This is a genomic window from Planosporangium spinosum (assembly GCF_049999945.1).
Lineage (GTDB): Bacteria > Actinomycetota > Actinomycetes > Mycobacteriales > Micromonosporaceae > Planosporangium > Planosporangium spinosum.
Genome location: NZ_JBLYUB010000005.1, coordinates 225,533 through 336,726 on the forward strand (window position 1 = coordinate 225,533; position 111,194 = coordinate 336,726).

93 protein-coding genes, 1 tRNA gene, 1 other RNA gene and 3 pseudogenes (1 of these 98 cut by a window edge) are annotated in these 111,194 nt (G+C 71.0%); 52 read left to right on the forward strand and 46 right to left on the reverse strand.

Features of this window, described 5'->3' with window-relative positions; genetic code table 11:
* Both ACNTMW_RS09570 and purE read left to right on the forward strand, forming a co-directional pair.
* Positions 1-967, forward strand: the 3' portion of a protein-coding gene (locus ACNTMW_RS09570) for a 5-(carboxyamino)imidazole ribonucleotide synthase (RefSeq protein WP_426633063.1). Its footprint begins 176 nt before the window's first position; the window shows 967 of its 1,143 coding nt (coding positions 177-1,143); the start codon falls outside the window, past its left edge; it ends in the stop codon at positions 965-967.
* Positions 960-1,457, forward strand: coding sequence for a 5-(carboxyamino)imidazole ribonucleotide mutase (purE, locus tag ACNTMW_RS09575; RefSeq protein WP_426633064.1), 498 nt, complete (start codon positions 960-962; stop codon positions 1,455-1,457). The genes ACNTMW_RS09570 and purE overlap by 8 nt, the downstream gene beginning before the upstream one ends.
* A gap of 38 nt (positions 1,458-1,495) precedes the next feature.
* On the opposite strand, the gene ACNTMW_RS09580 is transcribed toward purE, so the two are convergent.
* Together ACNTMW_RS09580 and ACNTMW_RS09585 are read right to left on the reverse strand one after the other, a co-directional pair.
* Complete coding sequence (locus ACNTMW_RS09580) at positions 1,496-6,892, reverse strand: SCO7613 C-terminal domain-containing membrane protein (RefSeq protein ID WP_426633065.1); 5,397 nt, start codon at positions 6,890-6,892, stop codon at positions 1,496-1,498.
* A gap of 312 nt (positions 6,893-7,204) precedes the next feature.
* On the reverse strand, positions 7,205-8,629 hold the full coding sequence (locus tag ACNTMW_RS09585) for a UDP-glucose dehydrogenase family protein (RefSeq protein ID WP_426633066.1): 1,425 nt from the start codon (positions 8,627-8,629) through the stop codon (positions 7,205-7,207).
* 247 nt (positions 8,630-8,876) lie between these two features.
* Here ACNTMW_RS09585 and ACNTMW_RS09590 point away from each other — a divergent pair, with 247 nt between their 5' ends.
* From ACNTMW_RS09590 to ACNTMW_RS09600, 3 genes are all read left to right on the forward strand, one after another.
* The gene (locus tag ACNTMW_RS09590) at positions 8,877-10,037 is read left to right on the forward strand and encodes an acyl-CoA dehydrogenase family protein (protein WP_426633067.1); all 1,161 of its coding nucleotides are present in this window, start codon (positions 8,877-8,879) and stop codon (positions 10,035-10,037) included.
* Positions 10,038-10,224: 187 nt separating this feature from the next.
* The gene (locus ACNTMW_RS09595; protein ID WP_426633068.1) at positions 10,225-10,740 is read left to right on the forward strand and encodes an acyl-CoA thioesterase; all 516 of its coding nucleotides are present in this window, start codon (positions 10,225-10,227) and stop codon (positions 10,738-10,740) included.
* Between the two features lie 60 nt (positions 10,741-10,800).
* Complete coding sequence (locus ACNTMW_RS09600) at positions 10,801-12,756, forward strand: acetoacetate--CoA ligase (protein ID WP_426633069.1); 1,956 nt, start codon at positions 10,801-10,803, stop codon at positions 12,754-12,756.
* Positions 12,757-12,934: 178 nt separating this feature from the next.
* Here the strand turns inward: ACNTMW_RS09600 and ACNTMW_RS09605 are convergent, their stop codons facing one another.
* The gene (locus ACNTMW_RS09605; RefSeq protein ID WP_426633165.1) at positions 12,935-13,753 is read right to left on the reverse strand and encodes a TIGR03089 family protein; all 819 of its coding nucleotides are present in this window, start codon (positions 13,751-13,753) and stop codon (positions 12,935-12,937) included.
* Positions 13,754-13,793: 40 nt separating this feature from the next.
* On the opposite strand from ACNTMW_RS09605, the gene ACNTMW_RS09610 reads away from it, so the two are divergent.
* From ACNTMW_RS09610 to ACNTMW_RS09620, 3 genes are all read left to right on the forward strand, one after another.
* Positions 13,794-16,244: a peptidoglycan recognition protein family protein gene (locus tag ACNTMW_RS09610; RefSeq protein ID WP_426633070.1), complete on the forward strand. Its 2,451-nt coding sequence runs from the start codon at positions 13,794-13,796 to the stop codon at positions 16,242-16,244.
* Positions 16,245-16,432: 188 nt separating this feature from the next.
* Positions 16,433-17,617, forward strand: coding sequence for a glycosyltransferase family 4 protein (locus ACNTMW_RS09615; protein ID WP_426633071.1), 1,185 nt, complete (start codon positions 16,433-16,435; stop codon positions 17,615-17,617).
* Positions 17,618-17,677: 60 nt separating this feature from the next.
* Positions 17,678-18,778 (forward strand): mannose-1-phosphate guanylyltransferase, encoded by a 1,101-nt coding sequence (locus tag ACNTMW_RS09620; RefSeq protein ID WP_426633072.1) that lies wholly within the window; start codon positions 17,678-17,680, stop codon positions 18,776-18,778.
* A gap of 70 nt (positions 18,779-18,848) precedes the next feature.
* On the opposite strand, the gene ACNTMW_RS09625 is transcribed toward ACNTMW_RS09620, so the two are convergent.
* Positions 18,849-19,985 carry a coenzyme F420-0:L-glutamate ligase gene (locus tag ACNTMW_RS09625; protein WP_426633073.1) on the reverse strand — a complete coding sequence of 379 codons (1,137 nt, stop codon included), beginning with the start codon at positions 19,983-19,985 and terminating at the stop codon, positions 18,849-18,851.
* Positions 19,978-20,922, reverse strand: coding sequence for a 2-phospho-L-lactate transferase (gene cofD / locus ACNTMW_RS09630; protein ID WP_426633074.1), 945 nt, complete (start codon positions 20,920-20,922; stop codon positions 19,978-19,980). The genes ACNTMW_RS09625 and cofD overlap by 8 nt, the downstream gene beginning before the upstream one ends.
* A 220-nt stretch (positions 20,923-21,142) precedes the next feature.
* On the opposite strand from cofD, the gene ACNTMW_RS09635 reads away from it, so the two are divergent.
* From ACNTMW_RS09635 to ACNTMW_RS09645, 3 genes are all read left to right on the forward strand, one after another.
* Positions 21,143-22,003 carry a hypothetical protein gene (locus tag ACNTMW_RS09635; RefSeq protein ID WP_426633075.1) on the forward strand — a complete coding sequence of 287 codons (861 nt, stop codon included), beginning with the start codon at positions 21,143-21,145 and terminating at the stop codon, positions 22,001-22,003.
* A 55-nt stretch (positions 22,004-22,058) separates the two neighbouring features.
* The gene (locus tag ACNTMW_RS09640) at positions 22,059-24,587 is read left to right on the forward strand and encodes a bifunctional FO biosynthesis protein CofGH (RefSeq protein WP_426633076.1); all 2,529 of its coding nucleotides are present in this window, start codon (positions 22,059-22,061) and stop codon (positions 24,585-24,587) included.
* Positions 24,588-25,007: 420 nt separating this feature from the next.
* Positions 25,008-25,265, forward strand: a complete 258-nt coding sequence (locus tag ACNTMW_RS09645; RefSeq protein WP_426633077.1) for a WhiB family transcriptional regulator — start codon at positions 25,008-25,010, stop codon at positions 25,263-25,265.
* A 148-nt stretch (positions 25,266-25,413) separates the two neighbouring features.
* Here ACNTMW_RS09645 and ACNTMW_RS09650 read toward each other — a convergent pair whose 3' ends face one another.
* Positions 25,414-25,761 (reverse strand): metallopeptidase family protein, encoded by a 348-nt coding sequence (locus ACNTMW_RS09650; protein WP_426633166.1) that lies wholly within the window; start codon positions 25,759-25,761, stop codon positions 25,414-25,416.
* A gap of 300 nt (positions 25,762-26,061) precedes the next feature.
* Here ACNTMW_RS09650 and ACNTMW_RS09655 point away from each other — a divergent pair, with 300 nt between their 5' ends.
* A complete protein-coding gene (locus ACNTMW_RS09655; RefSeq protein ID WP_426633078.1) occupies positions 26,062-26,421 on the forward strand; it encodes a DUF3499 domain-containing protein in 360 nt (119 codons plus the stop codon).
* On the opposite strand, the pseudogene ACNTMW_RS09660 reads toward ACNTMW_RS09655, so the two are convergent.
* The 4 genes and pseudogenes from ACNTMW_RS09660 to ACNTMW_RS09675 all read right to left on the reverse strand — a co-directional run.
* A pseudogene (locus ACNTMW_RS09660) lies at positions 26,419-26,636 on the reverse strand (aminotransferase class III-fold pyridoxal phosphate-dependent enzyme); the annotation flags it as partial. The gene ACNTMW_RS09655 and the pseudogene ACNTMW_RS09660 sit on opposite strands and share 3 nt — an antisense overlap.
* 73 nt (positions 26,637-26,709) lie before the next feature.
* Positions 26,710-27,171, reverse strand: a complete 462-nt coding sequence (locus ACNTMW_RS09665) for an Lrp/AsnC family transcriptional regulator (protein ID WP_426633167.1) — start codon at positions 27,169-27,171, stop codon at positions 26,710-26,712.
* Between the two features lie 109 nt (positions 27,172-27,280).
* The gene (locus ACNTMW_RS09670; protein WP_426633079.1) at positions 27,281-28,813 is read right to left on the reverse strand and encodes an APC family permease; all 1,533 of its coding nucleotides are present in this window, start codon (positions 28,811-28,813) and stop codon (positions 27,281-27,283) included.
* Positions 28,814-29,291: 478 nt separating this feature from the next.
* Positions 29,292-29,606, reverse strand: a complete 315-nt coding sequence (locus tag ACNTMW_RS09675) for an RHS repeat domain-containing protein (protein WP_426633080.1) — start codon at positions 29,604-29,606, stop codon at positions 29,292-29,294.
* A gap of 173 nt (positions 29,607-29,779) precedes the next feature.
* On the opposite strand from ACNTMW_RS09675, the gene ACNTMW_RS09680 reads away from it, so the two are divergent.
* The 19 genes from ACNTMW_RS09680 to hpf all read left to right on the forward strand — a co-directional run bounded on the left by ACNTMW_RS09680 (position 29,780) and on the right by hpf (position 53,236).
* Positions 29,780-31,183: a phosphomannomutase/phosphoglucomutase gene (locus tag ACNTMW_RS09680; RefSeq protein WP_426633081.1), complete on the forward strand. Its 1,404-nt coding sequence runs from the start codon at positions 29,780-29,782 to the stop codon at positions 31,181-31,183.
* A gap of 11 nt (positions 31,184-31,194) precedes the next feature.
* The gene (locus tag ACNTMW_RS09685) at positions 31,195-31,392 is read left to right on the forward strand and encodes a Trm112 family protein (RefSeq protein WP_426633082.1); all 198 of its coding nucleotides are present in this window, start codon (positions 31,195-31,197) and stop codon (positions 31,390-31,392) included.
* Complete coding sequence (locus ACNTMW_RS09690) at positions 31,389-32,600, forward strand: SIS domain-containing protein (protein ID WP_426633083.1); 1,212 nt, start codon at positions 31,389-31,391, stop codon at positions 32,598-32,600. Before ACNTMW_RS09685 ends, ACNTMW_RS09690 begins: the two co-directional genes overlap by 4 nt.
* A gap of 22 nt (positions 32,601-32,622) precedes the next feature.
* A complete protein-coding gene (locus ACNTMW_RS09695; protein WP_426633084.1) occupies positions 32,623-33,579 on the forward strand; it encodes a cation diffusion facilitator family transporter in 957 nt (318 codons plus the stop codon).
* A gap of 3 nt (positions 33,580-33,582) precedes the next feature.
* A complete protein-coding gene (gene manA / locus ACNTMW_RS09700) occupies positions 33,583-34,737 on the forward strand; it encodes a mannose-6-phosphate isomerase, class I (protein WP_426633085.1) in 1,155 nt (384 codons plus the stop codon).
* A gap of 269 nt (positions 34,738-35,006) precedes the next feature.
* Positions 35,007-36,530, forward strand: a complete 1,524-nt coding sequence (ahcY, locus tag ACNTMW_RS09705) for an adenosylhomocysteinase (protein ID WP_426633086.1) — start codon at positions 35,007-35,009, stop codon at positions 36,528-36,530.
* A 276-nt stretch (positions 36,531-36,806) separates the two neighbouring features.
* Entirely contained in the window at positions 36,807-37,757 is a 951-nt protein-coding gene (gene efeU / locus ACNTMW_RS09710; protein ID WP_426633087.1) for an iron uptake transporter permease EfeU, read from the forward strand.
* An 82-nt stretch (positions 37,758-37,839) separates the two neighbouring features.
* Positions 37,840-38,958, forward strand: coding sequence for an iron uptake system protein EfeO (efeO, locus tag ACNTMW_RS09715; RefSeq protein ID WP_426633088.1), 1,119 nt, complete (start codon positions 37,840-37,842; stop codon positions 38,956-38,958).
* Between the two features lie 73 nt (positions 38,959-39,031).
* Positions 39,032-40,306 (forward strand): iron uptake transporter deferrochelatase/peroxidase subunit, encoded by a 1,275-nt coding sequence (gene efeB / locus ACNTMW_RS09720; RefSeq protein WP_426633089.1) that lies wholly within the window; start codon positions 39,032-39,034, stop codon positions 40,304-40,306.
* A gap of 480 nt (positions 40,307-40,786) precedes the next feature.
* Positions 40,787-42,511 (forward strand): ABC transporter family substrate-binding protein, encoded by a 1,725-nt coding sequence (locus tag ACNTMW_RS09725; RefSeq protein WP_426633090.1) that lies wholly within the window; start codon positions 40,787-40,789, stop codon positions 42,509-42,511.
* 104 nt (positions 42,512-42,615) lie between these two features.
* Complete coding sequence (locus ACNTMW_RS09730) at positions 42,616-43,602, forward strand: ABC transporter permease (RefSeq protein WP_426633091.1); 987 nt, start codon at positions 42,616-42,618, stop codon at positions 43,600-43,602.
* 48 nt (positions 43,603-43,650) lie between these two features.
* Entirely contained in the window at positions 43,651-44,592 is a 942-nt protein-coding gene (locus tag ACNTMW_RS09735; protein ID WP_426633092.1) for an ABC transporter permease, read from the forward strand.
* Positions 44,589-45,689, forward strand: a complete 1,101-nt coding sequence (locus tag ACNTMW_RS09740; RefSeq protein ID WP_426633093.1) for an ABC transporter ATP-binding protein — start codon at positions 44,589-44,591, stop codon at positions 45,687-45,689. Before ACNTMW_RS09735 ends, ACNTMW_RS09740 begins: the two co-directional genes overlap by 4 nt.
* Positions 45,686-46,756, forward strand: coding sequence for an ABC transporter ATP-binding protein (locus ACNTMW_RS09745; RefSeq protein WP_426633094.1), 1,071 nt, complete (start codon positions 45,686-45,688; stop codon positions 46,754-46,756). Before ACNTMW_RS09740 ends, ACNTMW_RS09745 begins: the two co-directional genes overlap by 4 nt.
* A gap of 294 nt (positions 46,757-47,050) precedes the next feature.
* Positions 47,051-47,740 carry an MtrAB system response regulator MtrA gene (gene mtrA, locus ACNTMW_RS09750; RefSeq protein WP_426633095.1) on the forward strand — a complete coding sequence of 230 codons (690 nt, stop codon included), beginning with the start codon at positions 47,051-47,053 and terminating at the stop codon, positions 47,738-47,740.
* Between the two features lie 174 nt (positions 47,741-47,914).
* Positions 47,915-49,669 (forward strand): MtrAB system histidine kinase MtrB, encoded by a 1,755-nt coding sequence (gene mtrB / locus ACNTMW_RS09755; protein WP_426633168.1) that lies wholly within the window; start codon positions 47,915-47,917, stop codon positions 49,667-49,669.
* Positions 49,666-51,507 (forward strand): LpqB family beta-propeller domain-containing protein, encoded by a 1,842-nt coding sequence (locus ACNTMW_RS09760; protein WP_426633096.1) that lies wholly within the window; start codon positions 49,666-49,668, stop codon positions 51,505-51,507. Before mtrB ends, ACNTMW_RS09760 begins: the two co-directional genes overlap by 4 nt.
* A 3-nt stretch (positions 51,508-51,510) precedes the next feature.
* Entirely contained in the window at positions 51,511-52,245 is a 735-nt protein-coding gene (locus ACNTMW_RS09765; RefSeq protein ID WP_426633097.1) for a ComF family protein, read from the forward strand.
* Between the two features lie 310 nt (positions 52,246-52,555).
* The gene (gene hpf, locus ACNTMW_RS09770; protein WP_426633098.1) at positions 52,556-53,236 is read left to right on the forward strand and encodes a ribosome hibernation-promoting factor, HPF/YfiA family; all 681 of its coding nucleotides are present in this window, start codon (positions 52,556-52,558) and stop codon (positions 53,234-53,236) included.
* 48 nt (positions 53,237-53,284) lie between these two features.
* Here the strand turns inward: hpf and ACNTMW_RS09775 are convergent, their stop codons facing one another.
* On the reverse strand, positions 53,285-54,400 hold the full coding sequence (locus tag ACNTMW_RS09775) for a GNAT family N-acetyltransferase (protein ID WP_426633099.1): 1,116 nt from the start codon (positions 54,398-54,400) through the stop codon (positions 53,285-53,287).
* 256 nt (positions 54,401-54,656) lie between these two features.
* Here ACNTMW_RS09775 and secA point away from each other — a divergent pair, with 256 nt between their 5' ends.
* The gene (gene secA, locus ACNTMW_RS09780) at positions 54,657-57,518 is read left to right on the forward strand and encodes a preprotein translocase subunit SecA (protein ID WP_426633100.1); all 2,862 of its coding nucleotides are present in this window, start codon (positions 54,657-54,659) and stop codon (positions 57,516-57,518) included.
* Between the two features lie 74 nt (positions 57,519-57,592).
* Here secA and ACNTMW_RS09785 read toward each other — a convergent pair whose 3' ends face one another.
* Together ACNTMW_RS09785 and ACNTMW_RS09790 are read right to left on the reverse strand one after the other, a co-directional pair.
* A complete protein-coding gene (locus ACNTMW_RS09785) occupies positions 57,593-58,264 on the reverse strand; it encodes an Rv3235 family protein (protein ID WP_426633101.1) in 672 nt (223 codons plus the stop codon).
* A gap of 272 nt (positions 58,265-58,536) precedes the next feature.
* Positions 58,537-58,773 (reverse strand): helix-turn-helix domain-containing protein, encoded by a 237-nt coding sequence (locus tag ACNTMW_RS09790; RefSeq protein ID WP_426633102.1) that lies wholly within the window; start codon positions 58,771-58,773, stop codon positions 58,537-58,539.
* A 299-nt stretch (positions 58,774-59,072) separates the two neighbouring features.
* Between ACNTMW_RS09790 and ACNTMW_RS09795 the strand changes: the two genes are divergently transcribed.
* Positions 59,073-59,576, forward strand: coding sequence for a DUF6912 family protein (locus ACNTMW_RS09795; RefSeq protein ID WP_426633103.1), 504 nt, complete (start codon positions 59,073-59,075; stop codon positions 59,574-59,576).
* Here ACNTMW_RS09795 and ACNTMW_RS09800 read toward each other — a convergent pair.
* Positions 59,564-60,550: a hypothetical protein gene (locus ACNTMW_RS09800; protein ID WP_426633104.1), complete on the reverse strand. Its 987-nt coding sequence runs from the start codon at positions 60,548-60,550 to the stop codon at positions 59,564-59,566. The genes ACNTMW_RS09795 and ACNTMW_RS09800 overlap by 13 nt on opposite strands.
* 337 nt (positions 60,551-60,887) lie before the next feature.
* On the opposite strand from ACNTMW_RS09800, the gene pruA reads away from it, so the two are divergent.
* A complete protein-coding gene (gene pruA / locus ACNTMW_RS09805; RefSeq protein WP_426633105.1) occupies positions 60,888-62,519 on the forward strand; it encodes an L-glutamate gamma-semialdehyde dehydrogenase in 1,632 nt (543 codons plus the stop codon).
* A gap of 74 nt (positions 62,520-62,593) precedes the next feature.
* Positions 62,594-63,379 carry a tryptophan 2,3-dioxygenase gene (locus ACNTMW_RS09810; RefSeq protein WP_426633106.1) on the forward strand — a complete coding sequence of 262 codons (786 nt, stop codon included), beginning with the start codon at positions 62,594-62,596 and terminating at the stop codon, positions 63,377-63,379.
* A gap of 49 nt (positions 63,380-63,428) precedes the next feature.
* Here ACNTMW_RS09810 and ACNTMW_RS09815 read toward each other — a convergent pair whose 3' ends face one another.
* From ACNTMW_RS09815 to ACNTMW_RS09840, 6 genes are all read right to left on the reverse strand, one after another.
* Positions 63,429-64,433: an N-acetylglucosamine kinase gene (locus ACNTMW_RS09815; RefSeq protein WP_426633107.1), complete on the reverse strand. Its 1,005-nt coding sequence runs from the start codon at positions 64,431-64,433 to the stop codon at positions 63,429-63,431.
* Positions 64,430-65,695, reverse strand: a complete 1,266-nt coding sequence (locus ACNTMW_RS09820) for a 6-phospho-beta-glucosidase (RefSeq protein WP_426633108.1) — start codon at positions 65,693-65,695, stop codon at positions 64,430-64,432. The genes ACNTMW_RS09815 and ACNTMW_RS09820 overlap by 4 nt, the downstream gene beginning before the upstream one ends.
* A 4-nt stretch (positions 65,696-65,699) precedes the next feature.
* Entirely contained in the window at positions 65,700-66,533 is an 834-nt protein-coding gene (locus tag ACNTMW_RS09825; RefSeq protein ID WP_426633109.1) for a carbohydrate ABC transporter permease, read from the reverse strand.
* Complete coding sequence (locus tag ACNTMW_RS09830; protein ID WP_426633110.1) at positions 66,530-67,525, reverse strand: carbohydrate ABC transporter permease; 996 nt, start codon at positions 67,523-67,525, stop codon at positions 66,530-66,532. The genes ACNTMW_RS09825 and ACNTMW_RS09830 overlap by 4 nt, the downstream gene beginning before the upstream one ends.
* Before the next feature lie 118 nt (positions 67,526-67,643).
* Complete coding sequence (locus ACNTMW_RS09835; RefSeq protein WP_426633111.1) at positions 67,644-68,996, reverse strand: ABC transporter substrate-binding protein; 1,353 nt, start codon at positions 68,994-68,996, stop codon at positions 67,644-67,646.
* 48 nt (positions 68,997-69,044) lie between these two features.
* Positions 69,045-70,241, reverse strand: coding sequence for an ROK family transcriptional regulator (locus ACNTMW_RS09840; protein ID WP_426633112.1), 1,197 nt, complete (start codon positions 70,239-70,241; stop codon positions 69,045-69,047).
* A 389-nt stretch (positions 70,242-70,630) separates the two neighbouring features.
* Here ACNTMW_RS09840 and ACNTMW_RS09845 point away from each other — a divergent pair, with 389 nt between their 5' ends.
* The 8 genes from ACNTMW_RS09845 to ACNTMW_RS09880 all read left to right on the forward strand — a co-directional run bounded on the left by ACNTMW_RS09845 (position 70,631) and on the right by ACNTMW_RS09880 (position 77,407).
* Positions 70,631-71,146: a PadR family transcriptional regulator gene (locus ACNTMW_RS09845; RefSeq protein WP_426633113.1), complete on the forward strand. Its 516-nt coding sequence runs from the start codon at positions 70,631-70,633 to the stop codon at positions 71,144-71,146.
* A gap of 18 nt (positions 71,147-71,164) precedes the next feature.
* Positions 71,165-72,286, forward strand: a complete 1,122-nt coding sequence (gene prfB, locus ACNTMW_RS09850; RefSeq protein WP_426633114.1) for a peptide chain release factor 2 — start codon at positions 71,165-71,167, stop codon at positions 72,284-72,286.
* A 409-nt stretch (positions 72,287-72,695) separates the two neighbouring features.
* Positions 72,696-73,376: a cell division ATP-binding protein FtsE gene (gene ftsE / locus ACNTMW_RS09855; protein WP_426633115.1), complete on the forward strand. Its 681-nt coding sequence runs from the start codon at positions 72,696-72,698 to the stop codon at positions 73,374-73,376.
* Between the two features lie 79 nt (positions 73,377-73,455).
* Positions 73,456-74,331 carry a permease-like cell division protein FtsX gene (gene ftsX, locus ACNTMW_RS09860; protein WP_426633116.1) on the forward strand — a complete coding sequence of 292 codons (876 nt, stop codon included), beginning with the start codon at positions 73,456-73,458 and terminating at the stop codon, positions 74,329-74,331.
* Between the two features lie 145 nt (positions 74,332-74,476).
* Positions 74,477-75,754, forward strand: coding sequence for a peptidoglycan DD-metalloendopeptidase family protein (locus ACNTMW_RS09865; protein ID WP_426633117.1), 1,278 nt, complete (start codon positions 74,477-74,479; stop codon positions 75,752-75,754).
* Between the two features lie 88 nt (positions 75,755-75,842).
* A complete protein-coding gene (gene smpB, locus ACNTMW_RS09870; protein WP_426633118.1) occupies positions 75,843-76,319 on the forward strand; it encodes an SsrA-binding protein SmpB in 477 nt (158 codons plus the stop codon).
* A gap of 105 nt (positions 76,320-76,424) precedes the next feature.
* Positions 76,425-76,799, forward strand: a transfer-messenger RNA (tmRNA) gene (gene ssrA / locus ACNTMW_RS09875).
* A gap of 224 nt (positions 76,800-77,023) precedes the next feature.
* Positions 77,024-77,407, forward strand: a complete 384-nt coding sequence (locus ACNTMW_RS09880) for a hypothetical protein (RefSeq protein ID WP_426633119.1) — start codon at positions 77,024-77,026, stop codon at positions 77,405-77,407.
* Positions 77,408-77,463: 56 nt separating this feature from the next.
* On the opposite strand, the pseudogene ACNTMW_RS09885 reads toward ACNTMW_RS09880, so the two are convergent.
* The 5 genes and pseudogenes from ACNTMW_RS09885 to ACNTMW_RS09905 all read right to left on the reverse strand — a co-directional run.
* Positions 77,464-78,498 (reverse strand): annotated as a pseudogene (locus tag ACNTMW_RS09885) (recombinase family protein); the annotation flags it as partial.
* A 12-nt stretch (positions 78,499-78,510) separates the two neighbouring features.
* Positions 78,511-78,645 (reverse strand): hypothetical protein, encoded by a 135-nt coding sequence (locus ACNTMW_RS09890; protein ID WP_426633120.1) that lies wholly within the window; start codon positions 78,643-78,645, stop codon positions 78,511-78,513.
* 159 nt (positions 78,646-78,804) lie between these two features.
* Positions 78,805-80,577: an FtsK/SpoIIIE domain-containing protein gene (locus tag ACNTMW_RS09895; protein WP_426633121.1), complete on the reverse strand. Its 1,773-nt coding sequence runs from the start codon at positions 80,575-80,577 to the stop codon at positions 78,805-78,807.
* A complete protein-coding gene (locus ACNTMW_RS09900; RefSeq protein ID WP_426633122.1) occupies positions 80,574-80,885 on the reverse strand; it encodes a hypothetical protein in 312 nt (103 codons plus the stop codon). Before ACNTMW_RS09900 ends, ACNTMW_RS09895 begins: the two co-directional genes overlap by 4 nt.
* 62 nt (positions 80,886-80,947) lie before the next feature.
* On the reverse strand, positions 80,948-81,142 hold the full coding sequence (locus ACNTMW_RS09905; RefSeq protein WP_426633123.1) for a hypothetical protein: 195 nt from the start codon (positions 81,140-81,142) through the stop codon (positions 80,948-80,950).
* A 441-nt stretch (positions 81,143-81,583) separates the two neighbouring features.
* On the opposite strand from ACNTMW_RS09905, the gene ACNTMW_RS09910 reads away from it, so the two are divergent.
* From ACNTMW_RS09910 to ACNTMW_RS09920, 3 genes are read left to right on the forward strand one after another with little or no spacing between them, the layout of a single operon-like run.
* A complete protein-coding gene (locus tag ACNTMW_RS09910; protein ID WP_426633124.1) occupies positions 81,584-82,318 on the forward strand; it encodes an XRE family transcriptional regulator in 735 nt (244 codons plus the stop codon).
* 11 nt (positions 82,319-82,329) lie between these two features.
* The gene (locus ACNTMW_RS09915; protein WP_426633125.1) at positions 82,330-82,806 is read left to right on the forward strand and encodes an NUDIX domain-containing protein; all 477 of its coding nucleotides are present in this window, start codon (positions 82,330-82,332) and stop codon (positions 82,804-82,806) included.
* The gene (locus ACNTMW_RS09920; protein ID WP_426633126.1) at positions 82,799-83,266 is read left to right on the forward strand and encodes a hypothetical protein; all 468 of its coding nucleotides are present in this window, start codon (positions 82,799-82,801) and stop codon (positions 83,264-83,266) included. Before ACNTMW_RS09915 ends, ACNTMW_RS09920 begins: the two co-directional genes overlap by 8 nt.
* A gap of 8 nt (positions 83,267-83,274) precedes the next feature.
* On the opposite strand, the gene ACNTMW_RS09925 is transcribed toward ACNTMW_RS09920, so the two are convergent.
* The 4 genes and pseudogenes from ACNTMW_RS09925 to ACNTMW_RS09940 form a co-directional block, all read right to left on the reverse strand.
* Positions 83,275-83,835, reverse strand: a complete 561-nt coding sequence (locus tag ACNTMW_RS09925) for an HD domain-containing protein (RefSeq protein ID WP_426633127.1) — start codon at positions 83,833-83,835, stop codon at positions 83,275-83,277.
* A 26-nt stretch (positions 83,836-83,861) separates the two neighbouring features.
* A complete protein-coding gene (locus ACNTMW_RS09930; protein WP_426633169.1) occupies positions 83,862-84,053 on the reverse strand; it encodes a GntR family transcriptional regulator in 192 nt (63 codons plus the stop codon).
* A 66-nt stretch (positions 84,054-84,119) separates the two neighbouring features.
* Positions 84,120-84,320: pseudogene (locus ACNTMW_RS09935) on the reverse strand (GntR family transcriptional regulator); the annotation flags it as partial.
* 85 nt (positions 84,321-84,405) lie between these two features.
* Entirely contained in the window at positions 84,406-84,657 is a 252-nt protein-coding gene (locus ACNTMW_RS09940) for a hypothetical protein (protein ID WP_426633128.1), read from the reverse strand.
* Positions 84,658-84,746: 89 nt separating this feature from the next.
* Between ACNTMW_RS09940 and ACNTMW_RS09945 the strand changes: the two genes are divergently transcribed.
* On the forward strand, positions 84,747-85,553 hold the full coding sequence (locus ACNTMW_RS09945; protein ID WP_426633129.1) for an XRE family transcriptional regulator: 807 nt from the start codon (positions 84,747-84,749) through the stop codon (positions 85,551-85,553).
* Positions 85,554-86,088: 535 nt separating this feature from the next.
* Here the strand turns inward: ACNTMW_RS09945 and ACNTMW_RS09950 are convergent.
* Entirely contained in the window at positions 86,089-88,743 is a 2,655-nt protein-coding gene (locus ACNTMW_RS09950; protein WP_426633130.1) for an NACHT domain-containing protein, read from the reverse strand.
* A 1,952-nt stretch (positions 88,744-90,695) separates the two neighbouring features.
* On the opposite strand from ACNTMW_RS09950, the gene ACNTMW_RS09955 reads away from it, so the two are divergent.
* A complete protein-coding gene (locus ACNTMW_RS09955; protein ID WP_426633131.1) occupies positions 90,696-91,094 on the forward strand; it encodes a DUF6959 family protein in 399 nt (132 codons plus the stop codon).
* Positions 91,095-91,236: 142 nt separating this feature from the next.
* On the opposite strand, the gene ACNTMW_RS09960 is transcribed toward ACNTMW_RS09955, so the two are convergent.
* From ACNTMW_RS09960 to argS, 6 genes are all read right to left on the reverse strand, one after another.
* A complete protein-coding gene (locus ACNTMW_RS09960; protein WP_426633132.1) occupies positions 91,237-91,569 on the reverse strand; it encodes a hypothetical protein in 333 nt (110 codons plus the stop codon).
* Positions 91,570-92,425: 856 nt separating this feature from the next.
* Positions 92,426-92,812: a hypothetical protein gene (locus tag ACNTMW_RS09965; RefSeq protein WP_426633133.1), complete on the reverse strand. Its 387-nt coding sequence runs from the start codon at positions 92,810-92,812 to the stop codon at positions 92,426-92,428.
* Between the two features lie 2 nt (positions 92,813-92,814).
* Positions 92,815-93,783: an NAD(P)-dependent alcohol dehydrogenase gene (locus ACNTMW_RS09970; RefSeq protein WP_426633134.1), complete on the reverse strand. Its 969-nt coding sequence runs from the start codon at positions 93,781-93,783 to the stop codon at positions 92,815-92,817.
* The gene (locus tag ACNTMW_RS09975; protein ID WP_426633135.1) at positions 93,780-94,013 is read right to left on the reverse strand and encodes a helix-turn-helix transcriptional regulator; all 234 of its coding nucleotides are present in this window, start codon (positions 94,011-94,013) and stop codon (positions 93,780-93,782) included. Before ACNTMW_RS09975 ends, ACNTMW_RS09970 begins: the two co-directional genes overlap by 4 nt.
* A complete protein-coding gene (locus tag ACNTMW_RS09980; RefSeq protein WP_426633136.1) occupies positions 94,013-94,432 on the reverse strand; it encodes a hypothetical protein in 420 nt (139 codons plus the stop codon). The genes ACNTMW_RS09975 and ACNTMW_RS09980 overlap by 1 nt, the downstream gene beginning before the upstream one ends.
* 902 nt (positions 94,433-95,334) lie before the next feature.
* Positions 95,335-97,062 carry an arginine--tRNA ligase gene (argS, locus tag ACNTMW_RS09985; protein WP_426633137.1) on the reverse strand — a complete coding sequence of 576 codons (1,728 nt, stop codon included), beginning with the start codon at positions 97,060-97,062 and terminating at the stop codon, positions 95,335-95,337.
* Positions 97,063-97,608: 546 nt separating this feature from the next.
* Between argS and ACNTMW_RS09990 the strand changes: the two genes are divergently transcribed.
* Positions 97,609-99,171: a methyl-accepting chemotaxis protein gene (locus ACNTMW_RS09990; protein WP_426633138.1), complete on the forward strand. Its 1,563-nt coding sequence runs from the start codon at positions 97,609-97,611 to the stop codon at positions 99,169-99,171.
* Between the two features lie 79 nt (positions 99,172-99,250).
* Here the strand turns inward: ACNTMW_RS09990 and ACNTMW_RS09995 are convergent, their stop codons facing one another.
* On the reverse strand, positions 99,251-100,069 hold the full coding sequence (locus tag ACNTMW_RS09995; protein ID WP_426633139.1) for an S-methyl-5'-thioadenosine phosphorylase: 819 nt from the start codon (positions 100,067-100,069) through the stop codon (positions 99,251-99,253).
* A gap of 47 nt (positions 100,070-100,116) precedes the next feature.
* Here ACNTMW_RS09995 and ACNTMW_RS10000 point away from each other — a divergent pair, with 47 nt between their 5' ends.
* The 3 genes from ACNTMW_RS10000 (at position 100,117) to ACNTMW_RS10010 (ending at position 101,242) form a co-directional block, all read left to right on the forward strand.
* Positions 100,117-100,461 carry a VOC family protein gene (locus ACNTMW_RS10000; protein WP_426633140.1) on the forward strand — a complete coding sequence of 115 codons (345 nt, stop codon included), beginning with the start codon at positions 100,117-100,119 and terminating at the stop codon, positions 100,459-100,461.
* 56 nt (positions 100,462-100,517) lie between these two features.
* Positions 100,518-101,072, forward strand: coding sequence for a YqgE/AlgH family protein (locus ACNTMW_RS10005; RefSeq protein ID WP_426633141.1), 555 nt, complete (start codon positions 100,518-100,520; stop codon positions 101,070-101,072).
* A gap of 97 nt (positions 101,073-101,169) precedes the next feature.
* Positions 101,170-101,242: transfer RNA gene (locus ACNTMW_RS10010), tRNA-Ala, on the forward strand.
* Between the two features lie 316 nt (positions 101,243-101,558).
* On the opposite strand, the gene ACNTMW_RS10015 is transcribed toward ACNTMW_RS10010, so the two are convergent.
* The 9 genes from ACNTMW_RS10015 to ACNTMW_RS10055 form a co-directional block, all read right to left on the reverse strand.
* On the reverse strand, positions 101,559-101,909 hold the full coding sequence (locus ACNTMW_RS10015; protein WP_426633142.1) for a DUF6401 family natural product biosynthesis protein: 351 nt from the start codon (positions 101,907-101,909) through the stop codon (positions 101,559-101,561).
* Positions 101,910-101,989: 80 nt separating this feature from the next.
* Positions 101,990-102,289 (reverse strand): DUF4193 domain-containing protein, encoded by a 300-nt coding sequence (locus ACNTMW_RS10020; RefSeq protein ID WP_426633143.1) that lies wholly within the window; start codon positions 102,287-102,289, stop codon positions 101,990-101,992.
* Between the two features lie 238 nt (positions 102,290-102,527).
* The gene (locus ACNTMW_RS10025) at positions 102,528-102,719 is read right to left on the reverse strand and encodes a ferredoxin (protein WP_426633144.1); all 192 of its coding nucleotides are present in this window, start codon (positions 102,717-102,719) and stop codon (positions 102,528-102,530) included.
* Positions 102,720-102,730: 11 nt separating this feature from the next.
* Complete coding sequence (locus tag ACNTMW_RS10030) at positions 102,731-103,999, reverse strand: cytochrome P450 (RefSeq protein ID WP_426633145.1); 1,269 nt, start codon at positions 103,997-103,999, stop codon at positions 102,731-102,733.
* Between the two features lie 66 nt (positions 104,000-104,065).
* On the reverse strand, positions 104,066-104,665 hold the full coding sequence (locus ACNTMW_RS10035) for a GTP-binding protein (RefSeq protein ID WP_426633146.1): 600 nt from the start codon (positions 104,663-104,665) through the stop codon (positions 104,066-104,068).
* Positions 104,646-105,017, reverse strand: coding sequence for a DUF742 domain-containing protein (locus tag ACNTMW_RS10040; RefSeq protein WP_426633147.1), 372 nt, complete (start codon positions 105,015-105,017; stop codon positions 104,646-104,648). Before ACNTMW_RS10040 ends, ACNTMW_RS10035 begins: the two co-directional genes overlap by 20 nt.
* A 34-nt stretch (positions 105,018-105,051) precedes the next feature.
* Positions 105,052-105,504, reverse strand: coding sequence for a roadblock/LC7 domain-containing protein (locus ACNTMW_RS10045; RefSeq protein WP_426633148.1), 453 nt, complete (start codon positions 105,502-105,504; stop codon positions 105,052-105,054).
* Positions 105,504-108,068 (reverse strand): nitrate- and nitrite sensing domain-containing protein, encoded by a 2,565-nt coding sequence (locus ACNTMW_RS10050; protein ID WP_426633149.1) that lies wholly within the window; start codon positions 108,066-108,068, stop codon positions 105,504-105,506. The genes ACNTMW_RS10045 and ACNTMW_RS10050 overlap by 1 nt, the downstream gene beginning before the upstream one ends.
* Positions 108,069-108,232: 164 nt before the next feature.
* Positions 108,233-111,079, reverse strand: a complete 2,847-nt coding sequence (locus tag ACNTMW_RS10055) for an AfsR/SARP family transcriptional regulator (RefSeq protein ID WP_426633150.1) — start codon at positions 111,077-111,079, stop codon at positions 108,233-108,235.
* Positions 111,080-111,194: the final 115 nt, after the last annotated feature.

Consider the following 111,194-nt stretch of genomic DNA (forward strand, 5'->3'; position numbering starts at 1 on the left):
CGCCGCGCTACGTGACTTCGCCAAGGGCTGTGACGTGGTCACGTTCGACCACGAACACGTCCCGGGCGAACATATCCGTGCGCTCGCCGCCGAGGGGGTCACGGTGCTCCCCGGCGCCGACGCCCTGCGGTACGCCCAGGACAAGCGGGCCATGCGGGAGCGCCTGTCCGAGCTGGGCCTGCCGGTGCCGCGCTGGCGTCCGGTCTCCGCGCGGGAGGACGTCGCCGACTTCGCCGCCGAGACCGGCTGGCCGGTCGTGGTCAAGGCGGTGCGCGGTGGGTACGACGGGCGCGGCGTCTGGGTCGTCGGTCCCGACGACCCGCTGCCGGACGTCGAGTTGATCGTCGAGGAGAAGGTGGCGCTGCGGCGCGAGCTGTCCGCGGTCGTGGCGCGTTCGCCGTTCGGCCAGGTCGCCGCGTACCCGGTCGTGGAGACCGTGCAGCGCGACGGGATCTGCGTCGAGGTGCTCGCGCCCGCGCCGAACCTGTCCGAGGATCTCGCGGTCGCCGCCGAGAAGCTCGCCATCGAGGTCGCCAACGCGCTCGGTGTCGTCGGGCTCCTCGCGGTCGAGCTGTTCGAGACGGCCGACGGCCTCGTCGTCAACGAGCTGGCGATGCGCCCGCACAACTCCGCGCACTGGACCATCGAGGGCGCGCGTACCTCGCAGTTCGAGCAGCACCTGCGCGCGGTGCTCGACTATCCGCTCGGCGACACGTCCCTGGCCGCGCCGGTGGTGGTGATGGCCAACGTTCTCGGTGGCACCGAGGGCGGGATGCCGATCGACGAGCGACTGCACCACCTGTTCGCCGCCGAGCCGGGCGCCCGCGTCCACCTGTACGGCAAGCAGGTCCGCCCCGGTCGCAAGATCGGACACGTGACGGTGCTCGGCGACGACCTGGCGGACGTACGGGCCCGCGCCGCGCGGGCGGCCCGCTGGCTGACCGAGGGTGGAGACCCGCATGCCTGACGTCGGCGTGATCATGGGCAGCGACTCGGACTGGCCCGTCATGAAGGCCGCCGCCGAGGCGCTCGCCGAGTTCGACGTGGCGTTCGAGGCGCACGTCGTGTCGGCGCACCGTACGCCCGAGAAGATGCTCGAGTACGCGCACACCGCCGCCGCCCGCGGCCTGAAGGTGATCATCGCGGGGGCGGGTGGCGCGGCCCACCTGCCGGGCATGGTGGCCGCGGCGACGCCGCTGCCGGTGATCGGCGTACCGGTGCCGTTGAAGTACCTCGACGGGATGGACTCGCTGCTGTCCATCGTGCAGATGCCGGCCGGGGTGCCGGTCGCCACGGTCTCCATCGGCGGCGCCCGCAACGCCGGCCTCCTCGCCGTACGCATCCTGGGGGCCTGGGACGAGCCCCTGCGCGCGCGGATGGCGACCTACCAGGAGGAGCTCAAGCGCCTGGTGGCCGACAAGGACGCGGCGCTCCAATCCGAGATCTTGGACAGTTAGACCGGTCATGGGCGGTCCAACCGCCCACGATCGTTGGATTACCGCAGGCGGTTGAGGGCGCCGCGCAGCCTCGCCACGTTCTGGCGGCGCTTCTCGTACGTGGCACCGAGGCCGACCAGCAGCGCACCGGCGGCGCCGAACAGGACCAGCAGCACCCACCAGGGCAGCATGGCCGACAGCCGCAGCAGCTCGTGCAGCGTCGCCACCGCGGTCACCACGCTGCCCACGACGACCGGCGCCTTCTGGCGGCGCACGCTCCCGATGGCGAGGATCAGGACACCGGCGACGATCACGAGTACCCGCCGCAGCGGCGCGGTGTCGGTCATCAGCACCAGGGCCAGGCTGGGCAGGAACCCGGCGACCAGCGCCGGCCCGTACGCCAGCCAGCTCCCCAGATCCGGCCGCCGGTGCAGCTCGAAGGCGCCCACCAGCAGGGCGAACACGGCGAACGGCAGGCTGTACGCCTCGGGCAGGGCGACCCGGCCGGTACTCATCAGCAGCCACACGCCGGCGACCTCCGCCGCCGAGGCGGCGAAGATCAGGCCCTGCAGGTACTTCTCCGGGCGGCCGGGGCGCAGCGCGGCAAGGCCGAGGATCGCGCCGAGCGCGGTGCAGACCAGCGCGGTGTACCGGGCGGCGCCGAGGGTGAGCGCGAGCGCCCCGCCCATGCCGAGGAACGCGGTCGCCTCGATGACCGTGACCTCGGCTTCGGTGGATTCGGTCGGCCGGATCCGCGGCAGGGTGGCGGCCAGCGCGACGGCGACCGCGCACACGCCCAGCAGCGGGAACGCCGCCCAGCGGGCGGGGTGGCCGGCGGCCAGGCTCGCGGCGACGGCGAGCAGCCCGGCCGCGCCGACGGCGACGTGCCAGCCGAGGATGCGGGCCAGCGGGTACCGGCCCCAGAGGGCGGCGATCGCGCCGACCACGACCGAGCCGGCGAGGGCCTGGACGGTCATCGACCGGGTCGCGAGGCTGCCCAGCTGACCGGCGAGCGTGGCGAGCACGGCCAGCGCGAACACCAACCGCCGGGCGACCCGCATCCGTCCGCCGTCGACGCTGTCCGGCGCCGGTGGCCGGGTCAACGCCAGGCTCAACCCGCACAGCGTCGTCACCATCAGGGCGAACGCCGCCTGGAGGGAGCCGTGGCCGGTACCGGCCGGGAAGAGCAGCATGGTGAGGCCGGCGCCGGGTACCACGACGGCCACCATCCGGTCGGCGATCTGCCCGCGCTCGCCGCCCAACCCGATGGCGGCGAGTGCGGCGGCGAACGTCAGCACCGCCACCGCGATCACATCGGTCGCGTGCGCCTTCCAGCCGTTGAACGGTGTGAGGTCGGCCGACCCGGTCAGCGTGGACGTCCAGGGGTGCAGGGCGAAGTGGTACGGCCCCAGGAGCGCGGCGACGAGCGGCAGCGAGACGGCGGCCACCGCGATGGCGGCGGGCACCGCGCTCGCCGCCGCCGCGCCGGTGCCGAAGCGGATTGGCTCGCCCGCCGGGCGCCACCACCGGCCGCCGAACCGGCTCCCGCCGGGCACCCATCGGGGGAGCTGCCATCCGGAGCGGCTCGCGCTCCAGTCGCCCACCGGCTGCCAGCCGTCCTCGACCCGCCAGCCGGCCCGCCGCACCGCGCCGACACGCATCAGCTCGGCGAGCACGCCGAGCAGGGCACCGGTCGCCCCGTACAGGCCGACGGGCAGGCCGTGGGGGAGGGCCGCGAGCGCGATCACGGTGCACGACACGGCCACCGCGCCGGTCACGTACGACAGGAAGCCGGGTATCCGCCAGCAGGCCAGGCCGGCGACGGGTAGCGCCGTGCTGGTGGCGGCGAGGGCACCGGCGAGGACCACCGGCGCCGGGTGCCCCCCGCCGCCCGCGATGGCACCGGCCGCGCCGGCGAGCGCGAGCACGGCCGCGGCGCACGCGCCCCCGCCGACGGGTACCAGGTGGGCCCGGGCGAGGCGGGCACCCGCGGTGCGGGTGTCGGCCAGGCGTACCCCGGCGAGGGCGGCGACCAGCGAGGCGACCAGCGCGACGCTCTCCAGGGTGGCCGCGGTCGACGCGGGCCGCACCAGGCTGGCCGCGGCGACGTAGAGGGCGAGCATCGCGGCGACGGTGGCCCGGGTGAACGCAACCCGGGGCCGGTCGGCCAGGGCCGCGGCGACGCCGAGCCCCAACATCGCCAGCAGGCCGATCGCCATCGGTGACCACCACGGCAGCTCGAACGCGACCGGCGCGGCCACCGCGGCGAGCCCCAGCGTGACGGTCGCGATGCCGTCGCCGAGCGCGCCCGGCACCACGACCAGGGCCGCGAGGCCGATCAGCAGCAACGCCACCGGCGTCTGCCAGCCGTACGGGGTGTACCGGGAGGCGGCCTCCTGCCACGCCGGGCCGAGGCTGGCCCGCCACACCGGGTGGGCCGCCCCGATCACTCCGACCGCGGCGCCGAGGGCGGCGACGCCGCAGACCGCCGCGATGACGGCGCCGACGACCATCTCCCCGGCGACCGGTCCGCGTCGCTGCGGCGCCGGCATCGCCCGGACCGCGACCGCGACGGTGAGGACCAGCACGGCCGTGGTCACCAGGCCGACGCCGGGAACGACGAGGGCGAGTACCCGGGCCAGCGCGACGGTGGCGCTCGCGGCGACGGCCCCGGCGGCGACGTCACGGCCGTTCAACCGCTGGCCGAAGATGACCCGGTCGCTCAGCGAGGGTGCGGTCCACAGCAGGATCGCGCTGGCGACGAGCAGCAGGCCGACGGCCATGTCGACGATGGTCGTACCGCGGGCGACCAGGGTCGCCACGGCCACCACGAAGGTGCCGAGGAACGTGCCGAGCAGCAGCGGCCGGTTCTCCCGGCGCCCGGAGACCAGCCGGACGGCGGCGTACGCGAGGGTGCCGGACACCGCGACGAAGCCGCCGGCGAGGACGAACGACGCCCCGGCGCCGGGGAAGACGGACTCGCGTACCAGCGCCGTGAGGCCGGAGCAGACGGCACCGGGCAGTGCGAACGCGGCGCCACCGGCGGCCCAGGCGGCGACGCGTTGGCCGACGAGTTCGGTACGGGGATCGGTCGGCGCCGGCCGCAACATCGCGATCATGAATCCGCCCAGCGTGATCGCGGCCAGGGTCAGCGACGTCATGGCGGGATGGGTGAGGCCGGTGAGCGCGGCGTACCCGCCGATCACGCCGGCGGCGGCCACGAAGCCGTTCGCGGAGTTCTCGTCGGGTGCGGCCAGTCCGCTCGCGCCGACCAGGATCGCGACGACGACCAGGACCGTCGGGGTCACCACCCAGTTGAGATGGCCGGCCGCGGGCAGGGTCAGCACCGTGAGTACGCCTCCGGCGAGGGCGGCGTTGACGCGCGCCGGGCCGGGCAGCGCCAGCGCCACCGCGAGGGTCAGCAAGGCGCCGGCCACGACCAGGTGCCAGCCGGTGGGGCCGGCCTCGGCGGCTACCCGGGCGGGGTACCCGGTGAGGTCGGCGTGCCACCACGGGAACGCGGCCCGGACCGGGGCGACGATGGCCGGTACGACCGTGGCGAGCAGGGCCAGCGCGGTGACCGCCGCCGAGGCGCTGCTGGCCAGTCTCGGGCCGTGCCGGGCCGGTGTCGGCAGCAGGCGCACCACCACGGCGGCGACCGCGACCGCCAGGGCGGCGAACAGCAGGGCACGCCCGGGCAGGGTGACCATGCCGACGCGGGTGACCGCGCCGACGATCGCGAAGGTGGCGAGCGCGCCGGCCAGGTCCGGCAGCGGCCGGCGCCGCCAGGTCAGCGCACCGGCCAGGCCGAGACCGGCGGCGAGCAGCATCGCCAGCGCGGCCTGTACGACCGGCAGCGGCGACGTGGCGGTCAACAGCGCGACGGTGGCGTAGGCCAGCGACGCTCCGAACGCGAGCGTGAACAGCACCCAGGTCAGGTCGCGCAGGATGGCCGGCGGCCGGAGGGTCGGTGCGGTCCCTGCCGCCGCTGCGGCCGGTGCCGCGGCCGACCGCGGCACCGGCCGCTTGGCCGGCTCCGCCGGTCGGTCGGGCAGGTCGGCCACGGTCTTGACGTCGTCGGGCTCCTCAGGGGCGCTCTCCGGGCGCATCGGCGTGCCGGTGGGTTCGACCGGTTCGGGTTCGGGCGCTGGCTCGGCGCGGTGCCCCAGGTGTCGCTGTACCGGCGGGACCAGCCCGGCCAGCGCCGCGAACCGGCCCGGGCGGCTGAGGCTGGTGCCGAGGGCCAGGTCGAGCGCGGCCACCCCGGCGAGCACCAGTGCCCAGCCGACGGGGCCGTCGATCCACTCGTACCCGAGCAGCGGCAGTACCGGTTGCAGCACCAGGACCGTGGCGTACCGGGGGGCGACGAGGTGGCTGGCGCCCCGGTACGCGGTGGCGACGGCGGCCGTCGCGAGGCACACGAATCCGAAGTAGACCGGAGTGGGGACCGACGGCGCGCCGAACAGCCCGAGCGACCAGGTGACGTACCCGTCGAGCAGCACCATCAGCAGCCCGACGGAGGCGAGTGTCTCGGCGGTGGCGGCCAGCCCGTGCAGTTTCAGCCGCACCGGCAGCATCAGCAGGATGACCGTGGCGAGGGTGAGCAGCGCGACCCGGCCGGTGGCACCGAGACTGCCGAACCCGAACACCGCGAGTACGACGGCGGCGCCGGCCAGCAGCAGGCCGCCCACGGCCAGCAGCACGCTCTGGGAGGTCGCCGTGGTGGTCTCCGCGCCGCCGAGGCGGCCCGGCCTCGCCGTCGGCGGCCGGGGGGTGGCGGGGGTGCGGACCCGGGTGCGCTCCGAGCCCTCCGCCAGCACGCCGGGCAGGCGGGCGGCGATGGCGGGCGGTAGCCCGCGGCCGGGCGGGGTGGCCGGCGGCGTCCGCTGCGGTGGCACCGTCGGCGGCGCACCGGTGGTGGGTGGCGCGCTCGGCACGCCGGTGGCGGGCGACCGCTTCGGCGCGCCGGTGCTCGTGGTGGCCGGCGGTTTCGGCGCGCCGGTGCTCGTGGTGGCCGGCGGTTTCGGCGCGCCGGTGCTCGTGGTGGCCGGCGGCTTCGGCGCGCCTGCGGGCGGCATGTCCGGCGGGGGTTGGGGGGTCGCCGGTGCGTCCGGTGCGGGATCCGCGTGAGGGACCGCGTTGACGGGGGTGGCCTCTCCCCGGCGGCTGATGCGCGAGCGCAGCGAACGGGTCGACCCGCGGCCGTCGGTGTCGCGGCCGAACTTGTCCCGAACGCGGCGGGCCAGCGAATCGCGCTGCGCCGAGGCGTGCGCGAGCTGCGCTTTCAGCAGCAGCTGGTCCTTTTCGTACTGGCGTTTCTTGGCCTCGAGCGCGGCCACGGTCCGCTTGAACATCGCCAGCGCGGCGACGTCCTGGTCGTAGGGGCTTCCGCAGCGACGGCACCCCGCTTCCCGGGTCACCGTGCCGCCGCAGACCGGACACTGATAGGTGTCCACGCCGCTCCCTCCCGCCCGCCGGGTGCGTCGCGCACCCGGCGCCTCCTACGGGAGTTTCCCGCACGCGAGGCCCCCACAGGAAGATTCTGCGTGGTTCGGTGAGGTTCCGCCCGCCACGATCATGGATACGTTCGGAAAGTTCCCGGATCGAACTTTGCCGAACCTATCCCGGAATGGCGGGCGGCGATCAGGACCGGACGGGGAGGGGCGGGGCGGGCGGTCAGGACAGGACGGGGCGGGCGGTCAGGACAGGACGGGGCGGGCGGTCAGGACAGGACGGGGCGGGCGGTCAGGACAGGACGGGGCGGGCGGTCAGGACAGGACGGGGCGGCCCATGCCGCGGTACTCCCAGCCGGCGGCGGTCCACAGTGCGGGGTCGAGGCAGTTACGGCCGTCGATCACCCGACGCCCGGCGACGAGCTCGCCCAGCGCCTGCGGGTCGGCGTTGCGGAACTCCTCCCATTCGGTGAGCACGCAGACGAGTTCCGCGCCCGCCACGGCCTCGGTCAGGGCCTTGGCATACGAGACGTCGCCGACCTCGCGCTTGGCGTTCTCCATGCCCTCCGGGTCGTACACCGTCACCAGCGCACCGGAGCGGGCCAGCTTGCGCACCACGGACAGGGCCGGCGAGTCGCGCACGTCGTCGGAGTTGGGCTTGAAGGCCGCGCCGAGCACCGCGATGCGTACGCCGGACAGGTCGGGGCCGGCCGGCCCGTACGGGCGCTCCAGCAGCTCGGCGGCGAGCTGGACGACGCGCTGGCGGCGGCGCTGGTTGATCAGGTCGACCTCGTGCAGGAAGCGCAGCGCCTCGCCGACGCCGAGTTCCTGGGCGCGGGCCTGGAACGCGCGGATGTCCTTAGGCAGGCAGCCGCCGCCGAAGCCGACGCCGGCGCGCAGGAACTTGTTGCCGATGCGCGAGTCGTAGCCGATGGCGCGGGCGAGCATGGTGACGTCGGCGCCGGCGGCCTCGCAGACCTCGGCCATCGCGTTGATGAACGAGATCTTCGTGGCGAGGAACGCGTTCGCGGCCACCTTGACCAGCTCGGCGGTGGCGAAGTCGGTGACCACGACCGGTACCTCGCGGTCCTCGGTCACGGCCAGGTCGAACACGCCCTTGTGGGCGGCGTAGAGCATGGCGTTCGCCCACTCGGTCTTGACGCCGATGATGATCCGGTTGGGGCGGAGCACGTCCTCGACGGCGAATCCCTCCTGGAGGAACTCCGGGCTCCACGCGACCTCGACTCCGGAGTCGGTGGGGGCGTGGCGGCGGACAAGCTGCTCGATCCATTCGGCCGTGCCCACCGGTACGGTCGACTTGCCCACGATCAGCGCCTTGCGCTGCAGGTGCGGTGCGAGGTTGGTCACAGCGCTCTCGACATAGGAGAGGTCGGCGGCCATGCCGTCGGCGCGCTGTGGCGTACCCACGCAGATGAAGTGCACGTCACCGAAGTCCGCCACCTCCTCATAGGAGGTCGAGAAGCGCAGCTTGCCGGAGGCGAGGTTCTTCTTGAGCAGCTCGTCGAGGCCGGGCTCGTGGAACGGCACCTCGCCCTCGGAGAGCATCGCGATCTTGGCCTTGTCGACATCGAAGCCGAGGACCTCGTATCCCAGCTCGGCGAAGCAGATGGCGTAGGTGGCGCCGAGGTAGCCGGTGCCAAGGAAGGTCAGGCGCGGACGCGCGGCGCCGGACGGAGGGGTCACGGCTGCGGGTGTCGTGCTGGGGTATGGGATGGTCACGCCACGTCTCCGGTCGGTGTGGTGAGCGTCGGCGCACGGGTGGGTGCGGGCCGCTCGGTGTCAATATATCGAATCTGTGCTAGGACAAATCACGTCGATATTGGGTCAATCGCCGCGCGTGCACCACCGTGTTCAGCCGGGACGCCACTCGGGCGAGGATAGCGGCACCATACCCACCGCGGGGGCCGCCGTTCGTTACCCGTCGGTATCCTGGCAGCCGCCCACGTCGTTTCGGGAGGCTACAGCCATGGCGGATGCACAGTTCGACGTCTACCAACTACCGGAGGAGCACCAGGCGATCCGGGAGGCGGTGCGCGCGGTCTGTGAGGGCAAGGTGGCGCCCAACGCCACGGCGGCCGACGAGACCGGGGAGTTCCCGCAGGCGTCCTACGACGCGCTGCGTGCCGCCGACTTCCACGCTCCGCACATCCCGGCCGAGTACGGAGGCGCCGGCGCCGACGCGCTGGCCACGGCGATCGTGATCGAAGAGGTGGCCCGGGTGTGCGCCTCCTCGTCGCTGATCCCGGCGGTCAACAAGCTCGGCACGATGCCGCTGCTGCTGTCGGCGTCCGAGGAGCTCAAGCGGCAGTACCTGCCGGCGGTGGCGGCCGGGGACGCGATGTTCTCGTACTGCCTGACCGAGCGGGAGGCGGGCAGCGACGCCGCGTCGATGAAGACCCGCGCCGAGCGGGATGGCGACCACTACGTGCTCAACGGCGCGAAGTGCTTCATCACCAACGCGGGCGTGTCCGAGTACTACACCGTGTTCGCGGTCACCGAACCGGGCACGGGCGCCCGCGGCATCTCGGCGTTCGTGGTGGAGAAGTCCGACGCCGGTGTGAGCTTCGGCGCACCGGAGAAGAAGCTCGGCATCAAGGGCTCGCCGACCCGCGAGGTGTACTTCGACAACGTCCGGATCCTGGCCTCCCGCATGATCGGGGCGCCCGGCACCGGCTTCGCCACCGCCATGCGCACCCTCGACCACACCCGGGTGACGATCGCCGCCCAGGCCGTCGGCATCGCCCAGGGCGCGCTGGACTTCGCCAAGGGTTACATCCAGGAGCGTAAGCAGTTCGGCAAGGCCGTCGCCGAGTTCCAGGGCATCCAGTTCATGCTCGCCGACATGGGCATGAAGGTGGAGGCGGCCCGGCAGCTCACCTACGCCGCGGCGGGGAAGTCCGAGCGCGGCGACGCCGACCTGACGTACTTCGGCGCGGCGGCCAAGTGCTTCGCGTCCGACGCCGCAATGGAGATCACCACTGACGCGGTTCAGCTCCTCGGCGGGTACGGCTACACCAGGGACTTCCCGGTGGAGCGGATGATGCGTGACGCCAAGATCACCCAGATCTACGAGGGCACGAACCAGGTGCAGCGCATCGTCATGGCCCGTCAGCTGCTGCGCGGCTGAGTCACGCCGGCCGCGTCCGGCCGGGAGCACGCCGGCCACCGTACGCGGTCGGGTTCCACACCGGCCACCGCACGGGGTCGGGTTCCATGCCGGCCACCGCACGGGGTCGGGTTCCATGCCGGCCGTCGCGGCGGTCGGGTTCCACGCCGGCCGTCGCGCGGCGGATCTTGTAGGAAAGAGCACAGCAATGTCTGAGGGAAAGCCCACCTCGTACTCTCGGGTGACACTCAGTCGGATCATGACCGCCGTGGACGTGAACCTGTACGGGACCGTCCACGGTGGAGTGATCATGAAGTTCATGGACGACGTGGCGGGTGCCGCCGCCGCGCGGCACTGCGGTGGCACCGCGGTCACCGCGGCCATCGACGAGATCGCCTTCCTCGAACCGGTGCGCACCGGTGACCTGGTGCACGCGCACGCCCAGGTCAACTGGACCGGCAAGGCGTCGATGGAGGTCGGGGTGCGGCTGGTCGCCGAGCGGTGGGACCGCGCGGAGGACGAGCCGGTCGACGTCGCCACCGCGTACCTCGTGTTCGTGGCCGTCGACGCCGACGGCAAGCCGCGCGAGGTCCGGCCGGTTCTGCCGGAGACCGCCGAGGACGAGCGCCGCTGGCGGGAGGCGGAGATCCGGCGGGCACACCGGTTGGCCCGTCGGGAGGCGATCCAGGCGTCCCGGGAGACGGCCCGGCCACCACAACTCTGATCGCCGTATGTGGGCCGGACCCATACGTCGGGGCCGGTGGCCCGTGCGAGGATGCAGACTATGACAGGCGAGGTGCTCTGGACGCCACCGGGTGACATACGTGATCGTTCGCGCATCGGCGCGTACCTTCGCTGGCTGTCCGAGCGGCGCGGGCTGGACTTCGCCGACTACGCCGCGCTGTGGCGGTGGTCGGTCGACGACCTGCCCGGGTTCTGGCGCTCGATCTGGGACTATTTCGAGGTGGTCGCCGACACGGCACCGGGTGACACGCTGCCGGACGCGACGATGCCCGGCGCGCGGTGGTTCCCGGACGCCCGGCTCAACTACGCCGAGAACGTGCTGCGTATGCCGGGTCTCGGCGACGACGAGCCGGCCGTCCTCGGATACTCGCAGACCCGCGGGCCGGTCACGCTGACCGCCGCCGAGCTGCGGGACGGGGTCCGGCGCGTCCGGGCCGGGCTCGCGCGGCTGGGCGTGGTGGCCGGCGACCGGGTCGCCGCGTACACGCCGAACATCCCCGAGACCTACGTCCTCATGCTCGCCACCGCGAGCCTGGGCGCGGTCTTCTCCAGCTGCGCGCCGGAGTTCGGTACCCGCAGCGTGGTCGACCGGTGGCGGCAGATCGCGCCGAAGGTGCTGGTCGCCGTCGACGGCTACCGCTACGGCGACAAGGCGGTCGACCGTACCGGCGAGGTGGCCGCGATCGCGGAGGCGCTGCCGTCGCTGGAGCACACGGTCATGCTGTCCTACCTGGACGCCGACCGTCCGGACGGCTGGGCGGAGCTGGCCGCGCCGACCGACGAGCCGCTGGAGTTCGCGCCGGTACCGTTCGACCACCCGCTGTACGTGCTGTACTCGTCGGGCACCACCGGCCTGCCCAAGCCGATCGTGCACGGCCACGGCGGGATCCTGCTCGAACACCTCAAGATGCTGGCGCTGCACCACGACCTCGGCCCCGGCGACCGGTTCTTCTGGTTCTCCACCACCGGCTGGATGATGTGGAACTACCTGGCCTCCGGGCCGGCGGTGGGCGCGGCGATCGTGCTGTTCGACGGCAATCCGGGCGCCCCGGACCTGGGTGAGCTGTGGCGGATCGCCGCCGAGTCCGGCATGACGTACTTCGGCACCTCGGCGCCGTTCCTGCTGTCCTGCCGCAAGGCCGGGATCGTGCCGCGGCAGATCGCCGACCTGTCGAGGCTGCGCGGCGTCGGCTCGACCGGCGCGCCACTGCCGCCCGAGGGGTTCCGCTGGGTGTACGAGGCGGTCGGCTCCGACCTGCTGCTGGCTTCGGCGTCCGGGGGCACCGACGTGTGCACCGCGTTCGTCGGCGGGGTGCCGCTACTGCCGGTGTACGCCGGGGAGATCTCCTGCCGGGCGCTGGGCGCGCGGGTGGAGGCTTTCGGCCCCGACGGCACGCCGGTCGTCGGCGAGCTGGGGGAGCTGGTCATCACCGCGCCGCTGCCGAGCATGCCGGTCGGCTTCTGGGGCGACTCCGACGGTACGCGCTACCGGGAGGCGTACTTCGACGCGTACCCGGGGGTCTGGCGGCACGGCGACTGGATCACGATCTCCGAGCGCGGCTCGTGCGTGATCACCGGTCGTTCGGACGCCACCCTCAACCGTGGCGGAGTACGCCTGGGTACCGCCGAGTTCTACTCGGTGGTCGAGGGGATCGACGAGGTCGTCGACTCGGTCGTGGTGCACCTGGAGGACCCGGCCGGCGGCGCGGGGGAGCTGCTGCTGTTCGTGGTGCTCGACGCCGGCCTCGAACTGGACGACGCGCTACGCTCCCGGATCGCCCGCGAACTGCGTACGGCGCTGTCGCCGCGGCACGTACCGGACGAGATCTTCCAGGTGCGGGCGGTGCCCCGCACGCTGTCGGGCAAGAAGCTCGAAGTGCCGGTGAAGCGCATCCTCACCGGTACGCCGGTGGATTCGGCCGCCGCCAAGGGCGCGCTGGTCAATCCCGAGTCGCTGAGCGCCTTCGAACAGCTGGCCGCCCGCCGTCACCCGTAACGCCGCCCGCCCGTAACGCCGCCCGCCCGCTCATGATCGTGGAGGATTCTCCGTGCTGGGACACGGAGAATCCTCCACGATCATGGTGGGAGCGTGGGGCACGCTGAGGGAGCGCGGGTCACGCTGAGGGAGTGCGGGTCACGCTGAGGGAGCGCGGGTCACGCTGAGGGAGCGCGGGTCACGGGGCGAGGACGTGGGTGATCCGTTCCGACTCGCGGCGGCGTTCGAGCGCCGCCGGGTCGGTGTTGGCGCACAGCACGACCGACGCGCCCGCCGCGAGCGGGACCAGCAGCCACGTCGACGGGTCGATCGCCTGGGCGGCGTCGACCAGTACCCGGTCGGTCGGGCCGAGGCCGCGCCGCGCGGCCGACTCCCGGGCCGCCCGGCACAGTTCCCCGTGCGTGGTGCCGTCGCCGGTCGCCGGGTCGGACTCGCGGACCGGGGCGTACGGGCGGAAGTGGTCGCCGTGGCCGCGCACCTCGGCGACGTAGTCGACGAAGCCGGCAGGGACCTCGCGCAGCGGTAGGCCCATCGGGGCGAGGCCGAGCACGAACCGCTCGCCGCTGGGCGCCCGGTCGAGCCGGTCGACGGTGACGAAGCTCACCTCGGCCGGCTCCAGGGCGCCGACGAGCCCCGGGCCAACGGCGCCGACGAGCGCCGATCCGACCGCGCCGCCCGGCGCCGATCCGACCGCGCCGCCCGGCACCGGGCCGGCGTAGGTCACCGCGAGCCCGGCCGACCACGCGCCGAGCAGTACCGCGGCGGTCTGCCAGTGCGGCGGCAGCGCGACGCCCGCGTGGTCGCCCGGGCCGAGCCCGCAGCCGTCGACGAGCAGGTTCGCGGTCTTGGCGACCCAGTTCGCCAGCGTCGTGCCCGACAGTTCGGTCCGCTCTCCGGTCGCGTCGTCGTAGAAGGTCAGCAGCGGCCGGGTCGGATCGGCCGCCACTGCCGCGTGAAAAACGGCAGGAACGCTACCAAAACCATCTTTGCCAGATATAACCACGAGGTACTCCAAAACGGGCGAATGGTGGTAATACGTGAGCGGCAGGGCGGCGCGGTCACGGCGACGATACCGACTGGTCTCGGTCGGGGTCGTCGTCGCGGCGGGGCTTCCGTTGGTGGCGGCCGGCGTCGGGCACGCCGACGGGCTTGCGGTGACCGCGCCACCGGCCCGCGAGGCCGAGGGCGCGGCGGCCAACCGCGCCGCCGTCAAGGCGGCGGCCGGCCCGGCCGTCCGGACCGCACCCGGGCTCGCGCCGGGGGTCGAGCGGCTGCGTCTCGGCCGGTTCGACGCACCCGCCACCGACGTCACGGCCCGCTTCGGCGTGCCCGAGGGAGTACCGCTCGCGGCCGGCTTCCCCGGGCCGGACGGCGCCCGGTCGCTGAGTCTGGTCCGGCAGGGGCTGACGCCGTTCCGGGCCGTCGGCGTGACCTGGACCGGTCCCGCGGACGGCGTCAGCGTCGCTGTCCGCGGCCGGACCGGTGCCGGTACCTGGGGTGCCTGGCACGTCGCCGCGCCGACCGGAGGCGCCGACGCGACCGGTACCGGAGTGCGGCAGGGTGCCCAGTTGGTGTGGCTGGGTACCGGCGACGCGGTGGAGGTCACCGTCACCTCGACGGCCACCGGTACGCCCGACGACGTGACCGTCGACCTCATCGACCCGCGCGAGGCGCCCGGCGACGACGTGCCCGTACCGTCGGTGACGTCGGCGTCCGTTGACGCCTCCCGGGTCGGCCGGCCGCCGATCCACACCCGGCAGGAGTGGGGCGCCGACGAGCGGTTGATGAACTGGCCGCCGCAGTACGCGACCACCGTCCGCGCGCTGGCCTGGCACGACCGGTCGATCGGCGGCGACTACGCCGAGGCCGACGTCCCCGGAATCCTGCGGGCGCTGTTCTACTACGACGCGGTCAGCCGCGGCTGGGGCGACATCGGCGACAACGTGCTGATCGACCGGTTTGGTCGGCTCTGGGAGGGCCGCTACGGTGGGCTGTCGCGCCCGGTCGTCGGCGCGCACACGCCGGGGCGCAACGTCGGCACCGCCGGTATCGGCGTGCTGGGTGGAGTTCCGTCCCCGGCGGCGTCCCCCACGGCGTCCCCCACGGCGTCCCCGGCGGCGTCCCCCACGGCGTCCCCGGCGGCGCCGTCCACGGTGTCCGCGGGGGCACCGTCCACCGTGGCCGCGGATGCCGCCGCGGTGGCGCCGGCCGTCGAGGCCGCGGCGCGGTACGTCGCCTGGAAGCTGTCCATCGGCCCCGCCGTCGACCCGCGGGGCACCACGACCCTGCCGGCTGCCGGCGCGCCGGGCGGCTCGGCGCCGAAGTCGGCCTCCACGAAGCCCGCCACACCGGCGAAGCCCGCCACACCGGCGAAGCCCGCCACACCGGCGAAGCCCGCCACACCGGCGGCGACGTCCACCCGGCCGGCGACGTCGGCCGTCTCGCCGGGCGTGAAGGCCGCCGCGGTGCCGACGGCGACGCCCGCCACCGTGACGGCGACGCCCGCCACCCCGACGCTGACGCCCGCCACCCCGACGCCGACGTCCGCCGCGCCCACGGTGGCGAAGACCGCCGCCAAGGCCACGCCGACGGCGACGGCGACCAGGCCACGGGTCAGCGCCACGCCCGCGCCGGTGACCGTGTCGCGGGTGTTCGGCGGCGACCGGAGCGTCGCGGCGGACGTCCTGCCGCAGGTCCGCGACCGGGCGTACGCGCTGATGGGCGCCTGGGCGAAGCCGGAGACGATGCGGCGAACCCTGGCCACCTGGAGCCCGGACCGGGCCACCTTCACCGAGCTGGGCGACGTGGCGCAGCCGTGGAGCGGGCAGCCAGGCGACGTGCCGGTGCCGGCCGACTACGACGGTGACGGGCAACTGGACAAGGCGACGTGGTCGCCCGAGACCGGGGTGTGGACGATCCAGAACTCCAGCGCCGGGACCACCGAGCGGTTCGTGCTCGGCCAGCGTGGCGACGTCCCGGTACCGGCCGATTACGACGGTGACGGGCGGGCCGAACCGGCCACCTTCACCTCGGCCACCGCCACCTGGCACGTCCGCGGCAGCGGCGACGTGATCTTCGGCCAGCGCGGTGACGTCCCGGTACCGGCCGACTACACCGGCGACGGCCGGGCCGACCTCGCGGTCTTCCGCGCGAAGAGCGGGCTGTGGGAGATTCGGGGCATGGGCAAGGTCCACCTCGGTTCGGCATGGCACCTGCCGGTGCCCGCCGACTACGACGGCGACGGCAAGGCGGAGCCGGCGACGTTCTCGCCGAAGTCGGGCCTGTGGTACCTGCGTGGCAAGGCGCCGGTGCGCTTCGGCAACCCGGGCGACGTGCCCGTACCGGGCCAGTACGACGGGGACGGCAAGGCCGATCTCGCGGTGTGGCGCCCGCCGGCCAAGGGCGCGACGACCGGTACGTGGCTCGTTCGGGGGGTGGGTACCTACCCCTTGGGTACCGCGGGTGACGTGCCTACGACCCTCGGGTAACCGTTTCGTCGATTCCGTCGCGGGTACGCGTTGTGGACATCGGGCGGTGGGTTGGGGGCAGTAGGCTGACGGACAGACGCCGCAATCCGCGTACCGCCCGGCGCCGGTCCGGTCCGACCCGCACGATACGGGTCTCACCGGCTGGAATCGAGTTGGTGCGCACCGCAACGACTGCGAGGAGCTGCCCAGTGATCCCCGGCCGTCCGCCCCGTGTGCTAGTCGACGCCACGAGCGTCCCGGCCGACCGTGGTGGGGTGGGGCGCTACGTCGACGGCCTGCTCGGCGCGTTGGGCACCATGGACGTCGATCTGACCGTGGTCTGTCAGCGCACCGACGCCGAGCGGTACGGCAGGCTGCTGCCGTCCGCCAGGGTGATCGCCGCGCCCGCCGCGGTGGCCCACCGCCCTGCCCGTCTGGCGTGGGAGCAGACCGGTCTGCCGCTGCTCGCTCAGCAGGTGGGTGCCCAGGTGCTGCACTCCCCGTTCTACACCTGCCCACTGCGTGCTAATTGTCCGGTTACCGTGACTGTGCACGACGCGACGTTCTTCACCGAGCCGGAGCACTACGACAAGTCCCGGCGGACCTTCTTCCGGTCGGCGATCAAGACGTCGCTGCGCCGCGCCGCGCGGGTCATCGTGCCGAGCAAGGCCACCCGTGACGAGCTGATCCGGCTGCTCGACGCCGATCCGACCCGCATCGACGTGGCCTACCACGGCGTGGACCACCAGGCGTTCCACGTGCCCAGCGAGGACGAGAAGGCGCGGGTACGGGCCCGGCTCGGCCTCGGCGGCACCGGGTACGTCGCGTTCCTGGGCGCCAAGGAGCCGCGCAAGAACGTGCCCAACCTGATCCGCGGCTGGGCCGCCGCCGTACGGGACCGCGAGGATCCGCCGGTCCTCGTCATCGCCGGCGGGCAGGGCCACGACGACGAGATCGACCAGGCGGTCAGCGGGGTCCCGCCGCACCTGCGGCTGCTGCGCCCCGGCTACCTGCGCTACGCCGACCTGCCCGGCTTCCTCGGCGGTGCGCTGGTGGCCGCCTACCCGTCCTACGGGGAGGGTTTCGGCCTGCCGATCCTGGAGGCGATGGCGTGCGGCGCACCGGTGCTCACCACGCCCCGGCTGTCGCTGCCGGAGGTGGGTGGCGAGGCGGTGGCCTACACCGGGCCCAACCCCGACGAGATCGCCCGCGACCTGGGCGCGCTGCTCGACGACGAGTCGCGGCGCACCACCCTGGCCAGGGCGGGGGTCACCCGGGCGAAGGAGTTCACCTGGGAGTCCAGCGCCGAGGTGCACCTCGCGGCCTGGGCGCGGGCCGCCGCGGGTGGCGGGACGGTCACCGTTACTGATCGGACAACCCGTCACCTGCCCTAACGACGCACCAGGGTACCCCGTGCGTTCCGTTCGAGTGGTCAGGTCGGCATGATGGGCGACGTGTTCTACGCAGTCATCCCCGCTGGCGGCAGCGGCACCCGGTTGTGGCCCCTGTCGCGGGCTGGTCATCCCAAGTTTCTCCACGCCCTGACCGGCACGTCGGCCAGCCTGTTACAGGCCACCGTCGACCGGCTCGGCGCGCTCGCGGAGCCGGCCTCGACCTACGTGGTGACCGGCGTGGCACACGCCGCCGCGGTCGCCCGCCAGCTACCCGAGCTTCCCGACGCCAACATTCTCGTCGAGCCGTCGCCGCGGGACTCGTGCGCCGCGATCGGCCTGGCGGCGGCGGTCATCGCGCGGCGCGACCCGACGGCGGTGATGGGCTCGTTCGCCGCCGACCACCTGGTCCGGGACGGCGAGTCCTTCACCGCGGCGGTCCGGGCGGCCATCGACGGCGCCCGTCAGGGCCTGCTGATGACGGTCGGGATCACCCCGACCCACCCCGAGACCGGCTACGGCTACCTGCGCTGCGGCGAGGTCATCGGGGACGGCCCGGTCAGCCGGGTGGCCGAGTTCGCCGAGAAGCCGCCGTACGACGTGGCCGTCTCGTACGTGGAGTCCGGCCGGTACTTCTGGAACGCCAGCATGTTCATCTGGCGGGTGGACATCTTCCTCGCCGAACTGGCCCGCCAGCAGCCCCTGCTGCACGCCGGGCTGATGCGGATCGCCCAGGCGTGGGACAGCGTCGAGCGCGAGCAGGTCCTGGGTGAGGTCTGGTCCACCCTGCCGAAGATCTCCGTCGACTACGCGGTGATGGAGGGTGCGGCCGCCGCCGGCCTGGTCGGTACCGTGCCCGGTGATTTCGGCTGGAACGACGTCGGCGACTTCCACACCCTCGGCGACGTACTGGAGCGCGACGAGCGCGGCAACGTGGTGATCGAGGCGGACGACGGCGCGGCCGGCAAGCCGGACGTGCTGCTGCACGACACCGACCGGACCGTGGTCGTGCCGCGCTCCGGCCGGCTGGTGACGGCCGTGGGGGTACAGGACCTGATCATCGTCGACACCGTCGACGCGCTGCTGGTCTGCCCGCGGGACCGCGCGCAGGACGTCAAGAAGCTCGTCGACAGCCTCAAGGAGCGCGGGAACACCCACGTCTGACGCCGGAACACCGCGATCGTGGACAGGTGGGCCACCTACCGGTCGCCCACCTGTCCACGGTCGCGGAGGGTCAGCGGGGCAGCCCCACGGCCAGCAGGCCCAGCGGCTCGTGACCGGCCGGCAGTGTCGCCAGGTGGGTGACCGCGGCCGGGTCCACCGCCACCCAGGCGGTCGCCAGCCCGGTGGCCGCGAGGGCCGCGCGTAGCCGGTGGACCGCCGCGCCGGCCTCGGCGGCCGCCCACCGGTCGGTGCCGGCCGCCACGTGCGGGATCACCACCTCGGCCGTACCGGCGGGGACCAGGTCGCGCAGCTTGTCCCGGACCCCGGTGTCGGTGACGTGGGTGAACGCCGCGCCGGTACGGGCGAGCGCGGCCGCGACGAGCTCCGGGTCCACCGGCAGATGGGCGAAGCCGGTCGCGTCGGCGAGCGTGGCCGCGTCGGCCCGGCCCAGCGCCCGGGCCTCGGCCGTACCGAGGGAGAACATGTCCTGTTCGGCGTCGCGGACCAGGGCCCGGGCGCCGGGGCCGTCGTCATCGGTCACGCCGGGGTACCCGCGGACCACGGCCACGGGTACCCCGTCGTACTTGCCCTTGACCAGCTCGCCGGCCGCGGCCAGCTCGTCGACGTCGGCCATCTGGGTGACCTGGAGCTCGTTGCCGTACGGGTCGACCTCGCCCCGGTAGTCGCGCACCGGGGCGACGCCCGCCGCGCCGATCGCCACGTCGGTGAGGCCGAGCCGCCAGGGACGTCCCATCGTGTCGGTGACGATGACGCCCACCCGGCGGTGGTGGCGCTCCCGCAGCGCGGCGCGGAGCGCGCGGGCCGACGCGTCGGGGTCGACCGGGAGCAGGACCAGCCGGCCGCGCTCGACGTTCGACGCGTCGATACCGGCGGCCGCCATGACGAGGCCGTGGTGGGTCTGCACGATGCGGGTCGGGCCGCGGCGGGCCACCACCCGGGCGGTCTCCGCGGCGAGAACCGCGTCCCGGGCGGCCTCGCGTTCGGGGCCGTCGGCCGGCACGTCGACCAGCCGCCCCTCCGCCTTGCTCACGATCTTGCTGGTGACGATCAGGACGTCGCCGTCGGAGATCCAGCCGGCGGCGGACATGATGAGCGTGGCCAGGTCGGTACCCGGGGTGACCTCGCCGATCCCGGTGACCGGCTGGATCTCCAGCACGGGCCCGGTGACCGGCCGGGCGTCACGCACCGGCCACCTCCAGCGCGGCCCGCACGATGCCGGCCGTGGCCTGCTCGTCGCGCATCCAGAGGTCGTGGCTGGCGACGGTCACGCCGGGGATCGTGACGCCGGCGTCGGTGGTGTCGACCAGCCAGCCGTCCAGCAGTCCGCCGTCGCCGCGCGCGCCGTAGAGGCCGCCGACACCGGCGGCGCTGCACTCGGTACCCACGGCGGCCAGGCACTTGTCGGCCATGCCGCGTACCGGCGCGCCGCCGATGATGGGGGAGACCCCGACCACCGGCGCGGTCAGCGCCTCCCGGATCCCGCCGACGGCGAGGATCGGGGCGATGCTCACGACCGGGTTGCTCGGTGCGATCAGGACCACGTCGGCGCTGGCCAGCGCGTCGAGGACACCGGCGGCCGGTTTGCTGGTCTCGGCGCCGACGAAGACGAAGCGGCTGGCCGGCAGCGCGGCCCGGTAACGCACCCACCACTCCTGGAAGTGGATGGCGCGCTGCTTGCCGTCCTCGGTAACCACGACGTGGGTCTCGACCCGGTCGTCGCTGGCGGGCAGCAGGTGTACCCCCGGCTGCCAGCGGGCGCACAGCGCTTCGGTGACCGCCGACAGCGGGTACCCGGCCTCCAGCATCCGGGTCCGTACCAGGTGCGTGGCGATGTCCCGGTCGCCCAGGCCGAACCAGGTCGGCTCGGCACGATAGGCGGCCAGTTCCTCCTTGACCGTCCAGGTCTCGTCCCGCCGGCCCCAGCCGCGCTCGGGGTCGGCCCCTCCGCCCAGGGTGTACATGACGCTGTCGAGGTCGGGACAGATGCGCAGGCCATGCAGGGTCACGTCGTCGCCGACGTTGACGATCGCGGTCGTTTGCGCCCCGGTCTCTCGCGCGAGTGCGCGGACCCCGGCGAGGAACTTCGCCCCGCCGATCCCACCGGCCAGTACGACGATCTGCATGCCTGCCATCCTCGCGTACCGGTGCGCGGCCGGCCTTCCCGGCCCCGCAGGGGGGATGAGCCCGGCCGGCCCGCGCCGGTACCGACACCAGATCACGCGGCGGCGGGGCGATAGAGCGGGTGCGGGCGGGTACTAGGCTGCGTCGGCGTCTTCCGGTTCATCGCTCGCGCAGGACCCGCTCACACCGTCAACCGCCGATCCGACACCCCTGGGGGCAGCCGTGACCAGCGAGCCCAGTGACACCCCGACGTCCACGCCGGCCGGGCCGGTGGAGCGCGACGCCCGCCAGTTCACCGAGCCGCTGCGGCAGCCGGCCGCATTCGCGCTGCTCACCGTGAACGGGCTGATCCTGCTGTTCGCCGTCGGCGACCTGTTCGTCATCTTCGAGGACTGGGCGAGCAGCCTGCTGGAACGCGCCGGTGGCTCCTTCACCGACTTCGTCGGGCTGGTGTCGATCGGCTTCCCGCTGCTGGCCGTGCTGCTCGCCACGCACGTCCGGCCCCGGCTGCCGCAGGCGCGGCTGATCACCGTCCTGGCGCTGGTGGAGTACGGCGTGTCCGCGGTGTTCGGCGCCCTGTGCCTGCTGGTGGACTTCCTGTACGGGGTGACCGGCAGCCACACCACCATCGGGATGAGCGCGGCCCGGCGGGCGTTGGAGGACCTGCTGATCCGCGCCGGCGAGTACACGCTGCTGGCCATCGCCGGGCTCGCCGTGTTCCATCTGTTCCAGGGGTTGTATCCGCCGGTACGGCCGGAGCCGGCCGCCCCGGCCTTCGGTGGCGGCTACGGCTACCCGGCGGGGTTCGGCCAGCCGTCCACGCCCGGCCAGCCCGGTGACCCGTCCAGCTTCCACCCGTACGGGCACCAGGCGCACGGCGGTCAGCAGCATCCGTGGGTGGCGCAGCCGGGGTACCCACCGCCGGTCGCGCCGCCGCAGCAGGAATCCGGGCCGCAGCGGGAGTCCGCGCCGCCGCGGGCGCCCGCCGAACCGGCTCCGGAGGCCGGCGAGGACGCGCAGCCCACGCAGGCCGTCCGGCCACCGCGGCCCCCGGACGGTCCGACCGAGGAGTGGCGGCCGTGAACTCCGGTGTACCGCGCCGGGTGCGCGGCGAACCGAAGGGCCTACTGTTGCTCACGTGAGTAACGGTGCTCAGCAACCGGTACCGGACAGTGCGCTACGGCGCGCGCTTCGCCGCGCATCCGACGGGCGGCCGCTCGACGCCGACGAGGCGACGATCCTGCTCTCCGCCCGGGGCGGGGCGCTGGAGCGGCTGCTGGAGATCGCCGCCGGGGTACGCGACGCGGGCCTCGTCGACGTCGGCCGGCCGGGCGTCGTCACGTACTCGAAGAAGGTTTTCATCCCGCTCACCCGACTGTGCCGGGACCGCTGCCACTACTGCACGTTCGTGACCGTGCCGCACCGGGTCCCGGCGCCGTACCTCGAACGCGACGAGGTCCTCGCGATCGCCCGGCAGGGTGCCGAACTGGGGTGCAAGGAGGCCCTGTTCACGCTCGGCGACCGCCCGGAGACCCGGTGGCCGCAGGCGAGGGCCTGGCTGGAGGAGCGCGGCTACGAGTCCACACTGGACTACGTGCGCGCCAGCGCGATCGCGGTACTGGAGGAGACGGGCCTGCTGCCGCATCTCAACCCCGGCGTCCTGTCCTGGGCGGAGCTGCAACGACTCAAGCCGGTCGCGCCGAGCATGGGCATGATGCTCGAAACGACCGCGACGAGGCTGTGGAGCGAGCCGGGCGGGCCGCACTACGGCAGCCCGGACAAGGAGCCGGCGGTCCGGCTGCGGGTACTCGAGGACGCCGGGCGGGTCGGGGTGCCGTTCACCACCGGCATCCTCATCGGGATCGGGGAGACGCCCGCGGAGCGGGTCGACGCGCTGTTCGCGATCCGGCGGGTGGGCCGCGAGTACGGGCACCTCCAGGAAGTCATCGTGCAGAACTTCCGCGCCAAGCCGGACACCGCGATGCGCGGTATGCCCGACGCCGAACTGCACGACCTCGCCGCCACGGTCGCGGTCGCCCGGCTGGTGCTCGGCCCGAAGGCCCGCCTCCAGGCGCCGCCCAACCTGATCGCCGGCGAGTACGGGTTGCTGCTGCGCGCCGGGATCGACGACTGGGGCGGGGTGTCCCCGCTGACCCCCGACCACGTCAACCCCGAGCGCCCCTGGCCGCAGATCGACGAGCTGGCCCGCCGTAGTGCGGATGCCGGCTTCACGCTGCGCGAGCGCCTCACCGTCTACCCCGGGTACGTCCTGCGTGCCGAGACCTGGATCGATCCGCGGGTGGCCGGCCACGTGGCGGCCCTCGCCGATCCGGAGACCGGGTTGGCGGTCGAGGCGGCCCGGCCGACCGGTCGGCCGTGGCAGGAGCCGGACGGCGGGTTCGGCGATGGCTCCGGTACCGGCCGTACCGATCTGCACGCGACGATCGACACGGCCGGCCGCAGCGCGGACCGGCGCGGTGACTTCGACACCGTGTACGGCGACTGGTCCGAGGTGGCCGCCCACGTGCCGGCCGGGGAGAGGGCGCCGATCCGGCTGGACGGCGACGTCAGGACCGCGCTGGCGATCGCCGGGTCGGACCCGGCGGCGCTGCTCGACCCCGCGCGGGAGCGGGAGGCCCTGGCGCTGTTCACCGCCGACGGCGCCGCCCTCGACGAGCTGGCCCGCATCGCCGACGACCTGCGCCGCGACGCGGTCGGCGACGACGTCACGTACGTGGTCAACCGCAACATCAACTTCACCAACGTCTGCTATGTCGGCTGCCGGTTCTGTGCCTTCGCGCAGCGCGAACGGGACGCCGACGCGTACCGGCTGTCGGTCGACCAGGTGGCGGACCGCGCCGAGGAGGCGTGGCGGGCCGGTGCGACCGAGGTCTGCATGCAGGGCGGCATCGACCCGAAGCTGCCGGTGTCGGTCTACCCCGAGCTGGTTAAAAAGATCAAGCAACGGGTACCGGCGATGCATGTCCATGCCTACAGCCCGATGGAGATCGTTACCGCGGCCGCCAAGGCCGGAGTATCGGTACGCGAATGGCTGACCGAGCTGCGCGACGCGGGGCTGGACACGATCCCCGGCACGGCCGCCGAGATCCTCGACGACGAGGTGCGGTGGGTGCTGACCAAGGGCAAGCTGCCGGCGGCGACCTGGGTGGAGGTGGTCGCCACCGCGCACGAGCTGGGCATCCGGTCGAGTTCGACCATGATGTACGGGCACGTGGACAATCCGCGACACTGGTTGGGGCATCTGCGTACCCTCGCCGCCCTGCAGGACCGTACCGGGGGCTTCACCGAGTTCGTGGGGCTGCCGTTCGTGCACAACAACGCGCCGATCTACCTGGCGGGCATCGCCCGTCCGGGGCCGACCTGGCGCGACAACCGGGCGGTGCACGCCATGGCTCGGGTGCTGCTGCACGGCCGGATCCCCAACATCCAGTGTTCCTGGGTCAAGCTCGGCGACTCCGGCACGGTCGCGTTGCTGCGTGGTGGCGCCAACGACCTGGGCGGCACGCTGATGGAGGAGACCATCTCGCGGATGGCCGGCAGTGAGCACGGTTCTGCCCGTACGGTGGAGCAGTTGCACCGGATCGCGGCGGCTGCCGGGCGGCGGGCGCGGGAGCGGACCACGACCTACGCACTCACGCACCGATAGTCGGCAATCATCCGATTGTCCGATTATGTCGGGTCGAATCGTCGCCGGCTACCCCACGATCAGCGGAATTGGAACGCGCCACGCCGTAAGGCACGCCGAAATTGTCAAATCGGGCGTTACCTACTGCGGCGTTCGGTCGATAACCGTACGTCGCCACGGGAATCGGGCGGGTTCGCAAAGGGGCGAACCGGTCGAGGATGGGCGTCGCCAGGGGGTCGCAGGGCCGGGTCCATTTATCAGGTTCGGCTTGACGGCGCGAGCATTACACGCGTGTAATTTCACTGGGGATGTTCAATCGGGGCGCTGGGGAGCGCCGCGTTTCGGGCAAATCGGAACGCGCTTTCGGTTAACGGGATGCGCCTTCCGGGCGTGGGGGGTTGCGTCGGCTTCGTGTCCGGCGCGTAAGAAGGAGGCACGCTGATGGACGGCCGAGGTGTGGTGGCCGACCTGCTGGGTAACGCACCGGAGTGGCAGGAGCGCGCTCTGTGCTCGCAGACCGACCCGGAGGCGTTTTTTCCCGAGAAGGGGGGGTCGACCCGCGAGGCGAAGCGCATCTGCTCGCGGTGCGACGTGAAGGCTGACTGCCTTGAGTACGCCCTCGGACACGACGAACGCTTCGGCATCTGGGGTGGGCTGTCGGAGCGCGAGCGTCGCAAGCTCAAGCGTCGGGCGGCCTAGCAGGCGGAAACGGTAGCTCGCGCGAGGGCGGGTACGGAGTCGGTCGACTCGGTACCCGCCCTCGCCGTATCCGTCGACGTCTTCGTCGCCGTGCCGGCGCCTGCGCGCGGGAAATGCGGTCGTCGGCGGGCGAAGTCGCCTCAGCCTTTCAGTCCAGGTCTTCCGGTGCCACCCCGAGCAGGTTGGCGACCTGCTCGATGACGACGTCGTGCACGAGATCGGCCAGGTCCTCACGGTCGGCCGCGCGGAACTCCAACGGCCGCCGGTACAGCACGATGCGGGGTGGCACCCCGTGCCGGCCGGGCCGGCCGGGCAGCAGTCGGGCCAGCGGCACCTCGCCGTCCTCGAGCACGTCGGAATCGTAGACGTTCAGGTCGGGCGGGACGTCCTCGACCGCGAACTCCACTCCGGCCAGCTCCTTCGAGAACCGCTGCTCGAGCTCCTCCACCGAGTCGAGGACAAGATCGTCGAAGATCTCCGCGCGGGTCCGGGACAGCGGCGCGGAGGCGGGTACGAGCCGACCCCGTAGCCCCCGGCCGTGACGGTCGCGGCCGCGTCGGCCGGGGCCACCGTGCCCCGGGACTGAGCCACTGGTGCCCGGGGCTGTGGCCCGGTCGGGGCGCTGGCGGCGGTCGGGACTGGTCACGCCGTCAGACTAGCGCCGAGTCCGGACCACGCCGCGCGGCGCGCCATTCTGTGTGTCCCATTCGTGATCGTCATCTCGACGATGATCGGACTCGGCGTGTCGCGAGGCCACCACGCCGCGCCACGAGTCGCGGAGAGATACCGTTCCGCCGTGAGGTCACCACGACGCTGCTCCCGCAATGGCTGCCCCCGGCCGCCCGTCGCGACGCTGACCTATGTCTACGCCGACTCGACCGCGGTGGTCGGTCCGCTGGCCGCGTTCGCCGAGCCCCACTCGTACGATCTGTGCGAGCAGCACGCGCGTAGCCTGACCACACCGCGCGGCTGGGACCTGGTGCGTCACGACGGAGAGTTCCAACCCCCACCGCCGACCAGCGACGATCTCGTCGCGCTCGCCGAGGCCGTCCGGGAGGCGGCCAGACCACCGGCTCAGCGTGACGATACCGACGATGACTTCGGTCAGCATCTCGGGCGGCGCGGTCATCTCCGCGTCATCCCGCCGGGCGCGTAGCCGCTCGGACGCGATCATGGCGCCGAGGGGCACGTACCCGGAGGTCAGGCCCTTGGCCGAGGTGATGATGTCGGGCCGGTAGCCGTACCGGCCGGCGCCGAAGTACTCACCGGGCCGGCCGAATGCGCAGATCATTTCGTCGGAGACGAGCAGCAGGTCGTACCGGTCGCAGATCTCGCGGACCCGCTGAAGTACCCGGGCGGGGGCGGGAAGCAGCGTACGCGGACAGGCGGGTGACGTGCATCCAGAGGTGGTCGCGGGCGGCGGCGTACCTGCTCGCGCCGTCGGTCACCGGGTCCCCCACGCGTAGCTTTGCTTGGCGAGTTTGAGGTAGACGAACGTCTCCGTCGCGGTGACGCCGGGGGCCGTTCGGATCGTGTCGTTGAGCAGGCGCAGGAGGTGGTCGTCGTCGGCGCAGACCAGCTCGACGAGGAGGTCGTAGCCGCCGGCGCAGATCACGACGTAGTCGACCTCGGGGATCGCGGCGAGGGCGTCGGCGGTGGCCCGCAGGTCGCCGGCGACCTTGATGCCGATCATCACCTGGCGCGAGAAGCCCAGCAGGAGGGGATCGGTCACCGCGACGATCTGCATGACGCCGGCATCGAGCAGCCGCTGGACCCGTTGTCGGACCGCCGCCTCGGACAGTCCGACGATCTTCGCCAGCGCGGCGTACGACGTGCGGCCGTCGCGCTGGAGCTGCTCGATGATGAGCTTGTTCACGTCGTCTAGGATCGGCTCCGCCACGCCGATGATTTTCACGCGAGATGCGACATTAATCAACTGAATCCGTTGGCTAACGGCTTCATATGTCAGTAATCCGCATTAACGGGGCGCCGCACGCGCGGCGCCCCCGGTGTTGTCAATCGAGCGCGATGAGTTCGCCGCGCTCGCCGACGGCGACACCGTCGCGCATTGTGGTGCCGTGGAAGTACTCCGGGCGCGCCGCGTTCCACGCGATCATCAGCACCACCCCGAGCAGGATCGAGCCGATGCCGAGCACGAAGACGCCGCCGACGCCGAACGGGTGCGTCTCGCTCGAGGCCGGCGCGAAGCTGTCGATCGCGGTCTTCACGAACGCGGCCAACAGGATCACGCCGCCGAGCAGCGGCATGATCACCTTCAGCCACAGGTCCTTTGCGGTGCGGCCCGGCTCGTTGCGGAAGTGCCACGCCGAGGCGAAGCCGGTCAGGCCGTAGTAGAACGCGATCAGCAGGCCGATCGAGAGGATCAGGTCGTTGAGCGAGCCCGGGCTGACCAGCGTCAGGCCGGCGTAGAACACGACCGACGCGAAGCCCATCGCCCAGGTGGACACGGTGGGGGTCTGGTAGCGCGGGTGCACGTCACCGAAGACTTTCGGCGCGGCCCTGTACGCGGCCATGGACAGCGTCGTCCGCGCGGTCGGCAGGATCGTGGTCTGCGTCGACGCGGCGGCCGACGACAGCACCGCGAGGAAGAGGAACTTGGCGCCCCAGCCGCCCAGGACCGCCTCGCCGATCCCGGAGAGCGGGTCGTCGATGGTGGCCGGGTTGGTCATGCCGATGCCGTCAGCGCCGACGCCGGCGTAGGCCTGCGCGGCGACGGTGACGACCACGTACGTCGCCAGCAGGACCACCGTGGACAGCACCGCGGCCCGGCCCGGGGTGACATGCATGTTCTCGGTCTCCTCGTTGACCGCGACCGCCGAGTCCCAGCCCCAGTAGATGAAGACCGCGAGCAGGAACGCCGCCGACAGCGCCTTGACGTCCATGCCGCCGCCGAACGGGTTGAACCAGTCCAGCGACGGGTGGATGGCGAGGCCGCCCGCCGTGCCCGCGTACACCTTCGCCAGGGCGACCGCCGAGAACACCGCGAGGACGACCAGCTCCAGGCCGAGCAGGACGACCTGGGTGCGCGCCGACAGTTCCACGCCCCGCCAGGAGATCCAGGTCATGCCCAGGATCCACGCGCAGCCCAGCGCGGTGACCGCCGTCGTGCTGCCGGCCAGGCCCGTGAGGCCCAGCAGGGAGAAGGTGTACTGCCCGGCGATCTGGGCGAGGTTGGCCATCACGATGATGTCCGCGATCACGATCACCCAGCCGGTGACCCACCCCAGCCGCCGGCTGAACACGCGGGCCACCCAGGTGAAACTGGTGCCGCAGTCCGGGTCGACGTTGTTGAGTGCCTGGTACGCGTACGAGATGAACAGCATCGGGACGAATGCCAGCAGCATGATGATCGGCCCCCGGGTGCCGACCTCGTCGGCGACCAGCCCCATGGTGGCGGCGAGGCTGTAGCCGGGGGCGGTCGACGCCACACCGAACACGACGCTCGACAGTAGGCCGATGGCGCCGAGTTTGAGGCCCTTGTGAGCGATCGGCCGGGTCGGGGTCTCCGGGGGAGCGGTAACGGTCAATGTTGCCATCCTCGGGGGTGAGGCGATCAATGTAGCTGCGGTTGTCGCGGGTTTGACGATCGTGTGTGGCGGCGAGTCAGCCCTGAAGGGCGCGCCCGGGCCGGCCCTTCTCGTGGCCGTCCGCGTCGACCTCTCGACCGCGGCGGCCGTGGCCGTGCTGTGCCGCGAGCATGAGATCACACGCGTCCTCAACGCCGCCGACCCCCGGTTCGTGATGCCGGTCTTCGACCGCGCGTTCGCCGCCGGTGCGGGGCCGGCTCGCGCTCGTCGGGAAGCCCGACCGTCGCCGTCGATGGAGATGTCCGGACGCGATAAGCTGAGCCGCTCCCAGTAGCGATCTTGGGGTTGTGGTGCCGCTGCACCGCCGCCGCGGAGGCGGGTGGCAGGCACCACAACTCCAGGTCGTCACCACCACCCGGTTGAGCCGACCGGCGTTGGTTCAGCGGCCCGTACCGCGACTGTTTCCGCGTGGTCGGCTTCAGGTGTGTTCCTCGATGTCCGGTCGGCCGGCCGGATACGTCCCCCGTACGCCGGCGGCGGGCCCGTGACACCACGTGACCGGCCATCGGGGGAAGACGGCCGACGGAGGGCCGAGGCCGGTGAGGAAGGTGACCACGAGGGCGGCGTCGGTCACCGGGTCCAGCGCGATCTCCGGCAGCGTGCCGCTGACGTCCCACGCCCAGCGCTGCGTGCTGGCCTTGGCGCCGCTGCCCGAGGTGGCCGACAGCCGCAGACCGTTCGCGTCGTAGCCGAACTCGGCGCGCCGGCCGAGCGGATCGGTCCGCCGGGTCAACCGGCCCGCCGGAGCGGCGCCGGGGATTCACGACCGACACGGTCGGTCCGGCGGTACCGGTTCCGTGGCCCGGCAGGTGCCCTGCTCGCCGGCTGGTCTCGTCGGCAGGGCGCCGCGCGCGATCGGTAGGCTCCTAGTACCAACGACGACCATCTCGCGAGGAGCTCGCATCCGTGTCCGACCTGAGTCGCATCGTGAAGGCGTACGACGTCCGCGGGATCGTTCCCGACCAGCTCGACGAGGCGGTGGCCGAGGCGCTGGGCGCGGCCTTCGTGCAGACGCTGCGCGCGGGTGGTGACGACACCTCACGTGTGGTGGTCGCCCACGACATGCGGGAATCGTCGCCGGGGCTCGCGGCGGCGTTCGTCCGGGGCGCCGGCCGGGCCGGTGCCGACGTGGTCGAGGCCGGGCTTGGCTCGACCGACCTGCTCTACTACGCCTCGGGCGCGCTCGACCTTCCCGGTGCGATGTTCACCGCCAGCCACAACCCGGCGCAGTACAACGGCATCAAGATGTGCCGGGCCGGCGCCCGCCCGATCGGGCAGGAGACCGGACTGGCGGAGATCCGCGACCGGGCACAGCGCATCCTCGACGGTTCGCTCGACGCGGGTACCGGTGACGGCCGCGCCGAGCGGCAGGACCTGCTCGCGCCGTACGCGGCGCACCTGCGTACCCTCGTCGACCTGTCCACGATCCGGCCGCTGAAGGTGGTCGTGGACGCCGGCAACGGCATGGGCGGGTACACGGTGCCGGCGGTGCTCGGTGACGCCGTGCTCGATCCGCTGCCGCTGCAGATCGTGCCGCTGTACTTCGAGCTGGACGGGTCGTTTCCCAACCACGAGGCCAACCCGCTGGAGCCGGCCAACCTGGTCGACCTGCAGAAGGCCGTCCGTGAGCACGGCGCCGACCTGGGGATCGCGTTCGACGGTGACGCAGACCGCTGCTTCTTCGTCGACGAGCGTGGCGAGGCCGTCTCGCCGTCGGCCGTGACCGCCATGGTCGCCGTCCGCGAACTGGCCAAGCACCCGGGCAGCACGATCATCCACAACCTGATCACCAGCCGGGCGGTGCCCGAGATCGTGATCGAGCACGGCGGCGACCCGGTGCGCACCCGGGTCGGGCACTCCTTCATCAAGGCCGAGATGGCCCGCACCAACGCGGTCTTCGGCGGCGAGCACTCCGCGCACTACTACTTCCGCGACTTCTGGTACGCCGACACCGGCATGCTGGCCGCGATGCACGTCCTCGCGGCCCTCGGTGAGCAGAGCGAGCCGCTGTCGGCCCTGGTCAGCACGTACGTCCGGTACGCCGACTCGGGAGAGATCAATTCCACGGTCACCGACCAGCAGGCCCGGACCGCCGAGGTCCGCGCCGCGCTCTCCGACGTCGACGGGGCGCGCGTGGACACCCTCGACGGGCTGACCGTCGACCTCCCGGACGGGAGCTGGATCAACCTCCGCCCCTCCAACACCGAGCCGCTGCTGCGGCTCAACGTGGAGGCCCCGATGCCGGAACGGATGGCCGAGCTACGTGACCAGGTCCTCGCCATCGTGCGGGGTCACCGCGGAAACCAATAAGGAGAACGACCGTGTCCCTCGACCCGGCGCTGCTGGACATCCTGCGCTGTCCTGACTCCCACCATGCGCCTCTCGACCACGACGCCGACGCGCAGACGCTGACCTGCACCGAGTGCCGGCGCGTCTACGAGATCCGCGACGGCATCCCGGTGCTGCTGCTCGACGAGGCCCGCCCGGCCACCGACGGAGAGCCAGGGGCCTCGTCATGACCCGCCCGTTCGACGGCGAGGCCGGCGTGCGCGGGCACCGGCACCTCGACCTCGACCTGCTCGACGACGCCGAGGCGCTCGCGGCCGCCGACCCCGGCGGGATGCTGCGCGCCACCGCGTCGGCCGGTGCCCAGGTACGCGAGTCGGCGGCCCTCGCCGCCGAGGCCAACCTCGGTTCGATCGCCGCCGAGGGGCGGCCCCGCGCCCTGGTCGTGGCGGGCGTGGGTACCGCCGCGCGCACCGGCGAGATCCTCGCTACCGTCGCCGGTGCCCGCTGCCCGGTGCCGGTGCTCGCCCACCGCAGCGCCGGCGTTCCAGGCTGGGTGGGCGTCGGTGACGTGGTCATCGCGGTGTCGGCGTCGGGGCGCTCGCCCGAGGCGCTCGCCGCGGCCGAGGCGGCCGCCCGGCGCGGTGCCCGGCTGGTCGCGATCGGCGCCCCCGACTCCGAGCTGCAGGCGATGGCCGAGCGGGCCCGGGCGCCGTTCATCCCGGTGCCCCGGCGTGCCCCGGCCCGCGCCAGCCTGTGGGCGCTGACCGTGCCGGTGCTGCTCGCCGCCCGTGCCCTCGGGTTGGTCAAGGTCAACGAGGCGGACTTGGCGGAGACGGCGACCCGGCTGGACATGGACGCCGACCGGTGCCGGCCCGCCCTGGAGTCGTTCGTCAACCCCGGTAAGTCGCTGGCGCTCGACCTCGCCAACTCCGTACCGGTCATCTGGGGGTCGTCGTCGCTGGCGACGCTCGCGGCCCGGCGGTTCGCCGACACGCTCAGCTCGAACGCGCGCTACCCGGCCGTGGCCGGCGCGCTCGGCGAGGCCGGCCGGGGCCGGGTCGGCCTGCTCGACGGGGTGTACGGCGGTCTGGCCGAGGCCGACCGGGACATCTTCGCCGACCCGGCCGAGGACGGCGACGGGGGACCGACCCGGCTGCGGCTGGTGCTGCTGCGCGACGGCGGGCTCTCCGACGAGGCCGACGACCAGGGCGAGCCGCTCGCGGTCGAGGAACGGCGCGCGGACGCGGTGCAGGCGTTGGCAGAGCGGCGGGGGGTACGGGTGAGCGTGGTGACCGCGGAGGGTGCCTCGCCGCTGGAGCGGCTGGCCTCGCTCGTGGCCGTCCCCGATTTCGCCTCGATGTACCTGGGAATGGCGCATGGTCTCGACCCGATGGCCGTGCCGGCCGTCTCGGAGCTGAAGGAGTTGTCCCAACCGTGAGCGAGCGTAGCGAGATGTCGGCATGAGCGCCGAGGGCGGTAACAAGGCGGTCGTGGCGGCGCTGGCGGCCAACCTCGGCATCGCGGTGACCAAGTTCATCGCGTTCGCGCTGACCCGGTCGTCGTCGATGCTCGCCGAGGGAATCCACTCGGTCGTCGACTCCGGCAACCAGGTGCTGCTGCTGATCGGCGGCAAGCGGGCCGCCCGCAAGGCGACGCCCGAGCACCCGTTCGGGTTCGGGCGGGAGCGCTACATCTACGCGTTCCTCGTGTCGATCATGCTGTTCTCCGCGGGTGGCCTGTTCGCGCTGTACGAGGCGTACCACAAGATCTCCCACCCGGAGCCGATCGACAAGTGGCAGTGGGTGCCGATCGCGGTACTGGTCGCCGCCATCGCGATGGAATCGATGTCGTTCCGGACCGCGATCCACGAGACCAACCAGATCCGCGGCGACGCGAGCTGGGTGGAGTTCATCCGCCGGTCCCGCGCCCCGGAGCTGCCGGTCATCCTGCTGGAGGACGCGGCCGCCCTGGTCGGCCTGATCTTCGCCCTGTTCGGCGTCGGCATGACGCTGCTGACCGGCAACGGCGTGTGGGACGGCGTCGGTACCGCCGCGATCGGCGTGCTGCTGGTGGCGGTCGCGTTCGTGCTGGCCGCCGAGATGAAGAGCCTCCTGGTCGGGGAGTCGGCCACGGCGGACACGGTCGCCGCGATCGAGCGGGCGATTTCCGACGGCGAGGAGACCGAGCGGATCATCCACCTGCGTACGGTGCACGTGGGCCCGGACGACCTGCTGGTGGCGGCGAAGATCGCGGTCCGGCACGACGACACCGCCGAGGCGGTGGCCCGGGGGATCGACGCGATCGAGCGGCGGATCCGCGCGGCGGTGCCGATCGCCAAGGTGATCTACATCGAGCCGGACATCTACCGGAGGTCGGCCGCCGGGCAGGAAGCCGGTTCCGCGCTGACGGAGGGCTGACCGGTGGAGTTGCTGAACAACCCGATCCGCGGGTACCCGTGGGGCTCGCGTACCGCGATCGCGGCGTTGCAGGGCCGCCCCGTGCCGGCCGACGGTCCCGAGGCGGAGCTGTGGATGGGTGCGCACCCGGACAGCCCGTCCACGGTCGGCGGGCAGCCGTTGACGGCGCGGATCGCCGAGGACCCGGCCGGGGTCCTCGGCGCCGGCACGGTGACCCGCTTCGGCGCCCGACTGCCGTTCCTGCTGAAGATCCTGGCGGCCGCGGAACCGCTGTCGCTGCAGGCGCACCCGACGCAGGCGCAGGCGGCCGCCGGATTCGCGGCGGAGGAGGCGGCCGGCGTCCCGCGCGGTGCGTCCGACCGCAACTACAAGGACGCCAACCACAAGCCCGAGCTGCTGGTCGCCGTCGAGCCGTTCGACGCGCTGTGCGGGTTCCGCGACCCGTCGGCCAGCGCCACGCTGCTGGCCGGCCTGGACGTACCCGGGCTGGCGCCCACGGTCGCGGCGCTGCGCGGCGGGGACCCGGAGGTGGCGCTGCGGGAGGCGGTCACCGGCCTGCTGAAGCTGGCGGACGCCGACCGCGCGGCGCTGGTCGCGGACGTCGTCGCGGTGACGCGCGGGCGGGCGGGCCACGAGCTGGCGGTCGAGCTGGCCGACCGCTACCCCGGCGACATCGGTGTGGTGGTCGCGCTCCTGCTCAACCACGTCCGGCTGCGCCCCGGCGAGGCGGTGTGGATGCCCGCGGGCAACCTGCACGCGTACCTGCGCGGCACCGGCGTCGAGATCATGGCCGCCAGCGACAACGTGCTGCGGGGCGGTCTCACGCCCAAGCACGTGGACGTGCCCGAGCTGCTGCGGGTGCTGCGCTTCGAGGTGCTCGCCGACCCGGTCGTGACGCCCCGCGAGGTGGCACCGGGGCTGGTGACCTGGCCGGTACCGGTCGACGACTTCGCGCTGTACCGGGCGGTGCCCGACGGCGGCGAGCTGACGCTGCCCGGCACCGGTCCCCGTGTCGTCTTCTGTCTGCGTGGCGAGGTGCGCGTCGCCGACGGCGCGGGGGAGCTGGTCCTCACCGGCGGTCGGGCGGCGTTCGGGGCGGCCGGTCACCCCACCACGGTGGCCGGCACGGGCGAGATCTACCAGGCGACGATTGGCTGATGAAGGCTGTCACCTGGGCTTTTTGCACCCGACTTGCAACCCGGGGGCAGCCCCTTTCGGCTTGACCATTCGGTCGCGCTCGGTACCGTATCAACCACGCAGTGTCATCGCGATGATGGTCTGAGTCACGTGGGGAACCGGACCGGGGGGATGGGCGGGGCGGTGGAATAGATCCACCGCCCCGCCCGCTGTCTGTGAGGCGTAGGCTGGATCGCTGCCGCCCGCCGACGTACTGGCAGATCCTACGTACTGGCAGATCTGGAGAATTCATGACGAGTGCAACTCAGCCGCGGGCAGACGTGGCCGCATCCGGCCGCCCGCAGTCCGTCGCCGAGGGCGACTTCAAGGTGGCAGACCTGTCGCTTGCTGCGTTCGGTCGCAAGGAGATCCAGCTCGCCGAGCACGAGATGCCCGGTCTGATGGCCCTCCGCAAGGAGTACGCCGCGGCGCAGCCGCTGCGTGGCGCGCGGATCACGGGCTCGCTGCACATGACCATCCAGACCGCCGTCCTGATCGAGACGCTGGTCGCGCTGGGCGCGCAGGTCCGCTGGGCGTCGTGCAACATCTTCTCCACCCAGGACCACGCCGCCGCGGCGATCGTGGTCGGCCCGGACGGCACGCCCGACAATCCGCAGGGCGTGCCGGTGTACGCCTGGAAGGGCGAGACGCTGCCGGAGTACTGGTGGTGCACCGAGAAGGCATTGACCTGGCCCGACCCCGACGCTGAGCCGGGCTCCGCCCGGACGGTCGGGCCGAACATGATCCTCGACGACGGTGGCGACGCGACCCTGCTGGTGCACAAGGGCGCCGAGTTCGAGGGCGCCGGCGCGGTGCCGGCGGTGAGCGAGCACGACAGCGAGGAGTACGCGGTCATCCTCGACACCCTGCGCCGCTCACTCGAGCAGGACGGCCAGCGCTGGACCCGGATCGCCGCCGGCATCAAGGGCGTGACCGAGGAGACCACCACCGGCGTGCACCGGCTGTACGAGATGGCCAACGCCGGCACGCTGCTGTTCCCGGCGATCAATGTCAACGACTCGGTCACCAAGAGCAAGTTCGACAACAAGTACGGCTGCCGGCACTCGCTCATCGACGGCATCAACCGGGCGACCGACGTGCTCATCGGCGGCAAGGTCGCGGTGGTGTGCGGCTACGGCGACGTCGGCAAGGGCTGCGCGGAGTCGCTGCGCGGGCAGGGTGCGCGGGTGATCGTCACCGAGATCGACCCGATCTGCGCGCTGCAGGCGGCGATGGACGGCTACCAGGTCACCACGCTCGAGGACGTCGTCGGCATCGCCGACATCTTCGTGACGACCACCGGCAACAAGGACATCATCAGGGCCGAGCACATGGTCCAGATGAAGCACCAGGCGATCGTGGGCAACATCGGTCACTTCGACAACGAGATCGACATGGCCGGGCTGGCCAAGGTCCCGGGTGTGCGGAAGGTCAACATCAAGCCGCAGGTCGACGAGTGGGTCTTCGAAGACGGCCACGCCATCATCGTGCTCAGTGAGGGTCGGCTGCTCAACCTGGGCAACGCCACCGGCCACCCCAGCTTCGTGATGAGCAACTCCTTCACCAACCAGGTGATCGCCCAGATCGAGCTGTTCGCCAAGACCGACCAGTACCCGATCGGGGTCTACACCCTGCCCAAGCACCTCGACGAGAAGGTCGCCCGGCTGCACCTGGACGCTCTCGGCGTCAAGCTCACCACGCTGACCAAGGAGCAGGCCGACTACATCGGCGTCCCGGTCGAGGGCCCGTTCAAGGCCGACCACTACCGCTACTGAGCTGCGCCTCGCGCGCGGCGAGCGCCATCCGGAACTGCCGGCCGCGGTCCACCGCGGCCGGCAGTTTCCATATCCGCGGCCGGGCGGTTTCGTGTTCGCGGCGGCGCCCGGACGTGCCCGCGCCGGCGTGGCCCGGTTCCCGTGGTCGTGCCGCGCGTCTCTTCGTCTTGACTTCCGGCCGCTCCTGGGCAGTAAGGTGTCCCTAACCTAACCATAGTTAGCCTTGCCTTACTGTTTGCCCGCCGCCGCGCCATCGTCGAGTATCAGGAGCCCGCCGTGTCGAACGCCATCTTCGGCAACTTCCTCATCGGGCTGCGCGAAGGGCTCGAAGCGACGCTCGTCGTGACGATCCTGGTCGCCTTCCTCGTCAAGTCCGGGCGCAGGGAACGCCTGCCTCAGGTGTGGGCGGGGGTCACCGCGGCCGTCGCGCTGTCGGTCGGGTTCGGCGCCCTGCTGACCTTCGTCGCGCAGGACCTGCTGCCCACGGACAAGCGGGAGCTGTTCGACGCGGTCACGTCGGTCGTCGCGGTCGGCTTCGTGACCTGGATGATCTTCTGGATGCGCCGCACCTCCCGGAAGCTCTCCGGTGAGCTGCGCGCGAAGCTCACCGACGCCATCAACGTCGGCGGGTTCGCCGTGGTGGGCATGGCCTTCCTCGCCGTCGTACGCGAGGGGCTCGAGACGGCCATGCTGTTCTACGCCGCCGCGCAGGGCGCCACCACCTCGGCCGGGCCGCTGGTCGGCATCGCCCTCGGGGTGGCCGCGTCGGTCGCCCTGGGCTGGGGGCTGTACGCCAGCGCCATCCGGATCAACCTCGCCACCTTCTTCAAGTGGACGGGGCTGCTCCTGGTGCTCGTCGCGGCCGGCATCTTCAAGTACGCCGTGCACGACTTCCACGAGGCCGGCGTGCTGCCCGGCGGCGACAACCACGCCTTCGACGTCTCCGGTGTCGTCGACCCCGCCGCGTGGTACTCGGCCCTGATCGGCGGCATGTTCAACCTGACGCCCACGATGAGCGTGTTCGAGGTCGTCGCCTGGCTCGGCTACGCGGTGCCCGTGCTGGTGCTGTTCCTGCGCCCGGCCCGTACCCCGGCCCAGGCCGCCGCGGCCTCCGGTACCGCCACGGACTCCGGTGCCGGTGGTGGGGCCGCGGCCGGCGCGCCCGCGCCCCGGTCGACCACGGAGTCCGACGCCGGCGCGCCCGCGTCCGCGGGTACCGGCGCCTGAGCGCCACCCGCTCCGGGCCATCGAGCCTTTGCGCGTCCTCTCGCGCCCCGACCCACCCCGACTCCCAGGAGAGCAGCCCCTCATGCGCACCCATCACCTGCCCGCCTGCGCCGCCCTCGGCGCGCTCGCGCTGACCGGTCTCGCCGCGTGCGGGGACAAGACGGCGAAGGCGGACAAGATCACCGTCACGGCCACCGACACCGAGTGCCGGGTGGCCAAGGTCGACCTGCCCGCCGGCACCCACACGTTCTCGGTGACGAACAAGGGCAGCAAGATCACCGAGTTCTACGTGTACGCCGGCGACGGCAGCATCAAGGGCGAGGTCGAGAACATCGGGCCGGGCGCCACCCGCGACGTCCACGTCGAGTTGACCGCCGGCGAGTACGAGGGCGCGTGCAAGCCCGGCATGAAGGGCGACGGCATCCGGGCCAAGCTGACCGTCAGCGGGCAGGCGAAGGCCCTCGCGTCCGACCCCAAGCTCGCCGCGGCCGTGGCGACGTACCGGGCGTACGTGGCGGGCGAGGCCGACGGTCTGCTGGCGAAGACCACCGAGTTCGCGGCCGCGGTCAAGGCCGGCGACGTCGCGAAGGCCAAGGAGCTGTACCCGGTCGCGCGTACCCACTGGGAGCGCATCGAGCCGGTGGCCGAGTCGTTCGGTGACCTGGACCCGGCGATCGACGCCCGGGAGAACGACGTCGAGGCCGGCCAGGAGTGGACCGGCTTCCACAAGATCGAGAAGGACCTGTGGGTCGGTGGCGACGTCAGCAAGGACGGCGCCGTCGCCGACAAGCTGGTCGCCGACGTCACGGAGATCGTGACCAGGGCCAAGTCGGTGGAGCTGTCCCCGGTCCAGCTCGCGTCCGGCTCCAAGGAACTGCTGGACGAGGTCGCCACCGGAAAGATCACGGGCGAGGAGGACCGGTACTCGCACACCGACCTGTGGGACTTCGCCGCCAACGTCGAGGGCGCCAAGGCCGCGACCGACGCGCTGCGCGAGGCGCTGACCGCGCGCGACCCGAAGCTGGCCGACGAGCTGACCGGCAAGTTCGCCGCGGTCGACGCCGCGTTGGGCAAGCACAAGGCCGGTACCGGCTGGAAGTCCTACACCGAGCTGTCGCAGGCCGACATCAAGGAGTTGTCGGACGTCATCAACGGCCTGGCCGAGCCGATCAGCAAGGTCGCGGCCGTGATCGCCAAGTAGTCGTGGATCCTGGACAGCTGTGCCACCCGTAGCTCGCCCAGGTGTCCACGATCGGGAATTCGGGAGGAGTGCGATGGCGGGCAGGTTCTCGCGGCGGCGGATGCTCGCGGTCGGCGGCGCCGGCGTGGCCGGTGCGGTCGCCGGGGGCGCGGCCGGCGCGTGGGCGCGTGACGTCGTGGCGGGGGAGCGGCACCCGGCCGAGTCGGCCGGCGCCGTGCCGTTCCTCGGCGAGCACCAGGCCGGCATCACCACGCCGGCGCAGGACCGGCTGCACTTCGTGGCGTTCGACGTGATCACCGACAAGCGTGCCGACCTGGTCGACCTGTTGCGCGAGTGGACCCGTGCCGGGGCGCGGATGACCGCCGGCCAGGACGCCGGGCCGGTCGGCGCGGTGAACGGGCCGGCCGAGGCGCCGCCCGACGACACCGGCGAGGCGCTCGGGCTGCCGCCGTCGGCGCTGACGCTGACCGTCGGCTTCGGGCCGACCCTGTTCCGCGACGCGGGCGGGCGGGACCGCTTCGGCATCGCCGACCACAGGCCGGAGGCGCTGGCCGAACTGCCGCGCTTCCCGGGCGACGCGCTGGAACCGGCCATCAGTGGCGGAGACCTGTGTATCCAGGCGTGTGCGCACGACCCGCAGGTGGCGGTGCACGCCATCCGTAACCTGGCCCGGATCGGCTTCGGCGCGGTGAGCATCCGCTGGTCACAGCTCGGGTTCGGGCGTACCTCCTCGACCTCCCGCGACCAGGCCACGCCACGCAACCTGTTCGGCTTCAAGGACGGTACGGCCAACCTCAAAGCGGAGGAGGCCGACGCACTGCGCCAGCACCTGTGGGTACAGCCAGGCGACGGCCCGGAGTGGATGACCGGCGGGTCGTACCTGGTGACCCGCAAGATCCGGATGATGATCGAGACCTGGGACCGTGCCCCGCTGGCCGAGCAGGAGGAGATCGTCGGCCGGACGAAGGGCACCGGGGCACCGCTGGGCGGGAAGGGTGAGTTCGACCCGATCGACCTGGCCGCGAAGGGCGCCGACGGCAAACCGCTGATCCCGGCCGACTCGCACGTGCGGCTGGCCCACCCGGACACCAACGGTGGCGCACGGCTGCTGCGGCGCGGGTACAACTTCGTCGACGGCTCCGACGGGCTGGGGCGCCTGGGCGCCGGCCTGTTCTTCATGGCCTACCAGCGGGACCCCCGCCGGCAGTTCGTGCCGATCCAGACCCGGTTGGCCCGGCACGACACGATGAACGAGTATCTGCGCCACGTCTCCAGCGGGGTGTTCGCCTGCCCTCCGGGGGTCCGCACGCCCGACGACTTCTGGGGCCGGTCCCTGTTGGGGCAGTGAGCGATCGGCCATCATACCGGTTGCGCGCGGGCCGGGGTGACGCGTCCGTGGTGGTCGCGGGGGCCGCGGTGACGCGTCCGTGGCGATCGAGCGATCCGCGGTGATGTGTCCGCGGTAAGCGGTAATACGGTTGCGGGGACGGCGTGGCGCGGTACGGGCGACAGGCGCCAGGGAGGCCCGGGCCGGGGCGCTCATCGCGTGGCGAACGGTGAAGCATGACGGACATGTCCGGCACTGTTTCGCCGACCGGCCGATCGGGGTAACCCGTTCGGCTATCCGTGCTCGCACGTACGGATGACGGTCATTACCCGGGTGCAGCGTCCGGATAACGGGACAGTCACGAATTTCGGCACGCTCTTTGCACGGGACCCATGGCGACGTTTGCTTTAGGCACTACATCGCAGCCCTTGTCGGCCTGGGATCGCACCATGCCGCGGTCCCGGCGCGCCGGCGCGGCTGCGGTAGCTGACTGGAGGGAAGATGCACACAGGTAAGAGGCTGGCGGGCGCGGTTGTCGTCGCCGGTGTCTCACTGCTGGTGGCTTCGGCGTGTGGTGGTGGCGGCAGCTCCGACAACGGGAAGTCGGTCTCCACGAGCTTCGCGGACTGCGCCACGAAGCCGAACGACTGCAACAGTGGCGAGATCAAAAAGGGTGGCACGCTCACCTACACGATCGAGAAGAAGATCACGGGCTGGAACCTCAACGACGCGGACTCCAACACCTTCGACTTCCAGGAAGTCCTCGACGGTGTGCTGCCGAGCGCGTTCAACACCAACCCGGACTTCCAGCCGACGCTGAACACCGACATGCTGGCCTCGGCCGAGCTGACGAGCACCAGCCCGCAGACGGTCGTCTACAAGATCAAGCCTGAGGCGGTCTGGAACGACGGCACGCCGATCACGGTCGACGACTTCACCTACGGCTGGCAGACCCAGAACGGCAAGGACTGCAAGGACTGCAGCGCCGCGTCGAACGCCGGCTACGACCTGATCAAGTCGATCACCGGCGCGGACAACGGCAAGACCGTGACCGTGGTCTACGACTCGCCGTACGCCGACTGGAAGGGCCTGTTCGGCCCGATCTACCCGGCGCACGTCGCCAAGCAGCACGGCGACCTGGCGACGTCCTGGAAGTGGCTCAACGAGACCCAGCCGGCCTACTCGGGTGGTCCGTTCCAGATCCCGGCCGACGGGTACCAGAAGGACGTCTCGGTCACCCTGGTGCCGAACCCGAAGTGGTACGGCAAGACCAAGCCGAGCCTCGACAAGATCGTCTTCCGGATCATCACCGACCAGGCGCAGGAAGTTCCGGCCCTCCAGAACAACGAGGTCCAGGCGATCTACCCGCAGCCGAACTCGGACCTGGTCAACCAGGTGAAGGCGCTGGCCCCGAACGTCCAGTACACCCTGGGCAAGGGTCTGACCTGGGAGCACCTCGACCTCAACCTGAAGAACAAGTTCCTGGCCGACAAGGTCCTGCGCCAGGCGATCTTCACGACGGTCGACCGCCAGGCGGTGATCGACAAGACCATCGGTCAGTTCGTGCCGGGCGCCAAGCCGCTGAACAACCACAACTTCATGCCCGGCCAGGACGGCTACAAGGACGTGGTCACCTCCAGCGGCGCCGGTACCGGTGACGTCGAGAAGGCCAAGAAGCTGCTGACCGACGCCGGCTACAAGGGTGTCGGCACGGCGCTGACCACCGCGGCCGGCGAGCCGGTCACCCTGCGGATCTCGTACACCAACGGCAACGCACTGCGCAAGCAGAGCGCCGAGCTGTTCCAGAACGAGATGTCGCAGCTGGGTATCAAGGTCGACATCACGCCGACCCAGGCCCTGGGCAAGACGCTGACCGCGGGTGACTACGACGTGATCATCTTCGCGTGGGTCGGCACCCCGTACCCGTACTCGGGTGCCCAGCAGCTGTGGGGCAGCGAGAGCGACAGCAACTACGGCAAGTGGGTCAGCAAGGAGAGCGACGACCTGCTGAAGAAGGCGGCCGCCGAGACCGACCCGAAGAAGGGCGCCGACTACCTCAACCAGGCCGACCAGATCATGGCGAACGACTACTACGTGCTTCCGCTGTTCCAGAAGCCGACGTTCCTCGCCGTGTACTCGCAGTACGCGAACATCCGCGACAACGCGACCAACGTCGGTCCGCCGTACAACACTCAGGAGTGGGGCCTGCGCGCCTCCGCCAAGTAACGTAACGGCGCACACGTAAACACCATTTGCACATTGGGTAGGGTCGGATCCCGGGCGTTCGCGTCCGGGATCCGACACTAAGTGGGCACAGCTGGGAGGTACGCGTGCTCGCGTACGTCGTACGACGATTCTTGATCTCGATCCCGATCCTGATCGGATCCACGATCCTGGTCTTTCTCATGGCGAAGGTCTCGGGCGATCCCCTGGAGACCATGAAACTGCGCAACCCGCCGCCGCCACGGCAGACCATCCTGAACGAGGAACACCGGCTCGGTCTGGACCAGCCGCTGCACATCCAGTACCTGAACTGGTTGAAGAACCTGCTCCTGCACGGCGACTTCGGCCCGTCGGTCCACGCGACCACCGACATCGGCCACGAGCTGGGGGACCGGCTCCTGGTGACGCTGCGACTGGTGCTGATCTCGGTCCTGCTCGCGCTCATCTTCGCAGTGATCACCGGCGTCGTGAGCGCCGTCAAGCAGTACTCCGTGACCGACTACACGTTCACGTTCATGGGCTTCCTGTTCCTGGCGATGCCCACGTTCTGGTTCGCCATCCTGCTCAAGTCGGCCGCGATCTCGTACAACCAGGCCACCGGTACCCAGACCTTCTTCACCATCGGCGACAAGTCGGTCTTCATAGCCGACGACTCCACCTGGGGACACGTCAAAGACATCGCCGGGCACATGGTGCTACCCACCATCGTGCTGGGCCTCGTCGGCTACGCGGCGTGGAGCCGGTTCCAGCGCGCCTCCATGCTCGAGGTGCTCAACAGCGACTACGTCCGCCTCGCCCGGGCCAAGGGGCTCAGCCCCCGGCGCGTGCTGGTGCGGCACGCCCTGCGGACCGCGTTGATCCCGCTGACCACCGTGACCGCGCTCGACATCGCCGCGCTGCTCGGCGGCGCCATCATCACCGAGCGGGTGTTCCAGTGGCACGGCCTCGGCGAGTTCTTCCTCGACTCGGTGGCCGACCACGACGCGAACGCGATGATGGGCTGGCTGCTCATCTCCGCGGTCATCGTCATCCTGTTCAACCTGGTCGCCGACCTGCTGTACGGCGTGCTCGACCCGAGGATCCGCTATGAGTAGGTCAGGTCAGCGAATCATGAGTTCGACAAATGGGCAGGAGGTGACGGCATGAGCGAGATGCGCGCCAGTTCGGTGACGACGTCGGGCGCCCCTCAACCGACGTCGCCCACGGGGGCGGCCGAGCGCGAGTTCACCGTCAAGGAGCGTAGCCAGCTCCAGCAGGCGATGCGCCGGTTCATGCGGCACCGCCTGGCCGTGGCGAGTCTGGCGATCTTCGCCCTGATCGTGCTACTCGCGTTCGTCGGTCCGCTGGTGTGGAAGTACAAGTCCATCGACATCACCCCGGACAATTCGCAGCCGCCGTCGCTGGCCCACCCGTTCGGCACCGACGGCCTCGGGCACGACGGCTTCGCCCAGGTGCTGCGCGGGCTGCAGATCTCGGTACGGGTGGCGCTCTGCATCGCCCTCGTCGCCACGACCCTCGGCGTGCTGTGGGGTGGCATCTCCGGCTACTACCGGGGCCTGGCGGACTCCGTGCTCATGCGCTTGGCCGACCTGATCCTGACGATCCCGTCGATCGCGCTGGCCGCCGCGCTGGGCAACACCTCCGGTGGCGCCTGGTGGATGATCGCCCTGATCCTGGGCGGGCTGAGCGCGCCGCTGGTGGCGCGGGCCGTCCGCGGCGTCGTGCTCTCCCTGCGCGAGCAGGAGTTCATCGAGGCGGCCCGGGCGCTGGGCGCCTCGGACAGCCGGATCCTCCTGCGCCACCTGGTACCGAACGCGTTCGCGGTGGTCATCGTGTACGCGACGCTGCTGGTCGCAGCCGGCATCCTCGCCGAGACGGCGCTGTCGTACGTCGGGTTCGGCGTACGGTCGCCCGACACCTCGCTGGGCCTGCTGATCAGCGACGCCCAGTCGGCGGTGCAGACCCGGCCGTGGCTGTTCTACTTCCCCGGTTTGTTCATCATCCTGATCGCGCTGACGGTCAACTTCATCGGTGACGGCCTGCGCGACGCGCTCGACCCCCGACAGACGAGGCAACGCCGATGACACCAGAGATCAATATCGACCCGGCCCGGAAGTCCGGTGGCGGCGAGGCCGTCCTGGAGGTGGAGAACCTCACCGTCGAGTTCCCCACCGACGACGGGGTCGTGCAGGCCGTCCGCGGCGTCAGCTACCGGCTGGCGCCGGGGGAGGCGATGGGGATCGTCGGCGAGTCCGGCTCCGGCAAGTCGGTCACCTCGATGGCGATCATGGGCCTGCTGCCGAAGACGGCCCGGATCAGCGGATCGGTCCGGTTCCGCGGCGAGGAGCTGCTCGGTCGCAGCGAGAAGGACTACGCCGGGATCCGGGGCAAGAAGATCGCGATGATCTTCCAGGACCCGCTGACGTCGCTCAACCCGGTGTACACGGTGGGCTACCAGATCGCCGAGGCGGTCCTGGCGCACAACGACGTCTCCAAGAAGGCCGCGCACGACCGGGCCGTCGAGCTGCTGGCGACGGTCGGCATCCCGTTCCCGGAGCAGCGGGTGAACAACTACCCGCACGAGATGTCCGGCGGCATGCGCCAGCGGGTGGTCATCGCCATCGCGATGGCCAACAACCCGGACGTCATCATCGCCGACGAGCCGACCACCGCCCTCGACGTGACGGTGCAGGCCCAGGTGCTGGAGGCGCTCGAGGCGGCCCGCGAGGCGACCGGGGCCGCCCTGGTGCTCATCACCCACGACCTGGGGGTCATCGCCGGCCACGCCGACCGCATCTGCGTGATGTACGCCGGCAAGCTGGTCGAGAAGGGCACCGTCGACGAGGTGTTCTACGAGCCGCGGATGCCGTACACGCTGGGCCTGCTCGGCAGCCTGCCGCGGCTGGACGAGGCCGGCCGGGAGCGGCTGACGCCGATCGTGGGGTCGCCGCCGTCGCTGATGAACCTGCCGCCCGGCTGCCCGTTCACCCCGCGGTGCCCGCTCGCCCAGCCGGTCTGCGAGGAGCGCGAGCCCGACCTGTACGCCACCGACGCGGCCGACCACCTGGCGGCCTGCCACTTCCACGAGCGGCTGGTCGGGATGGAGGCCGGTCAGCTGTTCCGGCCGACGTCAGTTGACACCGAGGACGTCAATCCCCGGGACCTGGAGGTACAGCAATGACGGCCGCGAACGTGGTCGACGCGGGTCGGGGCGGGACGCCTGCGGGCGCCCCTGAGCCCGTTCTCGCGGTACGTGACCTGGTCAAGCACTTCCCGGTACGGTCGCGCGGGCTGGTCCGCCGGCGCATCGGCGACGTGCACGCGGTGTGCGGGGTCTCGTTCGACCTGATGCCCAACGAGACACTGGGCCTGGTCGGGGAGTCCGGCTGCGGCAAGACGACGACCGGCCGGCTGCTGCTCAACCTGATCAAGGCGACCTCCGGCGAGGTGGTCTACCACGGGCGCAACCTGGTCGAGCTCTCGCCGAGCCAGATGCGGCCGCTGCGGCGCGACCTCCAGTTGGTGTTCCAGGACCCGTTCGCCTCGCTCGACCCCCGGATGACGGTCAACGAGATCGTCGCCGAGCCGCTGCAGATCCACGGCCTGTACGGCTCCGGTAGCCAGGGGCGGGAGAAGGTCCGCGAGCTGCTGCGGATGGTGGGGCTCAACCCGGAGCACGGCAACCGGTACTCGCATGAGTTCTCCGGCGGCCAGCGCCAGCGCATCGGCATCGCGCGTGCCCTGGCGCTGCGCCCCAAGGCACTCGTCCTCGACGAGCCGGTCTCCGCGCTGGACGTGTCGATCCAGGCGGGCGTGATCAACCTGCTCGAGGACCTCCAGGACGAACTGGGCCTGTCGTACCTGTTCATCTCGCACGACCTGTCGGTGGTACGGCACATCGCCGACCGGGTCGCCGTGATGTACCTGGGCCGGATCGTGGAGATCGCCGAGAAGGAGGACCTGTTCACCAAGGCGGCGCACCCGTACACCCAGGCGCTGATCTCGGCGATCCCGCTGCCGGACCCACGTAAGGAGCGGGCCCGCCAGCGGATCACGCTCACCGGCGACGTGCCCAGCCCGGTCAACCCGCCCAGCGGCTGCCGGTTCCGGTCGCGCTGCCCGAAGTTCGCCGACGTGTTGAGCGAGGCCGAGCGGCAGAAGTGCGTCGACGAGGTGCCGGCGCTGGTCGACCGCGGGCAGGGGCACGCGTCGGCGTGCCACTACGCGGAGGCCATGAAGCTCCTCTGACGGGACGCTCGTCGGGCGGGGCGGCACGCCCCGCCCGACCATGATCGGCACAGCGCCCGCTCACGTCGTGGTCCCGGCCCCGGTTCGAGGCCACGACTTCGCGGGCGTTGTGCCGATCGCGCATGTCGGGGTGTGCCGGTCGCGTGGGTCGGAGCGTCGGCCGGTCCCGGCGCCCGAGATGCCCGTCTCGTCGGTCTCCAAACAATGGCCAAAACGCCGCAAAAACGTACATGATCGGCTCTGATGGGGGAGCGTCACCCACGTTCCGCGGCAAAGATGGAATCATTGGGCCGCATGAGGGCCCGTGTACTGGTGGTCGATGACGATCCCGCGCTCGCCGAGATGCTCGGCATCGTGCTGCGCAGCGAAGGCTTCCTGCCGTCCTTCGTGGCCGACGGCGAGCGGGCGCTGGGCGCGTTCCGGGAGGCCCGGCCGGACATCGTGCTGCTGGACCTGATGCTGCCCGGGATGAGCGGCATCGACGTGTGCCGGGCGATCCGCGCCGAGTCCGGGCTGCCGATCGTCATGCTCACCGCCAAGAGCGACACCGTCGACGTCGTCCTCGGTCTGGAGTCCGGCGCCGACGACTACGTCGTCAAGCCCTTCAAGCCCAAGGAACTGGTCGCCCGCATGCGTGCCCGCCTGCGCCGGGGCGAGGACGTCACCCCCGAACTGCTCACGATCGGCCCGTCCGGCAACCAGATCACCATCGACGTGCCGGCGCACACCGTCACCCGCGACGGCGCCGAGGTCAAGCTGACCCCGCTGGAGTTCGACCTGCTCGTGGCACTGGCCCGCAAGCCCCGGCAGGTCTTCACCCGGGAAGTGCTGCTCGAACAGGTCTGGGGCTACCGGCACGCCGCCGACACCCGCCTGGTCAACGTGCACGTACAGCGGTTGCGAGCCAAGATCGAGCCGGATCCGGAGCGGCCGGAGATCATCCTTACCGTGCGCGGCGTGGGCTACAAGGCCGGCACGGGCTAGGCCGTGCCTGGAACACCCGCCACCGACTCCCGTACCGGCGGCTCCGCCGTGCCCCGCCGCGCCTGCCGGCTGGTGGCGGCTGTCCGTCGCCGGGTCGGCCCGGTGACCCGGCGCCTGCTGAGCCTGGTCGCCGACGGCCTGGCCGCCGTCTGGGGCTCGACGTGGGTACGGGCCGTGCGGCGCGGCCCGATCCGGCAGGCAGGGCGGGTGTGGACCCGCGCCCGCCGGGCGTGGCGCCGCTCGCTGCAGTTGCGGGTCGTGTCGATCACGCTCGTGCTGTCGGCGCTCGTGGTGGGCATCTTCGGTTTCGTCGTCGCGTCGAGCATCACCACCGGTCTGCTCGACGCCAAGGTCAGGTCCGCCAGCAAGCAGGTCGACCAGGGCGTGGCGTACGCGGCGAGCCAGCTCAAGGGCGTCACCCAGCCCGGCGACCCCGCGCTGCTCAACACCGTCCCGACGGTGGTCGCCGCGCTCGGCAACAGCGAGCAGGGCGGCGGCCAGGTCCAGGTCGTCATGCGGGCCAGCGACAGCTCGCTGGACCCGCTGGCCACCCAGGCCCAGTCGCTGGCCCGGCCGAAGGCCGGGGCGTACGACGTGGTGTCCTCACCCCGGCTGGCCGACCTGCGCCGGGAGGTCGGCCGCGGCAAGGTGACCCGGCAGTGGGTCACCGCCGACGTCGACGGCAAGGGGGAGCGCCGCTACCTCGCGTTCGGTACCCCGGTCAACAGCAGCGGCGAGGGCGGCCAGCTCGAGCTGTACTACCTCTTCCCGCTCGACAACGAGGTCGCCACCGTCGACCTGGTCCGCACCACCCTGTTCGCGACCGGCGTGGCCCTGGTCGGCCTGCTGGCCATGGTCGCCGCGCTGGTGACCCGCATGGTCGTCCGTCCGGTCCGGGTCGCGGCGCGGACCGCGCAGCGGTTGTCGGCCGGCCTGCTCGACCAGCGCATGGAGGTGCACGGTGAGGACGACCTGGCCCGGCTGGCCGCGTCGTTCAACCAGATGGCGGCCAACCTGCAGCGCCAGATCGTCCGGCTGGAGGAGATGTCGCGGCTGCAGCGGCGGTTCACCTCCGACGTCTCGCACGAGCTGCGCACGCCGCTGACCACCGTACGGATGGCCGCCGACCTGATCTTCGCGTCGCGGGAGGACTACGAGCCGGCCGTGGCCCGCAGCGCCGAGCTGCTCCAGGCGGAGCTGGACCGCTTCGAGGGGCTGTTGACCGACCTGCTGGAGATCAGCCGGTTCGACGCCGGGTTCGCGATGCTCGACGCCGAGCCGACCGACCTGGTCCCCGTGGTGCAGCGCGTCGTCGACGGTCTGGCCTCGGTCGCCGAGCGCGCCGGCTGCACCGTCGAGCTGGACGTACCGACCGTCCCGGTGATCGTCGAGATCGACCCCCGACGGATCGAGCGGGTCCTGCGCAACCTCGTCGGCAACGCGGTGGAGCACAGCGAGGGACGGCCGGTACGGGTGACGCTCGGCGCGGACGAGTCGGCGGTCGCGGTGACCGTGCGCGACCATGGGGTGGGCCTTCGGCCGGGGGAGGAGAAGCTGGTGTTCAACCGGTTCTGGCGCGCCGACCCGTCGCGGGCCCGGCAGACCGGCGGCAGCGGGCTCGGCCTGTCGATCAGCCTGGAGGACGCGCGGCTGCACGGCGGCTGGCTGGAGGCGTGGGGGGCGCCGGGTCAGGGCGCCCAGTTCCGGCTCACCCTGCCGATCCGCGCCGGTGACCGGCTGGTCTCGTCGCCGCTGAACCTGGTACCGGCCGACGCGCCGCTCACCGAACCGGCCGGGCCGGACGGGATGCGCACCGCGCCCGACGGCCCGCCGCAGCCGTCTCCGGCGCTGACGACCGGCCTGGCCGGCGACGACGGCACCCCGGCGGCGCCCCGGGGCGCCGCCGCCGAGGACCGGGGGGACCGGTGAACCGGCGCAGGCTGCTCGCCGCCGCCGCCGCCGCTGTGGCCGTGGCCGTGCTGCCGGTGGCCGGCTGCGGCGTACCCAGCTCCGGGCCGCCAACCGTGGTCAAGGACGCGCGACGGGACCGGGACTCCACCGACCCCAACCGGAGCGTCACCAAGCAGACCCCGGCCGGCGTGACCGACCCGCTGGCGCTGGTCCAGCGGTACCTGAAGGCGGCCGCCTGGGTCAACGAGGCCGGACCGGAGCCTGACAAGATCGACAAGGCTGTCGAACCGGTCAAGGCGTTCATGACCGTGGCCGCCGAGGCCACCTGGCAGCGCGGCCAGGACATCACGGTGGTGCGGGTGACGCGGTACCTGCCGCCCACGCCGACGGCCAACGGCACCCGCGTCGACGTGGTCCTGCAGCCGATCGGCGTGCTCAACAGCCGGGGGACGGTCGAGCCGAAGGTGGCGGTGGCGCAGACCTACCCGTTCACCGTCGTCCCCGCCGAGCGCGGCGCCGAGTTGCGCATCGCCAACCCGCCCGCGGGCATGCTGCTCAGCGACGAGGGCCTCGGCGAGCTGTACGACCTGCAGCCGATCTACTTCTGGGACAACGCCGGCGGGCGCAACCTGGTGCCCGACCTGCGCTACATCGGCAAGTCGGCGTCGCCGGAAAACCGGCTGGTCATGCTGACCGAGTGGCTGCGGGACGGCCCGTCGGAGTTCCTGAAGCCGGTGGTCAACCCGCTGCCGCCCGGTATCGAGAACAAGGACCGCCCGGTCCTGGACGCGTCCGGCACGGTACGGATCAACCTGTCGGCGAAGGCCGCGAGCGCCCAGGGCCAGCTGCCCAAGCTGATGGGGCAGCTGAGATGGTCGCTGCGCCCGCTGGCCAGGACGGTGGAGCTGCAGATCGAGGGCCAGCGTCAGGATCCGGACCTGGGGGCCGGGCTGGACAACCCGGCCGCGACCCCGGACGGGCAGAAGGATCCGCCCCGGTTCGGGGTCGTCGACGGTCGGGTCCGGCACATCGGCGGGGATCCGCTGGCGGTACCGGCCCTCAACAGCGACGACAACGCGGGCGTGGTGAGCGCCGCGGTGCTGCGCGGCGCCGCGCAGCAGGTCGCCCTGGTACGCGAGGAGAACGGCCGGCAACGGCTGTGGCTGGGCGCCTACAACCAGACCGCGAAGGTCGCCCAGTACGGCCCGACGGACCTGGTGGCCGGCGCGATGAGCCGGCCGGTCGGGCTCGGCACGCCGGCCGGTAACGACCCGATGTTCCTGGTCGCGGCGGACGGCAAGCTCTTCTCCGTGCCGGCGTCGTCCAGGCAGGCGACCAACCGCACGCCGGCCGGCCTCGGCGGCCCGGTGACCGCCGTGTCGGTGGCCCGGGACACCCGGCGCGTCGCGCTGGTCGCCGGTGGCCGGGTGTACGTCGGAGTGCTGGTGTTCGACGGGGCGAGCCCCTCGGTCTCGCAGCTGGAGGAGGTCCAGGCCGGGCTGACCGACGCGGTCGACGTGGCGTGGAGCCGCGAGGGGTGGCTGGTGGTCGCCGGTCGGCTGACGGGGCAGGCGGCGCTGGTCGAGCTGACCATCGACAGCGCGCTGGTCGAGCAGATGCAGCTGCGCAACCTGACCGGGCTCACGATGACCCGGGTGGTCGCCGACCCGGTCATCCGCCGCGACGACCCGGGGCGCGGCGTGCGCGGGCCGATCATGATCGAGGCGAACGCCCACGCCTACCGCGTCTACTCCAGCAGCGTCGACGAGTGGCCGCCGGACCCGGCCCCGTCGCCGGCCCCGTCGGGTACGCCCGTGAAGCCGTCGCTGCCGACGGCGCCGTTCTTCGTGGACTGACCGGTGACCGTCCGGTCCAACCCGTTCGCCGGGACCTGGTCGGCCCTGGTCGACCTGGTCCTGCCGGCGGAGTGCGTCGGGTGCGCCCGGGCCGCCGGGCAGGCCCGGGGGCTGTGCGGTGACTGCGCCGCGGCGCTGCGGGCGGTGCGGCCGCAGCGGGTACGGCCGCAGCCGGAGCCGCCGGGGATGCCGCGCTGCGTGGCCCTCGCCGCGTACGCCGGGGCGTTGCGCGGGGCGGTGCTGGCGTACAAGGAGCGGGGTCGGCACACCCTGGCCCGGCCGCTGGGGGAGCGGCTCGCCGACGTGGTGGTGGCGGCGCTCGGTGCCGGCCCGGGGCCGGTGCTGCTGGTGCCGGTACCCGCGACCGCGGCGGCGGCCAGGGAACGCTACGGCGACCACATGCTCCGGCTGGCGCGGTCGGCGGCCCGGGACCTGACCCGGCGCGGTTGGCCGGCGGGGGTGGCGTGCCCGCTGCGGGCCCGGTCCCGCCCGGACTCGGCCGAGCTGTCGAGCGCCGACCGGCTGCGCCTCGCGGGAGACGCGTTCGTGCCGGTACCCGCCCGGTTGCCGGTGGTACGGGCGGCGGTGGCGGCCGGTGCCCGCCCGGTGGTGGTCGATGACGTGGTCACCACCGGGGCGACGCTCGCGGCCGTGGCGGCGCGGTTGCGCGAGGCCGGGATCGACGTACCGGTGGCCGCGGTGCTCGCCGCGACCCAGCGTCGTGTGGCAGATCGGTAACACTCGGTTGCTATTGGGGTTCCTGGTCACCTAAGGGGTGACGTGCGCCTTTCCGGAGGTTAGCGTCGAGATTCACCAGTAGTGTCGTAGACAGGCAACACCACCCGTCGGGGGCCCGCGTGACCGTGCGCGGCCGCGGCGCGAGGGAGGTGACGAGACACGGTGGCCGGCAGCGCCGTCCGAGAGGCGGGACATGCCGGCCCGCGAATCCCACTGGGCGAACACCCGGTGTCCCACAGGACGAAAACCCACCCAATGCCGCCGGAGCTGTCCGGTCGGCGCACCGCACTCAATGTGGGGGAGGTCAAGCGTGGACATTGTTGTCAAAGGCCGGAACGTCGAGGTGCCTGACCACTACCGTCAGCACGTCGCGGAGAAGCTGCAGAAGATCGAACGGTACGACCACAAGATCATTCGGGTGGATGTCGAGCTGTTCCACGAGCGAAACCCGCGCCAGTCCGACCACTGCCAGCGCGTGGAGATCACGTGCGTCTCGCGCGGTCCGGTCGTGCGCGCGGAGGCCTGCGCCGCCGACTTCTACGCCGCTCTCGATACCGCACTCGCCAAGCTCAACGCCCGGCTGCGCCGTACCGCCGACCGGCGCCGGGTGCATCGCGGCCGCCGCGCGCCGGTCTCCGTCGCCGCGGCCACCGCGTCCCTGGCGCACGTCGACGCCGACACCTGGTTCGCCCGGCCGGCGGCCGCCGCACCGGTGTCCGCCCCGCCGGTGGACGCCGTCGACGGGTACGCCGTCGACGGGTACGCCGTCGACGGGTACGCCGTCGACGGGTACGCCGCCGACGACCAGCCGTGGCACATCGTCCGGGAGAAGGAGCACCCGGCCGACCCGATGACCGTCGACGACGCGCTCTTCCACATGGAACTTCTCGGCCACGACTTCTACCTGTTCCACGACAAGGAGTCCGGCCGGCCGAGCGTGGTCTACCGCCGGCACGCCTACGACTACGGCGTCATCAGCCTCGCCACCTGACGGCGGATCCTTCCCTCCGCCGCCGCCGACCCCGCCGGTCGCCTGATGTCAGGCCCCGGCGGGGTCGGCGGTCAGATCCTCGGGGAGCAGGGCGTACAGCAGGTCGTCGAGCCGGCCGCCGCCCGCCGCCGGCAGCCGGGACCGCTGGTAGCCCTCCCGCCGGAAGCCGGCCGCCTCCAGCACCCGCTGGGAGGCCACGTTCTCCGGTGCGGTGCCGGCGATGATGCGCACGATGCCGGTGTACGCGAACGCCCACCCGGCGAGCAGTCGCACCGCCCGGCTCGCGTAGCCCTTGCCGCGCCAGGCCGGGTCGAGGTCGTACCCGATCATCGCCTGGCCGGTCGGTGGCTCGTGGTAGTACAGCCCGATCTCCCCGGCGAACGTGTCGGTGACGGCGTCCCGGATCGCGAGCGTCGCCTGCGCCCCGGCCAGCCAGTTGGCCTCGGCCTGGGCGCAGCGCCGCAGCGCCCGCTCCCGGCTGAACGGCTCCGGCGGCACCTGGGCGGCGATCACCTCGGGCAGGAGGTGGGTGCGGTACACGTCGTCGGCGTCGTCGACCGCGATCGGGCACAGCGCCACCGTGCCGTCGCTGAGCTCGCCGCCGGGCAGGTCGGGCAGCAGCCGTGGGGCCGGCCCGGGTGGGTCGTCGGCGAGGCGCCCCCACACGATCAGGTCCTCCCGGCCGCCGTCGCGGCCGAGCCCGCCGCCACGCTGGACGCCCTCCCGGACGTACCCGTTGGCGAGCGCCACCCGCTGGCTCGGCCCGTTGGCCGGGTCGGTGCGGATCTCCAGCCGGGCGTACCCGTGCCGGAACGCCCAGGCGGTCGCCGCGCGTACCGCGTCGGTGGCGGCCCGCCGTTCCCGTCCCCAGGGGGCCACCCAGTACCCGAGCTCGGCCCGGCCCGGCCCGACGGGGTAGACGCCGACGCAGCCGAACAGCCGCCCGGTGGCCGGGTCGGCGATGGCGAACTCGGCGCCCCCGGCCGCCCACCTCGCCGGCGACGTCTCCCGCACGTAGGCGCGGGCGTCCGCCTCGGTGTACGGGGCGGGCAGCATCGGCACGAAGCGCTGGACCAGCGGGTCGTTGCAGGCGGCGGTGAGGTCGCCGACGTCGTCGGCCACCAGCCGGCGCAGGCGCACCGAACCGGCCTCGATCACATCCATGCGGAGGATTCTGCCCCATTGGCCCGGACCGACCGGATGCTTCCAAGATCTCCAACGGGGTGCCTTGGTGATCTGGCGTCCGGTACGCTCGGCGGCTGCGGGCGGGAATGCCGGGCCTCCGGCGGGGCGTTTTCGTCTGAAGCGGAAATACAGTGCCCGACCGCGTGGAAGGGTGCCCCTGGGTGAAACGCGGGCGGCGGTGAGCGTCGACGGCCGCATACGATAGGGCCGCAGGCTGTTGAGGGAGCGCTGACCCGTGTCGATTTTCGAGAAGATCCTCCGTGCCGGTGAAGGACGTATGGTCCGCCGGCTCCAGGCCATCGCCAACGCCGTGAGCTCCATCGAGGAGAACTACACGGAGCTGACGGACGCCGAGCTCAGGGAGCTGACCGACCAGTACAGGGAGCGGTTGGCCGACGGGGAGACCCTCGACGACCTGCTACCCGAGGCGTTCGCGACGGCCCGCGAGGCGGCGCGGCGGGTGCTGGGCCAGCGGGCCTACGACGTGCAGCTCATGGGCGGTGCGGCGCTGCACTTCGGCAACATCGCCGAGATGAAGACCGGTGAGGGCAAGACGCTGACCGGCGTGTTCCCCGCGTACCTCAACGCGCTGAGCGGCAAGGGCGTGCACATCGTCACGACCAACGACTACCTCGCGCAGCGCGACGCCGAGTGGATGGGGCGCGTCCACCGGTTCCTGGGCCTGACTGTCGGCGTGATCCTGCCCAACCAGATGCCGGCCGAGCACAAGGCCGCCTACGCCTGCGACATCACCTACGGCACGAACAACGAGTTCGGCTTCGACTACCTGCGCGACAACATGGCCTGGTCCGCCGAGGACCTGGTCCAGCGCGGTCACAACTTCGCGATCGTCGACGAGGTCGACTCGATCCTGATCGACGAGGCGCGTACGCCGCTGATCATCTCCGGCCCGGCCGAGCAGTCCGCCCGGTGGTACATGGAGTTCGCCAAGCTGGTCGCGAAGATGCAGCGCGGCACCGACGGCGAGGGTGACTACGAGGTCGACGAGAGCAAGCGCACCGTCGCGGTCACCGAGCGCGGCGTGGCCAAGGCCGAGGACCGGCTGGGCATCGACAACCTCTACGAGTCGGTCAACACCCCGCTGGTCGGCTACCTGAACAACGCGATCAAGGCCAAGGAGCTGTACAAGCGCGACAAGGACTACATCGTCAACGACGGTGAGGTCCTGATCGTCGACGAGTTCACCGGTCGCATCCTGCACGGCCGCCGCTACAACGAGGGCATGCACCAGGCGATCGAGGCCAAGGAAGGCGTGGAGATCAAGCAGGAGAACCAGACTCTTGCCACGATCACCCTGCAGAACTACTTCCGGCTCTACGAGAAGCTGGCCGGCATGACCGGTACGGCGCAGACCGAGGCCGGCGAGTTCAACAAGGTCTACAAGGTCGGCGTCGTGTCCATCCCGACGAACCGACCGATGGTCCGTGCCGACCGTCCTGACGTGATCTACAAGACCGAGAAGGCCAAGTTCAACGCGGTCGTCGAGGACATCGTCGAGCGGCACTCGATCGGCCAGCCGGTGCTGGTCGGCACGGTCAGCGTCGAGAACTCCGAGATCCTTTCGCAGATGCTGCGCCGGCGCGGCATCCCGCACGCGGTCCTCAACGCCAAGTTCCACGCGCAGGAGGCGGAGATCATCGCCCAGGCCGGGCGCAAGGGCGCGGTCACCGTCGCCACCAACATGGCCGGCCGCGGCACCGACATCCTGCTCGGCGGCAACCCTGAGTTCCTGGCCGCCGCCGAGCTGCGCCAGCGTGGCCTGGAGCCGGAGACCGACGAGTACGACGCCGCCTGGGACGACGCCCTCGAGCGCTGGAAGAAGCTGTGCGCCGAGGAGGCCGAGGAGGTCGTCGCCGCCGGCGGTCTGTACGTGCTGGGCACCGAGCGCCACGAGTCCCGCCGCATCGACAACCAGCTGCGCGGCCGCTCCGGCCGGCAGGGTGACCCGGGTGAGTCGCGGTTCTACCTGTCGCTGCAGGACGAGCTGATGCGCCGGTTCCGGGCGGGTGCGGTCGAGGCGGTCATGGAGCGCTTCAACATCCCCGAGGACGTGCCCATCGAGTCGAAGATGGTCACCCGCCAGATCCGCAGCGCGCAGGTCCAGATCGAGGCCCAGAACGCCGAGATCCGTAAGAACGTCCTCAAGTACGACGAGGTGCTCAACAAGCAGCGCCAGGTCATCTACGCCGAGCGCAAGCGGGTGCTCGACGGTGAGGACCTGCACGAGCAGGTCCAGCACATGATCGACGACACGATCGGCGCGTACGTGCAGGGCGCGACCGCCGAGGGGTACGCCGAGGACTGGGACCTCGACCTGCTGTGGACCAGCCTCAAGCAGCTCTACCCGCTCGGCGTCACCAAGGACGAGCTGGTCGAGGAGGTCGGCGGCCTGGAGGGCCTCGACAAGGAGTTCCTCGAGGTGAAGCTCAAGGAGGACGCGCACGCCGCGTACGACCGGCGCGAGGAGGAGCTGGGCGCCGAGGTCATGCGGGAGCTGGAGCGGCGGGTGCTGCTCGAGGTCATCGACCGCAAGTGGCGCGAGCACCTCTACGAGATGGACTACCTCCAGGAGGGTGTCGGGCTGCGGGCGTACGCCCAGCGCGACCCGCTGGTGGAGTACCAGCGCGAGGGCTTCGACATGTTCGCCCAGATGCTCGAGGGCATCAAGGAGGAGGCCGTCGGCTTCCTGTACAACCTGAAGGTGCAGGTCGAGGAGGTGCCGGCGGCGGAGGCTCCGGACGGCGGCGCCCCGGTCGTACCGCTGCCCGACAGCGAGTCGCACGTCGAGATCCGCGCCAAGGGGCTGGGCGCGCACACGCCGCGCAACCTGCAGTACTCCGCGCCGACGATCGACGGTGAGGCCGGCGCCGGTGCCGTCAAGATCGAGCAGGAGCAGGCGCCCGCCCTGGGGCTGGGTGGCTCCTCCGACGGTCCCCGCCGCTCCGGGCCGATGTCGCCGGTGGCGGCCGGCGAGCGCAAGGCGTCGGCGAGCAACGGGCCGTCGCGCAACGCGCCGTGCCCCTGCGGTTCGGGCAAGAAGTACAAGCGCTGCCACGGCGCCCCCGAGGGCGCGTGACGGCTGGTTAGCCGCGGCGAGGGCCGCCCACCGGGACGGAGAGTTCCCGGGGGCGGCCCTCGGCCTTTACCGGGTCAGACCACCTCCAGAAGCGTGCACAGCCAACTGCCGTGCCGGTGGTACTCGAAGCGCAGCGCCATCGCCCACGACGTCTCGCCGTGGCCGAGGACCGCGACCGCCTCGGCGACCCCGGCGTGCTGCTGGCACACCCGCAGCCGGCGGATGCCGACTCGCGCGGGGCCGGTGGTGTTGCCGGCGCGTGCCGGGCTGCCGGGGCCGGTGGTGTTGCCGAGGCGTGCCGGGCCGCCGGGGGCGCGGCCGGGCAGCCGCAGCCGTACCGCCCGGCGGGTCAGCTGGGTGGTGACCGCGGTGAACTCCAGCGGCGCCGTCAGTGCCCGGAGGTGTCCGACCGGGCGGAACCCGTTGAGCACCTCCACGCAGGCGGCGACGAACCGGCTCGCGGCGATCTGCGCCGACCCCGCGGGCGGGCTGGACGGCCGCTGCGCCGCGGCCGTGGCTGTCCCGGCGGTCGTCCGGGTCCGGTCCGGGTCGCCGGTCGGGTCGGGTGTGCCGGTCGGAGCGGTGCCACGCGGGCCGGACGCGGCGCTGAACAGGGCCAGTTGCCCGGTGCAGACCGGGTGATCGTCGGCGCGCCGGTCGTCGTCGACCGGCGGTTCGAGCGCCGGCGCGCGCCGGATTCGGACCGGCGCCGGGGCCGGTCCGGGCGAACTCAGGATGGCGGTCATGCGGGCCTCCTCGGCGACTCGATCGGCGCCGTGCTCGATTTTGATTCCGAAACCGTCCGTTTGCCTTCGTTTGCCTTCGACATTTGTACTGAGGCTACGACGGCGGGTCAAGTAATCGAGGCGCGCGACCGAAACCAGTAACCGGATCGGGCAACCGGATCGGGCAACCGGATCGGGCAACCGGGTCGGGTAGCCGCGCGAAAGCGAAGATCCCGGCGGATCCGCGCGGTGGCGGACCTGCCGGGATCTCGACGTAGGGCGGCGTGACGGTCCTAGTCCTCGTCGAACTCCTCGCGCCCGGCCAGCGGGTTCTGCCGCACCCAGGCGGCCGTCTCGTCGTACTTGCGCTGGATGTACTCCTCGAGCTTGCTGCGCTCGATCCGCCACTGGCCCCGCCCGCCGACCTTGATCGCGGGCAGTTCACCGCTGCGCACCATGTGGTACACCTGCGACATCGACACGTTGAGCTGCTCGGCGACGTCGGACATGAGCAGGAACCGGGGCTCCATGCGAGTGGTCTCCGTATCGACGGGTGGTGGGCTGTCGGCTTAGTTTGCCACCGATTGCCTGTGCCGTCGCCGACTGTCCGGACCGCCCTGCCGGCCGGGATCCGCCCTGCCCGGATCCGCCCTGCCGGGATCCGCCCTGCCGGCCGCGATCCGGCCCCGGACCGGCCGGCCCGCGGGGGAGGGGGCCGAATCTCGGGTGAAAGCACGCCGACGCGGTGTGAAACACTTCCGTGCAGGCCGGGCAGGGTGTACCAAAGTGACCGGCGTTTCCCTCAAACCGGCCGACTGGAGTCCCCGCCGTGACCGACCATCTCCGGGTCTACCTGCCCGCCACGCTCGCCGGCCTGGCGATCCTGAAGGAGCGCGGCGTGCTCGCGCCGACCGCCGAGGCCCACGCGGTGACGCCGGCCCTGCGCGAGTGGTACGCCGAGGGTGACGAGGAGGAGCTGGAGTACGTCGCGTTCACCCGCGCCGCCCAGAGCGCCCTCCGCCTGCTACGAGAGGACCCGAAGACACCCCGCCGCCGGGTCGTGGTCTCCGTCGACCTGCCCGTGACGGCCGTACGCCGGCAGGCCGACCAGGAACTCGGGTCGAGCCTGGTCGGCGTGCCCGACGCCGTGCCGTTCGCGGCGGTGGCGGCGGTCCACGTCGACGGAGCCGAGGCCGAGACCGACGTCGCGGCGGCCGCGGACGTGGTGGAGGAGGCGCTCGCCGGTGATCCGGACGCGCAGTTCACCGTGGATGGCGCCGAGGATCACGAGCTGGAGTGGTACGACCCGACGGAGCTGGGTCAGCTGGTTTGATCCCGGTCGGCCTCGGCCGGCTGCGCCGTCAACCCGGCGTCCGCCGGCCCGAGCGTACGACCGAACGCGATCGTCGCGACGATCGCCCCGACGAACAGCACCACCATGGCGGTGCTGATGCCGACGTTGCTCGACCAGTACAGCGCCGCCCGGTCCGCTTCACTGGAGGCGGCGGCCAGCGCCCGCAGCCGCGTGCCGGCGGCGAGCGCCACCAGGTCGGCGACCAGCAGCAGCAGGCCAGGGCCGGCACCGGCGACGAGAAACTCCGGCCAGCGCGGGTCACGCGCGCGGCGCCGCAGGTACCGGTACGCGACGATCCCGGCGAGGAGGCCGCCGACGACCGCCGCGGTCAGGGCCAGCCGGTGGCTGGCGTCGACCCGGGAGGCCGTGCTCGACCCGGCGCCGAAGATCTTCAGCAACCGGCTGTAGAACGCGCCCTCCATCAGGCCGAGCAGCAGCCAGGCCAGCGCGCCGGCCACGGCGGCCCCGACCACGGCGGGCCGGGGTAGCGCGCTGATCGCGCCTCCGAGCAGGCTGGCCGCGCCGACGCCGGCGGCCAGGACGATCAATGACGAGGTCGTGCCGTACCCGGCGAGGACGAGGCCCGCCACGACCAGTCCGGTGACCAAGCCACCGGCCAGGCCGGCCAGCGGGCGGGGCACCCGGGTGCCGAGCAGGTCGGCGCCGAGCAGGCCGATGGCGGCGCCGGCGACCAGGCTCGCGGTGACCACGAACGGCAGCGCGAGGGCGGCCTGGCTGATCGACTGGATGCCGGTGGAGCCGGCGAGGGTGCCGTGGACCGACCAGAGCGTGGCGGCGAGCCAGGCCACCGCCAGGACGGCGAGGACGAGCGTCGCGGGGATGCGCCCGGCGAGCCCGGCTGCGGCGCGGTCCTGGTCCACCGGACCGCGGTGCTCGACGTCCGTCGCGGTGGTCGGTTCGCCGGCGGAGCCCGAGTGGTGCGGGTCGGTCATTCTGGAGTGCTCCCTCACGGTCGGCCACCGGCAAGGGTACGCGGCGGCCGGCCCGGCCCCGCTGTCCGGCCACCGGCGAGGGTGGACAACTCCAGCTCCGGAGGCGAAATATGACAACGTCGGGCCACTAAGGTTCGGACGTGTCATAGTCGGCCCGGGCCGACCGAGGATCGTGGCCGGTCTGGGCCGGTCGCGGATCGTGGCCGGTTCGGGCCGGTCGCGGATCGTGGTCGGTTCGGACCGGTCGCGGATCATGGTCGGTTCGGGCCGGCCGCGAACGCGTGCGAGGATGGGCCCGGCCTCGCCAATGCTGCCGAGATCGACGTAGGAGCGTGTCATGGATGCTGTCTTCGCTGTCCCCGAACCGCGCAACGAACCGGTGCGCGGCTACGTGCCGGGCAGTCCCGAGCGCGCCAGCCTGCAGCGCAAGCTCACCGAACTCGCCGCCGACCGGCTCGACCTCACCATGACCATCGGAGGCCGGCAGCGCCTCGGCGGCGGTGACGCGATCGACGTCGTGCAGCCGCACCGGCACGCGCACGTGCTGGGCGTGACCCGCAACGCCACCACCGAGGACGCCGCGGCCGCCGTCGCCGCCGCCAAGGAGGCGGCGCCGATGTGGCGTGACCTGCCGTACGCCGAGCGGGCCGCCGTCTTCCTGCGCGCCGCCGACCTGCTCTCCGGTCCCTGGCGAGACACCCTCAACGCCGCCACGATGCTGGGCCAGTCCAAGAGCGCCGTCCAGGCCGAGATCGACTCCGCCTGCGAGTTCATCGACTTCCTGCGCTTCAACGTGTACTTCGGCTCCAAGATCCTCGCCGAGCAGCCGCTGTCGTCGCCGGGCGTGTGGAACCGGCTGGACCACCGGCCGCTGGAGGGCTTCGTCTACGCGATCACGCCGTTCAACTTCACCGCGATCGCCGGCAACCTGCCCACCGCGCCCGCCCTGATGGGCAACACCGTGGTGTGGAAACCGGCGCCGACCCAGCAGTTCGCCGCGCACTTCACGATGCGCCTGCTGGAGGCGGCCGGGCTCCCGCCCGGTGTGATCAACATGGTCACCGGGGACGGGCTGGCGGTGTCCGAGGTGGCGCTGGCAGATCCCGACCTCGCCGGGATCCACTTCACCGGCTCCACCAAGGTCTTCCAGTACCTCACCCGGACGGTGGGGGAGAACATCGCCGGCTACCGCACGTACCCGCGCCTGGTCGGCGAGACCGGCGGCAAGGACTTCGTGATCGCGCACGCCTCGGCGGACCCGGCGGGCCTCGCCACCGCGCTGGTCCGGGGGGCGTTCGAGTACCAGGGGCAGAAGTGTTCGGCCGCGTCGCGCGCCTACGTGCCGGCCTCGTTGTGGCGGGGCGGCCTGCGCGACCGGCTCGTCGCGACGACCGATTCGCTGGCGTACGGCGACGTCACCGACTTCACCAACTTCGGCGGGGCGGTGATCGACAAGCGCTCGTTCGACCGTAACGCCGCGGCGCTGGACCGGATCAAGAACACCGACTCCTGCACCGTGATCGCCGGTGGTACCGCCGACGACTCGGTCGGCTACTTCGTCCGCCCCACGGTCGTGGAGTGCACCGACCCGACGTACGAGGTGTTCACCACCGAGTACTTCGGCCCGATCCTCGCCGTGCACGTCTACGACGACGGCGACTTCGACGAGGTGGTGCGCCAGGCCGAGTCGGTGGCGCCGTACGCGCTGACCGGTTCGATCTTCGCCACCGACCGCGCCGTGATCGACCGGGCGGCGAAGGCGCTGCGCTACGCGGCGGGCAACTTCTACATCAACGACAAGCCCACCGGCGCGGTCGTCGGCCAGCAGCCGTTCGGCGGCGCCCGCGCCAGCGGCACCAACGACAAGGCCGGGTCGTGGCACAACCTGCTGCGCTGGGTCTCGCCCCGCACGATCAAGGAGACCTTCGTGCCGCCGACCGACCACACCTACCCCCACATGGGTGCGTGAGGCGTGAGCGAGCGAGCCAGTAGGCACCGTCGGCGGGAGCCTCGCCGTGGCGCGGACCGGAGTGAGGCGGCACGATGAGCGACCCGCACTTCGGTGAGCAGGGCGGCCGGCTGACGTACGGCACCTATCTACGGGTGGCGGAACTGCTCGACCAGCAGGTGCCCGAGTCCGACCCGGCCGCCCACGACGAGCTGCTGTTCATCACCATCCACCAGGCGTACGAGCTGTGGTTCAAGCTGCTGCTCTGGGAGCTGACCGACGCCCGGGACCGGATGCTGGCCGGGGAGACCTACCTGCCCCGGGTACGCCTGGAGCGTTGCCGCGTCATCGAACGGGTCCTCGTCGGCCAGGTCGACGTGATCGACACGATGACGCCGCAGGACTTCCTGGCGTTCCGCAACAAGCTGGCGCCGGCGTCGGGCTTCCAGTCCAGCCAGTTCCGGGAGATCGAGTTCCTGTCCGGGCTGAAGGACCCGTCCTACCTGAGCCGGTTCCGGGGGCTGAGCGAGGGTGAGCAGACCCGGCTGCTGCGGCGGCTCGACGAGCCGAGCCTGTGGGACGCCTTCCTCGCGGTGCTGTCCAAGGCCGGGTTCGCGGTCGGCACCGCCGAGGAGCGCTTCGAGGCGTACGCCGCGATAGCCGGTGACCGGGAGCGCTACGGCCAGTTGTGGGACCTCGCGGAGGCGCTGGTCGACCACGACCAGGCGTGGTCGCTGTGGCGGGCCCGGCACGTGCTGATGGCCGAGCGGCAGATCGGCACCAAGCCGGGCACCGGTGGCAGCGCCGGCGGGGCGTACCTGCGTTCGCGGGTCGAGCTGCGGTTCTACCCGGAGCTGTGGGAGATGCGCAGCCGGCTGTAGCCCGTCGGTGCGCCCGGCGGGCCGGCCGAGGCCCGCCGGGCGCACACCGTCAGGCCGTCCGGGGCAGCCGCGTGTCGGGGGGCCGCCGCAGCGCGGCCCGCAACGCCGGCTCGGCCCCGGGACCGGCGCCGAGCGCGTCGAGGGCGAGCAGCGCGGCGCCCACCACCGGAGGGGCGGTCACCACGGTCACCTCGGCGCGCGGCGCGTACGCCCGGACGCCGGCGAGGACCGGTTCGTGCAGTTGCGGGTGCCGGGCGCGCAGCACACCACCGCCCAGGACGACCGCGTGCGGCGCGTCGCGCAGCCCGAGCCGGCCGGCGGCGACCCGGTGCAGCGCCAGTACCTCCTCGACCTGGCGACCGACGACCTCGCCGGCCACCGCGTCCCCGGCAGCGGCCACGGCGAACAGCACCGGACTCAGCTCACCGACCCGGTCGACCGGGATCTCGCCCAGGTGCAGCCCCTCGCTGACGCTCTCCACGGTTGGCCGGCCGAAGTGCCGGGCGACGGCCGCCGACAGGGCGGTGGGGCGGCCCCGGCCGTCCTCGCCCCGCGCGGCGTACCACAGCGCCAGCTCCGCCAGGTGCTGGCCGCCACCCCAGTCGCCGGAGATCTCGCCCAGCGACAGGAACCGGGCGCTGCGCCCGTCGGTGGTCCGGCCGACGCAGTTGATGCCGGCGCCGCAGACCACGGCCACCGCGTCGGGGCTGGCGGTGCCGGCCCGCATCAGCGCGAACGTGTCGTTGTCCACCACGCACGAGCGCGCCCAGCCCATCGTGTCCACCGCGGCGTGCAGCCGCTGCACCTCGACCGGCAGGTCGGCGCCGGCGAGGTACACCGAGACCTGGTCGACGCGGGTACCCGCGGGCAGGTCGGCCGCGGCGCGGGCGTCCGCGACGAGCGAGTCGAGCAGCCGCATCGCGCCCGGCACCCCGAGACTGTGCGGCGACGAACCGGGCCCGCGGGCGAACGCGAGCACCGTGCCGGTCACCGTGCCGAGCACCACGTCGGTCTTGGAGTTCCCTCCGTCGACCGCGAGGAAGAGCGGCGTCACCGGGCCCACGCCAGGTGCTGGGCGTTCGCCGCGAGCAGCGCGTCGGTGAGCGCCTCGGCGTACTCGTGCTGGCCGACCAGCGGGTGTGCCAGCAGCGCCCGGTAGACCCGCTCCCGGCCGCCGCGCACCGCGGCGTCGACGGCGAGCTCCTCGTACCCGGAGACCGCGGCGACCAGGCCGGCCAGCTCCGGCGCCAGCGGCCGGACCGGCAGCGCGACCGGTCCGCCGACGCCGACCCGGGCGCTGACCTCGATCACCGCGTCGTCGGCCAGGTTCGGCAGGGTGCCGTTGTTGCGGACGTTCACCGAGTGCACACCGTCGGGGTCGAGGCCGTGCAGCGCGGCGATCAGGCCGACCGCCGCCTCGGAGTAGAACGCCCCGCCCCGCTGGCCGAGCAGCTCCGGCTTGGTCGTCAGGTCCGGGTCCCGGTACATCTCCAGCAGCTCCGCCTCGATCTCGGCGACGCGCTGGCCCCGGGTGGCCGCGCCCCGCTCTTCGCGTACCACCTCGTCGTGGCAGTAGAAGTAGCGCAGGTAGTACGACGGGACACAGCCCAGCGCCGCCAGTACCGGCGCGGGGATCTGCACCTCCTCGGCCAGTTCGTCCAGGTGCGCGGCGAGGAGTACGGGCAGCCGGTCGACGCCGTCGACGTAGGCGGCCCGCTCCCAGGTGAGGTGGTTGAGACCGACGTGGTCCAGCACGACCGACTCGGGCGCGACGTCGAGCAGGCGGGCGAACCGGCGCTGGAAGCCGATCGCGACGTTGCACAGCCCCACCGCGCGGTGCCCGGCGTCGAGCAGGGCGCGGGTGACGATACCGACCGGGTTGGTGAAGTCGACGATCCAGGCGCCCGGCTTGGCGCGCCTGGCCGCGCGTGCCGCGACGTCGAGGACGACCGGCACGGTACGCAGGGCCTTGGCCAGCCCGCCCGCGCCGGTGGTCTCCTGGCCCACGCAGCCGCAGTCGAGGGGGAACGTCTCGTCGCTGATGCGGGCCGCCTGGCCGCCGACGCGGAGCTGGATCACGACGGCGTCGGCGCCGTCGAGCCCGGCGTCCAGGTCGGAGGTCCAGGTGACCCGGCCGGGGTGGTCGTAGTGGCCGAAGATCCGGCTCGCGAACGCCCCGACGACCGCCAGCCGCTCGGCGGCCGGGTCGACGAGGACCAGTTCCTCGACCGCCAGCCCCGAGCCGTGTAGCCGGGCGAACCCGTCGACGAGTTCGGGGGTGTAGGTCGACCCGCCCCCCACGACAGCGATTCTCATGCGTTCAGCCTTTCACCCCGGTCAACGTGACTCCCTGTACGAACGCGCGTTGCGCGAAGAAGAAGATGACGATGATCGGGGCCATGGTCAGCACCGTGGCCGCGGTGACCAGGTTCCAGTCCACGTGGTGGACCGAGTGGAACGAGGCCAGCCCCAGCGACAGCGTCCAGTTCGACTCGTTCTCGCTGGTGTACAGCAGCGGCCCGTAGTAGTCGTTCCAGGCGTAGAAGAACTGGAACAGCGCGGCCGCCGCGATGCCGGGCCGGGCCATCGGGATGACGACCCGCAGCAGGGCGCGCCACTCGCCGCAGCCGTCCACCCGCGCGGCGTCCAGGTACTCCGGCGGGATCGTGAGCAGGAACTGGCGTAGCAGGAAGATCGAGAACGCGTCGCCGAAGAGCATCGGGATGATGAGCGGCCACAGCGAGCCGGTCAGGCCGTAGCGGGCCCACATCAGGTACAGCGGCACCGTCACGACCTGGGGAGGCAGCATCATCATGCAGACCACGGTGAGGAACATGGCGTTGCGACCGCGCCAGCGCAGCTTGGCCAGGGCGTACGCGGCGGGCACGCTGGCCAGCAGCATCAGCCCGGTCGCGAGGACCGCGTAGATCACGGTGTTGAGCAGGTAGCGCGGCAGCGGGGTGGACGAAAGTACCCGGACGTAGTTCTCCGGGTGCCAGGTCCGGGGCCAGTAGTCGCTGGTCAGCGCCTGGTCGCTGGACATCAGCGAGATCAGGACCAGGTAGCCGACCGGGGTCAGGAACATGATCGCGCACGCGATGGCGACGCTGTGCCGGGCAACCCAGACGAGCACACCGCTCGGGCGTGTGGTCATGCGGCCCCCTCCCCGGAGAACGCCCGGCCGCGGCGCATCAGCAGCACGGTGACCGCGAGCGCGACGGCGAAGAGCACGACGGCCATCGCGTTGGCGTAGCCGAGGGCGCTGTAGCGGAAGCCCACGACGTACAGCCACAGCGGGTACGTGAACGTGGAGCCCTCGGGGTAGCCGAAGTTCTGCGAGATCCCGGCGCCGGTGGTGGCCTGCCCGCTGGCAACGGACCCGGCGACGGCCGCCTGGGTGAAGTACTGGAGTGTGTAGATCACGCCGGTGACCGCCGCGAACAGGATCACCGGGGAGATCGAGGGCAGCGTGACGTACCGGAACCGCTTCACGGCCCCCGCGCCGTCCAGCGCGGCCGCCTCGTACAGGCTCTGCGGCACGTCGAGCAGCGCGGCGAGGAAAATGATCATCACGTCGCCGACGCCCCACAGGCCCAGTAGGACCAGCGAGGGCTTGGCCCAGGTCGGCGAGTTGAACCACAGCGGCCCGTCGACGCCGAGATGGCCGAGGACGACGTTGACCGGCCCGCTGCCCGGTTTGAACAGGTACACGAACGCGATGGTCGCGGCGACCGGTGGTACGAGCGCCGGCAGGTAGAAGATCGTGCGGTACACGTCCGCGCCGCGGCGCAGCGAGGTGAGCAGCGCTCCGGTGCCGATCGCGGCGGCGATGCGGACCGGTACGAGCACGACGACCAGCCAGAGCGTGTTCCGGGCCGCCTGGAGCAGGAACGGATCCTCGGCCAGGTGACGATAGTTGCGCAGGCCCACCCACTCGGGGGCGGACAACAGGTCGAACTTCGTGAACGAGAAGTACACCGCCGACGCCAGCGGGTACAGGAAGAACACCACGATGCCGACCAGCGCGGGCGCGATGAAGGACAGCACCGTGAGGCGCTGCCGCAGGCGTGCCGGCGTCCGGCGGGCCCGCGGCCCGGGCCGGCCGGACGCGCGCCGGCCCGGGACCGAGGGGGCGGAAGCGCTCATGACAGAGCCCATGATTCGCTCGCTGCGCTCGCTCATGACAGAGCCTCGCTGGCGCTCGGCTCTGCCATGAGGCACCACGGCGCTGACCCCATGATTCGCTCGCTGCGCTCGCTCATGGCTAGCGGCCGAGGTTGCTGACGGCGTTGACCTGCCGGTCGACGTCTACCAGCCCCGCGCGCAGGTCGGTGACCTTGCCGGACTGCCAGGAGTCCAGGAACTTCTGGAACGTCTCCTGGTACGCCGGTCCCGACGGCGACGGCGGGGTGGTGGACGACTTCGGGTGGTTGAAGACGTCGAGGAACGTCTTGAACTCCGGTTCCGTCTGGAGCCCGGGGTCGCTCAGCGCGTCGGTCGTGGTCGGCACGTTCTTGAGCTCGTTGGCGAGCCGGACGATCGTCTTGCTGTCGGCCGTCAGGTACTTGATCAGCTCCCAGGCCGCCTCGGGGTTCTTCGAGCTTTTCGAGATGCCGACGATGTTGCCGGTGATGTAGCCGCTGCCGTAGAGCGACGGGTCGGCGGTGGGCAGCGGCGCGACGCCGAACTCCAGGTCCTTGGCCTGGTCCTTGGCGAAGGCGATCCGGAACTCGGCGTCGACGTTGATCGCGACCTGGCCCTTCTGGAACGCGTTGTCCGGGCTGAACTCGTCACCGAGGCTGGCCCGGAACTTCTCCAGGTTGTTGTAGCCGTACCAGTCGACCAGGTCCTTCTGCCACGTCAGCAACTTCTGCCAGGCCGGATCGGTGCCGATCGCGGACTTGCCGTCGCCCGCCAGCCACCTGGCGCCGACGGCGGGGGCGAGATGCGCGGGGGAGTTCTCGTAGAAGTTGAACAGCGGCAGGAAGCCGGCGGTCTGGATGCTGCCGTCGGGGTTGCGCTTGGTCAGCTTCTTGGCGTCGTCGGCCAGTTCGTCGAGCGTCTTCGGCGGGCCGGCGATGCCGGCCTCGGCGAACAGTTTCTTGTTGTAGTAGATGCCGTACGCGTCGGCCAGCACCGGCATCGCGCACCGCCTGCCCTGGAACTCGGTGTACTGCCTGGTCGCGGCGTTGAACCGGGACATGTCGACGTGGTCGCGCTCCAGGTACGGGGTGAGGTCGCGCCAGGCGCCGGAGGAGCAGAACGTGCCGACGATGTCGGTGGAGTACGACAGGCCGACGTCGGGCCCCTTGCCGGCACCGATCGCCTGGGTCACCTTCGAGTCGTCCTGGCCGGACTTCACCACGACCTTGATCTTCGGGTGGCTGGTCCGGAAGTCCTTGATCACGCCGTCGATCGCCGCGGCCTCGCGCTCGGTGAAGAAGTGCCAGAGTTCCACCGTGCCCGAGGCCTCCGTACCGGCCTTGGCGATGCCGTTCTGCTTCGGTGCCGGGGTACATGCTGCCGCCAGGAGCGCGGCCGTGGCCGCCGCGGTGAGCACGGTCAGTGCCCGCCGAGGCGCGTGAGGGCGCGCGGAACCGCGCCGTCGACCGGTCATCGGGTTTCCTCTCGGAAGCGACGGATGGGTGGGGGTTGGGGGAGCGGGTCAGGCGGTGGTGGTGTCGTGCACCGAGGCGATCAGCGCCTCGCGTACCGCGGCCTGCGCGGCGTCGAGGGCGCCGAGGAGGACCGCGTCGTCGGTGATCGCGGTGACCGCGATACTGGTCTCCAGCGGCGCGGCCTGCCCCATCGCCGCCGTGACCGCCTCACCCAGCGCCGGGCCGCCGGCCTGTGCGACCTGGCCGGCCAGGACCACCAGCGGCGGGTCGAGCACCGCGACCACCGCCGCCAGGCCGACCGCGACCCGGTCGGCGAGCGCGGCGAGGAACACCGCGTACGGCTCCCCGCCGGCCACCGCGGCCGCTACGGCCGCCGCCGCGGTGCGTTCCCGGATACCGTGTTCGGCCGCGAGCGCGAGCACGGCGGGGCCGCCGACGAGGTCCTGGAGGTCGACCTTGCGGTCCACGCCGTCGGGGGCGAACAGCGGCATGTACCCGATCTCGCCCGCGCCGCCGCGGGCCCCGCGCAGCAGCGTGCCGCCGAGGTCGATGGCCAGACCGAGGCCCTCCTCGCCGAGCCACAGCAGGGCGAACCCGTCGGCGTCGCGGGCCACGCCGCGCCGGCGCTCGGCCACCGCGGCGAGGTTGACGTCGTTGTCCACCCCCACCCGGGTGCCCAGCCGGGTGCGGATCTCGCCGACGAGGCCGGGCCGGTTCCACCCGCCGGGCACGCCGACGTGGTGGATCGCGTCGGTCCGCGCGTCGTACGAGGCCGCGACGGCGAGCTGGACGTGCACCAGCCGGTCCGCGGGTATCCCGGCCTCGCCGCGCAGCCGGTCGACGATCCCGGCGACCGCGGTGACCGGGTCGGTACGCAGGAAGTCCACCGCGACCTCCGCGCGCCCGCGTACCTGGCCGGACAGGTCGCTGACGGCGGCGGTGAGCGACGGGTCGCCGGCGTCGCCGCTGTCGCGTACGGACACGGCGACGGCGTACGCGGCGTCGGGATTGGCGGCGTAGATCTCGGCGTTGGGGCCCGGGCCGCCGCTGACGTGCCCCACGACGCCGACGAGGCCGGCGTCGGTGAGCCGGCGCAGCGCCTCGGAGATCGTGGGTTTGGAGAGGCCGGTGAGTTCCCGCAGGTCAGCCCGGGTGAGCTGGCCGCGGTCGAGGAGGTGGGAGAGCGCGGCGCTCTCGTTCATCGCGCGCAGCAGCTTGGACGATCCGGCGAGGCGGGTCACCATCGCTCCAACAGTAAGGTAGGTTGACTAACAATTGCCAGGACCGTAGGCGCGCTTCGGTCCGGCTGTCAAGAGTCTCGTCCGGGTCGCCGCGCGGGTACAGACCCGTACCGTCGGTAATTTGCGAAATTTGATGGGTCGAGCGGCCGTATCGGGGCAGCAACGTTGTCGTCCGGTTGTCGCTGTCAGCCTGACTAAAGGTATCGAGAACGCGAGACAGTTTCACCCATTCGGGCGACAGTTGACCAATACGCCCGGACCACGGTTACACCTGCGCTGATCAGGGGTTATATTGAAGGAACTGGTCCTATTACGACTGTCGCGCACAGACTGTTCTTTGTGGATTCTGCCAAATCCTGGACGCCTGGCCGAATAGATGGGAGCGTGGAGTTATGGCGGAATCAGGTCTCAATGCGACGGCCGCGGCGCTGCTCGGGCTGCTGCACGACGGTCCCATGACCGGCGGTCAGTTGATGGCCGCCGCCGGGCGTCGGCTCGGGCCCTACTGGTCGATGACCCGCAGCCAGGTCTACCGCGAGCTGCCGGCGCTGGCCGACATGGGGTACGTCCGGCTCGGCAAGCCGGGTGCCCGTTCCAGCCAGCCGTACGCGATCACACCGGCCGGCAAGCGCGCGTTCGCCCGCTGGCTCGCCGAGCCGTCCGGGCGGGAGGCGCTGCGCAACCCGGTGGCACTGCGGGTCGCGTTCGGCGCCATGCAGTCGGCCGCCCAGCTACAGGAGCTCTACGAGCAGGCCACCGAGTACCACACGGTGGCCCTGGCCGAGGCGCGGGAGCAGGCCCGGGACACCCGGAAGGCCGGCGACGAGTTCAACGCGGCGGCCCTGGACTTCGCCGTGGCCTACCACAAGGCCGCCCTGTCGTGGCTGAAATCGGCCCCGGGGAAATAGCAGACTACGCTTGACGGCGTGACCGTTGCCGACTACTCCGACGCCCTCAAGCAGCTCGACGCCACCCTCCGCAACATCGAGACCGTCCTGGATCTCGACCGGCTCCGTCGGGACAAGGCCGACCTGGAGCAGCAGGCCTCCGCGCCCGACCTCTGGGACGACCAGGTGCGGGCGCAGCAGGTCACGTCGCGCCTGTCGTACGCGCAGGGCGAGATCAACAAGCTGGAGCGGCTGCGGTCGCGCCTCGACGACGCCCAGGTCCTGCTCGAGCTCGCCGAGGCCGAGGACGACACGTCGTCGCTGGCCGAGGTCGGCACGGAGATCGAATCGCTGCGCCGGGCGATCGAGGAGCTGGAGATCCGCACCCTGCTCTCAGGGGAGTACGACTCCCGCGAGGCCGTGGTGACCATCCGCTCCGGCGCCGGTGGTGTGGACGCCGCCGACTTCGCCGAGATGCTGCTGCGGATGTACCTGCGGTGGGCGGAGCGGCACGGCTACCCGACCGAGGTCTACGACACCTCGTACGCCGAGGAGGCGGGGCTGAAGTCGGCCACCTTCACGGTCAAGGCGCCGTACGCCTACGGCACCCTGTCGGTCGAGGCGGGCACCCACCGGCTGGTGCGGATCAGCCCGTTCGACAACCAGGGTCGGCGCCAGACCAGCTTCGCCGCGGTGGAGACCGTCCCGGTCGTCGAGCAGACCGACGAGATCGAGATCCCCGAGGACGAGCTGCGGGTGGACGTCTACCGCTCCAGCGGCCCCGGCGGGCAGGGCGTCAACACCACCGACTCGGCCGTCCGGCTCACCCACCTGCCCACCGGCATCGTGGTGAGCTGCCAGAACGAGCGGTCCCAGCTGCAGAACAAGGCCACCGCGATGGCGGTGCTCAAGTCCAAGCTGCTGGCGCTCAAGCGGGCGGAGGAGGCGGCCAAGCTGGACGCGCTGCGCGGCGACGTGGCCGGCTCCTGGGGTGACCAGATGCGCTCGTACGTGCTGCACCCGTACCAGATGGTCAAGGACCTGCGCACCGAGCACGAGACGGGCAACCCCACGGCGGTCTTCGACGGCGACATCGACGGCTTCATCGAGGCCGGCATCCGTTGGCGCAAGCAGCGCGAGATGGCCGCCGGGGTCAACTGACGCCACACCGCACTCCCGCCCCGGCCGCGCTGCCCAGCTCCAAGATCCTCGCAATGTCGCGAACATTGCTGCTACCCGGCGTCGGATAGCAGCAATGTTCGCGACATTGCGAGGATCTTGAGCGCACGCCGGGCGTGTGGAGGCGTGTCCGGCGCTCGGGTGGTGCGCTGGGCCGGGGCGGGCGATGATGGACGTGGCCGCCTCGGCATGAACGTGGCCGCCTCGGCATGAACGTGGCCGCCTCGGCATGAACGTGGCCGCCTCGGAATGGGCGATGTCACGCCCCGCAGTCGAGCCGTTGCACTGACACGGATCGGGCTGACCGTTTGGGCACGTATTTCGGGCGAACGCATGCCGTCACACTCAGACGCTTTTGGCGTTTCGGTCACCCCGCGTAGACTCACGACCCGTGATTCAGCTCGAGCATGTGACGAAGACGTATCCCAAGGCGTCCCGGCCCTCGCTGGACGATGTATCGGTGTCGATCGACAAGGGCGACTTCGTCTTCTTCATCGGTCCCTCCGGTTCCGGCAAGTCGACGATCATCAAGCTCCTGCTGCACGAGATCACCCCCAACGCGGGCAAGGTGTACGTCAACGACCGTGACGTCACCACGATGCGGTCGTGGAAGATCCCGAGCTTCCGACGCTCGATCGGCTGCGTGTTCCAGGACTTCCGCCTGCTGCCCAACCGCACCGCGTACGAGAACGTGGCGTTCGCGCTGGAGGTGATCGGCAAGTCCAAGGGAGTGGCGCGCCGCGTCGTCCCCGAGGTGCTGGAGCTGGTCGGGCTCGGCGGCAAGGAGCACCGGTACCCCCACGAGCTCTCCGGTGGTGAGCAGCAGCGCGTCGCGGTCGCCCGCGCGTTCGTCAACCGCCCCCTGATCCTGCTTGCCGACGAGCCGACCGGAAACCTCGACCCGGACACGTCCATCGAGATCATGCGGCTGCTCGACCGGATCAACCGGACCGGTACGACTGTCGTCATGGTGACCCACGACTCCAACATCGTTAACCAGATGCGGCGCCGGGTCGTTGAGATCGAGAGCGGACGGATCGTCCGCGACCAGCCGCGCGGCGTTTACGGCTGACCTGCCGGGCCGGCCGGCCCGTGTCACGAAGTCGTAAGCCGAGCCGAACGCGTAACACTTTGGGAAGGAACCCCGCCGGATGCGCGCGAAGTACGTCCTGTCCGAGGTCGTCACCGGACTGTGGCGCAACGTGACGATGACGATCGCCATGATGATCACGATGGCGGTCTCGCTCACCATGCTGGGCGCCAGTCTGCTGCTGTACATGCAGGTCAACAGCATGCAGGACTTCTTCTACGGCAAGGTCGAGGTCTCGATCTTCCTCAAGAACGAGGTCACCGAGGAGCAGCGCGCGTCGTTGCAGTCCGACCTGAAGAGTGACCCACTGGTGCAGAACGTCATCTACGAGAGCCGCGAGGTCGCCTACCAGCGCTTCCAGGACCAGTTCAAGGACGCGCCCGCGCTGGTCAGCTCGACCAAGCCGGACTCGCTGCCGGAGTCGTTCCGCGTGAAGCTCAGGGACGCCACGAAGTTCCAGGCGATCTTCGACAAGTACAACGGCCGGGACGGGATCAGCGAGATCATCGACCAGCGCAAACTGCTCGGGAAGATCTTCGGTATCTTCAACTCATTGCAGAACGCCGCGCTGGTCGTCGCCGTCGTCCAGGGGCTCGCCGCCCTGTTGCTGGTCGGCAACATGATCCAGATCGCGGCGTACAGCAAGCGGCGCGAGGTCGCGGTGATGAAGCTGGTCGGCGCGTCCAACTGGTTCATCCAGGCGCCGTTCGTCCTGGAGGCCATGTTCGCGGGCCTGATCGGCGCGATCCTGGCCTTCATCGCGCTGTGGGTGTCGAAGAACTTCTTCCTCGACGGCTCGTTGAAGGCGCTGCAGAACGTGTTCCCGCCGATTCCCGACCGCAACGTCTACCTGATGCTGCCGCTGCTCGCCGGGGTGGGTGCGGCGGTCAACGCGGTCGCCGGCTGGGTCACGCTCCGGTTCTACGTGCGCGTCTGACACATTCTATTTAGTCCGTTTTAGCCAAGATGCACTCTTAAGCCCTATTCATGGCGTACGGTAACTCTCTAGTACTACTGGAGGGTTACCGTTGGATAGGTCTCGTACGAGCCGTCCGGGTGGCGCCGCGTCGGCAATCGCCCTGGTGGTGGCAGTGACGCTGCTCGGGGCGGTGCCGGCCGGCGCCGCCCCGTCCGATGACAAGAGTCGCGTCGACGCCGATCTGGCACGCACCGGTTCCACCCTGGAGGCGGCCACCGCGCGCGCTCAGCAGGCGGTGGCCCAGTACAACCAGGCCAACGCGCAGCTGCCGACCGCGCAGAGCGCGCTCGCCGACGCGCAGGGGCGGGTCGCCGCCGCCGAGGTGGTGGCCCGCCAGGCCGACCGCGACGCAGCGGCGGCGGAGGCGACCAAGGCCGAGGCGACCAAGGGGTTCGAGGCGGCGGCCGTCAAGGTCGACCAGGCCCGGGCCCAGGTGGGTGAGTTCGTGTCGCAGACCTACCAGGGCAGCGGCTTCCTCGCCATCAATGCGATCCTCGAGTCCGGCTCGCCCACCGACTTCCTCGACCGCATCGGGTACCTCAACGAGATCGCGGCGGCGCAGAGCCGCGCGCTCACCGCGCTGACGGTGGCCCGCGGGGAGGCCAAGGACCGTGAGAACGCCGCCGAGGCGGCCCGGCGGCGCGCCGATGAGAGCCGTCTGCAGGCCCAGCAGGCCCTGTCGGCGTCGCGGGCCGCCGCGGCGGCGGCCGAGCAGGCCGCCGCGGACGTACAGAACCTGGTCACCCAGCGCCAGCAGGCCATGGCCGTGGCCGACCAGGAGCGGTCGGCGGTCCTCGCCAGCTACAACGCGCTGAAGGCCGAGAGCGACCGGATCGCCGCCGAACTACGCGAGGCGGCCCGCCAGCGCGAGAACAGCGGCGGCGGCAACAACGGCGGCGGCAACAGCGGGGGCGGTAACAGCGGCGGGGGAGCGAGTCCGCCCCGCGACGCCACCCCGCCCTCGGGCGGCGGCGCGTTCTTCATCATGCCCACCGCCGGCTGGAAGTCCAGCGACTTCGGTATGCGCTACGACCCCTATTACAAGGTGTGGCAGCTGCACGCCGGCGTGGACATCGCCGCGCCGATGGGGCAGGCGATCTACGCCGCCGCCGACGGTCGGGTGGTCCGGGCCGGTTGGAACGGCGGGTACGGCAACTACACCTGCATCTCGCACGGCAACTACCAGGGCCGCGATCTCGCCACCTGCTACGGCCACCAGTCGGCGATCCTGGTGTCGGCCGGGCAGACGGTCCACCGCGGGCAGCTCATCGGCCGGGTCGGCTCGACCGGCGCGTCGACCGGCGCGCACCTGCACTTCGAGGTGCGCCGCGACGGTACGCCGGAGAACCCGCTGTCCTGGCTGCCCGGCTGCTTCTGCTGACCCGTCCCGGGATGATCTCGTTCGCCGGTGAGGTGCGCCGCCGGGTAGCATTGTGTGGTTGCGCACCGGTTCAGGGAAGGTGGGGGCGATGCCGCGCGAGAAAGGTCGCAAGGTGGTCGCGTCCAACAAGAAGGCGCGCCACGACTACACCATCCTCGACACGTACGAGGCTGGCATGGCGCTGACCGGCACCGAGGTCAAGTCGCTGCGGGCGGGTCGGGCGTCGCTGGTGGACGCGTTCGGTCACGTCAGTAACGGTGAGGTGTTCCTGCACGGGATGCACATCCCGGAGTACGCGCAGGGTACCTGGACCAATCACGAGCCGCGGCGGGTCCGCAAGCTACTGCTCAACCGGCTGGAGATCTCCCGGCTGGTCGGCAAGTTGCAGGAGAGCGGCCTGACGCTGGTGCCGCTGTCGGTGTACTTCTCCGACGGGTGGGCCAAGGTCGAGTTGGGCCTGGCGCGCGGTAAGAAGTCCTACGACAAGCGGCAGGACCTGGCCAAGCGCGACGCCAACCGGGAGATCCAGAAGGCGGTGGGCCGCCGCGGCAAGGGCATGGAGTGACCCAGGTCTCCCTGGGCCGGCGGGATGAATCTCGGCCACTGGGGCGTTAGACTGATATAGCTGCCGCAAGCAGCCCTGCAGTACCAGCAACACTGCAACGATCACGGGGGTGACTGGTTTCGACTTCGTGCGTCGAGGCAGGTGAAGCGAGCCGAGGAAGCCGACGTTGTCTCGTGAATCAGTCGTCGGGAAAAAATAAGCGCCAATATCAAGCGCGATCAGCTCGCCCTCGCCGCCTGAGGCTAGGGATGAGCTTGTCGGTCCGGGGACGCCTTCGCCCCGGTTTGCCGGCATCAGCTAGAAGGCTGGCCAATCGAGCCCTGTCGCGGGGCTCGTGCGGCGAGATGAATCGCGACTGGGCCCGTCACACCGACTCGCTCGCGTGATCGGAGGGGCCGAGTAGAGGCATAGCGAGCTGCGCTCGGAGAAGCCCTGGCAACACGACGAAGGACCCGGGTTCGATTCCCGGCACCTCCACCAGAGAGGGGCTACTCGAACCGACGTCGGCAAGAGCGGCGCGGAGGAGTTGCCCAGCAGCGGCGGCGTTACCCGGAAGGGTGGCGCCGCCGCTGGCGTTTGCGGCCGGTGGGCATGTCACCTTGTCCAGCGGCTGCCGCGCGACCTCGACCAGCGGCGCGACCGTCTCGCCTAGCTCGTCGGCGGCGACGTAGGGGCCGTCATCGTCGGCGTCGAGGTAGATCCGGGTGAAGAACGCCAGGTTCAGTACGCGCCGGGCCCGGCGGCTGGCCTGCCGGTACAGCTCCTGCGGGTCGGCGAGCAGGTCCAGCAGGTACGCCAGCGTCTCCCGGGCGGCGTCCAACCCCGGCGCCTCGCCGTCGTCGAGCTGCCGGGCCAGCCGGTCCCGCTCGTCGCGGATCGCGCGCATCCGGGCGGCGATCTTCGCCTGCGGCCAGTCCGGGTCGCCGACCAGGTCGAGGAACCGGTCCTCCTGCGCGTCGAGCTTCGCGAGCTGTGCGGTGACGCGCGCCCGAAGTTCCTCGCGGGTTCTGGCGGAGCTGGACAGTGCCGCGTCCAGGCGGTCGGCGATCCGCTCGCGCAGCTCGGCGGGGAGGGTCACCGTGGCGTAGTTGTCGAGCACGGCAGCCTCGACGTGCGCCACCGGCAGGTAGGGAAGGTCGCAGGTGTGCTGCTGCCGGCCCTGGCAGAAGTAGTAGAAGTACAGCTCACCGGTGTGACTCTTGCCCCGCATGATCATTAGGCGACGGTGGCAACGGTGACACCACACGGTGCCCTTGAGGTAGTGGTTGTGGTTGCGCTCCCGGGTGCCACCGGCGCGGCGAGCGGCGAGCATCTGTTGCACCCGATCGAACACCTCAGGGGAGACGAGCGGCTCGTGCCGCCCCGGGTACTCCCGGCCCCGGTAGGTGACGTAGCCGAGGTAGTAGCGGTCGCGCAGCAGGTTGCCCAGTGAGTTGATCGAGATCGGCGTCCCGGCCGGGTAGCGGCGTGTCGGCCGGGTGCGCAGCCCCGCGTCCGTCAGCGCCTCGATCAGCGCATGGAACCCGTACGTGCCGGTGGCGTACAGCTCGAACGCCATCCGGACCAGCGGGCCACGCTCCGGGTCGACCGCCACGGTCCGGACCTCGCGCCCCTCGAACGTCTCCCGCACGTTGAGGTAGCCGATCGGCGCGCGGCCGACGGACCCACCCCGCATGATCTTCTGGCCCATCTTGTACGCGATGTCGGCGCCCGACGCCCGGGACTGGTACTCGTTGACGCCGTCCAGCACGGTCGCGACGAGGTCACCGATCGCGCTGTCCTCGGTGTAGTCCATGATCGAGATAAGCGTGACGCCGGCTCGGCGTAGGTCCCGCTTGGTGATCGCGGCGTCGATGCTGTTGCGGTGCAGCCGTGACCGGGCGTACACGAGCACGTAGTCGATGCTCTGCTCGGCCTTGAGGCGGGCCATCATCTCCTGGAACACCGGCCGCCCGTCAACCGAGGTCGCTGAGCGGCCCGGCTCGACGAACTCGGCGACGATGTCGGCGCCCAGCTCGGCGGCGCGGCGTTGGATCGCCGAACGCTGGGCGGGCAGCGAGATGCCCTCGGGGTCGTAGTCGGTGTTGACCTGACCGGCCGACGAGACGCGCAGGTAGCTGAAGGCGCGCTTGCGGGCGGTGCTCGTCGGCCGGTCGTGGTGGCGCGTGCTGGGCGCCATGTCGTTCCTCCGTCAGGTGTTGTCGGGATGCGTGCGCTGTCGGGTGATCTCTTCGGCGATGAGGACCAGGGCTTGGACGAGGAGGTCCTCGTCCACCCGGATTCGGCGCCGGGTCCGTGGGGTGACGCGTGTCCTGCGCCTCGTCATGTCGCTTCGGTGGCGGTCGGTTTCGTGGGCGCCTCCTTTCTGCTCGTGGCGTGGCGGGCGCGCGTTCCGCGCGGACGTCCGTCCGTCGTCCGTCCGCGCGTGTTACGGCGCAGACGCGCGCGAGTGGACGGACGTCCGCGCGGACGCGGACGGGCTCGGCTACGCACCGGGGGAGTGGTGGGCGTCGGTGGCGCGCCACCGGCCCCGGCTGACCTGATGTGCCTGGACGTCGGCGGGGTGCGCCTGGATGCGGTCGTAGATCCATGTGCGCCTCATTCCGGTGAGCTTCATGAGTTCGGGGATGGACAGGCCGGTGTCCGGGGCGGCCCGGAGCGCGTCCCACAGGATCCGCTCCGGGTCGTCCTGGTCGTGGGGTCCGGTGATCGCCTCCGGCTCGTCGGCGGCCTCGATCGCGGTCGAGGAGAGCCGGTCGAGGGCGGGCCGGGTCTCGGCGTACCGGGCGGTGGTCGCGCGTACGTCGTCGTCGGTGACGAGGTACGCGCGGGCGCGACGGGGATCGGACAGCCCCTCGGCCGACACGAGGAACTTGCCGGGAGCGTCGAGCGTGTGCGCGAGCCAGCCGGCCGCGACCATGCCCTGACCGAGGACGAGATCCGCGTCCCGGCGCTCCCGGACCCGCAGACAGACCCGTACGTCCATCTGTGAGCGCACGGCGCCCTTGCCCATCGCCTGTTGGGTCGGTCGCTGGGTGGCGGCGAGCAGTGTCACCGCTACGGCACGGCCGCGCCGGGCGACGGAGTCGGCGAACTCGACGGCGGCTGGTGCGTTCTCGGCCAGCTCGGCGTACTCGTCGATCACGATCACCAGGGCCGGTGCGTGGGACTCCGGTACCCATAGCCGCGCCGCGTCCTCACCCATCGCCCGAGCGCGCGCCTCAAGTACCCGGACCGCGTCGCGCAGCAGCGCCGTCGCCTCGTCCGGGGTCGTGGCGAGCCGGGCCAGGCAGGGCGCCCACGGGCGCAGCTCCATGCCGCCCTTGAGGTCGATGCCCCACAGCACGGCGTCCTGGCACGCGGCAAGGTTGCCGACGAGAACGTTGAGCACTCCGCTCTTGCCCGATCCCGCGATACCGCCGACGAGCACGTGCCGGCGCAGGATCGGTACCCGGACGTCGGTCCCGTCCTCGAACACGCCGAGCGGGACAGGCTCGGCCACCGACCCGATCGCCGGCCCCGCCCACGGCACCGCCTCGGCGTGCGGATCCGCGGCGAGCACCCGCAGCAGGAACCGGCCGGCGTGGGCCGGGTCCGCCTCCACCCGGACCGCGCCGGGACGGGTGCCGAGACCGGACTCGATCGCGGGGACCCGGGCCACCGCGTCGGCCACCGTCTGGCCACCGCGCAGCGCCACCCGGGCGCGCCAGCCCCACACGTCCACCACGGCCGACAGGACGCGGGAACCGGCGAGCCCGGCCGCCTCGGCCAGCTCGGGCCACGCCTGGATGGTCCGGTCGACCCGGACCCGGGCCCGGCGGCGCCGGTGCGCCCACCAGGGCACACCGGCCGCCACCGTGGCGAGTAACAGAGCGGGTTGCAGCGGGTCGTGTGCGGGGCCGAGCGCCGTCGCGGCCGCGAGCCAGCCACCGGCCAGGGCCGTCGTGACGGCGGCATACCGGCGTTCCTCGCGCCGGTCGACGCCCCAGGGCGCACCGTGCGTCAGCGCGAGCAGCGCGGCGGCGCCGGTCGTGGCGAGCAGCCATGGCCACGTACCGGGGTGGGCGTGGTGCAGCCACAGCGCGCCGAGGTCGAGCGTGGCCGCCGTCGCGGGCGGCGCCAGCTCCGAGCGGTACCGGAACAGCAGCCGCCCGGCCGCCGCGAGTGATTTGAGCAGACGCGGTTCGTCGGTCACCAGCATCAGGGGCTGAGCGTTGTGGTTGCGCCAGCGGCGGTGCCGACGTCCGTAGGCCCTCACCGGTCACCGTCCGCGAGGCTGTCGGGAGCGTGAGCGGACACCTCGTCGCGTAGGTATGACAGGGGATCGGCTTCGCCGTCGCGCTCGGCGGCGAGCGTCGCGTACGCGGCGGCGAGCAGGTTGGCGAACTCGGTACGGGCCCAGGTGAGCAGCGAGGCGAGGCGTTCGACCTCGGCGAGGAGTACGGGGATGTCGGCGACGGCGGTCCAGATCGCGAGCGGGGTCCGGCGGTCGAGAGCGGTGCGCAGGTGGTGTCGGACGGCCTCCTCATCGAGGGTCGGGTGTGGTGCTTTCGGTGTCGACGTCATGCGGTGGGGCGGACCTCCTTTCGTTGGGAGACAAGGGTTCGGGCGCGCGTTGGCGGTGCCGGTCACAGGTGCAGGTGGGAGATGAAACGGGCCACCGAGTGCAGGCCGTCGTTGATGTAGGGCGCCAGCGACGAAGTCGCCAACAGGTACCCGAAGAGCGCGCAGACGGCGGCCTGCCACAGCGGCAGGCGGGCGTACCGCCAGAGCAGGTAGACCAGGAGGCCGGCGACCAGCGCGGCCGATACCGAGAGGATCACCGGCGGCCCCTTTCCTGATCGGGGCGCTCGTGTCGCCGGGTGCCTTGCTTGCGGCGTTGCCAGCGATTCCGGGCGGAACACTTGCGGCACAGCGTCGAGCGGTCGTCGTCCAGTCCGGCTCCGCAGAGGCAGCGGGGATCGTTGGCCGGATTGCGACAGGCGGTGATGACGTACCTCCTTCCGTGGGGAGCCACGCCACCCGCGTCAGCGACCGACCGCCTATCTGCACATGTACATCATGTTCAGATTCTCGGCTGTTGGCTACGGCGATCAAATTCGGATCTCGGCGGGTGTAGCGGCTCGGCTTTGTCGGCGCGGCCTGCGCCGATGCCATTGAGAGTGCGGCAACCACACGGGACGTGGTCAGGGCATGGCTGGACGTATCGAAGATGTCTCGCCTATCGTGAGCCTCTGGCCGGGACGTCCTACCTTGAGATGACGATGCCGAACGATCGCCTGCGCACCACACTGCTTGAGCGGGGCATCACCCCAGCCGAACTCGCCGCAGCACTCGACGTCGATCCGAAGAGCGTGGAACGCTGGATTGGTGGCCGGATACCGTACCGGCGGCACCGGTACGCGGTCGCGGCGCATCTCGGGGTCGACGAGGCGTACCTCTGGCCGGACGCCCTGACCCGTGACCAGGTCGCCAACGCCTCCGAAAGCGAGATCGTCAACATCTACCCGCACCGGTGGACGGTTCCGTCGGACCTGTGGCGCAACTTCTTCGACAACGCCGAGCGCGAGATCGGCGTGCTGGTGTACAGCGGTCTGTTCCTGGCCGAGGACGCGGGAGTGCAGCGCGTCTTCCGCAAGAAGGTCGACGCCGGGGCGAGGATCCGCATCCTGCTCGGAAACCCGGACTGCGAGTCGGTCGCGCAACGCGGCGCGGACGAGGGCATCGGCGACACGATGGCGGGAAAGATCAGGAACGCCCTCGTGCTGTACGCGCCGCTGCGTGAGATCGACGGCGTCGAGTTCCGGCTGCACGACACCGTGCTCTACAACTCGATCTACCGGGCCGACGATCAGGTACTGGTCAACACGCATATCTACCAGTTCCCGGCGTCGCAGGCCCCGGTGCTGCACCTGCGCCGCATCGCCGGCGGTGACATGGTGACGACGTACCTGGAGAGCTTCGACCGCGTCTGGAACGGCGCGACCCCGCTGGAGTGAGAGAGACGACCATGGGACGACGCATCGACTACTTCGACGACCCGAACGCCCCGAAGGCCAACAGCGTCGTCCCGTCCGCCAACGTCGTCGTCGTCAACGACGCGGGCGAGGTACTGCTGATCTGCCGCACGGACAACGACAACTGGGCATTGCCGGGCGGCGCGATGGACCTCGGCGAGTCGCTGCCGGGTGCCGCGGTACGGGAAACCCTCGAAGAGACCGGCGTGCAGGTCGAGATCACCGGCCTCGTCGGGATCTACACCGACCCGCGCCACGTCATCCTCTACACCAGCAACGGCGAGGCGCGTCAGGAGTTCTCGGTCGTCTTCACCGCGCGGCCGGTGGGCGGGGAGCCGACGCCGAGCGATGAGTCCCGCGAGGTCCACTGGGTATCACCGGACCGGATCCCGGCGCTTCAGATGGACCGCTCGATGCGGATGCGGATCGAGCACTACCTGAGCGGAGACGGGACACCCCACCTTGGGTAGCGCGAGTGACTGGGTCAGCGCGGGCGCGGATGTCTTCTCCGCCGTCGGCACGGTGGGCGCCTTCACGACCGGGTTCGTGCTGTTGCGGCGAGAACACCGGCGGGAGGCAGACCGCTCCGAGGACGAGCGACGCGCCCAGGCTGCCCGCATCAGCGCTTGGGTCGAGATGTACGTGCGGACCGACGGGCGCAAGGAACTGGCGTTCCACATCCACAACGCCAGCGACATGCCGATCTACGAGGTCGAGCTGCCGCTGCCGGGGAAGTCGGACGGCGACGGCGTGGAGTTCGTCGGGCTCGTACCACCGGGGCAGACGATCCGGCGTGCGGCGCCGCAGGAGTGGCTACGGACGTACGCCGAGCCCGAGCCGGTGGAGATCGAGTTTCTGGACAGCGCAGGGCGGCGCTGGGGCAGGGACGAACAGGGCCGTCTACGGCAGGTAGGGCAGGTAGCTGTTTAGCGTCTCCGTCACGGGTTCGCGGGGGATGAAGCGAGTAGGGCGCCGATCTTTCGCTCTACGTCGAGGATGCGCGGACGCGCCTCCCGCATCGACAGGTTGACGACAGTGCCCTCTTCGTACCGGGAGAAGATCTCGTCCAGCCTTTCCGTGACGCTCGTGATACCCCCGTCGGGGCTGGTCGTCATGTCGCAGTACGTGAGCGCGTCGAGGATCGGGCCGCTGGGCTCGGGAAACTCGGTCGTCAGCTCGTGTAGCAGGTTGCGGTTCCGGGCCTCGATGACCGCGCAGGAGTGGTTGGCGACCAGGGCGCAGAGAGCGTCGTCGGCTCGTTCGACGTCGCGCAGGTAGCGGGCGCCGTCGAGGGGATGGAAACCGGTCTTGACGAGATCGGGGGCATAGCCGATGTCGTGCAGCCAGGCAGCGCAGATCAACAGCTCGGTGTCTTCGCCCGCGATGCTGGCGATGGACTCTGCCCGGTGGCCCACGCCCTGCGTGTGCGCCCATCGGCGAGGCAGGGGCTCGGCGAGCAGACGCCGGGCGAGGTCGCGGGCCCAGGGGAGACGTTCCACCCGTCCGAGCGTAGCGACGTTGTCGATCAACGGCGCTTTACGAACCTGCCCTTGCCGTGTACCGCATCGACCAGCCCGGCGCCCTCCAGCTCGACGAGGGCATGCCGGGCGGTTCCCCGAGCGACGCCGTACCGCTCGGCGAGCGCCGCCTCGCTCGGCACCGCGTCGCCCGGTCGCAGTTCGCCGCGCTCGATCATCGCTCTTAGCTCGGCTGCCATGCGGCGGTACTGCGGAATGGGCTTCGCTGGGTTTTCGCCCGGCGTCGCGATCGTCCGACCCCGCCCGGGGATCGTGGAGATGAGTCCGTCTCGGGCGAGTTGCTCCAGGGCGCGGCGGAGCGTGTTGCGGGCAACGCTGTACTCGGAGCACAGGGCAGCCTCTGAGGGGAGAGGAGAGCCGGGGGCGAACTCGCCACCCTCGATGCGTGCGCGTAGCGCCGTGGCGATGCTCTTGTACGCGCCCCATGACGTCGCCCGTGTGCCCACCGGCCTCCGCCTCTCCCTGCTCTACCAGAGCCTGAGGGTAGTGCGGGGAGGGATCCAACGGTGATGCGGACGGCCGTCGAGGCGGTCAGTCGCCGGGCAGCGTGACCCCGGCGCGGGCCGCCTGCTCGATGACGTGAGCCAGCCGGGTTGCAACGGTGGGCAAGATTCTGTCGAGGATGACGACCGGCAGACCGTTGCGGCTCACAGCGTTTCCCAGCAACGGGAACTCGCGTCCGACATCGAATCCGACGTCTTCTAGCGCCAACGCCAAGCGGTCCGCTGCCTGCTGTGCCGTCCCGTCGTCCTCCGACCGCTGCGGCGGCTCATGTCCTGTCATGGCTTGCTGACCTCCGCGCTATCCGGCCAGTTCATCAAGCACAGCCTCGACGCGTGACGGCTGATTCAGTACCGCATCGGAGGGACGTCTTGGGACTTCTTGGCTACGCTGGCATCGACGGCAACCGAGACGAGGTGCCCGTGAGACATCCGCTTGCCCGCGCCCTCAACGGCATCGGCATGGACGCGACCGACGTCGCGGCGCGGCTCGGCGTCGACCCGAAGACGGTCCAGCGGTGGATGGGTGGACGTGTGCCGTATCCGCGGCATCGGGCCGCCCTGGTCGCGCTCACGGGGTGGGAGGAGCGGGACCTGTGGCCGGCCGCGGCCTGGAGCGCCTCGCCCGATCCAGGTGGCCAAGAGATCGTCCTCACCTACCCGCATCGGTCCGCCGTACCTGTGGACGCGTGGCGGCATCTGTTCGAGCGAGCCGAGCGGGAGGTCGGGATCCTTGCCTACAGCGCCCTGTTCCTTGCCGAGGATGTAGCGGTACAACGTCTGCTGCGGGACAAGGCCCGGGCAGGGGTACGGGTACGGATCGCGCTCGGCGACGCCGAGGGGGAGCACGTCACGCGGCGCGGCGTGGACGAGGGGATCGATCAGGTGGTGGCGGCGCGGATTCGGAACGCGATCCTGTTGTTCCGGCCGTTGGCGGACGAGCGCAATGTCCAACTGCGGCTGCACGACACCGTGCTCTACAACTCGTTCTACCGGGCAGACGACGCTCTCATCGTCAACACTCATGTGTACGGCTGTCCGGCCTCGTACGCCCCGGTCTTCCACTTGCGCCGCCGATACGACGACGGTGCAGCGGCAATCTACCTTGACTCATTTGAACGAGCCTGGAGGACCGCGTACGAGCCTCGGCCTGAGTGCCGGGCTCACGAATCTTCGTGAGGATCTTCTGCGCGGCATCAAGGCGGCCGAACCGGGCCGCACGCGCCGCCGATCGGGCGCCTGGTCGCCGCTGCCGCTGTCGCTCCGCAGCGACCAGGCCCACGCCCATCGGCTGGCGCGAACAGAGCAAAGCCTCGGGGCCGCCGAAGCACGGACAGCGCCGAGGGCTCTAGTGAGGTCGATGGACCGGCAGCTGGCCGGCGGGGAGCTGGTGCGCGGCGTGGCGGCCACGCCACGCCGTAGCGCGGGTTGGGCGCCGCGGTGGTCGGGCTCTTGCCTCCGGCGGGGGCGCTCCGGCCCCGGGATGGCCGGGGCTCCGTGCGGCCGTCGCGTTGGGTGGGTGGTTGTGCGTGCCATCCCGCCCGCCGTCAACCCGGGCGAGCCGAGCAGACCACCGCCCGGACCGCCAGCGCCCGTACGCACGTCACGGTCAGTTCGACGTGGCGGCCCGGGCGGCGGCCTGCTCCCCGGAGGGCGGGTCGACGGCGGACGGGATGGCTAGGGATTGTGAACGTAGTCCCCAATCAATGCACCTTCAGCGCCGGCGGCGGGAGGAATTGATGGCGAAGTCGAAATCGTCGTCGTCGTCTTCTTCTTCCTCTTCGAACCAGTGCTCCCTTGCTGCAACCTCAAGAGCTGGAGGGTATTTGAGCTTCTTTCGGAGGACGATACCGGTGGCAGCCCCAACGAGAAGGGTCGGAATTTCCCATGGGTCATCCAAGATTAGTCGTGATATCTCGTATCGACGGCTTGCTGAGCCTCTGATGTCTGAACCGTAGGGAACGTCGCCCTCCGCGAGTTGTGCATCCCTGAAATATTGCACAATCCTTTTGGGGGGAATTGATTCAGCTTGGGGAGATACTAGCCACTCCAAGCAAAGATCTGCGACGAATGGGCTCTCCATCCGGTTAAGGAGGTGAGGCACTAGGTCGCCTCCGCGTGGAAGGCGGTACGCGATGACCGTTAATGTGTCTGCCGACAACTTTAGACTTACGTTATCCGAAGCTCCAGACCTCGGCTCTACGATCAGTCTTCGCCTATACGAGGAAATCGAGCTTAAGACAACTTGGCGCATGTCGGTCGAGAGAGAATTAATTGCCTCGTCAAAAACATCGCCGAGTTGCACCAGGCATCCGCTTTTGGTCCACAATGCAGTGGCTAGGCACCAAACGCCGACATCGTATTCATCGGTAGCGGACAGTCGCTGCTCCCGCCACCATGTCGGGTCGCCAGACAATCGCTTGGCATATCGAATCCGAACGGGGAGCGGCACGGCATTATCGAGTAGACTTTCTCCGCCCCGACCTCGCTCCGCCGAGTTGCGGATCGCGCCAGCAATAACGCCAAGTTCTGCCGATGTCCACGTCCGTCCAAAAGCTGCATCTATAGAGGAAACGGCCTCAACCCAGGGTGCCAGAGCGACGTGTATTTGCTGGTTAAGCAAGCCAGAAAAGATGCGCCCCACTTCTCGAATGGAATTGATTGTCGGACTCGTAGATGGTTTGGAAGGGGAGGTCAGGCGCGAATACAGTTGCTCCGCCGAAGCATATCCATAACCCCTCAACTCATCCAGCCAACTCTGTGGACTAGTGACCCAAGCCGTAAAATAGGTCACCGAATCCATCCCGCCCGGGGTCAGGCCTTTTCCGAACATGCCAGGATACTTCAGCCAGTCGGAAAAGACATCGCCGACTACTGCGTCTGGGAGATCATCAATCGGAGCTCTTCCCTGTATCAGGAACGATGGTAACAATGGGCGCCAAGGAGCTTCCTTGTTGCTTGCAAGCGCAAGGCATTGCGCGTAACTAAGTCCGCGCGGAACCCCCAACCACGAACCGATCACGAACCAGTTCGACCGTTCTTCTTCGGGCTTCGCCTGAAATTCGGTGTACCATTTTCCTGCAAGGCTTTCTAGGGGGCTATTGGCCGCGAGTAAGCGGCAGATAGACGCCGTCCTTTCAGTTTGCTCTGCCTTCAAGATTAGGTCCCAACAGATTTCCGTCAGGTGTTCGGCCCCCCCACCTGGGGGAAGGGCAAGAACTTCGCCTTCGTTCGAGCGCGCCAAGTCAAGGTAGCCGGCGGCTGCCCACGCCAAGCCGATCTCGTCAAACACCGTGCGGACCACTTTGCGAGTAGCTCTTGGGGACTGGCTAAATACCCAGTCTTGCAACAGGGCAACAGCAAGGCTTCGCGCAAATGGTCGTCCTCGCTGGCTGGGGTCATCCATGAGGTCGCAGAGGCGGTCTGCTAGGTCGGCCAGCTCACCCTTATTGAAGCATCCGGCTAAGAAGCGCGTGACGTTAAACCAGTACGGATTAGGGGCTATCCCATCGAAGCGGTCCGCCTTCGTTCCCGGTTTCTCTCGTCCTGTTGGTGACGGCGGCGCAGTATCATTTAAGTGCCTCGCGGCGAAGTACTCCTGTAGAGGTTGAACTTCAAATTCGTACTGACCCTGCACCCTCGATACCAGCGCGCCGAAGCGCTCAACCATCCCGGCGAGGAGCGAGTCAATGAGATCGTGCGGTTGCTTTTCTTTGGTCAGGTAGTCACGTAGCAGCCACTTTAGTCGGTCGTGCCTGATTCTTCCGCTTCTCCTTTCCTTCTCCGCAATGGAGTGAAGGTGAAATCCTAAGAAGCGATGAATGTCGAATAACAGGTCGCGGTTATCCCGAACTACGGCACTCTTTTCGGACTCGCGGTCCAGGAAGATGTCGAAGTAGGCATTGTATAGCTCCGTTCTTTTGTCCGGCAGGCTAGCACCGCGTCGCTGTACCAAGCTCAGCAGGATAGACAACTGCATCGTATTCTTGGCCAGTTGTGCGATGTGGGGGGCGCGCATTTTGTCGCGCAGCGTGCGAGGAAGGCGCTTTCGATCGGACTCGTCAAGTCGCCGAGCCTGTGCCCATTTGTCGGCGTAATCGAGTGCCAGCATCTCGTCCAGTGGTGCGAGTGCCATATGTAGGAAGCTCTCGACGGGAAAAGTCGGCGATCCCTCAATTGCTGTGGGTCGACTCGTGACGACGACTTGAGGGATGATCAAGTTTCCCTCAAATCGAGTAAGCGTTTCACAGACTGCGGATATCACCAATGCGCGGTCTTCGGGGTCGGCTACTTCATCGAGCGCATCGAGAAGAAGTACCGTCGGAGTAGTTTGAAGAATGCGGTGAAGATCAGTAACATCGAAAGTCAATCCACCGGAGTACCGCTCAACATGGGCCGCGAGGGCCCCCTCAAGCGAGCGCGGCTTCCCGTGGCGCACTGTATCCTGTGAGTCAGGATCCCAGGGATCGATGCCTTTCATCCAAGCTGCTAGGTCTCGGAGTTCGATCCTGAATGGTATAGCAAGTGGTGCTTGGCGATGACGCGCAGGATAGCGTTCGACTTCGTACTTCTTATTCAGAATTCGAGCTCGTTGTAGCTGAGCAAGGTATTGTGTAAGTGTCGATTTGCCTTGGCCTGGTGCTCCTTCTAGCACTACAAAGGGGAACTGCGGAATGAACTCTGGAGCAGTGAGCAAATCCGCTCCGCCTATAGCGGCGAGGACGAATGTCCCTGCGTTGGATCGAACTAAGAAGTCGCCGTTTGATGTTCGTACTAGTTCGCGCCTTGCGTTCCCGCCCAACCGCGCACTATTCGGACGACTCTGAAGTGATCTCCTGAGGGCTTGCCGAAACACGGCTCGCGATCGGACTACGTCTTTCTTTGCCGAGCGCCTAACTGTCGCGGGTACATCGATGTACAGATCTAGGAGCGATTTCGAAACAAGTTCCACCTGTTTGAAACGCAGTGTGGAGTCTTCTCCATAGAAATATGATAGATATGCGCTAAGGGCGGATTGGCGCCGCCCTTCTGCATCTCCGTTAGCGGCTCGCTCCCATAGCAAGCGAATAATGTCGGCACCTTTTAGGACGGCCGGGTACCGAAGTTTCAGGTCGTACGCATTCTCCAGGCGGCGGTCTAGGTCGTTCCTCCACCAGCAGGTCGCTGGAATGGCAAGGTTGCTGTTCATGTGCTCTTGGATGCGGTCCATCTGACCAACGTCCAGATGTGAACTGCCCTGGACGTTCGTCATGAGAACGAACCGCTGCGCGCCTCGGGCTGCTAGCCGCTCAACCTTTTCCTTCTCGCCGTCTATTGCGTTGCAAATCCAGGCTACCGGGTCATCTAGCTTCGCTGGCTCTCGGCAGAACTTTACCTGAAAGATAACGGAGCCTTTGAGCGCTGGATCGACGGCGACTGCGTCTCGTCCTCCATCGGGCATCCCGACTGGATAGCATTGTATGTTTGCGAATTCCCGAACTAACAATGCCTGACACAGCATCTGGAACAATTCATCGCCGAGGTCTTCATAACTATGTGTGTTCATCGCCATGATATCTGCAGCCCTTTGCTGGCTAACTGGTAAACGCCGACACTTCTGACTAGGCCGCCCTCTCCCGGATCGGCGTAGAGTTTCGTCCCTTGGAAAGCATTGAGGAAGCCGTGTGCGGCGGAGTTAGCGGTGCCAGCGCTGCGGTGGCAGTTGCCTGGTGGGGCCCGCTGAGCAGAGCGGCGAATACGGCCGCGCGCCGATGGTGAGGCTCGCCTGGCGAGGCCCTGGCGACGGTGCCCGTGGCATGAGCGGTTGGGGAATGTGGTTCGGGGGAGGGCGGTCACGGCGTCAGTCTCACCTTGAGTATCAAATCCGTCACTACAACGGTCGGCTATGCGTCAGAAGGTGAGCCTTGCGAGACGCAGAGTCGACGGTGGCGGTGATTGTGGCCTAACGGCCGCGGGGCGAGACGTGGTCCAGGTTCCGACGGCACTCCAGGTGCTCGCGTTGGCAGCTCGGCTGGCGCCGACACCGGCGCTGCACTGGGTGGTTACGGTAGAGAAGTACAGCAACCATTCTGGCTTCAGGCGACCGCGCTGCCGACAAGTGACACGGAAGACGTCGATCGCCTCCGTCGCGGAGTCGTGCCGGGCTTCGATGGCAACTGGTCGGATGAAGTACAGCAGAGAAGTACAGCAACCGTGGCGACCGCATGTAGCCGAACCAGACGTTGTGGTACCGGTTAACCTCGTATCCACCCTCACGGAACCTGGCTGCCCTGCTCTGGGGGTCAAGTGGTCATCGGTTGGGAGGGCGCCTAGTGTCGCGCTATGGAGCGTGTAGAGGTCGACCTGCACACCGGGCAGCACAACTTTGCTGTGCTTCGGCTCCCTGCTCGGCGGTTTCCCGGCGTGCTTGTCCAAGGTGACAGCCTGTACGCGTTCTGGCAGCAGGTTGGCGAGATCCAGTCGGCGCTGCGGGTAGGCGATCTGGAGCAGGCGCGCGAGGTGACCGATTCGCTCGTGGACGACATGGGCGATCTTCTTGGCGGCTACATCGAAGCACTCGACGCAGCGGGTATTGGCTTGCCGTTCAGCCGCCCGACCAGCTCTTCCGAGCAGCCAATCGAGCAGCCAAGCCGCCGGACGATGGCGGACACCGGCGAGCCACAGCGGCAGGTCAACGAGGACCGAGACTACGATGACGATGGGGTTGCGACCGACTCGTAATGCGTAGGTCGGGAGATGTCTGCACGCTGACGCTGTGTGCTGTTTTGCCAAACCGTAACGGAGCGTAGTAGCGGCCTTGCTCCGGTGGCATTCACGTACGGACGGAATGCCTGTGGCTTGGTGGCACGTGGGTCGGTCGCCGTCACGACGGCTCCCGCCAGTGGTACCGGATTTGGCCGAGACCCATCCCGACTGTCACCCGCTCCAGGGCGCGTTCGAGTATCTGCCGCTTCTCGTGCGTCGTCCGGTCGATGTCGGGCTGCGTAAACCGGTGCAGGAACGCTCGCCATGCCCACTCGTCCAGCAGCCCCGCTGGTACGACCGGGCACGGGCAGTGGATGTTGCGGCAGGCGTAGAACCTGCGGCCGGTGATCAGAGCGGGCAGGAGTGCCAGCTCGCAGGGTCCGCACCATGCGAGGTCGACGAGGAGGTACTCCTCGTCCGAACCGGGAACCGGCGACATCGCCCAACTCATCGCGTTACCCCGCTCCAGCGGCCGAAAGAGGCATGGCGAGCGGTGTAGGCATTCGCGACTGGCCACCAGCTTTCTGATCTCGGGATGTCGCGGTGACCGGGTTCGGTGTCGTACGGCTCGGCGTAAGGCGGTCTAACTTGCGCGTGCGATCGCCTCGGCTGGTTCGTCATCCCCACCGGCCGTCGACCGCCGTCGCCGCGCCAGGCTTGTGCCCGGGTCAGCAGTAGTGATGAGTACAGAGAAGTCGTGGCGTTCCACGCGGGGCTGTCAGGCATCCAATCCGAGCGGAGCGGGGGAGTGTCGGGCGTCGGAGCGGTTACGACGCGGGTGGCGGCGGCTACCGGGCAAGACATCCCTCGGAAACCGCACGAGCACCGAGTCGACCACGGCGCCCACCAACGCCGCACCCTCCGGTGCTGTGCATGCCGCTGACGTGGTTCAAGACGATCATGCTTTGGCATCGTGCCCTCCAGCCCCTGACTGGTGGCACCCGGCCGCACGGAGTCCTGTGTCACGTACGGCCGGGGCCTCACCGCGCAGCGCCGGGGTTCGGAGGCGGGCCGCCCGGCGCTGCTTGGTGTCGAGCTTCGGGGGAGTGGAAGTGCATCGGGACCGCGTCCATCAGGACGTCCCAGGATCTCTACTCGTCCCCGGTTGTCAGCGGCTCACGGTTAACCGGGCCCGGTGCCGAGGTCCGGCTCGTCGGCGGACGCATCGGGTCCCGCGAGTCGGGCGAGCGTCTCCCGCAACTGCCTGACCTGCTCGGCCGGGTTCAAGTAAGCGGTCACTACCTCCACCAGGGGGTTTTCCCCGAAAGCACGGATTCTTTTCCTCGAATCCGGCTCCCGGGGAGAGCTCACAGCTTGATCACGTAGGGCCCGGTCGTCAGACCGGGCCCTACGTGTGTCCGCACATCGTCCACCAAGGGAGTCAGCTGGCGGCGCGAGCTGGCGATGGCCGGGTCATCCGGGGTGCCGGGTGCCTCGGGTCGTGCGCGGGCGGCGAGCAATGTGTCGATCTCGTGGGTGACCAGGGCCAGGGTGGTCTCGGGCTTGGCGGCGCGGGCCAGCAAGATGCCGCCCTCGCAGAGCGCCCCGATGAGCAGGTGGGTGCGGGTCTGCGGGTCGCCTGGGCGCACGTTGGCGCGGGCGGTTGCGGTGGCGGGCGGCCCCATATGCTCCATCTGGCCTTCGGCAGGCGCATCGGCTCTGAGAGTGAAGCCACGAGGATGCTCTCTGACCATTGTCACATGGTGATGACGACCTTGCCGCGGACGTGGCCAGCACGGAGGTACCGGATGGCCTCGGGCACCTCGCTCAGTGGATAGGCCCTGTCGACGACGGGCGTGACGTCGCCCGATTCCAGCAGGTGGCTCAGCAGTAGCAGGTCGTCGAGGCGCTGACGGGACATCAGTGCGCACAGGCGCTGGCGGGTGAACGCCGACAGCAGCTGGGCGCGCAGCTGCCGGTCTACGCCGCCGAGCCACCGTCCGCCACCCTCACCGCCCGCGATGACGAGGGTGCCGCGCGGCGCGAGCGCGCGACGGAGCTGCCGGAGCGGGCGGTTGCCGGCGACGTCCAGGATGACGTCGTAGCGCCGGGTGCCGTCGGTGATGTCCTCGCGGGTGTAGTCGACAACGGCGTCGGCGCCGAGGGCGCGCACCAGGTCCGCCTTCCCGCCGCTGCACACCGCGGTGACGTGCGCGCCGAGGTGCTTCGCGAGCTGGATCGCGAACGAGCCAACCCCGCCGGACGCGCCGATCACCAGTACCGTCTGGCCCGGCCGCACCCGACCGGCGTCGCGCAGCCCTTGCAGGGCCGTGACCGCCGAGATCGGCACGGCCGCCGCCTGCTCGAACGTCAGGCGCGCCGGCTTCAGTGCGAACCGGTCCTGCGGGCCGCACACGTACTCGGCGTAGGCGCCGGTGTGGCTGCCGAACACCTCGTCGCCCGGCCGGAAACGGGTCACGCCCGCGCCCACCGCCTCGACCTTGCCGGCGACATCCATCCCACGGATCCGAATCCTGGGCCGGCGGAAGCCGAAGCCGGTGCGGACGAGGTACGGCAGGCCGCCCATGAGGTGCCACACACCCTGGTCGACGCCTGCCGCGCGGACCCGGATCAGAATCTCTCCGTCTCCGGCGGCTGGAGTGGGGACGTCCTCGAAGCGCAGGACGTCTGCTGATCCGTACCGGTCCTGGACGATCGCCTTCATCGACCTTCTCCTTCATCCTCGGCGTACTGGAACACCTCGTCGAGCGGGGCACCGAAGGCCCGGGCGATGAGGAACGCGATCTCCAGGGAGGGTGAGTACCGGCCCTGTTCGATGGCGATGACGGTCTGTCGGGTCACGCCGATCCGGTCGGCGAGTTCGGCCTGGGTCATCTCGCCGTGGGCGAAGCGCAGCGCCCGGATCCGGTTGGTGACCCGGGTCGCCTTTGCCATCACTGGAAGCCCCGGCGGTAGGCGACGATCTTGGCCACGGAGCTCAGGAGCGCGGACAGGACGAACGCCAGGTACAGCGTGTTGGCGATCCAGAAGTACGGCAGTTCCGCCATGGCCATGAGCAGCGCACCGACCGCTCCCACAACGACGAACGACTGCCCGACGTGCTCGCCGAACCGGTTGATCTCCCGGTCGCGCTGGTCGGAGCGGGTGCCGCCCGGCAACACCATGCCGGACAGGATGTGCAGCACGATCCCTGCCACGATGGCCCCGCCGACCGTCCACAGCATGGTGCCGACGTAGTGCACCTCGGTCAGCGAGGTCTGCCCCACCTGCGCGAGCACGATCGCCGCATAGGTGCCGTATCCGCAGACGGCGACCACCGCCTGTACCCACGCGCGCTTCTCGTCGAACGACATTCCCGCCCCCCATGTAAAGCAAACTTGACATACTCAAGGTAAAGCGGCCTCGACATGATGTCAATAGTTCTTTACATGGCGCTCGGCGCGTCCGCGTCCCACATCGTCGGGTGCGACAAGAAAACGCAGGTCAAGGTGGCTGGAGCGCCGTCTGGTGGTCGAAGGTCGGAGCATGCCTCCGTCGTGAATCTCCGCTCCGGGAGGAGAGCCGGTCTCCGCCGTGTATGGCCACCGTGATCTCTCGCTGAGGGGTGCGGGCCGACCCGGCCTGCGCGCACCCCGCCGGCATCACGTTCACGGCGTCGTACGCGAGGTCCCCCCGATGCCGATGTCAGCCGTCCGCGTCCGCGGAGCCGTCTGGGTGGCGTGGCGCTATCTGCGCCACGGCCCACTTACCCGTCCCTGGCGGGTGGACACGATCGTCGTGCAGACCGGATCTGCTGACGACTCGCACGCCCCTATCGACTGGGAATCAGCCCGGACTGGGCGCCGGTACGACGTTGACCACATCGACCGTTGGCCGGCCGGGCTCAATCAACAGCCGTACCGGTACCTGCTTGACCTCACGGCGCTCGACCACCCCGCCTCCAATGTTGCCGAGGTAGCCGGCTGACACTCCACGCTGGCGTGCCGCACGGCGATGCTGACCGCGTCCCAGAACGATCCACCGTGTTCCGACCCTGCTGACCAAGGTCAACGGCGACGTTGTGCCCTGCGAGAAGGCATTTCGGGGAAACTCACACCGCGAAGGGCCCGGCGGTAAGGCCGGGCCCTTCATGTATCCCCGAAGCGCGGATCTCCCCGGCGCGCGGGGAGGTCTTTCGCAGCGTGGCCGAACGCCCCGGACCAGTCGGCCCGGGGCGTTCGACGTCTTCGGGAACAGGTCTCCCGCCGCCGGCCGGCTACATCCTGGTGAGCGCGGTGATGCCCAGCAGGTCCAGGCCCGTGGCGAGTACCCGTCGGGTGGCCAGGCACAGCGCGAGCCGGCTGGTCCGGACGTCCCCCTCGGCCCGCAGGACCGGGCACTGTTCGTAGAACACCGACGACGCGGTGGCCACCTGGTACAGGTAGCCGCAGAGCCGGTGCGGTTCGAGCGTCGAGGCGACCGTCTCCACCGCGCCGGCGAACCCGGTCAGCAGCAGGGCGAGCCGCTGTTCGGCGTCCCGCTCGAGCACCGTCACCCGGCCCGGCGCACCACCCGCCCGGTCCAGTAGCGACGCCAACCGGGCGTGCGCGTACTGCAGGTACGGCCCGGTGTTGCCGGTGAGGGCGACCATCCGGTCGAGCGCGAAGACGTAGTCGCGGCCGAGGTCGTTCGCCAGGTCCGCGTACTTCACCGCGCCGATGCCGATGGCCCGCGCGGCGGCGGACCTGGCCGGCTCGGCGAGGGCCGAACCCCGCTCGTCGAGCAGCGCGGCGGCCTTCGCCTCGGCGGCGTCGAGCAGCGAGGCGAGGGAGACGGTGTCGCCGCTGCGGGTCTTGAACGGCTTTCCGTCCGCGCCCAGCACCATCCCGAAGGCGACGTGCCGGGCGGTGACCCGTTCCGGCAACCAGCCGGCGACCCTCGCCAGGGCGAACACCTGGTCGAAGTGCAGCGACTGCCGGGTGTCGACGACGTACACCAGTCGGTCCGCGCGCAAGCTGTCGATCCGGTGCCGGATCGCGGCCAGGTCGGTGGCGTCGTAGCCGAAGCCGCCGTCGGCCTTGCGCACGATCAGCGGAAGGGGAGTGCCGTCGCGGGTGGTGAAGCCGGGCGGGAACGCGCACAGGGCGCCGTCGGACTCGGTGAGCAGACCGGCCTCGGCCAGATCGGCGACGACCCGCGGGAGGTCGTCGTGGTAGCTGCTCTCGCCGGCGACATCCGCGTCGGTGAGCTGGGTGCCCAGCCGGGTGTAGGTCTCGTCGAACGCCGACAGTGAAACGGCCACCAGTCGCCGCCAGATGCCGACGGTCCGCTCGTCGCCGGCCTGGAGCGCGACGAGCCGGGACCGTGCCCGGTAGGCGAAGGCGTCGTCGCCGTCGAACCGGGCCCGGGCCCGCCGGTACAGTGCGCCCAGTGCCCGCAGGTCAAGGTCGCCGCCGTCGTGGCCGGAGTCGAGCAGTTCCTCGATGAGCATGCCGAACTGGGTGCCCCAGTCGCCCAGGTGGTTCTGCCGGACGACGTCGTGACCGACGAAGGCGAGCACCCTGGCCAGCGTGTCCCCGATGACGGTGGAGCGCAGGTGTCCGACGTGCATCTCCTTGGCGACGTTGGGCGAGGAGAAGTCGACGACGATCCGCTGCGGCAGCGCGGCCGGCGTCACGCCGAGCCGATCGTCGGTCAGGAGCGTGTTCACCTGGGCGGCCAGGAACTCCGGCCGCAGCGTCAGGTTGATGAAGCCCCGACCGGCCGGGACCGGCGGCAGGCACAGGTCGTCGACGCGCAGCCGCGCGAGCAGCCGCTCGGCGACCTGGTGGGCGGGCAGCGCGGCCGGCCCGGCCAGCCGCAGCGGCAGGTTGGTCTGGAAGTGCCCGAACTCGGGTCTGGTGGCGGCCCGCAAGTGCGGGTCCCATTCGTGGTAGTCGGCTCCGAAGGCGGCGACGAGGGCCGTCCGGAGCCGCAGCGCGAGGGTCTGTTCGACAGCCTGCATGCGGTACTCCTCGAGTGGAAGCGATTGCTCTGGCGGACGTGGACGTGCCGCCGGTGGCCGTAGGCGGACGGACCGTCCGGCGAGGGACCGGCCGGCGGGTGGGGCGGAAGTGGGGACGGTCGACGACCGACCGGCCGGTGGGCGCGGCGGAAGAGGGACGGTCGACGACCGCGATCAGCGCGGCGGAGGTCAGTGAACCGGAAGCCGTGGGGTCAGCGGACCGGACGTCGTCGCCGGGCACGTCGTCGGGGCGCCTCGAGCGCGCCGCGACGGAAAGCCCTCACCAACGCCATGGGTCCAGTATCCCGAGTCCCGCCAGCGATATTTCCGGCCGCGAGACGTGCCCGACAGTTCACGTGATCTTCACGTCACTTCCTGGCGTTCATCTCGGAGGTCGACCGGCCGATAGAGGGCTTCGTCAACGCCCATCCGGGCCAGGACCGAGCGATTGGGTGAGATGTGTTGGGTACGGACGTGACGGGCCGGGGGCGGCCCGAAGGGCGCGGCGGGTACAACCCCGTGACGCGGTGGTACGCCGACCGGAGGGTGAGCACGAAGATCCTGCTGGTCGTGGCGACGTTGGCGACCGTGGCCGTCGCGGTGGGCGTGACCGGCCTGAACGCGCTGGGCCAGATGCGGCAGGTGTCGGCGGACCTGTACCAGCGCAGCGTGGCCCAGACCGCGCGGATGGGTGACATCCGCCAGGCGTACATGCAGATGCGTATCGAGAGCGACACCATGCTGGCCGCCGGGCCGGGCAAGGCGCTCGACAACCAGCTCGGCGTGGTCTCCGCCGCCGACGCCGCCCTCGATCAGACACTGGCGGCGTACGCCTCCGGCCCGATGACCGGTCGGCAGGAAGCGTTCGACAAGCTCAAGGCCGACCTGGCGCAATACCGGCAGCTGCGGGACGGCAAGTACCTGAGTGCCCTTCGCACCGGCGACGTCACCACCGCGCTGGGGCTGCGGACCGTCGAGTTCGCCGCGCTGAACAAGGCGCTCGTGGGCGACGTGAACACCCTGGTCGACATCGAGAAGCGGCGGGCCGGCCAGCGCGACAAGGACGCGGCGGCCACCTACGGCAGCGCCCGTACCACGCTGATCGCCGTCCTGGTGGTGGGCCTGCTGATCGGAGTGCTCTTCGCCGGGTTCGTCTCCCGGCTCATCACCGGCGCGGTGGGTCGGGTGTCCCACGTCGTCGAGGGGCTGGCCAAGGGCGATCTCACCCGGTCCGCCAGGGTCGACGACCGGGACGAGCTGGGTCGGATGGCGCAGTCCCTCGACGCCGCCACGGAGAACCTGCGTGAGGCGATGGGTGAGGTGGCGCGCAGTTCCGAGCGACTGGCCACCGCCAGTGAGGAGATGACGGGTGTCTCGGCCCGGATCGCGGCGTCGGCGGAGGAGAGCAGCGTGCAGGCCGGGGTGGTGTCCGCGGCGGCCGAGCAGGTCTCCAGCAACGTGCACACCGTCGCGACCAGTTCCGAGGAGATGGGCGCGTCGATCCGGGAGATCGCGCACAATGCGACCGAGGCCGCCCGGGTGGCGGCCACCGCCGTCGCCGGCGCGCAGATCGCGAACGAGACGGTCGGCCGGCTCGGCGCGTCGAGCGTGGAGATCGGCAACGTGGTCAAGCTGATCACGTCCATCGCGGAACAGACCAACCTGCTGGCCCTCAACGCGACGATCGAGGCGGCCCGGGCCGGCGAGGCGGGCAAGGGGTTCGCGGTCGTGGCGACCGAGGTCAAGGACCTGGCCCAGGAGACGGCGAAGGCGACCGAGGACATCTCCCGGCGGATCCAGACGATCCAGCAGGACTCGACCGCCGCCGTCGAGGCGATCGCTCACATCGGCGAGGTGATCACCGAGATCAACGGCTTCCAGGAGACGATCGCCTCGGCGGTCGAGGAGCAGAGCGCCACGACCAGCGAGATGAGCCGCAACGTGGCCGAAGCCGCTACCGGGGCGAACGAGATCGCGTCCAACATCACCGGCGTGGCGACAGCGGCGCAGACCACCAGCGCGGGCGTCAACGAGTCGCGCCGGGCGGCCGAGGACCTGGCCCGGATGAGCGGCGAGCTGCGACAGCTCGTCGGGCGGTTCAGCCTCTGAGGCGGCTCGGCTTCCGGGCCCGTTGACGTCCACAGCGGACGTCAACGGGCCCGGCTCACGTCCGCAGGCCGCCGGGGTGTCACCCGGCCGGGTGGTTCCCGGACACCTGCAGGCCGTCCAGGGCGTGCCGGCAGGGGCAGTCCGGCTCGGCCGGCAGCGCCGCCACCACGTCCAGCAGCAGCCCACGCAGCCGCTCGGTGTTCTCGGCGAACACCCGGAAGACCTCCTCCTGGGTGACGCCGTGCTCGCCCTCGACCCCGGCGTCGAGATCGGTCACCAGCGCGATTGCGGTGTAGCACAGGGCCAGTTCCCGGGCGAGTACCGCTTCCGGGTGCCCGGTCATGTTGACGACGGTGCCGCCGATCGAGGCGTACCAGCGGGATTCGGCGCGGGTGGAGAAGCGCGGCCCCTCCACGACGACCATGGTGCCGCCCTCGGTGAGCGGGATTCCCCGCTGGGCCGCCCGCTCGGCGACCGTACGGCGGCCGACCGGGCAGTACGGGTCGGCGAAGTTCACGTGGACCGCGCCCTCGTCGTAGAACGTCTGCACCCGCCCGCTCGTCCGGTCGATCAGCTGGTCGGGTACGACGAAAGAGCCCGCACCCAGGTCGGGCCGCAGCCCGCCGACCGCGCACGGCGCGACCACCTGGCGCGCGCCCAGCGCCCGCAGCGCCCACAGGTTGGCCCGGTACGGGATCTTGTGCGGCGGGAAACGGTGATCGCGACCGTGCCGGGGCAGGAACGCAACCCGCCGGCCGGAGACGCTGGCGACCGTGATCGGGTCCGACGGCGGACCGAACGGCGTGTCGACGGTGTACTCCTCAGCGTCGTCGAGGAGCGCGTACAGGCCGGAGCCGCCGATGACGGCAACCTCGGCGGTGGCGTTTGGTCGGGTCACGGCCAAGACCCTAAACACTGCGCCGAGCGCAGGCTAGGGTGCGAGTCATGGTGTTGAAACCCGGCATGGTGACAATCGACTGCGCGGACCCGCAGTCCCTCGCCGCCTTCTGGAGTGCGGCGGCCGGCTACCGCGTGGTCGCCGATCATGGAATCTTCGTCCAACTGGCGCCGGAGAACGGAGGCGGTCTGGCGATCGGACTGCAGCGGGTTCCGGAGCCCCGCGCGGGGAAGAACCGGGTACATCTCGACTTCCACGGCGACGATCGGGAGGCCGAGGTGGCACGCCTGGTCGGGCTGGGCGCTACGGTGCTCGGCGAGCATGAGGTGCCCGGTCTGCGGTGGACGGTGCTCGCCGACCCCGAGGGCAACGAGTTCTGCGTGGCCGGGTAGCCGTGCAGGGCGAGCCGGGGCGGCACCGCGAGCCGGAGACGAGCTGGGGGAGGGCGATGGAGTCGCTGACCGGGCGGCTGCTGGTTGCGACACCTGCGCTCCGTGACCCGAACTTCGACCGTACGGTGGTGCTGCTCGTCGCGCACGAGGAGGGCGGGGCGCTCGGCGTCGTGCTCAATCGCGCAACGGAGGTGCCGGTCGCCGAGGTCCTCGGACCCTGGGGGTCGCTCGCCGGCGAGCCGCCGGTCGTCTTCGAGGGTGGCCCGGTGCAGCCGGAGGCAGCGATCTGCCTGGCGCGTACCCGTCCCGGCGTGGAGTCCCTCGCCGGCTTCAACCGGGTCTCCGGTGCGGTCGGCACCGTCGACCTGTCCAATGACCCGGGCCCGATGCGGGAGCGGCTGCTCGGGGTGCGGGTCTTCGCCGGGTACGCGGGGTGGGCGCCCGGACAGGTGGAGCACGAGATCGAGGCCGGGTCATGGTTCGTGTTCGACGCCCTGCCCGGGGACGCCTTCACCTCGCGCCCGGATGATCTCTGGCCGATGGTGCTGCGGCGGCAGGGTGGCCTGCTCGCGGCCGTGGCCCACTTCCCGTCGGACCCGATCCAGAACTGACGCGACGCGCCGGGCGCGGGTTCAGGGGAGCCGATGTGACCGGGGGCCGATTGGTGTGTAATATTGCGCGGGTGCCCGGGAGAGCGACGGGCACTGAGGGGCCGTGGCGCAGCTGGTAGCGCACCACACTGGCAGTGTGGGGGTCAGGGGTTCGAGTCCCCTCGGCTCCACCTCAGCGCGAGAGCATACGCCGCATGCGGCATATGCTCTCGCTGTCTTTCTGGTCCACCACGGGCATCCGGTCGTCACCGGGTCCTGGCCGGGGTCGTCGTCATTGCTGCCCGCGAGCGGTGTGGGGTAACACACAGCCAACGCGGATGCCTTACGGCAGCGCACCCGACGGTGCGACCACGCCTTACGGCAGCGCACCCGACGGTGCGCCACCGCCACCGCCGCCGCCGTGGCGCCGGCGACGGTGGCCTGCGACGGTGGCCGGCCCCACGGCGGCGTGGTCGGTCAGGCGGTGCCGGCCAGGGCGCAGACCGATCAGAGGCAGTCGGCGGCGCCGGCCAGCGCGCAGACCGCGACCAGGCGCAGCAGGTGTGCCGGGGCGTAGGTCCAGTCCAGGCGGGCCGGGTTCGGAAACCGATGACCCTCGATGACTGCGGTGGCGTGCACCTGCCGGGCGTACTCGGCCAGTGCCGGCGCGTGGGTGACCCGGTCGCCGAGGTCGTCCCGGACGGCCGCCGTGTGCTGGTCGAGCGCCGCGAGCACGGCCGGGGTGCGGATCGCGGCCACCAGACCGTCGACCCCCACCCAGCCCATCAGGGCGTCGAGGCAGGCGTGTGCCACCTCGACCACCGTCGGGTCCGCTGTCATACCGTGCTCGCTCGTCATGAGCCAGACGCTATTGAGTCTTATGGGACTTTTGTGGCATTGGACCCGATCCGCACCCGACCGCCACCTGAAGCACACCGTCAGGCGCACTCCGAGCAGATCTCCTGCCCCTGGCGCCCCGCCCTGCGCTGGCTGCGGTGGTGCACCAGGAAGCAGCGCGAGCAGCGGAACTCGTCGGCGAGAATGGGCACGACCGACACGGTCAGCTCCTCGTTGGAGAGATCCGCGCCGGGCAGTTCGAAGCCTTCCGCCGCCTCGGCTTCGTCGATGTCGAGCAGTGGCGACTGCGCGGCCACACGGCGGGCCTGCAACTCCTCTAGGCTGTCCTCCTCGAGTTCGGCGACCGTGCGGCGGGGCGTGTCGTAGTCGGTGATGGCCATGGAGCTCACCCTCCTCGGGCAGTGGGACGTCTGGTACCTGGCGCATTCGAGGATGGGTGTTTCCGCGAGCGCGACGAGCGGACGGGGGCTGGTATGGGGATCTGGAGCCGGTCGATCCTCCGACCGGATCATGGCGCCCGATGTACCCACGCAGCGCCGCCTCAAACGGAAATCGTGCGGACGCGGCCGGCCGGCCGTTCTCCGGCCCGGCCGGCCGCTTACGGCAGGACGGTTGTCGTTACGACAGAAGGGTGATGGCGCCCTCCGGGCAGCCCAGCGCCCCGCGCTCGGCCTGCCGTTCCAGGCCGGGCGGGACGGCACGCTCACCGGCGACCGAGTAGCCCTCCTCGTCGAGTCGGTACACCTCCGGGGCGAGCGCGGCGCACCGGGCGTGCCCGCTGCACCGCCCGCGGTCAACGCTGATCCGCATGCCGTCGCCCCTCACCGCGGCAGCGCGACGCCGCGCGGCTCGCTGGGGGTGAACGTGGCCGGCAGGTTGATGAAGCCGTTGATGATGCCGATCGAGTGGTTGCGCTGCGCGGCGGTGCGGTCGATCGTGTAGTCCGGCATCCGGTCCAGGACGGCCCGCAGCATCAGCTGGAACCACGAGCGGGCGAAGTTGGAGCCGATGCACCGGTGGATGCCCAGCCCGAAGGCGGTGTGCGGGTTGGGGAAGCGGTCCAGCTTCACCTCGGCCGGCTCGTCGAAGACGGCCGGGTCCCGGTTGGCGGCGGCGAACGACATGAGCACCCGGTCGCCTTCGCGCAGGTGCTGTCCGCCGACCTCCACGTCCCGGGTACAGGTACGGGCCAGCGCCGGTACCGGCGAGAAGAAGCGCAGGAACTCCTCGGTGGCGTGCTCCATCAGCGCCGGCTCGGCCAGGAGCCGCTCGCGCTGCTCGGGGTGCTCGTCCAGCCACCACAGCGCGTTGGCCAGCAGCGAGGTTGTGGTGTCCACGCCGCCCTGCATGACCAGCAGCGCGATGAGCACGACCTCGCCGTCGGACAGCGGCTGGTCGTTGACGGTTGCCTTGGCCAGCCCGCTGAGCAGGCCGTCGGCCTCTTCCGTGCGCAGTCGCGGCACCAGCGCGCCGAGCGCGCCGCCGAGCTGCTGGAGGGCTTCCATGCAGCGCAGGTACTCCGGGCCGCCGGCGGGGTTGGACACGATGCCGTGCATCGGCTCGGCGTACCGCTCCCAGTCGTCGAGCGGCATGCCCATCAGCTTCATCGTGGCCAGCGCCGGGACCGGGTTGCCGAGGTCGAGGATGAAGTCCATCCGCCCGGTGGCGCAGACCCGGTCGAGCATCGCGTCGACGGCCTGGCTGATGAACGGCTCCATGGCCCGGGCCGCGGTGGGGGAGAAGTACGGGTTGAGCATCCGCCGGTAGACGTTGTAGATCGGCGGGTCGAACTCCATCGGTACCTGGAGCATGGGGTTGGGCGGGATGACGATGCCCTGCCGGGGGTCGTCCGGGTCGTCCATGTTGTGGGTGGAGGTGAAGGTGGCGTCGTCGCGGATGACCCGGCTCACGCTGGCGTAGTCGGACACCAGCCAGAAGCCGCCGTACGTGGTCGAGCGCGCCACGGGGCACTTCGCCAGGTTGGCGTCGGCGATGTCCTGCCAGTTGTCTCGGTACTCGGTCGTGTAGTGGTCGAACTCGACGACGGGGGGCGTGCCGGGGGTGGAGGCCACGGACGAATCGACAGACATGGCTGGAAAGCGTAACGGCCCGGACCCGTCCCGTCACTGCCCATAGTGGATACTCTGATCAGGGTCTCAGCGCTGCGCCCGCCGGATCAGGTCCTCCACGAACGAGATCAGTACCTCCTTTGTGGATGATCTGTCCCGCGCGTCGCAGAGCATGATCAGTACGTCGTCGTCGAGGTCGAGGGCGATCCGGACGTCGGCCGGCTCGTAGCGCTGCGCGTCGTCGAAGCAGTTGACCGCCACCGCGAACGGGATGCCGCGCTTCTCGAAGAAGTCCACCGACGGGAAGCTGTCGTCCAGCCGCCGGGTGTCGACCAGGACCACCGCGCCGAGTGCGCCGGTGGCCAGCTCGTCCCACACGAACCAGAACCGGTCCTGCCCCGGCGTGCCGAACAGGTACAGGATCAGGTTGTCGGTCAGCGTGATCCGGCCGAAGTCCAGCGCCACCGTCGTGGTGTGCTTGCCCTCCACCCCGGACAGGTCGTCCACCCCGATGCTCTCGGCGGTGATCAGCTCCTCGGTCCGCAGCGGTTCGACCTCGCTGAGCGAGCCGACCATCGTGGTCTTCCCAGCGCCGAAGCCGCCGGCGATGAGGATCTTCACCGCCATCGGCATGGTCGCCACCGCCGAAGTGCCGCGGACCGGCCGGTCAGAGTGCGCGTAGGCCATCGGCCACCGCCTTCAGGATCGTGAGGTTGGGGGTGGAGGTCTCCAGCGAGGCCGCGCGGACGATGAGCGCGCCCCGGGCCCGCAGGTCGTCGAGCAGTACCCGGACCACCCCGGCGGGCAGGTTCATGCCCGCGGCGATCTCGGCGACCGACACCGGCCGCTGGGTGAGGTCGAGGATGGCCAGGTGTTCGGGTTCCCAGATCTCGTCCGGGTCGGGTGACCGGGCGGCCACCACGAGCGTGATCAGGTCGAAGTCGGCCGACGCGCGGGTACGCCCGTGGGTCATCGCGTACGGGCGTACGAGCGGTCCGGCCGCCTCCTCCTCGTCGTCGGCGTGCTCGGGCCGGGTCATCGCACCTCCTGTTGCGTCGCCGGGGCCGGTGGCGTCAGTTCTGGCTGGAGAACAGCGGATCCGCCGACGGCGTGGGGCCCTGGTGCAGCGGCGAGCGGGACACCGTCGCCAGGCTCTGCCCGACCCGCTGGATGAGCAGGTTCATCTCGAACGCGACCAGCCCCACGTCGCAGGAGGCGGTCGCCATCACGGCCAGGTTCGCGCCGTACCCGGCGGCCGTGACGAAGAAGAACCAGGTGTCCATCTCCACGACCGTCTGGCGCACCTGACCGCCGTCGAAGTGCCGCCCCGCGCCGCGGGCGAGGCTGTGGAAGCCCGACGCCACCGCGGACAGGTGCTCGGCGTCGGCGCGGTCGAGGTCGGCGGAGGAGGCGATCAGCAGTCCGTCCGCGGACAGCAGGATCGCGTGGCGGATGTCGGCCACCCGCTGTACCAGGTCCTCCAGCAGCCAGTTCAGGTCACCGGCCGAACTCGTACGCTGAGTCATCATCTCTCCTCGTCGGGACGCTCGGCGCTGACCGAGCCCACTGTGTCCAGTGTGGATGAACGGTCGTCGTCGCCGGTACCCGGGCAGCGCCCCCGCGCGGTACCCCGCTGATAAGCGCTCATCATCCGGCGCACATCCTCGGGCGACCGGGCCGGCCGGGACGGGGCCGGCGTGGCCGGCGGCTCCGGTGGCGCGTCGCGCAGCCCGGGGGCCAGCCGGGCCTGCCGGACCCGTACCGGCAGGCCGCGGTGGGTCCGCGTGGCCCGGGAGTCGGCGGGTTCGGCGGTGTCGGTGGTCTCGGTGGTCTCGGTGGTCTCGGTGGCCTCGGTGGCCTCGGTGGTTTCGGCGGCCCTGGCCGCCTCGGCCGCCTCGGCGCCGTCCCCGACCGGGGGCTCGACGGTGCCGGTCGAGGCAGCCGCGGCGCCGGTGGTCGCGGAGATGATCGTGCCGGTCACGGGGGCGGCGATGGCCGTCGCGCCGGCCGGCCGCCACCCGGGTACCGAGCGCAGCCGCACCGTGGTGCTCTCGCGGTCGCCGAGCGCGGGGAGCGGCTCGGCCACGACCCCGGCGAGGACCGGACGCTCGGCGCCGAGCGTCCGGTCCTCGCCGTCCAGCCGGTCGGCGCCGGTGAGTGCCGCGTCGCGGCGGCTCAGGTCCTGCGCGTTGCGGACGTCGGCGACGAGGTGCGGGGGGACGAGGACGATGGCGGTCACGCCGCCGTACGGGGAGTCACGCAGGGACACCCGGATCTCGTGCCGGGCCGCGATCCGGGCCACCACGAACATGCCCAGCCGGGGGCTGTCGCTGAGCGCCAGGACGTTGAACTCGGGCGGGTTGGCCAGCCAGGCATTCGCCGCGGCCATGTCCTCGGCGTTCATGCCCAGCCCGCGGTCGACCACCTCGATCGCGAAGCCGTGCGGTACCTGCTGGCCGGAGATCTGTACCAGGGTGTGCGGCGGCGAGAACGTGGTGGCGTTGTCGACCAGTTCGGCCACCAGGTGGATGACGTCGGAGACGACCGACCCGGCCAGGACGACCGGGGGCATCGGCGACACCCGTACCCGCTCGTACTGCTCGGCCTCGGAGGCCGCGCCGCGCAGCACCTCCTGCATCGGCACCGGCCGGCCCCAGCTGCGACCGGGTCGGCCACCGCCCAGGATGACCAGGCTCTCGGCGTAGCGCTGCATCCGGGTGGCGAGGTGGTCGACGCGGAACAGGTCGGCCAGCTCCTCCGGGTCGACGGTCTTGCGCTCCATCGTGTCCAGCATGGTGAGCTGCTTCTTGACCAGGGTCTGGCTGCGCCGGGCGATGTTGATGAACACGTTGCGGATACCGGCGCGCAGCTCGGCCTGCTCGACGGCGGTGCGGATCGCGGTCCGGCGTACCGTGTTGAAGGCCTCGTTGACCTGGCCGATCTCGTCGCCGCTGTGGCCGAGCATCGGGGCCTCGGCGTCCACGTCGACCTGCTCACCGCGGCGCAGCCGGTCGACCACGTTGGGGAGCTGGACGTCGGACAGGGTGTGCGCCGAGGCGCTCAGGTCGCGCAAGCGGTTGGCCAGCCGGCGGGCGATCCGCAGCGAGACCACGACCGTGACGATGACGCCGACGAGCCCGAACAGACCGGCGATCAGGATCCGGCCGAAGATCAGGTACGCCGGGCCCTTGGCGTGGTCCTCGACGAACGTGGCCAGGTGCAGTTGGAAGTCCGACAGCTGCGCGAGCGCCGTGGTGTTGGCCTCACGCCACTGGCCGGGGTTGACCGGGATCGCCCCCTGCCCGTTCGTGGCGAGGGCGGCGTCCTCCATCCGGGCCAGCGAGACGTACGGCTCCTTGGCGAAGAAGTCGTCGACCTCGCGCCGGTACTGGCCGGTCATCTTCACGTACGTCTCGTGGTACTCGGCGCGCATCACCCCGACCGCCGCCACGAACTGGATGTACGTGTCGCGGGTGAAGCGGCCGGTGGCCAGCGCGCCGGCCAGCACCGCGTCGACGCGCGCCCGCAACTCCCGGGCGTGCGCGAGCCGTTGCAGCGCCTGCCCCTCGGCGGAGACCCGGTCGTCGGGGAAGGTCGCCACCGCCGAGTACAGCGGCGTGATCGGGTCGACCAGATCGGTGAACGAGTCCATCATGACCCGGTTGTCCACCCCGCGGCCGTCGACCTGCTGGCGCAGCGGGGCGAGCTTGTCCAGCACCTTCAGCTGTGTCTGGGCCAGCTCCATGACGTGATCGGGGGTGATGGAGCGGACGTCGTCGCGCTTGAGTACCCCGCGGTACGCGTCGATCTTCGCGTCGACCAGCGCCCGGGCGCGGGTGAGGTCGACGCGGCTGTCGATCGAGCCGGTCGCCACGAACACCGCCGAGGCGCGGCGCTCACCCTGGATGGCGCCGAGGATCTCCTCGGCGGGAGCCGCCAGCTGGGTGATCAGCCGGCCCTGGTTGTAGAGGCGGTAGCCGTCACCCACGGTCAGGTAGGTGGCGAATCCCCACAAGCCCAACAGGGCGACCAGCGGGATGACGGCGAGAAGCAGCAGCTGGCGGCGGATGGGGCGGACGGAACGGGGCATCAGATCTCGTCTCCGCGGCGGCGAGGGGAGGCACAGCGGTCGGTGCGCGTGAAGATCACACGATCGAGCGACATCGTATAGACAGAGTAGTATCTCTGGGTATGCCCATTGCCGTACGGGTTGACTATTGACACCGGACGACCGCGAGGAGCTGCCGCGCCGGCTCACCCGCCGGCAGGTTCGCTGACCGCCTTGTGCCTGGTCCGGACGTCGTCGGCGTCGGGGTGGCCGAGATCGTCGAGGATCACGAGGGCATGCTCGTAGGCCTCCCGGGCGGCGGTCGGGTCGCCGGCGGCGTGGAGGGCGTCGCCGAGGTTGGTCAGCGTCGTGCCCTCCTGGTACCGGTCGCCGAGCCGCCGGAACAGGTCGGCGGCCCGCCGGTAGGCGTCGACGGCCGCACGGTGGCGGCCCAGCCGGTGGTGGACGTAACCGAGGCTGTCGAGCGTATTCGCCTCGGCGTCCCGATCCCCGGCAGCGCGGGCCAGCACCAACGCCTGGCGGCATTCGGTGGCGGCGCGGTCGAGGTCGCCCAGCAGGGCGTGCGTCCAGCCGATCAGGTTGAGCGTATCGGCCTGATGCGCCACGTCGCCGGTGCTCCGGTAGTACTCCAGAGCCTGCCCGGCGTGCCACAGCTTCTCGTGGTTGCGGTCCTGCTCGCCGAGCAGCCAGGCGAGCGCCCGGTGGGTCTGTGCCTGTCCTTTGCCGTCGCCGAGTTCGGTGTGCAGCGCCAGGGCCCGTTCGCAGTGCGCCAGCGCGTCGTCGTACCGGCCGATCCTGGTGCAGGCGTTACCGAGGTAGCGGTGGGTGTGGGCCAGATGGTGGCGGTCGCCCAGGCGGCGCAGGGCGTCCAGTGCCGCGTACAGCGTTGCGACCTGGTCGTGCCAGTACCCCCGCCGTTCGAGGAAGGTGGCGAGCGCCCAGGCGAGCTGCCAGGCATGGCGGTCGAACCCGGCATCGGCCGCCAGCCCGACGGCCGCCAGCAGGACGGGCCGTTCGGTGGCGAACCACGCCAACACCTGCTCGGGTGCCCCACAGGACTCGTCCGGGTCGGTGGGCCCGGGTGCGCTTCCCGGCGCCGGGTCGGGCAGGGTGATCGGATCCCGGTGCGGGTTCAGCAGCAGGTCGGCGGCGTGCGCGGTGCGCAGGTAGTGGTCGAGTACCCGGTGGATCGCGGATCGCCGGTCGGGCTCCGGGTCGCGGGTGCGCACGAGTTCGCTGGCGTGGGCGCGGAGCAGGTCGTGCAGGCGGTACCGGTCGCCGGCCGCGGGTTCGAGCAGGTGCGCGTCGACGAGGTGTTCGAGGTCGCGCTCGGTGTCGTGGTGGCCGGTGCCGGCCAGCGCGGCTGCCGCCGGTACGGCCAGGTCGGGGCCGGGATGCAGGCCCAGCAGCCGGAACAGGCGCTGCCGGGCCGGCGTGAGGTGCCGGTAGGACAGCGCGAAGGCACCGGCCACGCTCCGGTCGCCGGCGGTGAGCTCGGCCAGCCGCCGCTGCTCGTCACGCAGCCGCCGGGCCAGGTCGTCGACCCGCCACGCCGGGCGCGACCGCAGCCGGGCGGCCGCGATCCGGATCGCCAACGGCAGGTACCCGCACAGCCCGACCACCTCGGCGGTCGTCTCGGGCCCGGTGCCGGCCCGATCGTCGCCGACCACCCGGCGGAACAGCGCGACGGCGTCGGCCTGCCCGAGGACGTCGAGCGGAAGGGTACGGGCCGCGTCGAGATCGGTGAGCTGGTGCCGGCTCGTGACGATGGCCAGGCACCCGGCGGTACCGGGTAACAGCGGGCGTACCTGGGCTGCGCTGGCCGCGTTGTCGAGGACCACCAGGACCTTGTGGCCGGCCAGTTCGGCCCGCCACCGGGCGGCCCGTTCCGCCAGCCCGTCGGGGATCAGGTGCGGCGCCACGCCCCAGGTGCGCAGCAGGACGTCGAGCGCGGCGGCCGGATCGGTCGGCTCCTGATCGGCGGTGTGGCCGTGCAGGTCGATGAAGATCCGCGCGTCCGGGTACCGCGGGGCGAGCCGGTGGGCGGCGCGCACGGCCAGGGCGGTCTTGCCCACGCCGGCCATGCCGGTGATGGCCGACACCACCATCGTCGCGACGGTACCCGACGCGAGCAGCTGTGCGACCTCCGGTTGCCGGCCGACGAAGTCGGGCAGGTCACGCGGCAGGTCGTTGCGGCCGGACGGGCGGTGGCCCGGCTCGTCCCGGTCACCGGAGCGGTGGCCCGGCGGGACGGTGGCAGTGGCCTCGCCGTGGCCCGGCGGGACGGCGGCCGTGACCTCGCCGCGCAGGGTGCGCCGGTGCAGTTCGCGCAGCTCCGGCCCGGGGTCGGCGCCCAGCTCGTCAGCGAGACGGCGGCGGATCGTCTCGTACACCCGGAGCGCGTCCGCCGGTCGGCCGGCCTGGTGCAACGCGACCATGAGCTGCGCGGTGAACCGCTCGTGCAGCGGGTGCTCGGCGGTGAGGGCGGTCAGCTCGCCGAGGAGCGGCCGGTACCGGCCGAGGGCCAGTTCGGCGTCGACGCGCTCCTCCATCGCGGTCAGGCGCAGCTGCTCCAGCGTGGCACCGACGCGGGCGCGCAGCCGGTCGGAGGCGTCGGCCAGCAGCGGGCCGCGCCACAGCGTCAGCGCCTCGCGCAGCAGGGCGGAACGCTCGGCCGGGTCGGCGAGCGCGCGGGCCCGCTCCACCATGGACCGGAACCGGTGGGCGTCCACCGCGTCCGGGTCGATGTCGGCGCGGTACCCGTCGCCGCGGTTGACCAGGCGGATGCCGGACGAGCCGTCGCCGGCCGGATCCAGGACGCGGCGCAGGCGGGAGACATGGGTACTCAGGGCGGCCCGGGCGGTCGCCGGCGGCTCGTCGTCCCACAGCAGGGCGGCCAGCCGCTCGGCCGGCACGGCCACCCCGGGCTCGAGCAGCAGCAGCCCGAGCAGGCACCGCTCGCGGCGCCGGCCGATGGGCACCGGCACGCCGTCGTGGTCGGCTTCGATGTGCCCGAGCAGGCGGAACCGCACGCGCCCCCTCCGTCCACATTGCCCGGTCGGCAATACGGATGGTGATATCGGGCCTCAGCGTACCGGCGTGGCGCCCCCCCGGGGGTCCCCAGGGGGCGAACGCACCGGGCGCGGG

Coding starts and splice junctions, on each gene's coding strand:
- purE (WP_426633064.1), top strand. CDS start 960: ATGCCTGACGTCGGCGTGATCATGGGCAGCGACTCGGACTGGCCCGTC.
- ACNTMW_RS09590 (WP_426633067.1), top strand. CDS start 8,877: ATGGCGGATGCACAGTTCGACGTCTACCAACTACCGGAGGAGCACCAG.
- ACNTMW_RS09595 (WP_426633068.1), top strand. CDS start 10,225: ATGTCTGAGGGAAAGCCCACCTCGTACTCTCGGGTGACACTCAGTCGG.
- ACNTMW_RS09600 (WP_426633069.1), top strand. CDS start 10,801: ATGACAGGCGAGGTGCTCTGGACGCCACCGGGTGACATACGTGATCGT.
- cofD (WP_426633074.1), bottom strand. CDS start 20,922: ATGCAGATCGTCGTACTGGCCGGTGGGATCGGCGGGGCGAAGTTCCTC.
- ACNTMW_RS09645 (WP_426633077.1), top strand. CDS start 25,008: ATGGACGGCCGAGGTGTGGTGGCCGACCTGCTGGGTAACGCACCGGAG.
- ACNTMW_RS09690 (WP_426633083.1), top strand. CDS start 31,389: ATGACCCGCCCGTTCGACGGCGAGGCCGGCGTGCGCGGGCACCGGCAC.
- ACNTMW_RS09695 (WP_426633084.1), top strand. CDS start 32,623: ATGAGCGCCGAGGGCGGTAACAAGGCGGTCGTGGCGGCGCTGGCGGCC.
- ahcY (WP_426633086.1), top strand. CDS start 35,007: ATGACGAGTGCAACTCAGCCGCGGGCAGACGTGGCCGCATCCGGCCGC.
- efeO (WP_426633088.1), top strand. CDS start 37,840: ATGCGCACCCATCACCTGCCCGCCTGCGCCGCCCTCGGCGCGCTCGCG.
- efeB (WP_426633089.1), top strand. CDS start 39,032: ATGGCGGGCAGGTTCTCGCGGCGGCGGATGCTCGCGGTCGGCGGCGCC.
- ACNTMW_RS09725 (WP_426633090.1), top strand. CDS start 40,787: ATGCACACAGGTAAGAGGCTGGCGGGCGCGGTTGTCGTCGCCGGTGTC.
- ACNTMW_RS09735 (WP_426633092.1), top strand. CDS start 43,651: ATGAGCGAGATGCGCGCCAGTTCGGTGACGACGTCGGGCGCCCCTCAA.
- ACNTMW_RS09740 (WP_426633093.1), top strand. CDS start 44,589: ATGACACCAGAGATCAATATCGACCCGGCCCGGAAGTCCGGTGGCGGC.
- ACNTMW_RS09745 (WP_426633094.1), top strand. CDS start 45,686: ATGACGGCCGCGAACGTGGTCGACGCGGGTCGGGGCGGGACGCCTGCG.
- mtrA (WP_426633095.1), top strand. CDS start 47,051: ATGAGGGCCCGTGTACTGGTGGTCGATGACGATCCCGCGCTCGCCGAG.
- ACNTMW_RS09775 (WP_426633099.1), bottom strand. CDS start 54,400: ATGGATGTGATCGAGGCCGGTTCGGTGCGCCTGCGCCGGCTGGTGGCC.
- ACNTMW_RS09785 (WP_426633101.1), bottom strand. CDS start 58,264: ATGACCGCCATCCTGAGTTCGCCCGGACCGGCCCCGGCGCCGGTCCGA.
- ACNTMW_RS09790 (WP_426633102.1), bottom strand. CDS start 58,773: ATGGAGCCCCGGTTCCTGCTCATGTCCGACGTCGCCGAGCAGCTCAAC.
- ACNTMW_RS09800 (WP_426633104.1), bottom strand. CDS start 60,550: ATGACCGACCCGCACCACTCGGGCTCCGCCGGCGAACCGACCACCGCG.
- pruA (WP_426633105.1), top strand. CDS start 60,888: ATGGATGCTGTCTTCGCTGTCCCCGAACCGCGCAACGAACCGGTGCGC.
- ACNTMW_RS09810 (WP_426633106.1), top strand. CDS start 62,594: ATGAGCGACCCGCACTTCGGTGAGCAGGGCGGCCGGCTGACGTACGGC.
- ACNTMW_RS09820 (WP_426633108.1), bottom strand. CDS start 65,695: ATGAGAATCGCTGTCGTGGGGGGCGGGTCGACCTACACCCCCGAACTC.
- ACNTMW_RS09825 (WP_426633109.1), bottom strand. CDS start 66,533: ATGACCACACGCCCGAGCGGTGTGCTCGTCTGGGTTGCCCGGCACAGC.
- ACNTMW_RS09830 (WP_426633110.1), bottom strand. CDS start 67,525: ATGAGCGCTTCCGCCCCCTCGGTCCCGGGCCGGCGCGCGTCCGGCCGG.
- ACNTMW_RS09835 (WP_426633111.1), bottom strand. CDS start 68,996: ATGACCGGTCGACGGCGCGGTTCCGCGCGCCCTCACGCGCCTCGGCGG.
- ACNTMW_RS09840 (WP_426633112.1), bottom strand. CDS start 70,241: ATGGTGACCCGCCTCGCCGGATCGTCCAAGCTGCTGCGCGCGATGAAC.
- ACNTMW_RS09845 (WP_426633113.1), top strand. CDS start 70,631: ATGGCGGAATCAGGTCTCAATGCGACGGCCGCGGCGCTGCTCGGGCTG.
- ftsX (WP_426633116.1), top strand. CDS start 73,456: ATGCGCGCGAAGTACGTCCTGTCCGAGGTCGTCACCGGACTGTGGCGC.
- smpB (WP_426633118.1), top strand. CDS start 75,843: ATGCCGCGCGAGAAAGGTCGCAAGGTGGTCGCGTCCAACAAGAAGGCG.
- ACNTMW_RS09890 (WP_426633120.1), bottom strand. CDS start 78,645: ATGACGAGGCGCAGGACACGCGTCACCCCACGGACCCGGCGCCGAATC.
- ACNTMW_RS09900 (WP_426633122.1), bottom strand. CDS start 80,885: ATGACGTCGACACCGAAAGCACCACACCCGACCCTCGATGAGGAGGCC.
- ACNTMW_RS09910 (WP_426633124.1), top strand. CDS start 81,584: ATGCCGAACGATCGCCTGCGCACCACACTGCTTGAGCGGGGCATCACC.
- ACNTMW_RS09915 (WP_426633125.1), top strand. CDS start 82,330: ATGGGACGACGCATCGACTACTTCGACGACCCGAACGCCCCGAAGGCC.
- ACNTMW_RS09930 (WP_426633169.1), bottom strand. CDS start 84,053: ATGGCAGCCGAGCTAAGAGCGATGATCGAGCGCGGCGAACTGCGACCG.
- ACNTMW_RS09940 (WP_426633128.1), bottom strand. CDS start 84,657: ATGACAGGACATGAGCCGCCGCAGCGGTCGGAGGACGACGGGACGGCA.
- ACNTMW_RS09955 (WP_426633131.1), top strand. CDS start 90,696: ATGGAGCGTGTAGAGGTCGACCTGCACACCGGGCAGCACAACTTTGCT.
- ACNTMW_RS09960 (WP_426633132.1), bottom strand. CDS start 91,569: ATGAGTTGGGCGATGTCGCCGGTTCCCGGTTCGGACGAGGAGTACCTC.
- ACNTMW_RS09965 (WP_426633133.1), bottom strand. CDS start 92,812: ATGGTCAGAGAGCATCCTCGTGGCTTCACTCTCAGAGCCGATGCGCCT.
- ACNTMW_RS09970 (WP_426633134.1), bottom strand. CDS start 93,783: ATGAAGGCGATCGTCCAGGACCGGTACGGATCAGCAGACGTCCTGCGC.
- ACNTMW_RS09975 (WP_426633135.1), bottom strand. CDS start 94,013: ATGGCAAAGGCGACCCGGGTCACCAACCGGATCCGGGCGCTGCGCTTC.
- ACNTMW_RS09980 (WP_426633136.1), bottom strand. CDS start 94,432: ATGTCGTTCGACGAGAAGCGCGCGTGGGTACAGGCGGTGGTCGCCGTC.
- argS (WP_426633137.1), bottom strand. CDS start 97,062: ATGCAGGCTGTCGAACAGACCCTCGCGCTGCGGCTCCGGACGGCCCTC.
- ACNTMW_RS10000 (WP_426633140.1), top strand. CDS start 100,117: ATGGTGTTGAAACCCGGCATGGTGACAATCGACTGCGCGGACCCGCAG.
- ACNTMW_RS10005 (WP_426633141.1), top strand. CDS start 100,518: ATGGAGTCGCTGACCGGGCGGCTGCTGGTTGCGACACCTGCGCTCCGT.
- ACNTMW_RS10015 (WP_426633142.1), bottom strand. CDS start 101,909: ATGACGAGCGAGCACGGTATGACAGCGGACCCGACGGTGGTCGAGGTG.
- ACNTMW_RS10020 (WP_426633143.1), bottom strand. CDS start 102,289: ATGGCCATCACCGACTACGACACGCCCCGCCGCACGGTCGCCGAACTC.
- ACNTMW_RS10025 (WP_426633144.1), bottom strand. CDS start 102,719: ATGCGGATCAGCGTTGACCGCGGGCGGTGCAGCGGGCACGCCCGGTGC.
- ACNTMW_RS10030 (WP_426633145.1), bottom strand. CDS start 103,999: ATGTCTGTCGATTCGTCCGTGGCCTCCACCCCCGGCACGCCCCCCGTC.
- ACNTMW_RS10035 (WP_426633146.1), bottom strand. CDS start 104,665: ATGGCCTACGCGCACTCTGACCGGCCGGTCCGCGGCACTTCGGCGGTG.
- ACNTMW_RS10040 (WP_426633147.1), bottom strand. CDS start 105,017: ATGACCCGGCCCGAGCACGCCGACGACGAGGAGGAGGCGGCCGGACCG.
- ACNTMW_RS10045 (WP_426633148.1), bottom strand. CDS start 105,504: ATGACTCAGCGTACGAGTTCGGCCGGTGACCTGAACTGGCTGCTGGAG.
- ACNTMW_RS10050 (WP_426633149.1), bottom strand. CDS start 108,068: ATGCCCCGTTCCGTCCGCCCCATCCGCCGCCAGCTGCTGCTTCTCGCC.